113 protein-coding genes and 4 pseudogenes (2 of these 117 only partly in view) are annotated in these 111606 nt (G+C 64.6%); 65 read left to right on the forward strand and 52 right to left on the reverse strand.

Features of this window, described 5'->3' with window-relative positions; genetic code table 11:
- The 3 genes in view from tssK to KU884_RS11735 are tightly spaced (at most 20 nt apart) and all read right to left on the reverse strand, a layout consistent with a single transcriptional unit that may run on beyond the window.
- Positions 1–587: the 5' end (the start) of a type VI secretion system baseplate subunit TssK gene (gene tssK, locus KU884_RS11725; RefSeq protein ID WP_167782815.1), read on the reverse strand. The gene continues 754 nt to the left of window position 1, outside the view; 587 of the gene's 1341 nt are visible here — the first part of the coding sequence; its start codon is at positions 585–587; its stop codon lies off the left edge, out of view.
- A gap of 20 nt (positions 588–607) precedes the next feature.
- Positions 608–1105 (reverse strand): type VI secretion system lipoprotein TssJ, encoded by a 498-nt coding sequence (tssJ, locus tag KU884_RS11730; protein ID WP_167782816.1) that lies wholly within the window; start codon positions 1103–1105, stop codon positions 608–610.
- Positions 1102–2367 (reverse strand): type VI secretion system-associated FHA domain protein, encoded by a 1266-nt coding sequence (locus KU884_RS11735; RefSeq protein ID WP_167782817.1) that lies wholly within the window; start codon positions 2365–2367, stop codon positions 1102–1104. Before KU884_RS11735 ends, tssJ begins: the two co-directional genes overlap by 4 nt.
- Positions 2368–2552: 185 nt before the next feature.
- On the opposite strand from KU884_RS11735, the gene KU884_RS11740 reads away from it, so the two are divergent.
- Positions 2553–3467: a serine/threonine-protein kinase gene (locus KU884_RS11740; RefSeq protein ID WP_167782818.1), complete on the forward strand. Its 915-nt coding sequence runs from the start codon at positions 2553–2555 to the stop codon at positions 3465–3467.
- A gap of 19 nt (positions 3468–3486) precedes the next feature.
- Here the strand turns inward: KU884_RS11740 and KU884_RS11745 are convergent, their stop codons facing one another.
- Together KU884_RS11745 and KU884_RS11750 are read right to left on the reverse strand one after the other, a co-directional pair.
- Positions 3487–4215: an RES family NAD+ phosphorylase gene (locus tag KU884_RS11745; protein WP_167782819.1), complete on the reverse strand. Its 729-nt coding sequence runs from the start codon at positions 4213–4215 to the stop codon at positions 3487–3489.
- Positions 4187–4564 carry an antitoxin Xre-like helix-turn-helix domain-containing protein gene (locus KU884_RS11750; RefSeq protein WP_167782820.1) on the reverse strand — a complete coding sequence of 126 codons (378 nt, stop codon included), beginning with the start codon at positions 4562–4564 and terminating at the stop codon, positions 4187–4189. Before KU884_RS11750 ends, KU884_RS11745 begins: the two co-directional genes overlap by 29 nt.
- A 358-nt stretch (positions 4565–4922) precedes the next feature.
- On the opposite strand from KU884_RS11750, the gene KU884_RS11755 reads away from it, so the two are divergent.
- From KU884_RS11755 to KU884_RS11770, 4 genes are all read left to right on the forward strand, one after another.
- Positions 4923–5978 carry a hypothetical protein gene (locus KU884_RS11755; RefSeq protein ID WP_167782821.1) on the forward strand — a complete coding sequence of 352 codons (1056 nt, stop codon included), beginning with the start codon at positions 4923–4925 and terminating at the stop codon, positions 5976–5978.
- A 262-nt stretch (positions 5979–6240) separates the two neighbouring features.
- On the forward strand, positions 6241–7125 hold the full coding sequence (locus KU884_RS11760) for a 3-keto-5-aminohexanoate cleavage protein (protein ID WP_167782822.1): 885 nt from the start codon (positions 6241–6243) through the stop codon (positions 7123–7125).
- Positions 7126–7138: 13 nt separating this feature from the next.
- Positions 7139–8119, forward strand: coding sequence for an L-carnitine dehydrogenase (locus KU884_RS11765; RefSeq protein ID WP_167782823.1), 981 nt, complete (start codon positions 7139–7141; stop codon positions 8117–8119).
- A gap of 2 nt (positions 8120–8121) precedes the next feature.
- Complete coding sequence (locus KU884_RS11770; protein ID WP_167782824.1) at positions 8122–8595, forward strand: thioesterase family protein; 474 nt, start codon at positions 8122–8124, stop codon at positions 8593–8595.
- Between the two features lie 43 nt (positions 8596–8638).
- Here the strand turns inward: KU884_RS11770 and KU884_RS11775 are convergent, their stop codons facing one another.
- The 5 genes from KU884_RS11775 to KU884_RS11795 form a co-directional block, all read right to left on the reverse strand.
- Positions 8639–9607 carry a GlxA family transcriptional regulator gene (locus KU884_RS11775; RefSeq protein WP_167782825.1) on the reverse strand — a complete coding sequence of 323 codons (969 nt, stop codon included), beginning with the start codon at positions 9605–9607 and terminating at the stop codon, positions 8639–8641.
- A gap of 64 nt (positions 9608–9671) precedes the next feature.
- On the reverse strand, positions 9672–10637 hold the full coding sequence (locus KU884_RS11780; protein ID WP_254432035.1) for an ABC transporter substrate-binding protein: 966 nt from the start codon (positions 10635–10637) through the stop codon (positions 9672–9674).
- A gap of 16 nt (positions 10638–10653) precedes the next feature.
- Positions 10654–12816: an acetate--CoA ligase family protein gene (locus tag KU884_RS11785; protein ID WP_167782826.1), complete on the reverse strand. Its 2163-nt coding sequence runs from the start codon at positions 12814–12816 to the stop codon at positions 10654–10656.
- 9 nt (positions 12817–12825) lie between these two features.
- A complete protein-coding gene (locus KU884_RS11790) occupies positions 12826–13989 on the reverse strand; it encodes an acyl-CoA dehydrogenase family protein (RefSeq protein ID WP_167782827.1) in 1164 nt (387 codons plus the stop codon).
- A gap of 26 nt (positions 13990–14015) precedes the next feature.
- Positions 14016–14819 carry an enoyl-CoA hydratase-related protein gene (locus KU884_RS11795; RefSeq protein WP_167782828.1) on the reverse strand — a complete coding sequence of 268 codons (804 nt, stop codon included), beginning with the start codon at positions 14817–14819 and terminating at the stop codon, positions 14016–14018.
- A gap of 259 nt (positions 14820–15078) precedes the next feature.
- Here KU884_RS11795 and KU884_RS11800 point away from each other — a divergent pair, with 259 nt between their 5' ends.
- Entirely contained in the window at positions 15079–16158 is a 1080-nt protein-coding gene (locus KU884_RS11800) for a hypothetical protein (protein ID WP_167782829.1), read from the forward strand.
- 100 nt (positions 16159–16258) lie between these two features.
- On the opposite strand, the gene KU884_RS11805 is transcribed toward KU884_RS11800, so the two are convergent.
- The gene (locus tag KU884_RS11805; RefSeq protein ID WP_167782830.1) at positions 16259–17119 is read right to left on the reverse strand and encodes a hypothetical protein; all 861 of its coding nucleotides are present in this window, start codon (positions 17117–17119) and stop codon (positions 16259–16261) included.
- Between the two features lie 217 nt (positions 17120–17336).
- Between KU884_RS11805 and KU884_RS11810 the strand changes: the two genes are divergently transcribed.
- Entirely contained in the window at positions 17337–18377 is a 1041-nt protein-coding gene (locus KU884_RS11810) for an MBL fold metallo-hydrolase (protein ID WP_167782831.1), read from the forward strand.
- 107 nt (positions 18378–18484) lie between these two features.
- Positions 18485–18802 carry a YebG family protein gene (locus KU884_RS11815; protein WP_167782832.1) on the forward strand — a complete coding sequence of 106 codons (318 nt, stop codon included), beginning with the start codon at positions 18485–18487 and terminating at the stop codon, positions 18800–18802.
- 46 nt (positions 18803–18848) lie between these two features.
- Here the strand turns inward: KU884_RS11815 and KU884_RS11820 are convergent, their stop codons facing one another.
- Together KU884_RS11820 and KU884_RS11825 are read right to left on the reverse strand one after the other, a co-directional pair.
- Complete coding sequence (locus KU884_RS11820) at positions 18849–19334, reverse strand: RES family NAD+ phosphorylase (RefSeq protein WP_167782833.1); 486 nt, start codon at positions 19332–19334, stop codon at positions 18849–18851.
- Positions 19331–19777 (reverse strand): antitoxin Xre-like helix-turn-helix domain-containing protein, encoded by a 447-nt coding sequence (locus KU884_RS11825; protein WP_167782834.1) that lies wholly within the window; start codon positions 19775–19777, stop codon positions 19331–19333. Before KU884_RS11825 ends, KU884_RS11820 begins: the two co-directional genes overlap by 4 nt.
- Before the next feature lie 160 nt (positions 19778–19937).
- On the opposite strand from KU884_RS11825, the gene KU884_RS11830 reads away from it, so the two are divergent.
- Positions 19938–20336 (forward strand): phasin family protein, encoded by a 399-nt coding sequence (locus tag KU884_RS11830; protein ID WP_167782835.1) that lies wholly within the window; start codon positions 19938–19940, stop codon positions 20334–20336.
- Between the two features lie 126 nt (positions 20337–20462).
- Here the strand turns inward: KU884_RS11830 and KU884_RS11835 are convergent, their stop codons facing one another.
- From KU884_RS11835 to KU884_RS11855, 5 genes are all read right to left on the reverse strand, one after another.
- Positions 20463–22733 carry a DUF6351 family protein gene (locus tag KU884_RS11835; protein WP_167782836.1) on the reverse strand — a complete coding sequence of 757 codons (2271 nt, stop codon included), beginning with the start codon at positions 22731–22733 and terminating at the stop codon, positions 20463–20465.
- Between the two features lie 229 nt (positions 22734–22962).
- A complete protein-coding gene (locus KU884_RS11840; protein ID WP_167782241.1) occupies positions 22963–23229 on the reverse strand; it encodes a transposase in 267 nt (88 codons plus the stop codon).
- Positions 23230–23276: 47 nt separating this feature from the next.
- Positions 23277–24719 carry an IS66 family transposase gene (locus KU884_RS11845; protein ID WP_167784183.1) on the reverse strand — a complete coding sequence of 481 codons (1443 nt, stop codon included), beginning with the start codon at positions 24717–24719 and terminating at the stop codon, positions 23277–23279.
- A 98-nt stretch (positions 24720–24817) separates the two neighbouring features.
- A complete protein-coding gene (gene tnpB, locus KU884_RS11850; protein ID WP_167782837.1) occupies positions 24818–25147 on the reverse strand; it encodes an IS66 family insertion sequence element accessory protein TnpB in 330 nt (109 codons plus the stop codon).
- A 41-nt stretch (positions 25148–25188) separates the two neighbouring features.
- Positions 25189–25506, reverse strand: a complete 318-nt coding sequence (locus KU884_RS11855) for an IS66 family insertion sequence element accessory protein TnpB (RefSeq protein ID WP_167780697.1) — start codon at positions 25504–25506, stop codon at positions 25189–25191.
- 320 nt (positions 25507–25826) lie between these two features.
- Here KU884_RS11855 and KU884_RS11860 point away from each other — a divergent pair, with 320 nt between their 5' ends.
- The 8 genes from KU884_RS11860 to KU884_RS11895 all read left to right on the forward strand — a co-directional run bounded on the left by KU884_RS11860 (position 25827) and on the right by KU884_RS11895 (position 34030).
- Positions 25827–27287, forward strand: coding sequence for a DUF3375 domain-containing protein (locus KU884_RS11860; protein WP_254432036.1), 1461 nt, complete (start codon positions 25827–25829; stop codon positions 27285–27287).
- Positions 27284–27871, forward strand: a complete 588-nt coding sequence (locus KU884_RS11865) for a DUF4194 domain-containing protein (RefSeq protein WP_167782838.1) — start codon at positions 27284–27286, stop codon at positions 27869–27871. Before KU884_RS11860 ends, KU884_RS11865 begins: the two co-directional genes overlap by 4 nt.
- Positions 27872–27905: 34 nt before the next feature.
- Entirely contained in the window at positions 27906–28229 is a 324-nt protein-coding gene (locus KU884_RS11870; RefSeq protein ID WP_167782839.1) for a DUF4258 domain-containing protein, read from the forward strand.
- Positions 28230–28231: 2 nt separating this feature from the next.
- The gene (locus tag KU884_RS11875; RefSeq protein WP_167782840.1) at positions 28232–28450 is read left to right on the forward strand and encodes a hypothetical protein; all 219 of its coding nucleotides are present in this window, start codon (positions 28232–28234) and stop codon (positions 28448–28450) included.
- A 29-nt stretch (positions 28451–28479) separates the two neighbouring features.
- Complete coding sequence (locus KU884_RS11880; RefSeq protein WP_167782841.1) at positions 28480–31854, forward strand: ATP-binding protein; 3375 nt, start codon at positions 28480–28482, stop codon at positions 31852–31854.
- A gap of 271 nt (positions 31855–32125) precedes the next feature.
- Positions 32126–32416, forward strand: a complete 291-nt coding sequence (locus KU884_RS11885; RefSeq protein ID WP_167782842.1) for a nucleotidyltransferase domain-containing protein — start codon at positions 32126–32128, stop codon at positions 32414–32416.
- The gene (locus tag KU884_RS11890; protein WP_167782843.1) at positions 32413–32826 is read left to right on the forward strand and encodes a HEPN domain-containing protein; all 414 of its coding nucleotides are present in this window, start codon (positions 32413–32415) and stop codon (positions 32824–32826) included. Before KU884_RS11885 ends, KU884_RS11890 begins: the two co-directional genes overlap by 4 nt.
- Complete coding sequence (locus tag KU884_RS11895) at positions 32807–34030, forward strand: DUF3322 domain-containing protein (RefSeq protein ID WP_167782844.1); 1224 nt, start codon at positions 32807–32809, stop codon at positions 34028–34030. The genes KU884_RS11890 and KU884_RS11895 overlap by 20 nt, the downstream gene beginning before the upstream one ends.
- A gap of 205 nt (positions 34031–34235) precedes the next feature.
- Here the strand turns inward: KU884_RS11895 and KU884_RS11900 are convergent, their stop codons facing one another.
- Entirely contained in the window at positions 34236–35918 is a 1683-nt protein-coding gene (locus KU884_RS11900; protein WP_167782845.1) for a glutamine--tRNA ligase/YqeY domain fusion protein, read from the reverse strand.
- Positions 35919–36117: 199 nt separating this feature from the next.
- On the opposite strand from KU884_RS11900, the gene KU884_RS11905 reads away from it, so the two are divergent.
- Complete coding sequence (locus KU884_RS11905) at positions 36118–36402, forward strand: type II toxin-antitoxin system Phd/YefM family antitoxin (RefSeq protein WP_167782846.1); 285 nt, start codon at positions 36118–36120, stop codon at positions 36400–36402.
- Between the two features lie 253 nt (positions 36403–36655).
- Here the strand turns inward: KU884_RS11905 and KU884_RS11910 are convergent, their stop codons facing one another.
- Entirely contained in the window at positions 36656–37996 is a 1341-nt protein-coding gene (locus tag KU884_RS11910; protein ID WP_254432037.1) for an IS200/IS605 family accessory protein TnpB-related protein, read from the reverse strand.
- Between the two features lie 29 nt (positions 37997–38025).
- On the opposite strand from KU884_RS11910, the gene tnpA (KU884_RS11915) reads away from it, so the two are divergent.
- From tnpA (KU884_RS11915) to KU884_RS11935, 5 genes and pseudogenes are all read left to right on the forward strand, one after another.
- Positions 38026–38442 (forward strand): IS200/IS605 family transposase, encoded by a 417-nt coding sequence (tnpA, locus tag KU884_RS11915; protein WP_167782847.1) that lies wholly within the window; start codon positions 38026–38028, stop codon positions 38440–38442.
- 53 nt (positions 38443–38495) lie between these two features.
- A pseudogene (locus tag KU884_RS11920) lies at positions 38496–38714 on the forward strand (type II toxin-antitoxin system VapC family toxin); the annotation flags it as partial.
- A 102-nt stretch (positions 38715–38816) separates the two neighbouring features.
- On the forward strand, positions 38817–42056 hold the full coding sequence (locus KU884_RS11925) for a DEAD/DEAH box helicase (protein WP_167782849.1): 3240 nt from the start codon (positions 38817–38819) through the stop codon (positions 42054–42056).
- Between the two features lie 88 nt (positions 42057–42144).
- Positions 42145–42396, forward strand: coding sequence for a type II toxin-antitoxin system RelE/ParE family toxin (locus tag KU884_RS11930; protein ID WP_254432038.1), 252 nt, complete (start codon positions 42145–42147; stop codon positions 42394–42396).
- A complete protein-coding gene (locus KU884_RS11935) occupies positions 42393–42767 on the forward strand; it encodes a helix-turn-helix domain-containing protein (protein WP_167782851.1) in 375 nt (124 codons plus the stop codon). The genes KU884_RS11930 and KU884_RS11935 overlap by 4 nt, the downstream gene beginning before the upstream one ends.
- Positions 42768–43171: 404 nt before the next feature.
- Here KU884_RS11935 and KU884_RS11940 read toward each other — a convergent pair whose 3' ends face one another.
- Positions 43172–44464, reverse strand: a complete 1293-nt coding sequence (locus KU884_RS11940; protein ID WP_167782852.1) for a TolC family outer membrane protein — start codon at positions 44462–44464, stop codon at positions 43172–43174.
- Positions 44465–44711: 247 nt separating this feature from the next.
- Here KU884_RS11940 and KU884_RS11945 point away from each other — a divergent pair, with 247 nt between their 5' ends.
- The 9 genes from KU884_RS11945 (at position 44712) to KU884_RS11985 (ending at position 61736) form a co-directional block, all read left to right on the forward strand.
- The gene (locus tag KU884_RS11945) at positions 44712–45851 is read left to right on the forward strand and encodes a glycosyltransferase family 1 protein (RefSeq protein ID WP_167782853.1); all 1140 of its coding nucleotides are present in this window, start codon (positions 44712–44714) and stop codon (positions 45849–45851) included.
- 2 nt (positions 45852–45853) lie between these two features.
- Positions 45854–46648 carry an ABC transporter permease gene (locus KU884_RS11950; protein WP_167782854.1) on the forward strand — a complete coding sequence of 265 codons (795 nt, stop codon included), beginning with the start codon at positions 45854–45856 and terminating at the stop codon, positions 46646–46648.
- Complete coding sequence (locus KU884_RS11955; RefSeq protein WP_167782855.1) at positions 46645–47889, forward strand: ABC transporter ATP-binding protein; 1245 nt, start codon at positions 46645–46647, stop codon at positions 47887–47889. Before KU884_RS11950 ends, KU884_RS11955 begins: the two co-directional genes overlap by 4 nt.
- Before the next feature lie 46 nt (positions 47890–47935).
- A complete protein-coding gene (locus KU884_RS11960; RefSeq protein WP_167782856.1) occupies positions 47936–51382 on the forward strand; it encodes a glycosyltransferase in 3447 nt (1148 codons plus the stop codon).
- Positions 51383–51735: 353 nt separating this feature from the next.
- Positions 51736–56472, forward strand: a complete 4737-nt coding sequence (locus tag KU884_RS11965; protein WP_167782857.1) for a hypothetical protein — start codon at positions 51736–51738, stop codon at positions 56470–56472.
- A 161-nt stretch (positions 56473–56633) separates the two neighbouring features.
- Entirely contained in the window at positions 56634–57437 is an 804-nt protein-coding gene (locus KU884_RS11970; RefSeq protein ID WP_167782858.1) for a SapC family protein, read from the forward strand.
- 62 nt (positions 57438–57499) lie between these two features.
- Entirely contained in the window at positions 57500–59212 is a 1713-nt protein-coding gene (locus KU884_RS11975) for a type I secretion system permease/ATPase (protein WP_254432039.1), read from the forward strand.
- A complete protein-coding gene (locus KU884_RS11980) occupies positions 59209–60543 on the forward strand; it encodes an HlyD family type I secretion periplasmic adaptor subunit (RefSeq protein ID WP_167782860.1) in 1335 nt (444 codons plus the stop codon). The genes KU884_RS11975 and KU884_RS11980 overlap by 4 nt, the downstream gene beginning before the upstream one ends.
- Positions 60540–61736: a glycosyltransferase gene (locus KU884_RS11985; RefSeq protein WP_167782861.1), complete on the forward strand. Its 1197-nt coding sequence runs from the start codon at positions 60540–60542 to the stop codon at positions 61734–61736. The genes KU884_RS11980 and KU884_RS11985 overlap by 4 nt, the downstream gene beginning before the upstream one ends.
- Before the next feature lie 46 nt (positions 61737–61782).
- Here the strand turns inward: KU884_RS11985 and KU884_RS11990 are convergent, their stop codons facing one another.
- The 5 genes from KU884_RS11990 to KU884_RS12010 form a co-directional block, all read right to left on the reverse strand.
- On the reverse strand, positions 61783–62733 hold the full coding sequence (locus tag KU884_RS11990) for a hypothetical protein (protein WP_167782862.1): 951 nt from the start codon (positions 62731–62733) through the stop codon (positions 61783–61785).
- Positions 62734–62746: 13 nt separating this feature from the next.
- Positions 62747–63079, reverse strand: a complete 333-nt coding sequence (locus KU884_RS11995) for a hypothetical protein (protein WP_167782863.1) — start codon at positions 63077–63079, stop codon at positions 62747–62749.
- Positions 63076–63831 carry an IS21-like element helper ATPase IstB gene (istB, locus tag KU884_RS12000; protein WP_167782864.1) on the reverse strand — a complete coding sequence of 252 codons (756 nt, stop codon included), beginning with the start codon at positions 63829–63831 and terminating at the stop codon, positions 63076–63078. The genes KU884_RS11995 and istB (KU884_RS12000) overlap by 4 nt, the downstream gene beginning before the upstream one ends.
- A gap of 23 nt (positions 63832–63854) precedes the next feature.
- Positions 63855–65396, reverse strand: a complete 1542-nt coding sequence (istA, locus tag KU884_RS12005) for an IS21 family transposase (RefSeq protein WP_167782865.1) — start codon at positions 65394–65396, stop codon at positions 63855–63857.
- A gap of 166 nt (positions 65397–65562) precedes the next feature.
- A complete protein-coding gene (locus KU884_RS12010) occupies positions 65563–65901 on the reverse strand; it encodes a hypothetical protein (protein WP_167782866.1) in 339 nt (112 codons plus the stop codon).
- A gap of 251 nt (positions 65902–66152) precedes the next feature.
- Between KU884_RS12010 and KU884_RS12015 the strand changes: the two genes are divergently transcribed.
- The 4 genes from KU884_RS12015 (at position 66153) to KU884_RS12030 (ending at position 70812) form a co-directional block, all read left to right on the forward strand.
- The gene (locus tag KU884_RS12015) at positions 66153–67922 is read left to right on the forward strand and encodes a trypsin-like peptidase domain-containing protein (protein WP_167782867.1); all 1770 of its coding nucleotides are present in this window, start codon (positions 66153–66155) and stop codon (positions 67920–67922) included.
- 175 nt (positions 67923–68097) lie between these two features.
- Positions 68098–69621, forward strand: coding sequence for an IS21 family transposase (gene istA, locus KU884_RS12020; protein ID WP_167782868.1), 1524 nt, complete (start codon positions 68098–68100; stop codon positions 69619–69621).
- Positions 69608–70348, forward strand: a complete 741-nt coding sequence (istB, locus tag KU884_RS12025) for an IS21-like element helper ATPase IstB (protein WP_167781427.1) — start codon at positions 69608–69610, stop codon at positions 70346–70348. The genes istA (KU884_RS12020) and istB (KU884_RS12025) overlap by 14 nt, the downstream gene beginning before the upstream one ends.
- A 158-nt stretch (positions 70349–70506) precedes the next feature.
- Positions 70507–70812 carry a helix-turn-helix domain-containing protein gene (locus KU884_RS12030; RefSeq protein ID WP_167782869.1) on the forward strand — a complete coding sequence of 102 codons (306 nt, stop codon included), beginning with the start codon at positions 70507–70509 and terminating at the stop codon, positions 70810–70812.
- A gap of 21 nt (positions 70813–70833) precedes the next feature.
- On the opposite strand, the gene KU884_RS12035 is transcribed toward KU884_RS12030, so the two are convergent.
- The 4 genes from KU884_RS12035 to ltrA all read right to left on the reverse strand — a co-directional run bounded on the left by KU884_RS12035 (position 70834) and on the right by ltrA (position 73206).
- Positions 70834–71265, reverse strand: coding sequence for a putative toxin-antitoxin system toxin component, PIN family (locus KU884_RS12035; protein ID WP_167782870.1), 432 nt, complete (start codon positions 71263–71265; stop codon positions 70834–70836).
- On the reverse strand, positions 71258–71506 hold the full coding sequence (locus tag KU884_RS12040; RefSeq protein ID WP_167782871.1) for a type II toxin-antitoxin system Phd/YefM family antitoxin: 249 nt from the start codon (positions 71504–71506) through the stop codon (positions 71258–71260). The genes KU884_RS12035 and KU884_RS12040 overlap by 8 nt, the downstream gene beginning before the upstream one ends.
- Positions 71507–71996: 490 nt before the next feature.
- Positions 71997–72236, reverse strand: a complete 240-nt coding sequence (locus KU884_RS12045) for a hypothetical protein (RefSeq protein WP_217351354.1) — start codon at positions 72234–72236, stop codon at positions 71997–71999.
- Complete coding sequence (ltrA, locus tag KU884_RS12050) at positions 72214–73206, reverse strand: group II intron reverse transcriptase/maturase (RefSeq protein ID WP_217351355.1); 993 nt, start codon at positions 73204–73206, stop codon at positions 72214–72216. Before ltrA ends, KU884_RS12045 begins: the two co-directional genes overlap by 23 nt.
- 867 nt (positions 73207–74073) lie before the next feature.
- On the opposite strand from ltrA, the gene KU884_RS12055 reads away from it, so the two are divergent.
- A complete protein-coding gene (locus KU884_RS12055) occupies positions 74074–74316 on the forward strand; it encodes a type II toxin-antitoxin system Phd/YefM family antitoxin (RefSeq protein WP_167782872.1) in 243 nt (80 codons plus the stop codon).
- Positions 74316–74753: a PIN domain-containing protein gene (locus KU884_RS12060; protein ID WP_254432040.1), complete on the forward strand. Its 438-nt coding sequence runs from the start codon at positions 74316–74318 to the stop codon at positions 74751–74753. Before KU884_RS12055 ends, KU884_RS12060 begins: the two co-directional genes overlap by 1 nt.
- A gap of 302 nt (positions 74754–75055) precedes the next feature.
- Here the strand turns inward: KU884_RS12060 and KU884_RS12065 are convergent, their stop codons facing one another.
- Positions 75056–75370, reverse strand: coding sequence for a YdcF family protein (locus KU884_RS12065; RefSeq protein WP_167782874.1), 315 nt, complete (start codon positions 75368–75370; stop codon positions 75056–75058).
- Between the two features lie 312 nt (positions 75371–75682).
- On the opposite strand from KU884_RS12065, the gene KU884_RS12070 reads away from it, so the two are divergent.
- The 3 genes from KU884_RS12070 (at position 75683) to KU884_RS12080 (ending at position 76932) form a co-directional block, all read left to right on the forward strand.
- Positions 75683–76018 carry a DUF1778 domain-containing protein gene (locus tag KU884_RS12070; RefSeq protein WP_167782875.1) on the forward strand — a complete coding sequence of 112 codons (336 nt, stop codon included), beginning with the start codon at positions 75683–75685 and terminating at the stop codon, positions 76016–76018.
- Positions 75963–76466, forward strand: a complete 504-nt coding sequence (locus KU884_RS12075; RefSeq protein ID WP_167782876.1) for a GNAT family N-acetyltransferase — start codon at positions 75963–75965, stop codon at positions 76464–76466. The genes KU884_RS12070 and KU884_RS12075 overlap by 56 nt, the downstream gene beginning before the upstream one ends.
- 133 nt (positions 76467–76599) lie before the next feature.
- Complete coding sequence (locus tag KU884_RS12080) at positions 76600–76932, forward strand: helix-turn-helix transcriptional regulator (protein WP_174813736.1); 333 nt, start codon at positions 76600–76602, stop codon at positions 76930–76932.
- 156 nt (positions 76933–77088) lie between these two features.
- Here KU884_RS12080 and KU884_RS12085 read toward each other — a convergent pair whose 3' ends face one another.
- Positions 77089–78429 carry an IS200/IS605 family accessory protein TnpB-related protein gene (locus tag KU884_RS12085; RefSeq protein WP_254432041.1) on the reverse strand — a complete coding sequence of 447 codons (1341 nt, stop codon included), beginning with the start codon at positions 78427–78429 and terminating at the stop codon, positions 77089–77091.
- A gap of 29 nt (positions 78430–78458) precedes the next feature.
- Between KU884_RS12085 and tnpA (KU884_RS12090) the strand changes: the two genes are divergently transcribed.
- The gene (gene tnpA / locus KU884_RS12090; protein ID WP_167782877.1) at positions 78459–78875 is read left to right on the forward strand and encodes an IS200/IS605 family transposase; all 417 of its coding nucleotides are present in this window, start codon (positions 78459–78461) and stop codon (positions 78873–78875) included.
- Positions 78876–78925: 50 nt separating this feature from the next.
- Entirely contained in the window at positions 78926–80134 is a 1209-nt protein-coding gene (locus KU884_RS12095; protein WP_167782878.1) for a type II toxin-antitoxin system HipA family toxin, read from the forward strand.
- Between the two features lie 119 nt (positions 80135–80253).
- On the opposite strand, the gene KU884_RS12100 is transcribed toward KU884_RS12095, so the two are convergent.
- The 3 genes from KU884_RS12100 to KU884_RS12110 all read right to left on the reverse strand — a co-directional run bounded on the left by KU884_RS12100 (position 80254) and on the right by KU884_RS12110 (position 83584).
- Entirely contained in the window at positions 80254–81003 is a 750-nt protein-coding gene (locus tag KU884_RS12100) for an ElyC/SanA/YdcF family protein (RefSeq protein ID WP_167782879.1), read from the reverse strand.
- Between the two features lie 8 nt (positions 81004–81011).
- Complete coding sequence (locus KU884_RS12105) at positions 81012–82976, reverse strand: nucleoside-diphosphate sugar epimerase/dehydratase (protein ID WP_167784236.1); 1965 nt, start codon at positions 82974–82976, stop codon at positions 81012–81014.
- Between the two features lie 260 nt (positions 82977–83236).
- Complete coding sequence (locus KU884_RS12110) at positions 83237–83584, reverse strand: hypothetical protein (RefSeq protein ID WP_174813737.1); 348 nt, start codon at positions 83582–83584, stop codon at positions 83237–83239.
- A 104-nt stretch (positions 83585–83688) separates the two neighbouring features.
- Between KU884_RS12110 and KU884_RS12115 the strand changes: the two genes are divergently transcribed.
- From KU884_RS12115 to KU884_RS12130, 4 genes are read left to right on the forward strand one after another with little or no spacing between them, the layout of a single operon-like run.
- Positions 83689–84006, forward strand: coding sequence for an IS66 family insertion sequence element accessory protein TnpB (locus KU884_RS12115; protein WP_167780697.1), 318 nt, complete (start codon positions 83689–83691; stop codon positions 84004–84006).
- Between the two features lie 41 nt (positions 84007–84047).
- Entirely contained in the window at positions 84048–84362 is a 315-nt protein-coding gene (gene tnpB, locus KU884_RS12120) for an IS66 family insertion sequence element accessory protein TnpB (RefSeq protein WP_167782880.1), read from the forward strand.
- A 34-nt stretch (positions 84363–84396) separates the two neighbouring features.
- On the forward strand, positions 84397–85917 hold the full coding sequence (locus KU884_RS12125) for an IS66 family transposase (protein WP_217351356.1): 1521 nt from the start codon (positions 84397–84399) through the stop codon (positions 85915–85917).
- 47 nt (positions 85918–85964) lie between these two features.
- Positions 85965–86231 carry a transposase gene (locus KU884_RS12130; protein ID WP_167782241.1) on the forward strand — a complete coding sequence of 89 codons (267 nt, stop codon included), beginning with the start codon at positions 85965–85967 and terminating at the stop codon, positions 86229–86231.
- Positions 86232–86858: 627 nt separating this feature from the next.
- Here the strand turns inward: KU884_RS12130 and KU884_RS12135 are convergent.
- The 3 genes from KU884_RS12135 to KU884_RS12145 form a co-directional block, all read right to left on the reverse strand.
- Positions 86859–87134, reverse strand: coding sequence for a hypothetical protein (locus tag KU884_RS12135; protein ID WP_167782881.1), 276 nt, complete (start codon positions 87132–87134; stop codon positions 86859–86861).
- A gap of 218 nt (positions 87135–87352) precedes the next feature.
- The gene (locus KU884_RS12140; RefSeq protein WP_167782882.1) at positions 87353–88600 is read right to left on the reverse strand and encodes a tyrosine-type recombinase/integrase; all 1248 of its coding nucleotides are present in this window, start codon (positions 88598–88600) and stop codon (positions 87353–87355) included.
- 144 nt (positions 88601–88744) lie between these two features.
- Positions 88745–89113, reverse strand: coding sequence for an XRE family transcriptional regulator (locus KU884_RS12145; protein ID WP_167782883.1), 369 nt, complete (start codon positions 89111–89113; stop codon positions 88745–88747).
- 953 nt (positions 89114–90066) lie between these two features.
- Here KU884_RS12145 and vapB point away from each other — a divergent pair.
- Both vapB and vapC read left to right on the forward strand, forming a co-directional pair.
- A complete protein-coding gene (gene vapB / locus KU884_RS12150; protein ID WP_167782884.1) occupies positions 90067–90297 on the forward strand; it encodes a type II toxin-antitoxin system VapB family antitoxin in 231 nt (76 codons plus the stop codon).
- Positions 90297–90698 carry a tRNA(fMet)-specific endonuclease VapC gene (vapC, locus tag KU884_RS12155; RefSeq protein ID WP_167782885.1) on the forward strand — a complete coding sequence of 134 codons (402 nt, stop codon included), beginning with the start codon at positions 90297–90299 and terminating at the stop codon, positions 90696–90698. Before vapB ends, vapC begins: the two co-directional genes overlap by 1 nt.
- 13 nt (positions 90699–90711) lie before the next feature.
- Here the strand turns inward: vapC and KU884_RS12160 are convergent, their stop codons facing one another.
- From KU884_RS12160 to KU884_RS12170, 4 genes and pseudogenes are all read right to left on the reverse strand, one after another.
- Positions 90712–91086, reverse strand: a complete 375-nt coding sequence (locus KU884_RS12160; protein ID WP_167782886.1) for a hypothetical protein — start codon at positions 91084–91086, stop codon at positions 90712–90714.
- Positions 91083–91259, reverse strand: coding sequence for an antitoxin Xre/MbcA/ParS toxin-binding domain-containing protein (locus KU884_RS19285; protein WP_371807937.1), 177 nt, complete (start codon positions 91257–91259; stop codon positions 91083–91085). The genes KU884_RS12160 and KU884_RS19285 overlap by 4 nt, the downstream gene beginning before the upstream one ends.
- Positions 91250–91525: pseudogene (locus KU884_RS12165) on the reverse strand (antitoxin Xre-like helix-turn-helix domain-containing protein); the annotation flags it as partial. The pseudogene KU884_RS12165 and the gene KU884_RS19285, both read right to left, overlap by 10 nt.
- A gap of 283 nt (positions 91526–91808) precedes the next feature.
- On the reverse strand, positions 91809–92201 hold the full coding sequence (locus KU884_RS12170; protein ID WP_167782888.1) for a hypothetical protein: 393 nt from the start codon (positions 92199–92201) through the stop codon (positions 91809–91811).
- Positions 92202–92388: 187 nt separating this feature from the next.
- On the opposite strand from KU884_RS12170, the gene KU884_RS12175 reads away from it, so the two are divergent.
- The gene (locus KU884_RS12175; protein WP_167782889.1) at positions 92389–92637 is read left to right on the forward strand and encodes a type II toxin-antitoxin system Phd/YefM family antitoxin; all 249 of its coding nucleotides are present in this window, start codon (positions 92389–92391) and stop codon (positions 92635–92637) included.
- Entirely contained in the window at positions 92637–93059 is a 423-nt protein-coding gene (locus tag KU884_RS12180) for a type II toxin-antitoxin system VapC family toxin (protein WP_167782890.1), read from the forward strand. Before KU884_RS12175 ends, KU884_RS12180 begins: the two co-directional genes overlap by 1 nt.
- A gap of 471 nt (positions 93060–93530) precedes the next feature.
- On the opposite strand, the gene KU884_RS19040 is transcribed toward KU884_RS12180, so the two are convergent.
- Positions 93531–94499, reverse strand: coding sequence for an IS1380 family transposase (locus KU884_RS19040; RefSeq protein ID WP_254432262.1), 969 nt, complete (start codon positions 94497–94499; stop codon positions 93531–93533).
- 762 nt (positions 94500–95261) lie between these two features.
- On the opposite strand from KU884_RS19040, the gene KU884_RS12190 reads away from it, so the two are divergent.
- Positions 95262–95474, forward strand: a complete 213-nt coding sequence (locus KU884_RS12190; RefSeq protein ID WP_254432042.1) for a hypothetical protein — start codon at positions 95262–95264, stop codon at positions 95472–95474.
- Positions 95475–95530: 56 nt separating this feature from the next.
- On the opposite strand, the gene KU884_RS12195 is transcribed toward KU884_RS12190, so the two are convergent.
- The 5 genes and pseudogenes from KU884_RS12195 to KU884_RS12215 all read right to left on the reverse strand — a co-directional run bounded on the left by KU884_RS12195 (position 95531) and on the right by KU884_RS12215 (position 97149).
- Positions 95531–95746 carry a BrnA antitoxin family protein gene (locus tag KU884_RS12195; protein ID WP_167782892.1) on the reverse strand — a complete coding sequence of 72 codons (216 nt, stop codon included), beginning with the start codon at positions 95744–95746 and terminating at the stop codon, positions 95531–95533.
- Positions 95743–96030, reverse strand: coding sequence for a BrnT family toxin (locus KU884_RS12200; RefSeq protein ID WP_167782893.1), 288 nt, complete (start codon positions 96028–96030; stop codon positions 95743–95745). The genes KU884_RS12195 and KU884_RS12200 overlap by 4 nt, the downstream gene beginning before the upstream one ends.
- A 127-nt stretch (positions 96031–96157) precedes the next feature.
- The gene (locus KU884_RS12205) at positions 96158–96355 is read right to left on the reverse strand and encodes a hypothetical protein (protein ID WP_174813738.1); all 198 of its coding nucleotides are present in this window, start codon (positions 96353–96355) and stop codon (positions 96158–96160) included.
- A 19-nt stretch (positions 96356–96374) separates the two neighbouring features.
- Positions 96375–96566, reverse strand: a pseudogene (locus KU884_RS12210) (nucleotidyl transferase AbiEii/AbiGii toxin family protein); the annotation flags it as partial.
- On the reverse strand, positions 96559–97149 hold the full coding sequence (locus tag KU884_RS12215) for a type IV toxin-antitoxin system AbiEi family antitoxin domain-containing protein (RefSeq protein ID WP_217351357.1): 591 nt from the start codon (positions 97147–97149) through the stop codon (positions 96559–96561). The gene KU884_RS12215 and the pseudogene KU884_RS12210, both read right to left, overlap by 8 nt.
- Here KU884_RS12215 and KU884_RS12220 point away from each other — a divergent pair.
- The 4 genes from KU884_RS12220 to KU884_RS12235 all read left to right on the forward strand — a co-directional run bounded on the left by KU884_RS12220 (position 97148) and on the right by KU884_RS12235 (position 99691).
- Positions 97148–97465 carry an IS66 family insertion sequence element accessory protein TnpB gene (locus KU884_RS12220; RefSeq protein ID WP_167780697.1) on the forward strand — a complete coding sequence of 106 codons (318 nt, stop codon included), beginning with the start codon at positions 97148–97150 and terminating at the stop codon, positions 97463–97465. The two genes, KU884_RS12215 and KU884_RS12220, sit on opposite strands and share 2 nt — an antisense overlap.
- 41 nt (positions 97466–97506) lie before the next feature.
- Positions 97507–97836: an IS66 family insertion sequence element accessory protein TnpB gene (gene tnpB, locus KU884_RS12225; RefSeq protein ID WP_167782837.1), complete on the forward strand. Its 330-nt coding sequence runs from the start codon at positions 97507–97509 to the stop codon at positions 97834–97836.
- A gap of 98 nt (positions 97837–97934) precedes the next feature.
- Positions 97935–99377 carry an IS66 family transposase gene (locus tag KU884_RS12230; protein ID WP_167784183.1) on the forward strand — a complete coding sequence of 481 codons (1443 nt, stop codon included), beginning with the start codon at positions 97935–97937 and terminating at the stop codon, positions 99375–99377.
- Positions 99378–99424: 47 nt separating this feature from the next.
- Entirely contained in the window at positions 99425–99691 is a 267-nt protein-coding gene (locus KU884_RS12235; RefSeq protein ID WP_167782241.1) for a transposase, read from the forward strand.
- On the opposite strand, the gene KU884_RS12240 is transcribed toward KU884_RS12235, so the two are convergent.
- Positions 99634–100002 (reverse strand): AbiEi antitoxin N-terminal domain-containing protein, encoded by a 369-nt coding sequence (locus tag KU884_RS12240; protein ID WP_217351358.1) that lies wholly within the window; start codon positions 100000–100002, stop codon positions 99634–99636. The two genes, KU884_RS12235 and KU884_RS12240, sit on opposite strands and share 58 nt — an antisense overlap.
- Between KU884_RS12240 and KU884_RS12245 the strand changes: the two genes are divergently transcribed.
- From KU884_RS12245 to KU884_RS12270, 6 genes are all read left to right on the forward strand, one after another.
- A complete protein-coding gene (locus KU884_RS12245) occupies positions 99977–100636 on the forward strand; it encodes a nucleotidyl transferase AbiEii/AbiGii toxin family protein (protein WP_217351359.1) in 660 nt (219 codons plus the stop codon). The two genes, KU884_RS12240 and KU884_RS12245, sit on opposite strands and share 26 nt — an antisense overlap.
- 296 nt (positions 100637–100932) lie before the next feature.
- Positions 100933–101433 (forward strand): hypothetical protein, encoded by a 501-nt coding sequence (locus KU884_RS12250; RefSeq protein ID WP_167782895.1) that lies wholly within the window; start codon positions 100933–100935, stop codon positions 101431–101433.
- Positions 101434–101579: 146 nt separating this feature from the next.
- Positions 101580–103811 carry a hypothetical protein gene (locus tag KU884_RS12255; protein WP_167782896.1) on the forward strand — a complete coding sequence of 744 codons (2232 nt, stop codon included), beginning with the start codon at positions 101580–101582 and terminating at the stop codon, positions 103809–103811.
- Between the two features lie 5 nt (positions 103812–103816).
- The gene (locus KU884_RS12260) at positions 103817–106858 is read left to right on the forward strand and encodes a hypothetical protein (protein ID WP_167782897.1); all 3042 of its coding nucleotides are present in this window, start codon (positions 103817–103819) and stop codon (positions 106856–106858) included.
- 263 nt (positions 106859–107121) lie between these two features.
- A complete protein-coding gene (locus tag KU884_RS12265) occupies positions 107122–107364 on the forward strand; it encodes a DUF6364 family protein (RefSeq protein WP_167782898.1) in 243 nt (80 codons plus the stop codon).
- Entirely contained in the window at positions 107361–107777 is a 417-nt protein-coding gene (locus tag KU884_RS12270) for a PIN domain-containing protein (RefSeq protein ID WP_167782899.1), read from the forward strand. The genes KU884_RS12265 and KU884_RS12270 overlap by 4 nt, the downstream gene beginning before the upstream one ends.
- A 155-nt stretch (positions 107778–107932) precedes the next feature.
- Here the strand turns inward: KU884_RS12270 and KU884_RS12275 are convergent, their stop codons facing one another.
- The gene (locus KU884_RS12275; RefSeq protein ID WP_167782900.1) at positions 107933–108157 is read right to left on the reverse strand and encodes a DUF6290 family protein; all 225 of its coding nucleotides are present in this window, start codon (positions 108155–108157) and stop codon (positions 107933–107935) included.
- A gap of 259 nt (positions 108158–108416) precedes the next feature.
- On the opposite strand from KU884_RS12275, the gene KU884_RS12280 reads away from it, so the two are divergent.
- The 3 genes and pseudogenes from KU884_RS12280 to KU884_RS12290 all read left to right on the forward strand — a co-directional run bounded on the left by KU884_RS12280 (position 108417) and on the right by KU884_RS12290 (position 110546).
- Positions 108417–108707, forward strand: coding sequence for a nucleotidyltransferase family protein (locus KU884_RS12280; protein WP_167782901.1), 291 nt, complete (start codon positions 108417–108419; stop codon positions 108705–108707).
- A gap of 179 nt (positions 108708–108886) precedes the next feature.
- Positions 108887–110227 carry a transposase gene (locus tag KU884_RS12285; protein ID WP_254432043.1) on the forward strand — a complete coding sequence of 447 codons (1341 nt, stop codon included), beginning with the start codon at positions 108887–108889 and terminating at the stop codon, positions 110225–110227.
- A gap of 35 nt (positions 110228–110262) precedes the next feature.
- Positions 110263–110546, forward strand: a pseudogene (locus KU884_RS12290) (DUF86 domain-containing protein).
- 27 nt (positions 110547–110573) lie between these two features.
- Here the strand turns inward: KU884_RS12290 and KU884_RS12295 are convergent.
- Positions 110574–111158, reverse strand: coding sequence for a NeuD/PglB/VioB family sugar acetyltransferase (locus tag KU884_RS12295; RefSeq protein WP_167782902.1), 585 nt, complete (start codon positions 111156–111158; stop codon positions 110574–110576).
- An 11-nt stretch (positions 111159–111169) separates the two neighbouring features.
- Positions 111170–111606: the final stretch of a glycosyltransferase family 4 protein gene (locus KU884_RS12300; RefSeq protein ID WP_167784241.1), read on the reverse strand. Its footprint extends 574 nt past the window's final position; 437 of the gene's 1011 nt are visible here — the last part of the coding sequence; its start codon lies off the right edge, out of view; its stop codon occupies positions 111170–111172.

Here is a 111606-nt window from a genome sequence, read left to right on the forward strand (position 1 = left end):
GCGTTGATGTCCAGCACCGGCGGCACGAACTCCGGGTCCAGTATGAGCGCCCCCTCCGGCGTCACCTCACGGACGCGGGCCACCGGCAGCACCGAGTAACCGCCCAGTTCCTCGTGCTCGTAGAGCAACGAGAAGTTCAGCGCGCCGGTCTCCACCGGTTCCGCCTGGCCACCGTCCGCGGCATAGTCGAAGACGTCCGTCATGCGCAGGCGGTAGCGGGCAACGCGGTCGGGGCCACCCGCGTCGGTGGTATCTACGAAGCGTACGCCGTGCTGGTAGTTGGGCAGTGCCAGGTAGATGCGCTCGCCGCGGCTCGCCTCGCCCACCTGCAGCGGCGACGGCGCCCGCGCTCCGTCGGGAATAGTGAACGGCGTACCGTCCGGCATGATGCCGCGAGCCGCCGACAGGGAGAGCCGGCCTTCGGCCAGCGCGCCCTCGTCCAGGGTGAGTTCATGGAACCCCCGTACATGCGGCCGGATCGCGGCCGCGCGCGACTCCAGGCGCTCTTCGAAATGACGCTCCTGCTGCTGGAAGTGCTGCGGAAACAGATACTGACTCTCGAGCCAGAGCGTCTTGTGCTCGGACATGGGGTTCGGCTCCCTCGGTGTTATGCGTCGTCCTCATCCGCGCGGCGTTCCAGGGCAAGCCCGGTGCGCCCGACGCGAACGTTCTGCTCCGACCAGTTCCCCTCCACGGGATTGACCAGCCGCCAGCGGGCGTCGTCGATCTGCCGATAGGCGGCAACCACACCGACGTAGGCACCGTCATCGTCGAGATCGATCCGATGAGTGACCGACTCACCGGGCTGGAGCATGAACTCGGCACTGGCGAGGAGTTCATCGCTGAGCACCACGTCGGCGTTATCGAAGGCAGCGTCGAAATCCAGGTTATCGAAGGTGTCCCGGCGCTTGAGTTCATACACCTTCAGCGCCACCGGCGAAGGCCGCCCGCTGTCGTCCGGATTGGCCTGTTCCGAGGCGGTGATGGTGACATCGGTGTAGCGCGGGAACGCATCGCCAAACCACGCGCAACCCGACACCATGACAGCCAGCCCCCCGCCGACAGCGGCGGCAAGGATCAGCCCCGGCGGTCGCCGTGCATTCATGCCTCTCTCCTGTTCTGACGTCCGGACAGCGCGCGCCGCACCGCGCCGCGGGTCAGTCGCGCGGCCAGGCGGCCGTTGCGGGTGCGGTACCGCTGGAACCAGCGGCGGTAAAGCCGCCACTGCACGGCGGCCGGGAAAAGACGCAGACTGGTGCGGGCCAGCAGTCGCTGCACCCGCCCCGGTGCGGGCCGTCGCCTGGCACGGCGGGCGATTCGCTCGGGGCCGAGCTGGTCGATGGCCTGAATAACCTGGGGAAGCAGCGCCTCAATCAGCCGGGTGGACACCCCGGGGAAACGCGCCGAATCCCGCTGAATTGCCCGCAGGAACCGGGCACGGGAACCGCCATGGTCATCGTCGAGCAGCAGCGAGACGGCGGCATCCACGCCCTTCTGGTCCCCGGGGAGGAACAGCTCCTTCTCCGTCACCCGGGCACTGGGCAGATAGCGGCGCTCCAGGCGGTCATGCTCACGGCGCAGGGTGAGCATGGTGCGCAGGCTGACGCGCAGGGCGGCGCCGACGGCGTAGGCCTGTTCCGGTGAGAGGTGGCGCGGCTGATCGTCAGGATTGGTAATGCCGAGCCCGTTCCACAGCTCCCGGACTGCCCGGGGTTCCAGGGCATCGAACTGGCGGTTTACCGACACCGCCGGCGAGCCGGTCGCGGCAGTGTCGTACCCACTGAGTTCGAGATCCCAGTCTTCGGGAATGTTTGCCGCCGGGGGCGTGAAGGCGTCACGAGTGGTGCCGAGATCCGTCTTGCGCTGTTTCACCGAAGGCAGATCCAGCGACTCCGCCAGCCCGGCCGTCGATGCAGACTCGGCAATCTCGGCCTGGTCCGGTTCTCCCGGGGTCGCCTTCGCTGCAGGCTCTGGTGTGGGAGTGGCGCCGGTGGACACGCCGGCGTCGGTCGGAAACGGCACCGATCCGCCGGACTTGGCTTCATCGTCGCCGTTCTCGAGCTGGATGACGAAATCACCCATTCGCACCCGGTCACCGGGGCCGATGGCTGCCTTACCGCCCGCACCCAGTGGCTCAGTGGCATCGTTGAGGTACACGCCATTGGAGCTGGCGTCGTAGAGCTGGAAGCTGTCGTTCTCGAACAGAACGACCGCGTGTCGCCTGGATATCAGGCGATTGGGGCAGTGAAGCTGCCAGTCGCACTCCTCGCCGCGACCGATGATACCGCCGGCCTCATCCAGCACCACGGTCATGACCTGACCGGGCTGAATGGCGTCACTTGCGACCAGACTGAGCCTGAGGTGCATCCCTTCACCCGTTGGAATTCCGTGCTCGAATTCCGCCTCCATCCCTAAGAGGCGAGCTATTCACTGATTCCTGCGCTGGACCAGCCCCGACTCCGTCGCCTCGGGCCACTGCTGGGCCGACTGACAGCCCCGAGTCCGCCTGTTAGCATCCAGCGACTGGACAAGGAACAGCCCGGAGCCTGCGCATGGAACGCGGAGAAGATTATCACGATTCCCGACCGCCGGAAAAACCCCTTGCGCAAGCCTGCCAGACACCCCCCGTCGGCGCCCTGCTGAAGCAGCGTTTCCTGCTCACCCGGCAGGTGGCGCAGGGCGGCACCGCAACGGTCTACCACGCCCGCGACAGGCTCAAGGAGCGCGATGCCGGCGCACCTGTAGAGGTGGGCGTCAAGTTCTTCCACAAGACCAGCGCGAACATCCCCGCACTCACCATGGCCGCGCGGGAAGCCACCCTGGCGCGAACGGTTCGGCACCCGGGCATCATCCACATTCACGACATGCACGCGGTGGGGGATCGCGCCTGCCTGACCATGGAGTGGATCCGCGGCGAGACCCTGGCCGAACACCTGGCGCGAATGCCGGGTGGACGCCTGCCGCCGGAACAAGCCATCCAGCTCGCCATGAGCGTCGCCGATACCCTGGCAGCCTGCCACAAGGCCGGCATCGCCCACGGTGACGTCAAACCCGCCAACATCCTCCTTGCCGACGACGGCACCCGCCTGGTGGATTTCACCACCGCGCACCAGTTCGCGGCCAGTGCCGGGCCACTGGCGGCGCTGGCCTCGGAAGCCATCGCTGGCTACTCCCGCCTGTACGCCAGCCCCCGTGTCCTGCAGGCCGCCCTGCCTTTGCCTTGCGACGACATTCACGGCCTGGCGGTGGTGACCTTTCAGATGCTCGAGGGCCGCACCCCATTCGCGCCGCACAGCAGCCTGACCGCACGCGAACAGGGTCTGACTCCCGGACGCCCCGCCAGTCTGGGCCGGCTACGGTGGCGGGTGCTTCGCCGGGGGTTCGCGGCCGATGCGCGGATGGCGCCTGATGACGTCGTGGCTTTCGCCCGGGCCTTGAATCATCCTCTCCGTGGGCTGGGGCAATAGAGGTATTGGGCGAGGAGACTCAGAGGCCGAGCGCGGCACGTTCAAACACGAAGTGTTCGTCTTCAGCGGCCAGGGCCCTCGTCGCCACCACCTGGATCTGCCCCATATGCAGGTTCCAGGACTCCATCACGGCCGGCTCGCGGCTGGTAAAAGCGGCGGGATCGAGCAAGGACAGGTTGGCGCCGCGATCCGGGTCCCTGGCCGACTCACTGCGCAGCACGGCGATGCCCACCTCCCGCGCCGTTACCGCGAGTTCCTGTGTGGCCGCGTAACTGGCGGGGTCGGTCCACCGCGCACGGTCCGCATCCAGCGGGGGCCGGGTCAGATCCAGGACCTTGCGGGCACGGTAACCGGCCTGGAACACCGTCAGCCGCTCCTCCGGCCGCGGCGTCCGCGTGCCCCGGGATTGCAGGAAAAAGCGCAGGCGATGATAGGCGAACTCGGCCAGGCCGGTACGCCGCTTTTCGGCGCCGTAGAACACGCCCCAGGGCGCACCCGGGGGCCGGAAGCGGCTGCCGTTGGGCTTCGGCGGATGGTAGCGGAACGGTGTTTTCAGCAGGTAGTGGAGATCCCGGGCGGCTGGGGGAAACGGCGGCTTGGTCTCTTCCAGCAGCTCTTCCAGCCGCTGCTGATCGGCCAGCGTTCGGGTAATGCGCCGCGTGCTGGCACGGTGCTGCGCCTCCACGACGCGCCACACCTGACCGTGGCGCCAGTGCGCCTCACGCGACAGCGCGGCTGCTGTCCACATACTGCAACGTGCTGATCAGACCCTCGATGCTGCGAATCCGCGCCTTGGGCGCATCCGCCAGATCATCGTTGGGATTGCGCATCCACTGCCGCACCACCTCCTCGTCCCCGGCGCAGATGGCATCAAGGCTGCGGAACAGACGGATGATGTACAGCGCCAGCTCCCACTCCTTCTTCGCCGGATCGAGCTGGAAGCGCCCGCCCTTCATGCGCTCCACCGAGCGCCGGCTAAGACCGAGCACGTCAGCGAGTTCCTGATTCGTGAGCCCGAGGGCCCGGCTCGCCTGGTAGACGACGTCCGTCACCAGGCGGCGGTCTTCGGAAGTCTGGTTGGCGAGATCCGGTTTCATGAGCGCCCTCTCTGCGACTAAGAACCCCTAATGCCGAAAACTACGCCCCCAGTCAGTCTTCGTCAATCAATCCGATACAACCACAGACCAACAAGGCGGCAATTCCATCATCTTGGGCGGCCACCTGTAAGGCGGTTGTAAGGTGCCGCGCCCTATGATCAAGGCTCCTCTCTGCCCGGACCGAGTTCCAAGGTTGCAGGAACGTTCTCAGGAGAGGTCCGACGGATCATCGATCCATCGTCGGTCGCTTCATAAGAGGTGACCCGAACCGGATCCGATCCGGTGAGCGATTTCCGGAGATTTCCGAGCACGACGAGATCGCGTCTTGTCCAATAACTCACAGCTATGAGGGATTACTATGATTAGCTATCAGAAGAATAAAAAAGCATCACTGGCGTGTGTATCGATTCTCTCTGTCGCGGCGCTTGGCCTCGGCGGGTGCATCGGCGGCAGCAGTAGCAGTGGTGGTGGAGGCGGTGGTGGGGGCGGAGGCAACGTGGACATTGCTTCCGCCGCGGAAATCTATGACGGCTCCTACAACGGCCCCAGTAACCTCGCGGCAATCGACACGCCGGAAGCTGCCGCACAGGCAATGGATCTGGCTTACCTCTCCAGCCGCGTGGAGGCTTTTCTGGTCACTCTTGAGGTTCTACTCATGGACGAGGACGCGGACAGTGGCACGATCGACGGCACCCGCACCGACGTCGATGACGCCGGCCAACTGGTCTACAGCCGATCGGGCAGCCTTCCTACGTTTACCGAGACCTGGACCATGAAGGGCGACAACGGCTTCTGTATCGAGAAGATCGATACCAACGGCCCAATGTGCATCAAAGGGGAAGTGACCCTGAAAGAGACCTTCGAAACCTCGGGTGGTGAGGTCACTTCGGGGACCGCCGAGATGTCCTTCGATGAGTTACAGGTCACCTTCCGCGGCGGCAAAGTCGAGATGACTGGCAAAGAGGTGTCCGGCAGCGACATGGAAGGAGAGACACGCACTGCGATGGCCATCGACATCGCGTTCACCAGTGATCAGGAAAAAGGCATCGAGACCGAAATCCGTCTCCTGTGGGATGGGCTTGCGACCGGCATAACCGATCCGGACAACTTTTCCCGCACAATCGAGATGGACATCGCCACTCCCCTCCTCGGCGGCCGCATTGAAACCCTGCAAACGGATACGCTCGAGACACAGGAATCGTTCGACCACTTTAACTGCACCGACGGTATTTCCGGAGATGACTACGAGGACGCCTCCAGCGGTCGGGTTACGATTACCACAGACGTCGGCGAGATTGTTGCGAACCTAGCCGAAAATGGTAACTGCGAGGAATTTGTCGTTTCCGGCGGCCCGGAGGGCACATTCACGCTGCTGGACACCTTGTTCACGGGCATCCAGGGCGCCACGGAATGACTGCTACCGATTGAGGCAAAGGCCGTATCACGGCGCCACCCGGGCAGGCCACGCCCCCGTGGTGGCGCCGCGGTGCTTGGGTAACACACATCAAGGGCCGAGACCCCTGGATTTCACCCCTTACGACGAGTTCTGCCGCTTTCCCTACGCGCCTCCCGCTCTGGCTGTCGTATCCCATCATGGCAACGGCGCTTCCGGTCAACGAACCGATCATGGAGATCGCCACCATCTCCTGCATCGGAACCAAGCCGGAGTCGACACCATGAACCGCAACGTCATCATCAGCTGTGCCGTCACCGGGGCCGGCGACACGATCGAGCGCAACCCCGCGGTGCCGGTCACGCCCCGGGCCATTGCCGATGCCTGCATCGAGGCGGCGCAGGCGGGCGCCGCCGTGGCGCATATCCACGTGCGTGACCCGGAGACCGGTGCCCACAGCCACGATCCGGCGCTGTTCCGCGAGGTGGTGGAGCGTGTGCGGTCGTCGGATACCGACGTGGTCCTGAACATGACCGCCGGCGGCGGCGGCGACTGGGTGCCGTCCGAGGAGGATCCGGCGCAGGGCGGGCACGGGACGGATCTGCTCACGCCGGAGCGGCGCCATCTGCCGGTGGGCGAGCTGCTGCCGGAGATCTGCACCCTGGACTGCGGCAGCTACAACTTCGCCGACAACTTGTACGTGAACACCGCGCCCTGGGCACGCCGCCAGGCCGAGCTGATCCAGGCCGCCGGCGTGAAGCCGGAGATCGAGTGTTTCGATCTCGGCCATGTCCGGCTAGCGCGCCAGCTGTACAACGACGGCCTGGTGGACGACCCGCCCCTGTTCCAGCTCTGTCTGGGCATTCCCTGGGGCGCCGAAGCGGACCCGGAGACCATGCTGGCCATGCGCAACAAGCTGCCGGACAGCGCCCATTGGGCCGCCTTCGGCATCGGCCGGGACCAGCTCCCCATGGCGGCCCAGGCAGTGCTCCTGGGCGGCAACGTGCGCGTGGGCCTGGAGGACAACCTGTTCCTCTCGAAGGGCGTGCTGGCCAGCAACGGCGCCCTGGTCGACAAGGCACTGACCACCATCGAGAACCTCGGGGCGCGCGCGGTCACGCCGGCCGAAGCACGCACCACGCTGGGCCTTCGCGACCCCCACAACTGAGGACACCGGAACCATGGCAACAACCGAACATCACGCGACCGACCGCGGGCCCGTGGCCATCGTCGGCGCCGGCGTCATCGGCAACGGCTGGGCGGCACGCTGCCTGGCCAGCGGCCTGGACGTGGTCGTCACGGATCCGGATCCGGCCGGCGCGCAGAGGCTGCAGGCCGCCATCGACACCGCGTGGCCGACGCTGGACCGCACCGGCCTGCACCCGGGGGCGAGCCGCGAGCGCATCCGCTTCACCACCGACCTGGAAGACGCCGTCTCAGGTGCCACCGTGGTGCAGGAGAATGCGCCGGAGAACGAGGCAGTCAAACGCGACGTCCTCGCCCGCATCGACGCGGCCACGGACCCGGCCACGCTCATCGCCTCCAGCACGTCCGGCCTGATGCCGTCCACGCTGCAGGCGGACTGCCGACATCCGGAGCGCGTATTCGTCGCCCACCCCTTCAACCCGGTCTACCTGCTCCCGCTGGTGGAGCTGGTAGGGGGCGGGCAGACCGGCACCGCCACCATGGATCACGCCCGCGGGTTCTACAGGGCCCTGGGCATGCGCCCGCTCACCGTCCGCCGCGAGGTGCCCGGGCACATTGCCGACCGGCTCATGGAGGCGCTGTGGCGGGAGGCACTGCATCTGGTCAACGACGGCGTCGCCACCACCGAGGAGGTGGACGCCGCCGTGGTCTACGGCGCCGGTCTGCGCTGGTCGCTGATGGGCACGTTCCTCACCTTCCACCTGGCCGGCGGCGATGCCGGCATGCGGCACATGCTGGAGCAGTTCGGCCCGGCGCTGAAACAGCCCTGGACCCGCCTGGAAGCGCCGGAGCTCACCGACACCCTGATCGACCGTGTCGTCCAGGGCTGCGAGCATCAGGCCGGCCAGCGCAGCGTGCGGGAGCTGGAGCAGCGGCGCGACGAGTTCCTGGTGCGGCTGCTGGACCTGGTGCAAGAATACTGGCCCGAGAACGAAGGGCTGGCGAACAGGATCTAACCATGACGCGACTGCGCACGCTGACCGAATGCACCGTCCTCGACGAATGGGTGGACTACAACGGCCACATGAACGACGCCGCCTACGCCATCCCGTTCAGCAAGGCGGTGGAGGCCTTCATCCGCGATCTGAGCATGGATGCGGGCTATCGGGATCGGGAGCAGCTCACCATCTACACCCTGGAGAATCACATCCGCTACGTGCGCGAGGCGTTCGCCGGCGAGCGTCTGCAGGTGGACATGCAGCTGGTGGACCGTGACACCAAGCGGGCCCACGTCTTCCTGCGACTGGTGGACGGGGACGGTGCGGTGCGCGCCACCTCGGAGCAAATGCTCATGGTCATTGATACCAGCGCCGGCCGGCCGGGGCGTTTCCGGGGGGAGCCGCTGGAGCGTCTGGAGGCCATGGCCGAGGCGGATCGCGCCTTGCCGGTGCCGAAGGAAATCGGGCGGCCGATCGGTATTCGCCGGGGGTGAAACCGTGCCTGTCGCGACTGACGTCGCTCCCACGAGGGCACTGTTACCCCTCCGTCCAGCTCCGATCGCGGCTCGGCGGCACGCCGAAGTGATTGCGGTAGGCCCGTGACAGGCTGGCCGTGGCGGCAAAACCGCAGGCCACGGCCACATCCAGCACCGGCATGTCCGTCTGCTGCAGCAGGTAACGCGCGTGTTCCAGGCGTTCGGCCAGGTAGTACTGCTGCGGCGTGGTGTGGAGATGCTCGGCGAACAGCCGCTCCAGCTGGCGCAGGGACACCCCTGTCACCTCCGCCACCTCGGCCATGGACAGCGGCTGCTCCATGTTGCGGCTCATGTGGTCGATGGCGCGCAGCAGCGTCGGATTGTGCACGCCCAGCCGCGCCGCCAAGGCCATGCGCTGGTGGTCCGAGGGGCTGCGGATGCGCTGGTGGATGAGCTGCTCGGAGACATCCACCGCCAGGGCCTCGCCGTGGCGGTGGGCGATCAACCGCAGCATGAGATCCATGGTCGATGTCCCGCCGGCGGAGGTCAGCCGCCGCCCGTCCACTTCGAACAGCTCCGTGGTGCACTGGATCTGCGGGAAGCGCTCGCGGAAGGCGGGAATGCTCTCCCAGTGCAGGGTCACCCGGTAGCCGTCCAGCAGCCCGGCCTGCGCCAGCAGAAAGCAGCCCGTGTCGATACCGCCCAGCACCGCCTTCCGCCCTTCCAGCCGCCGCAGCCAGCGCAGCAGCTCGGGCGTGGTGTAGTCGTCGTGGTTGAACGAGGCGCAGGTGATTACGGTGGAGGCATGCGCCTGGTCGTCCACGGCGGCATCGCTGAGCAGGGTCATGCCGTTACTCGCCCGCACCGGCCCGCCGTCGGCCGAATACAGAGCCCAGTCGTAGAGCATCCGCCCGCTGCAGCGGTTGGCAATCCGCAGGGGTTCCACGGCCGCGCAGAAGGCGATCATGGAGAATTCCGGGATCAGCAGGAAGCCGATCCGCTCGGGGGTGTCATCCGCGTCCGGGCTCATGCCCGGCACTGTATGCGACAACACGGGCCCGGGACCAGTGTCCCGGGCCCGTGTCGCGTTCACCTCAGTAAGCGGCGCGCACGGCGTCGATGGCGGCATCGCCGTCGCGGGTCTCGACCCCGTCGAGCCATTCCGCCACCAGGTCCAGGTTGTTGCCGATCCACTCGTGGGCCACTTCGTCCGCCTCACGGTCCTCGCGATCGAACTCAAGGATCCAGGCCGACTGCTCGTCCTTGGGCACCCGGTACTGGGTCAGAAAGCGCTCCACGTGGGGGTGTGCGTCCAGCATCACCGGGTTGCCGACGGTGAGCACGTCGCTGGTGGTCTCCGCGATCTCACGGTCACCCACGGCCTCGATATAGTGGAAGTCCAGGACCACGTTCATCCAGTGCGGCTCCCAACCCAGGAAAATGATCCACTCTTCACGGTCCACCGCCCGTTGCACCTCGGCGAGCATGGCGCTGGTGCTTGAGGGCAGCAACTGCCAGCCGCCCAGGCCATGGCGGTCACTGTCGATGGCCTCCTGGATGGAGTCGTTGAAGCCACTGCCCGCCTCGATGCCGTGGATCGTACGATCGAACTCGTCGGCATACTCAGCGAGGTCTTCCTCGGTGCGCACGCCTGCATCACGGACGTACTCGGGCACGGCAATGCCCATCACCGCATCGGCGATGTTCTCGGTGAGCACCCGCACGTCGCCCGACTCTTCCAGCGGATCCAGCATCTCCCGCTGGGTTGGCATCCAGCCACCCATGTAGATGTCGAGATCGTCATCCGCCAGGGAGTTGAGGATGACCGCGGGGCTCGCATTCATCTGATCCGTGTCGTAGCCCATGTGCTGCAGCAACTGGGCGGCCACCTCACTCTTCACGGTCACGCCGGGCCAAGTGGGTACGCCGAAGCGCATCTCGGAGGCATGGTCCGCGTTGACCGCGCCGGCCGTGAAGGTCAGCGCTGCGGCCATGACGGCGGCGAGCACGCCGCCAGCTGAGCCGCGGAAGGTCCCGTGGGTCTGTGTCGTTGTGTGCATGTTGCGACTCCTCTCGTTATCCGGAAACAGGGCAGGAGCGACGGTGCGCTCCGGTGACGGGTCCGGTCCCGTCCGCGTCGTCGCCGCCCAGCGCGATCAGCGCATCGGCGGCAACGGCGCCGCGTCCGGCAGGCCGGACGATGAGTGGGTTGACGTCCAGTTCCACCAGACGATCCGCCTCGGCGACGGCATAGTCCGCCACGGAGAGGCAGGCAGTCACGGCGGCGGCCATGTCACCGGCCTCACCGCCGCGAAAACCGAGCATCTGCTGGCCGGCGCCGGTGGACTCCAGTGCCTCGCGCACTTGCGCCGCGCTGGTGGGCAGCAGCACGGTTCGGACGTCGGCCATGAGTTCCGCGAGCACGCCCCCACTGCCAACCACCAGCACCGGCCCCACCAGCGGATCACGCTTCACGCCGACGATGAGTTCCGCCACGGCGTCAGTCACCATGCCTTCCACCAGCCAGCGCTCGGCGTGCAGGCCCTGGTGCGCCAGGCGTTCACGCATGCCGGTCACCGCCGACCGCGCGGCAACCGCACCGGCGACATTCACGGCCACGGCCCCGGCATCGCTCTTGTGTGCAAGGTCCGGGACCAGCGCCTTGATCACCACCGGATAGCCGATGCGCGCCGCGGCCTCGGCCACCGCCTCCTCACGGCATACTTCGCCCTGCGGCACCGGGAGGCCCCGGGCCGCAAGCGTCGCCTTGCTGGCCGATTCATCCAGCGCTGTCCCGGGCTGGACTCCCGCCGACACGCCCCCGGCCGGGCCCGGCCAAGGGCCGCCCCGCGCCAGCAGATGCCCACGCAGGGTGGCGTACCGGCTGGCATGACCCAGCGCACGGCAGCCCTCGGCCAACCCCTGGAGGGGCGCCACACCGGCCGCGAAGCACGCGCCCCGTGCGGCATCGGGCAGCGCCTCCGGCAGGGTACTCAAGACCACGGCGGGGGTATTCCCGCGGCCCGCGGCCGCCAGGTAGCCGTCCAGGGCCGCACGCCAGTTGCCGGCGGTGCCGTCGTCCGACGGCGGAAAGTCCAGGAGCAGCACACCGGTATCCGCACCGGTGGCCAGCGCGGCTTCGAAACCCCTGGCGCAGGCCACCGCATCGCCCCAGATCCGCGTATTGTAGTCCAGCGGGTTGCCCACACTGGCCGGCGGAATCCGGAATGCCTCGGCCAGCGCCGGTACGCGCTCGGCCGGTGGCGCCGGCAGCGTGAGCCCCGCCGCGGCCAGCAGGTCGCCCATGAGTGCGGCTTCACCCCCCGAGCACGACAGGGACAGCACTGCGGGCCCGGCCAGCGGCCCGTTGACGGCGAACAGCTTCAGGGTCTCCAGCCACTCCGCCAGCGTGCGCGCCCGGACGATCCCGAGACTCTCGAAGAGGGCATCGAACACGGCGTCGGAGCCGGTCAGCACCGCCGTGTGGCTCATGGAAGCGCGACTGCCGGCTTCCGACGCCCCGACCTTCAACGCCACCAGCGGCACACCCTGTTGCAGGGCGCGGGTGGCGGCCGCGGCGAAGCGGGCGGCGTCATCGAGCCCCTCGATGAACAGGCCGATGGCGGACACCCGCGGGTCGTCCAGCAGGGCGTCAATGAAATCGGCGATCTCGAGCTGCGCCTGGTTGCCGGTGCCGATCACGCAGGCCAGCGGCACGCCGCGCTGCTCGAAGGTGGCGTTCAGGGCGATGTTGCCGCTCTGGCTGATCACGGCCACGCCGGCGTCGACGCGCTCACCGCCGTGCTCGTCGGGCCACAGAGCAACCCCGTCCAGATAGTTGAGGATGCCGTGGCAGTTCGGGCCCAAGAGGGCGCAGTCGCCGGCCGCATCCACCAGCGCCCGCTGCAGGGCGTCGTCGCCCTCTTCCCGGAAGCCGGCAGCAAAGCAGACGCCGCCGCCTGCGCCGCGGGCATTCAGCGCGGCGAACACGTCGGGACAGGCCTCGGCCGGCGTCGCCACTAGTGCGGCATCGGGCACTTCCGGGAGTGTTGCCACACCGGAGAAACAGGTCCGGCCCGCCATGGCGCTGCGGCGCGGGTTCACCGGCCACACCTCCCCGGTGAAGCCGATGCCGTCGAGCTGGCGCGCGGCCTCCTCGGCGGCGTCACCGCCGATCACCGCCACGTGCCGCGGGCGCAGCACGCGCTGCAACTGCTCCTTGCGACTGGCGTGGCTCACCATGCCTCCTCAGGCCCCGTGGGCCCGCAACAGGTCCCGTGCGATGATGTGGCGCTGGATTTCGCTGGTGCCGTCCCAGATGCGCTCGATCCGGGCATCCCGCCAAAGGCGCTCCAGGGGCAGGCTGTCCATCAGCCCCATGCCGCCGTAGACCTGGATGCACTCGTCGGTGACCCGGGCGAGCATCTCCGAGGCAAACAGCTTCGCCTTGGCGGCATCGGCATCGGTGAGGCGCCCCTGGTCGTGAAGCCAGGCGGCGCGCAGGCACAGCATCTCGGCCGCGTCGATGTCCGTGGCCATGTCGGCGAGCTTGAAGCCGGTGCCCTGGAAGCGGCCGATGGGCTGACCGAACTGCTCCCGGGAAGCGGCCCACTCCACCGCCAGCTCGTGGGCACGCCGTGCGCGGCCCACGCACTGGGCGCCCACGGTCAGGCGACTGGCGGACAGCCACGTGCCGGCAAGCTCCATGCCCTGGTCCGGCTCGCCGAGCACCTGGCTGGCCGGGACACGGCAGTCATCAAAGTGGATGACGCTGTTGTGGTAGCCGCGATGCGACACAGGCCGGTATCCGGGGTGCACGTCCACCCCGGGCGTGTCGTGATCCACCAGGAACACGCTGATGCGCTTGCGCCGTCCGCGGCGCGGGTCGTCGTCCTCGCCGGTGGCAGCAAAGAGGATGGTGTAGTCGGCCATATCGGCATGGCTGATGAAGTGTTTGGTGCCGTTGATGACGTAGTCATCGCCGTGGCGCACCGCAGTGGTGCCCATGCCCCGCAGGTCGGAGCCGGCCCCCGGCTCGGTCATGGCCAGGCAATCCATGCGCTCGCCGCGGATGGTCGGGTAGAGATACCACTGCGCCTGCTCGTCGGTGCAGGCGCGCAGAATGTTGCTCGGCCGGTGCACCAGGGCCTGCAGGGCGAAACTGGTCCGCCCAAGCTCGCGTTCGAACAGGGTCAGGCTGACGCTGTCCAGCCCCGCCCCACCCAGCTCGGCGGGCATGTTGGCGGCGTAGAAACCGTTGTCGATGGCGGCCCGACGAATGCGCTCCGCCACATGGGCGGGCACGGCATCGTCGCGCTCCACCGTCTCTTCGTGCGGCAGGCACTCCTGGTCGACAAAGCGGCGGATGCTGCCGACGATCATCTGCTGTTCAGTGGTGGGTTCGAATTCCATGGTCGCGCTCCTGGCCTGGCCCGTGTTCAGCGCCCGCGAAACTGCGGCTCGCGCTTCTCGGCGAATGCGGCAACCCCCTCACTGGCATCCTCGCTCAGGAGCACCTTCGGGAAGTTGCGCAGCTCGTTCTCGCGCAGGTAGGTGAATGCCTCGCGGACCGACAGGGACTCCGTCTCGCGCATGATCTCCTTGATGGCCTGCACGGCCAGCGGCGCCCCGGCGGCAATGGTGTCCGCCCAGCCGCGAGCCGTGGTCATGAGTTCATCCGCCGACACCACCGCATTCACCATGCCGTAATGGCGCGCCTCCTCGGCGGGCATGCGCCGGCCGAGGAGCAGCATCTCCATGGCAATGTTGTACGGCAGGCGTTCCGGCACCCGCTGCAGCCCGCCGGAGTCGGGCACGATACCCAGCGGCACCTCCGGCAGCGCGAAATAGGCGTCGTCGGTGCAGACGATGAGATCGCAGGCAATGGCCAGTTCCAGGCCGCCGCCGATGGCCAGGCCATTCACCGCGGCGATCACCGGCTTGTCCAGATCCCACATCTCGGTGAGCCCGGCGAAGCTGCCCGGGCCGTAGTCGTTGTGCCACCACAGCCCGACTTCATCCTCGTCGCCGGCGGCGGCGGACTTGAGATCCCAGCCCGCGGAGAAGGCCTTGTCGCCACCTCCGGTGATCAGTCCCGCGCGCAGTTCCGGGTCATCACGCAGCTCTGCGAAAGCCTCGCCCAGGCGGATGGACGTGGCCCGGTCGATGGCATTCACGGGCGGACGATCCAGGACGATCTCCAGCACCCCGTTGCGACGTTCCACGCGTACAGCTTCCGTCACGGCTCCCCCTTCTCGGCGGTCTTGTCATGGCACGTGACGGCATGCTCATACAGGGGGCGCCGCTGCTGTTGTCCTGATTCGACGTTCCGTTCGCGTTGATCGCCCTGCGGCAGTCATTCCGACCCCACCATCCCGACCGGGCGGAACTGCTCCTGTAAGGCCACTGTAAGGTTCGCTACGCTATGTTCGGCTTCGCGAGAAGCGACAGAAATACCAACTGAAACATGTTCTTGGGAGGCATCATGCGGCAAAAAAAATAATGACGACGGGACTGGTTGCGCTGGCACTGGGGACAACCGGCTGCATTGGCGGGGACAGCGGCAGTAGCGGTAACGGCAACGGCAACGGCAACGGCAACGGATCAGGTAGCAGCGAGCTCGAGATCGTCCATGCCCGGGACGTCTACGACGGCGATTCCACCGAACTCGAGGAAACCGCGCCGCTGGCGACGGATGACGACGCGGCCCTGGCCATGGATTTCGCCTACTTCGCCTATCTCGTGGAGACGGCAATGGACTCTTTCGAGGTGGTCACGCAGCAGAACCGGGAGGACGACGAGGCGACCCAACAGACTGTGGAAAGTGACTGTCACCTGCACCCGGGCGAAGTTGAGCTGGAGGAGGAAGTCAGCCCGGCGCAACCATCCCCGGGCGACACAGTGACGATGACCACAACATGGACCACCCATCCCGACGACGGTTACTGCATTGAACTGCTGAACCACGATGCCCCGGTGGTGTTCCACGGTGAAGTAACCCAGGTCTCGGAAACGGAGTACCACGACGACGGCTCGGTCGGCGTGACCACATCGGTGACCACGTATGAGGATTTCTCCATGGAGTGGCTCTCGCTCCAGGTGGGTCAGGAACTGGTGGAAGTCATCCTGAGTGGAGAAGATCACCGCGGCAGCCTGGGTGATTCAGCGGGCGGCGACGTAGAAAACTACATCGCCATCGCCCTCGACGTGGAACTCCCCCAACTCGGTGATGGCGACGAGCTGCACACAATCCTGCGCAACGGGCACTTCGGCACGGACATGGAACAGGTCATCGACATGGAACTCGCGTCGCCCTTCCTGGAAGGCACGGTCACCACGAATCAGGTGGACCCGGAGACCTTCTTCGATGGTGGTTCCGACACACCGCAGACGTGTGACGGCGGCCCCCTCAACAATGCCGAGGACAGTACCAACGGGAGCGTCGAGATAAGGGCCGATGCCGTCGAGTACCTCGGCGAGCTGCAGGGCATCAGCGACTGCGGCGAGTTCGTGCTTTCAGCCGTTGCCGGTGGCGGCAGCGGCGGCACCTACATGCTGCTCGACCAGCTTCTCGAGCAGTGAACTACATCCCTCGACGGTGCGGCCTCCCGCACCGTCCAGGGCGACCTCCGAAGCGTGAGCCTCTCGGCCCGAGGCGCCGCATCGGCGGCCGTGACCCAGGTCAGAACAGATCCTCGATCTCGTCCACGGCCTGGTCCACGGCGCCTTCGATGGCATCAATGACGCCGCTGTCACCGCGCACCTCCTCGATGGAGACGCTGCCGCCTTCCACGTGCTGGTAGGTCATGCCGGTCTCCGGGGCCATGGCCACCAGGCCATCGGCGAAATCGCCGTCCAGCGGTTCCGGGAGCGCGCCGGCCGTCTCTTCGAGAACCGTCACCACCACGGCCTCGAGGACCAGCCCGAGGACATCCGCCGTCACGGTACCGCCCGCCGTCTCGGAGCCGATGTCGCGCAGCTCAACGCCGTCCAGGCGCAGTGCCACCGCCACCTCCTCGCCGGCGACACCGCCGCGTACGGTCACGCGGGCGTCATCCAGCGTGAGTGACTCCACCCGCACCTGCCTGCCCTCATCGTCCGCCGCGTCAGCCTCATCGGCCACCTCGTCGGTGTCCGCGTCACCGGCGCGCTGACTCTGGGCATGCGCAAGCAACTCGCGCACGTTGGACGTCGCCCCTTCCTGCTCCAGCGTGATGTCCAGGCCTTCCAGGTGAACCCTGGACACGCGCACCTCGTCCTCACGCAGGGAGGCCAGGTCCACGGCCACGGTGCCTTCGGTCAGGTCCAGGAACCGCTCGGCGCTGTAACCATCAGGGTTCGCAATCGCCAGGTCGTTCAGCGCGAGCCCGCCATCGAGCAGCGTCACGGAGGCACCGCCCAGAGAGACCTCCGTGCCCGTCGCCTCGGTGCCACCACGCTCAATCCCCTGGCGCGCGATGGTGTCGGCAAGCACCACGCCGACAATCCCGAGCACCACCACGATCACGACCAGCCCGATCAGCATCCTGAACACACGTTTCATGCCATACTCCCGTTGAGAATCCGATCGCGTCCCTGGCATGGAAACGTTTCTGGTGCGCGGCCTCAAGGCGTCGCGCGCAGACGACAACACTTCGCCGGTGCAGTACTGACCCTCCGGATGGCTTCGCCCCGGGGCATATGACGCTGGCATCAACGCCGCGGATCGCCCATTATTGACACCCTGATCACATTGCATTGCACCATTGGGAGTCGAAAGCATGACGAGTGCAGGTTGCGCGGCACGCAAGGCGTCGGCAGTTGAGCGGGTTTACGCGCCCGAGGTGGGCAAACCGCTGCAGGTGGCCGATGGCATCATCCTGCTGCGCCTGCCCCTGCCGCTTGCACTGGACCATGTGAACACCTACCTCCTCGACGAAGGCGACGGCTGGGCCGTGGTCGACACAGGCCTGGACACGCCAGCGGCCCGGGAGCACTGGCGTCGAGCCCTGCGCACGCCGCTCCTGCGCGGCCGGCCAGTGCGCCGGGTGATCGCCACCCACCATCACCCCGACCACATCGGCCTGGCGGGCTGGCTGTGCCGGGAGTGGGACGCGCCCCTGGAGATGACCGCTGCCGAGCACGAGATCTCCACCCACTTCAAGGAAGAACCCGAGGCGAAACGCGCCCGCCGCAGGGCGTACTGGATCACCAACGGGGTTCCGGCAGACCGGGCGGAATCCCTGGTGGCAGACATGCCGGACTACCAGCGCCTGGTCCACGAGCTCCCGGACCACGTGGCGCACGTCGACGAAAGCCGGCCCTTGCGCCTGGGCGGTCGGGACTGGCGCATTCTCATCGGCAAGGGACACTCGCCCCACCAGATGTCCCTGTTCACCGCCGGGGACGACGTCCTGCTGGCGGCGGACCAGGTTCTGCCGGGCATTTCCCCCAACATCGGGGTGTGGCCCAACGGCGCGCAGAACCCGCTGCACGACTACCTGCGCACCCTGCAGCCCTTTGCTGAGCTCGGCGACAGCCCGCTGGTGCTCCCGGGCCACCGCTCACCCTTCCGGGGCCTGGCGGCCCGGGTCGGCGAACTCGTAGCCCACCACCACGAACGCCTGGAGCGCCTGCACGCGTTCTGCACGGAACCCACCACCTGCTACGAGGCCCTGCCCGCGGTGTTCGATCGAAAACTGGCCCAGGAACAGGTCGGTTTCGCCATGGGTGAGGGCCTGGCACACCTGCATTACCTGCACACGGAAGGGGGCCTGGAGCTGCTGGACGACGACGGCGTGCGGCGTTTCCGGCGGACCTGAGTCACGCGACACGGCCATCACCGAATAATACTGTTTTTTTATACAGCTTCTTCGGTTAGGCTGTCCGGGAAATGAATGATCAAGGCCGCATCCATGCGAGGTGAATCATGGCAGTCAAAGCGCTCTACGTGTCGGACAGGGATCCAAAGCAGATGATGTTCGAGAAGAAAGCCGATGCCGATGCCCGGGACAAGGACCTCAGCGTCGCCGAGGCGCTGGACGCTTTCCTGCGCAAACAGTTCCCGAAAGCCGATGAAGCGTTGCTGGAAGAAATCGCGTACGCCCTGGGCGACCGCCGCACGGCCCTGGCGGCCCTGGCCCACAAGCTGGACCTGGACGCCCTGGAAAACGCCGACGCGCCCGGCGAGAAGGCCAGCAAGGCGGACAACGTCACGCCGATCCCCAAAGCGGACAACGGCGGCTGAGGTTTCCCGGCAACCTCGCCGAGGTGTATTGAGGGTCACTGAGACGTCAGCGGGGTGCCTGGCCCTGCAACCGCTCATCAAACGCAAACGGACCCCGCTCCGCACCGGTCACCACCTTCGCAAACTCCGGGTGACCGGGATTGAGCATGTAATTCACCTCCCGCGGCACAACCACGCTGGGCACGGCCAGTGCCAGGCTCTGTGCACCCGTGAGCCAGGCATCGCCGATCTCTGCCGTCTCTGCCGGCGGCAGCGGATCACGCCAGTTCGCCGGTAGCGCGGCCTCGTCCAGATACAGGATCGACGCCGCCGGAATACGCACATGGAACAACGCGTAACCCCGCAGCGGCTGCCGCTGCCCCAGGTGCACCAGCACCTCCAGGGTCGCCAGTGACTCCGACGAGGCCACGTACACACACGGCCGGCCCTTGCTGTTCCAGCGCCCGCCGAAACGTCGCGCGCCCTCGCCGTCGAACGCAGCATCAGCGTGCCTGGCCTTGACCAGCCGGTAGGCAGGCACTAAATCGGTCATGTCGCGATCCCGTGCTCCAGACGACCGATGAGATCCGTCACGTCCTGGGTCTCCGCCGACGTGGCCAGCATATCCACCGGCCGGCGGTCGCCGAGCCCCTGCACCGGCTGCGTCAGCCAGTGACTGGCCGCCGCCTCGTCACCATCGAAGAGATCCAGGGCCGCCTTGAACACTTGGGCAAACCGGTACAGGCGATCACTCTCGTCGGGGCTGAACCGCCCTGCTTTCGAGCGGCGCTGCAGGGTCGCCGGCGCAATGACCGTGACCCGGGCGAGCTCCTTGCGATCCAGCCCGGAGAGCTCGGCGAGGCGCCGGAACACCTGATAAGGAAATCCCCGATGTAGCGCCTCATGGAGTTCGGCACCACGGGATGGCAAACCCAGGCGTGCCCAGAAGCCACCCTCTCCCGGGGACGTTGGCTGGTAGAGATTGCGTGCTTCCATTGGCTTGCACCATCACTGGATAGAATCGGGCTTAGTCAAATGATAGCGCACATGGCCAAAGATTCACGATTATGTTGCATTGCATCAATTGCTTTGCTATATTGCATCGCATCAAAGGCAAAACGCCTTTGCAGCATGCACGACCTAAAGGATGATTGAGATGAGCAACGAAACCGTTACCCAGATGCAGAAGCAGATCGACAGCACCTTCGGCGCCCCGGCGCGCACCTATGCCAGCATGGTTCTGGACCACTTCGAGCAGCTCAGCAACCTGCAGTTCGACGCTGCCAAGGCGTACGCCGAGACCAGCATCCAGCAGGCCCGTGCCGCGCTGGAAGTGAAGGATCCGTCCGACGTGCGCACCTTTGTCGAGAACCAGCAGAAGGTTGCCAAGGATCTTGGCGAGCGCATGAAGGGCGACGCCGAAAAGGTCGCCTCCCTGAACCAGGCCTTTGCGCAGAACGCGCAGAAGGTCACCCAGGAGAGCGCCGAGAAGGTCAGCAAGGCTGCCCAGAACGGCGCCAAGACCGCGACCAAGGCTGCCAGCCAGAGCAAGTAAGCTGCAAAGCGGAACGCTCTAACAAAAACGGCCACCCCGAGGGGTGGCCGTTTTTTGTTGCGCAGGAACCTCGTAGGAGCGACGTCAGTCGCGAGCCCCGGCAGAAGCAGCGCAAACCCTGGCGCTCTACCAGTTGGATGACACCGCGGGACGGCCGGCATCCGGGAGAGCGTAATCGCAGACCCCCTCCGGGAAGATTTCGCGGAGTCTCTCCTGCTGGTCGGCAGTGAACGTCCGGCTGCCGTATGTGCCATCGGTCAGCGCAGTATCCACTGACTTCCGTTGACACTTGAACACATCCCCGGAAATCGGGCCGCCCGCCTCAATCCGCGAGGTGGTGTACACGGGAAACTCCAGAGTGCACGCGCCTGGAGCCCGTTCATCCAGTATCCCGGCCCATACGCCATCCCCTGCGGCGATGGTTTCCCCATCCTGGGTGAAACAGCGATCCACGGCCGCTGCGGGCCGATTGGCCGCCACACGTTCCTTGGGATCGTCCAGTATGGCCAGCATCCACTCGTCGGCAAGGCGAAGCGCCTTCATGGTCATGCCGAACTGTTTACCCGGATAGCCATCCGCCTCGTCGCCGATGTCCGCGAACCACACCAGATGGTGGTCGTCATCGGGCATGGCCTCGAGAATGCGGGCACGAGCGGCAAAAGACTGATGGGAGTTGTGCATGTCCAGGATCGGTTCCATCCATTCCCGAATGTCGATGACCGGAATATCGATGTGGCCCTGGAACACCATGCCCGTGTCATAGAGCGCGCGGATCGCCTCCGGATCCCCCTCGTGGCGCGGGGCCGGTGCGTCCGTATCGCTCAACATCATGTTGCGTCGGCTCCAGGGGTCGAAGTTCTCCGGCGTCGGGTCGCCCAGGAACGGAAAGCCTTCCTGGACCATCTCCGCCGAGGGTTTCCAGCCACCCACCTGCGCGTTGAGATCCAGGAACTCCGCGGTCGTAAGTTGACCTTCGACGAAGGCGCCGAGCCCGTACTGGACACCCACGTTATCCACGGCGCGGCGGGCAAACCCGTCGTCGCCCACACCGTAGATATTCCGGAGATCATCTGGATGGGTCCATTCGATCTCGGCAATCTCCGACTGCGGTTCCCACCGGTCAGATTCCCGGGCACTGCCGAAATGGGGGTTCAGGGTGAGCGGCGAGAGCCCGCGCCAGGCGGCGATGCACTCGCTGGAGCCCGGCGCCGTGCCGAAACCGAGCTGCGGCTTGGTGTCGGCCAACGGGTCGTCGACAAAATCCGTGGCATTGAGCCCCACCAGCCAGCTCCGGTTCTCGGTGGTCTGCCATTTGGGATTATCCCCATCGGTCACGTCCATGTAGTGCTCCAGCAGCTCGCAGTCACCGATGTGAATGGTCTGCGTCACCATGTCCGGGTAGGACCGCTGGGGCACGGCAATGTCGATCAGCCCCGGGTGGTTCTGGCCGTAGACGTACTGCTGGATAGCGCCGCCCGATCCGCCCAGGCCCACCGTGTACAACGGCTCGCCGAAGCGCTTGATGAAATGCTCTTTGGTCATCAGCGCCGTCTCCCCGCCCACCTGCAGGTTGTAGTGCTCGCCCGTCCGCGTGCCGGTGGAGTAGGCAATGGCATGGCCCAGGCCAAGGACTTCAGGGTTCATGGCACGGCTGTTGTCCCAACGACCCTGGGTGTGGCCGATGCCCACACCGCCTTGAAAGTGGTATAGAAGCCGTCCGTTCCAGTGGCTGGTGTCTTGCGTATCCGCGCCGATCCGGTCGGGATCGATCAGCATCGCGTAGCTGAACAGGAAGCGGTTGATCGTCCCACGCTCCACGCGCACCACAAAGTCCTTCTCTTTGCCGTCGATGGTGGTCGTGGTCGCCAGATCGTCCGGGAAGGTGTCGTCGTCCGGCCAGTCCGCCCAGCCACCGTCAGTGGTCCGGTAGTGATAGGTGATGAATGGCTCGATGTGGCAGTTACGACTATAGCCGATGACCTGGCCGTCATCGTCCAGCACCTGGAACCCCGGCGGCGAGGCACTGTCCACCTGCGGCTCAATGCCGAATTCGCGATGGGTCATGCACACGAACGGTGTCTGCTGTTCACCCGAGAACATGGGTCCGCTGATGGGGTGATTCTCCAGCACGACTTCATCAAGCTTGCCGAACCGCTCGTGCTGAAGCTGCAACACGTTCTCACCTTCCTGCAGGCCCTCCAGCAGGCCTTCCAGGCGCCGCCCCTCGCCTTCCAGGCCCGCCAAACCCAGGTTCTGGTCATTCAGCCACAGCGAAACCCGCTTCAGCTGCCCCGGCGGACCCTCCACGGCAATGCGCACATCGCCACCCGAGACCTGGTCCGGTGCACTGGAGAGCACCTCGATACCCATCTGCCGATCGATGCCCGGCGGGACCATCGGCGGCCCGGCGGACTCTGACGCACCATTGCCCTGGCCGTTGCCCGCACTCCCCGGAGCGTTCCCGGGTCCTCCCGCCGCGGTCAAATCAGATTGGTCTGCTGCGCTGTTGTTCGACGACGACCTGGAGTCGCCATCACTGAGACATCCCGCCAGAGCAACGGCTCCGACCCCGACAACCAACAGCTTCCATTGGTAACCGGTCATTCTGGGGCGTCGTTGACAGGATTCAGGGGATGTCCCGGAGCAGTTTGATGACCCCGGCGGGGACTTTCCATTGGCGGTGATCCTCGGCGTGGACCACCACCGTCTTGCGGTTGATCTTGACTACCTGGCCGAACACCTCGCCCTCGCGGCTGTTGAACGACACCGCCTGACCCAGGCGCAGGTGCTTGAGGACATCGAGATCCTGGCGTGCCCGCAGTTCATCGATGCGGTGGCAGATGAGGTCGTTGAGCTCCAGGAGTTCATCGAGGGTGAGGTCGTCAATGCGCATTCAACAGTCTCTCGCTGGCAGTGCATGGAGTCGGGAGGGCGTGGTGTCTAGCGCTCGATATCCGAGCGCAGCGGCGCATCATTGAACAGTGCCTTCCAGCGCCGCGGCGTGAGCTCTTCCACCCGGGCGGCCGGGTGCATCCCGACGCGCTGGAGCACGTCTACCAGGTAGGTGGTCGGATCGACGCCCTGCAGCCGGCAGGTCACCAGCAGCGTCTGGATGGTGGCCACGTGGGCGGCACCGACCTCGCTCCAGCAGAACAACCAGTTGCGCCGGCCCATGGGGATGGCGCGCAGCCCCCGCTCCAGGTGGTTGGTGTCGATGGGGACATCCGGGTGCTCCAGGAAGACCGCCAGGGCCGGTTGGCGCTCGCGCACATACCCCAGCGCCTTGAGTAGCGGGTGGCGCGGCTCGAGATCCATGCGCTGGAGCTGTGCATCACACCACTCCCAGAAGGCGCGCACCAGCGGAGCGCACTGCTCCCGCCGTGCGTGGCGTTTGTCCGCGCCGTGGAGTCCACGCTCACGGATCGATTGCTCCTGGGCATAGAGTTGGCCGATCTGCGCCAGGGCCTCCCGGGCGGCAGGGTCGGTCTCCAGGGCCCGCTCGAACTGGCGGCGCATGTGCGACCAGCATTGGGCGTGGGTGATCTGCGGCTGGCCGGCGGCATATTTCTCGTAGGCCGCGTAGCCGTCGGTGAGCAGCACCCCGTGGAAGCGGTCCGCCAGGGTGCGTTCGATATGGGCGCCGGCACGGCTGGGGCTGAAGGTAAAGCAGATCTCATCGCTGTCACCGTACAGCGGCCAGAAGTAGGCCTGGTGCATCTTGCCCGGGCCCTTGCGCCCGGCCTTGATCGGCGTCTCGTCCATGGCCAGCACCCCGCCGCTGAGCACGTGCGTAAGCTGTGCCCGCGCAATCGGCTCAAGCAGCGCGGCGGTGCGTGCCACGACCGCTGTCAGAGAGCTGCGTGCCACCTGGATGCCGGCCTGACTCAGGCGCTGAGACTGCCGGTACAGCGGCAGGTGGTAGCAGAACTTGTCGACCAGCACGCCGGCGGCGAAGCTGACGTCAAAGACACTGCCCTCGAAGACGTTGCGCGGCGCCGGGACACTCGTGAGCGCGCCGCTGCTGCGGTCCTTGAGCACCGGGTGGCGGTACTCGAGGACCTCGTAGCCCGCCCGGCGCTGCGCGAGGCGGAACGTCGTGCGCGTGGCCACGACCTCATCGGTGGCACAGCCTGCGGGCGGGGGAACCTCGATGACTCGCCGCGGGACGCTGTCGTCGAAGCGCAGCCCCGTGTCGTTGGCGGCGTCGTCGCGGTTCTTGCCCTTGCTGCGGGTATAGCTGATCCGCTCACGCTCGCCCTGCTCGGGCACGGGCGTCGCCGTGGCCTCGAACAGGTTCACTTGGACGGCTGGATCGAGGATGTGGTGGCGCTCAGACTTCTCGCCGAAGAGCTGGCGTTTGAACCAGGCAAGCTGGCGGCGCAGCTCCTGAGCTCGCCATGCAAGGCCTGATTCTCGGCAACGACCTGGGCGTGCTTAGTGGCGGGGATAACGTTCGACAAGGGGCTGATTCCCTTCGCAAATCACCCGTGCATTTTACCCGATTCCGTGCCCGGGTGGGGGGATTGTCGCCACCTTTTCTGCCGTTTGCGAATGACCAGATCCAGCCCTTCGAGCAGCGCGGTGAACTGCGTGCGGCTCAGCGCCTCCACGGCGTCCCCCGCCGTCAGGGCACCGCCGAACTGCCCCCGCTCCAGGCGCTTGCTCCACACGCAGTAACCGTCGCCGTCGAAGTACAACAACTTCAGCAGCGTGCGCCGGCGGTTGATAAACACAAACCCCTGGCCCGACAGCGGATCCTGGCCCAGATGCCGCCGGACCAGCGCCGCCAGTCCGTCAAACGAGCAGCGCATGTCCGTTGGCCGTGTGCACAGCCACAGCCGCGATGGCTGACTCAGCACGGCCGCCGCCGCACCCGCAGACAAATGCCATCCCCCAGGTCCAGCTCCACATCCCAGCACGGTGCCGGCGGCGCCGTCGGCGCGTCCTCGTCACGCGATGCCTGCAAAGCGACCTCAGCGAAAAGCGCCCGCTCCTGCGTCGTCTCCGGCGTGGGGGACGAGGTGTTACGCAGGCGGCGTTGCCACGCGCCCAGAGTGCTCTCACCAATGCCCTCCTGCGCGCAGAACGCCCGGCGTGTGAGGCCACTGCGGGTATAGCGTTCAATGAGTTCACGCCACTGCGCGGCGGTACGCCCCGGGGACTTGGCCATGATCACGTTCCAGTCTGCTGCAAATGTGCCTGCGCAGACTACGGCGCCAGTCAATGGCCGAAAACAACGCCCCAGAATGACCGGTTACTTCCATTGTTGCCCGAGCATGGCTCCCCTCCCGATTCTTGTGCCGGCTGGTCCGGCTCATTGTTTTGCCGGCGCCGCCCGAGACCGGAACGGGCACCTCTTCAAACCTTAGTTGGCGAGGGCGAGAGCGCAAGAAAGCGCATCGAGCACGCGTCCGGCAGCCCGGGATGACGATGCGAAGCATTGCAAGCCACCGCCGTTCGGCCTAACGTACGGCCCCGGACGCTAACCGCGTGAGCCTTCCGCCCGTGGACTACGCCTACCTCGAAACCCTGCGGCGCAAGCACCCGGCCTGGCGGCTACTGCTGGCCGACCACGCGCCGCTGATCATCAGTTTCCTGTACCAGTGCTTCATCGCCCCCAACGTGCGCAGCCTGCCTGAGCAGGACGTGGCCACACGGCTCGACGACACCCTGTTCCGCCTGCGCGACGAGCTGGGCGAAGACGCCTTTCCCAAGCCGGCGCTGGAGTACCTCTCGGACTGGGCCGGGGATGACCGCGCCTGGCTGCGGAAATACTTCCCGGCCAACAGCGACGAACCCCACTACGACCTCACACCGGCCACCGAGCGCGCCATCCAGTGGATCGCCGGGCTGGAGCAGCAGGCGTTCATCGGTGCCGAGTCGCGTCTCAAGCTTGTGTTCGACCTGCTGCACCAGATCGTCCAGGGCGCGGAGACGGACCCGGAGGCCCGCATCCGGGACCTGGAGAAAAAGCGCGACGCCATCGACACGGAAATCGAGGAGATCCGCGCCGGGCGCATGGCATTCATGGACGACACCCAGCTCCGGGAGCGCTTCCTGCAGATGGAATCCACCGCCCGCGGCCTGCTGGGGGATTTCCGCCAGGTGGAGCAGAATTTCCGCGAGCTGGACCGCCAGGTGCGCGAGCGCATCACCACCTGGGAGGGCAGCAAGGGCGACATCCTGGAAGACGTCCTCGGCGACCGCGACGCCATCACCGACTCCGACCAGGGCCGCAGCTTCCAGGCGTTCTGGGATTTCCTCATGTCCCCGGCGCAGCAGGAGGAGTTCACCGAGCTGCTGGAGCGCTCCCTGGGGCTGGAGCCGGTGGCCGAACTGGAACCAGACGCGCGCCTGCGTCGCATTCACTACGACTGGCTGGCCGCCGGCGAGAGCACCCAGCGCACGGTGGCGCGCCTGTCCGAACAGTTGCGACGCTACCTCGACGACCAGGCCTGGCTCGAGGACCGCCGCATCATGACGCTGATCCGCGAAGTCGAGCAGCACGCCCTGGCCGTGCGTGAGGACATGCCGGATTTCACCATGCCCGTGGACGAACCCGCACCGCAGGTGGAGCTGGCCATGGAGCGGCCGCTGTTCAGCCCGCCGATCAAACCGGTGATCCAGTCCGACACCCTGCTGGCGGGCGACGAGACGGTGGCCACCGATGCCCTGTTCGAGCAGGCCTACGTGGACCGCGACCGCCTCCGCGGCCACATCCGCCACGCCCTGCAGACCCGGGACCAGATCAGCCTGGCCGACCTGGTGGACGCCTACCCGCTGGAACAGGGCCTGGCCGAGCTGGTCACCTACATCAGTGTGGCCACCGACGACGACGCCGCGACCATCCAGGAGGGTCGCGAACAGGCCGTGGAGTGGCAGGACAGCGAGGGCGCCCTGCGCCGCGCCCGGGTGCCGCTGGTCATCTTTACACGGAGTGCAACCCCATGACGGAGACGGCCGCCGACAACCGCTTTTCGCCCATGCTGATCACCCTGTTCAAGGGCGTGCTCTACCAGGACCAGCACCCGCAGTACTGGCAGGCCCTGCTGGATTATCAGGCGCGCGTGCGCGACCACGTGAGCGTGCTGGGGCTCGAACTCATGCTGGACGAGGCCGAGGGCTACGCTTTCCTGCGCCACCGGGAGCCCCGGGAGGACGAACCCGAGCTACCCCGCCTGGTCCCGCGCCGGCAACTGAGCTACCCGGTCAGCCTGCTACTGGCGCTGCTGCGCAAAAAGCTCGCCGAGCACGACGCCACCGGCGGCGACCCCAGGTTGATCCTCTCCCGCGACGAAATCGTGGACCTGGTGCGCGTGTTCCTGCCCGACACGGCCAACGAGGTGAAGCTCACAAGCCGCATCGACAGCGACATCAATCGGGTGGTGGAGCTTGGCTTCCTGCGACGCCTGCGCGGCCAGGATGGCCAGTTCGAGGTGCGGCGGATTCTCAAGTCGTTCGTCGATGCCCAATGGCTGTCGGAACTGGATGCGCGGCTGGAGGAGTATCGTGGGCATGCGGCGAAAGAAGACTGAATGAAGGCCACGCGTCACGAAAGGAGATCGTTACGTGACCGAACTGCTATCACGGGTACAGGAATTGATTGCGAAAGGAGATGTCCGCATCTCTGAGCACGGGTACGATGAACTTGCGGATGATGATCTCAGAGCCCGTGAAATACTGGCGGGAGTAACGGCTGCCAAGGTTGTGGAGGAATACCCGGATTTTCCCAAGGGCCCGGCCATTCTGCTCCTGCAAAGCGACGGGTCCGGCCGGCCCGTGCATGTTGTCTGGGGTATTCCGCGCGGCCATTCCGGGCCTGCTGTTCTCGTAACGGCCTACCGACCAACCCCGGAGCGATGGGACCAAACGTTCATGAAAAGGCGGCGATAACGATGACACACCGGCTGAAGACAAAGTACGTCCACGAGGGAGCGTATGTCGCGGAGGTCAGCGTGGAGGTGATCCTGGACGATACGGAGTGGTCTCCCTACCTCACACCCGAGGGCGCATTCAAGCTCGACGATGTCCGCGACGCTCTCCGGCGCGGTGACCTGGCGACGGCAGCCCGCTATGGCCGTATCTACGAGATGCGACCTGTCGCCCACCAGTAAAAAGGCAACTGGCAAGTGCATATCTGAACATGGAACTCCAATCCCTCGACTTCGCCACCGACACTGCCCGCACCGGCTTCCGGCTGCAGCGCATGGAGGTCTACAACTGGGGCACGTTCCACGACCGGGTGTGGAGCATCCAGCCCGAGGGTGACAACAGCCTGCTCACCGGCGATATCGGCTCCGGCAAGTCCACCCTGGTGGATGCCATCACCACCCTGCTGGTGCCCGCCCAGCGCATCACCTACAACAAAGCCGCCGGCGCCGAGGCGAAAGAGCGCAGCCTGCGCTCGTACGTGCTTGGCTACTACAAATCCCAGCGCGGCGACGACGCCACCGCCAGCCGCTCCGTCGCCCTGCGCGACCACAACAGCTACTCCGTCATCCTGGCGCATTTCTACAACGAGGGCTTCCACCTGGGCGTGACCCTGGCGCAGGTGTTCCATTTCCGGGACACCCAGGGCCAGCCGGAGCGCTTCTACGTGGTCGCCGACCAGCCGCTCACCATCACCGAGCACTTCGCCGGCTTCGGCAGCGATCTCGCCAACCTGCGCAAGCGCCTGCGGCAGATGCCCAACGTGGAGCTGTTCGACACCTTCCCGCCCTACGGCGGCGCATTCCGCCGGCGCTTCGGCATCGACTCCGACCAGGCGCTGGAGCTATTCAACCAGACCGTGTCCATGAAGTCCGTGGGCAACCTCACGGAGTTCGTGCGCAGCCACATGCTCGAGGCCTTCCCCGTGGCCGAGCGCATCCGCGCGCTCATCGACCACTTCGACGACCTCAACCGCGCCCACGAGGCAGTCCTCAAGGCCAAGGCACAGATCCAGGCCCTGGAGCCGCTGGTGGCGGATACCGACGAGCACGCCACGGTGGCCGCCGACATCGACGAACTCAAGGGCTGCCGCGAAGCCCTGCGCCCCTGGTTCGCCAGCCTCAAGCGCGAACTGCTGGACAAGCGTCTGGACAACCTGCAGCAGACCCTCGCCCGGCTGAATCACCGCATCGACGGTCTCGACGAGCAGCGCCGGGAGCAGCGCGCCCGGCGGGACGAACTCAAGCAGGCCATCGCCGACAACGGCGGCGACCGGCTGGAGCGCATCAAGGCAGAGCTGGAGCGAAAACGCGGCGAGCGGGACGAGCGCCAGCGCCAGGCCGAACGCTACCGGGAGCTGGCCCACGCCCTGGAACTGCCGGACGCCACCGACAGCGGCACCTTCACCGCCAACCGCCAGGCCCTGGACACCGCCCTGGAGCGCACGGAATCCCGCCGCTCGGAAGTGCAAAACGCCGTCACCGAGGCCAGCGTCGACCTGCGCACTCTGAAAGCCCAGCACGAGGAGATCGACACCGAGCTGGCGTCGCTACGCCAGCGCCGCTCCAACATCCCCGCCAACATGCTCACTATTCGCGAGCGCCTGTGCGAGGCCCTGGAGCTGGGCGCCGACGACATCCCCTTCGTTGGCGAACTCATCCAGGTCCGCGACGACGAGCGCGACTGGGAAGGCGCCATCGAGCGGGTGCTGCACAACTTCGGGCTGTCACTGCTGGTCCCCGACAGCCAGTACCGCAACGTGGCGGACTGGGTGGAGCGCACCCACCTGCGCGGACGCCTGGTGTATTTCCGCGTGCGCGAGCACAAGCACTCTGCGCCCCCGGACCTGCGGCCGGATTCGCTGGTGCGCAAACTGGCTATCCGGCCGGAGTCCGCCTACTACGGCTGGCTGGAGCGGGAACTGGCGCGCCGGTTCGACTACGCCTGCTGCGCCGACCTGCAGCAGTTCCGGCGCGAGACCCATGCGCTGACCCGTGCCGGGCAGATCAAGGCCGGCGGCGAGCGCCACGAGAAGGACGACCGCCACCGCATCGACGACCGCTCCCGTTTCGTGCTCGGCTGGAGCAACGAAGCCAAGATCGCCGCCCTGGAACACGAGGCCGAGGGCCTGGCCCGGCGGATGCAGGAAGCCGGCGAGCGCATTGCCACCCTGCAGCAGGAAGAGCACTCGCTGCAGGAGCAGCGCGACCGCATCCAAGCCCTGGCCCACTACACCGACTTCCGCCAGATCGACTGGCAGCCGCTGGCCGAGGAGATCCACCGGCTGGACGCCGAGTACCGCAGCCTCCAGGAGCAGTCGGACATCCTGCGCACCCTGGAGGAGCAGCTCGCCGAACTGGAGCGGGAACAGACCGCCACCGACGATGCCATCACGGAGGCCAACCGCGAGCACAGCAAGGCCGAGCACCGACGCGAGGAAGCCGAGCAGCAGCGCACCGAGTGCGACACCCTGCTCGCCGCCACGCCGGAGGACGCCCAGGCCCATTACTTCCCGAAGCTTGCCGCCATGCGCGATGAGGCCCTGGGCGAACACACCCTCTCCGTGGAGTCCTGCGACAACCGCGAGCGGGAAATGCGCGAGTGGCTGCAAAAGCGCATCGACACCCGTGAATCACGCCTGAAGACCCTGCGCGATCGCATCATCGACGCCATGCGCGGCTTCCAGAACGCCTGGCCGCTGGAGACCCGCGAGGTGGACGTGAGCGTGGACGCCGCCGGCGATTACCGCGCCATGCTGGAGCAGCTCCAGGGGGACGACCTGCCGCGCTTCGAGGCGCGCTTCAAGGAGCTGCTGAACGAGAACACCATCCGCGAGGTGGCGGCCTTCCAGAGTGAGTTGCACCGGCAGCGCCAGGCCATCCGCGAGCGCATCGACACCATCAACCGCTCCCTGCACGAGATCGAGTACAACCGCGGGCGCTATATCAAACTGCTGGCCGAGCCGACCACCGACCCCGACATCCGCGACTTCCAGCAGGAACTGCGAGCCTGTACCGAGGGTGCGATCACCGGCTCCGAGGACGAGCAGTACTCCGAGGCGAAGTTCCTGCAGGTGAAAGCCATCATCGAGCGCTTCCGCGGCCGGGAAGGCACCACGGACGCCGACCAGCGCTGGAGGCGCAAGGTCACCGACGTGCGCAACTGGTTCGCCTTCTCCGCCTCCGAGCGCTGGCGCGAAGACGACACCGAGTACGAACACTACGCCGACTCCGGCGGCAAGTCCGGCGGGCAGAAGGAGAAACTCGCCTACACCGTGCTCGCCGCCAGCCTCGCCTACCAGTTCGGTCTGGAGTGGGGCGAGGAGCGTTCACGCTCGTTCCGCTTCGTGGTCATCGACGAAGCCTTCGGCCGCGGCTCCGACGACTCCGCCCGCTACGGCCTGGAGCTGTTCCAGCGGCTCAACCTGCAGCTTCTCATCGTCACCCCGCTGCAGAAGATCCACATCATCGAGCCGTTTGTGGCCAGCGTCGGCTTCGTCCACAGCAACGACAACAGCGAATCCCTGCTGCGCAACCTCACCATCGAGGAGTACCACGCGGAGAAAGCCGCCCGGCGAGCCGCTCAATGATCGCGATGGCGACGGCTGGACGGTGGTCGTGAATGCGCCCTACACTGGCTCGGATGTGTCGTTCGGTGGACCTGAAGGTCCACCCTACGAGTGGGCGTGCACGGGACCACAGCGTTGTAGCAACCACGTAGGGCGGACCTTCAGGTCCGCCGCCTCGAGACAGAACACCATGGATAACCAGGCTAGACACCACGCTTCGACGGTCAAGGCCGCCCTGGCCCGATCGCGGGAGAACATTCGTACGCGAACGATCCAACGCCTCCGAGACACCGTGCGCGAGACCCTGGAACAACCGCCGCGCCTGGCCGCAACCGTCTACCTCTTCGGTTCCTGGGCGACAGGGACCTTCGACGGCTACTCGGATACCGACCTTCTGGTCCTCGCCCCTGATCAAGCGACAGCCACCGAGGCCCAGACTCGGCTTCTGCGAATCGGTGACGACGTGCTCGCACTCTGCGATGCAGACTGGCAAAGCCGCATCGCTTCCGGGGCCCCCTTCTGGAGCCGCCTGTCCGAAGAGCGGTTGCCGCTCGTCGATACACGCGACGGAGAGCGTCAATGACGCAATCCCGTCGCGCCGACAAATGGCTCTCGCAGGGGGTCAACGATGCCCGCCACGCCAGATACTCGCTAAGCGGTGGGTTCTACGCGCAGGCGTGCTACAGCGCCCAACAGGCCGTGGAGAAATCCCTGAAGGCCCTGATGCTGGAAGCCGGGCAGGAACTTGAGCGCACCCACTCCGTCCTGGCACTGCGGCGCCTGCTACAGGATGCTGGCGTTACGATCCCGGAGGACGTTCTGTCCCAGGACGAAGGGCGCCTTCTCGCCCGCATGCATGTTGAAACCCGGTACCCGCTGGGTGACGCGGACGATGCGCCCTTCGAGCTATTCGGAGAAACGGACGCCAGGCAGGCCACGGCCATCGCGGACCGTGTCGTGGAGTTCGTCAGCGATGCCATGGACCAAACCTGACACCATTCGCCAGCAACTCCAGCGCCTCTGGGACAAAGGCGACTGGCTGGCAGCTCACCTGACCGGAGAGCCACTCTTCCCGCGGGAACTCCGGTTGAAGCGCCCGACGGCGAAAGACATAGCCGAGCGCTTCATGGAAGTCCGTGACTGGGTGCACACCCTGCGCGACGGCAGTCGCGAGCACCGGGGTTATGGCTACGACATCACCTGGGAGCGCGTGAACCACCGCGTGCATGGCGGTAACGATCTGCCCGCCGGCATCACCGTTCCTACCGAGGCCGACGGCCTGCGGCTGATCGGCCGCACCCGGGAGCTGGCGCGGTTCCAGGAACTCGCCCGGGAGACCCTGCGGCGCCATCCCGCCCTGGAAGACTGGCTGGCACGCCGGCCGCTGACCGCTCTTGAGCGAGCCGACGAATGGCCACGGATTCTCGCCATCCTGGACCACTTCGCCACCCACCCGCGCCCGGGTGTATACCTGCGGCAGCTCGACATCCCCGGCGTGGACACCAAGTTCATCGGCAACCGCCGCAAGCTCCTGGGGGAACTGCTGGACCAGATGCTGCCGGAGGGCGCCATCGACGCCACGGCCACCGGCGCGGCGCGGTTCGAGCAGCGGTACGGCCTGCGGGACAAACCCGTTCTGGTGCGCTTCCGGGCGCTGGATGCGGCACTGAACGTCGGGCCGTTCAGCGATGTCACCGTGCCCGTGGACGAACTGGCCGTCTGGCAGGCGCCCGTGCGGCACGTCTTCATCACGGAGAACGAGATCAACGGCCTCGCCTTCCCCGACTGCCCCGCCGGCCTGGTGATCTTCGGCCTGGGCTACGGGCTGGAGCGGCTCGCGGACATTCCGTGGCTTCACGACACCACCGTCCACTACTGGGGCGACATCGACACCCACGGCTTCGCCATGCTCAGCCGCCTGCGCCAGCACCTGCCCCACGTCCACTCCCTGCTCATGGACCGGGAGACGCTGGACGCCCACAGCCACCTCTGCGGCGAGGAAGCCGCTCACCAGCGATTTACTGGCGACCTCCTCCACCTCACGGCCGAGGAGAACGCCCTGTTCACGGCCCTGCGGGACAACACCATCGGCGAGCGCATACGCCTGGAGCAGGAACGCATCGGGTATGCGCACGTCCGCACGGCAGTGGGTGTCGCCACCGACAGCCCGTCCCCGTCACGGGCCAACCAGTCGTAGGAGCGGCGCAAGCCGCGACCTCACCGGCACGACAGCACCCGTAGGGCGCATCTTGATGCGCCATAACCACCGATCGCGACTGACGTCGCTCCCACAAGGCCTGCTACCCAATTGTGGGAGCGACGTCAGTCGCGATCATTCCAGAAGCCGGGGGCCACTCTGTCGCGGCTGAAGCCGCTCCTACAAGGCCGTGCTGCCGTCGCGCTCACCCCTCGCGCTGGCTGATCTTCTCCCAGGTGTCCCGCAGCGTGATGGTGCGGTTGAACACCGGCCGTTCCGGGGTGCTGTCGTGGGGGTCCACGCAGAAATAACCTTCGCGCTCGAACTGGAAGCGAGCGCCCGGCTCGGCCCGGGCCAACGAAGGCTCCACCACCCCCTCGACGGTCACCAGGGAGTCCGGGTTGAGGTCCCGCTTCCAGTCGCCGTCGGCGCCGGGGTTGGGCACGTTGAACAGCCGGTCGTAGAGCCGGATGGTGGCCGGCACGCCGTCCTCGGCGGAGACCCAGTGGATCACGCCCTTGACCTTGCGGCCCTCGGGGTTGGCGCCCAGCGTCGCCGGATCGTAGCTGCAGCGCAGCTCCGTGATCTCCCCGTTGTCGTCGCGGATCGCCTCGTCGCAACGGATCACGTAGCCATTGCGCAAGCGCACCTCGCCACCGAGGCTCAGCCGCTTGTACTTCTTGTTGGGCGGCACTTCCATGAAGTCGTCACGGTCGATGTAGACCTCCCGGGTGAACGTGACCGTACGCTCGCCGAAGGAGTCGTCCTTGGGGTGGTTGGCCGCGGTCAGCGACTCCCGCTCACCCTCGGGATAGTTCTCGATCACCACCTTCAACGGATTGAGTACCGCCATGGCGCGGGGCGCGGCAGCATCCAGCGCCTCCCGCACCGAGTTCTCCAACATGGCCATCTCCACCATGCCGTCGGACTTGGTCACGCCGATGCGGGCGCAGAAATCCCGCAGCGCCTCCGGCGGGAACCCGCGCCGGCGGATGCCGGCGATGGTGGGCATGCGCGGATCATCCCAGCCATCAACGATGCCCTGCTCCACCAGCTCGGTGAGCCGCCGTTTGCTGAGCACCATGTACTCAAGGTTCAGCCGCCCGAACTCGTACTGGCGGGGGCGGCTCGGCACGTCGATGTTGTCCAGGAACCAGTCGTAGAGGGGGCGGTGATCCTCGAACTCCAGGGTACACAGCGAGTGCGTAATGCCCTCCAGCGCATCGGACAGGGTGTGGGTGAAGTCGTACATGGGGTAGATGGCCCACGTCTCGCCCGTCTGGTGGTGGCTCGCCCCCTTGCGAATGCGATACAGCGTCGGATCGCGCAGGTTGATGTTCGGCGACGCCATGTCGATCTTCGCCCGCAGCACCCGGCTGCCGTCGGTGAACTCCCCGGCCCGCATGCGCCGGAACAGATCGAGGTTTTCTTCAACCGAACGCTCACGGTAGGGGCTGTCCCGGCCCGGTTCGGTGAGCGTGCCCCGGTATTCGCGGATCTGCTCGGCGTTCAGGTCACAGACGTAGGCCTTCCCTTTGCGGATCAACTCCTCGGCGAAGCCGTAGAGCTCTTCGAAGTAATCCGAGGCGAAGCGCAGGTTCGTCCATTCGTATCCCAGCCACTGCACATCGTCCTTGATGGCGGCGACGTACTCCGGGCTTTCCGCGTCGGGGTTGGTGTCATCGAAGCGCAGATTGCAGGTGCCGCCGTAATCGTAGGCGATGCCGAAGTTCAGACACATGGACTTCACGTGGCCGATGTGCAGGCAGCCGTTCGGCTCCGGCGGGAAGCGCGTTGCCACGCGCCCGTCATTGAGCCCCCGTTCCAGGTCCTCGTCGATGATCTGGCGGATGAAGTTCTTCGCGGCGGGCGTTTCGCGCTTGCTCATTGGTTTTCCCGGGACTCCTGGCGGTGATTGCGCGGGCTGCGGTTGGGCGACTGTTCCGCATTATACGCATTCGCCAATGGGCAAAAAGACGGGGACGCGCGTCTCGCACACCGCGCGCCTGTCTCGTGGATCCGATGATTTGGCACGCCTCCCGTGATACTTTATTCAGTACTGCATTCAGTACCGAGGACACTCTCACATGGATCACACCATCTCGGCGCAAGAAATCAAACGCCGGGGCATCTCTGCCGTCGACGAGGCCCTGCAGCACGGGCCGGTCCACGTCATCAGACGCAATCGCCCCAGCTACGTGATTCTCTCCGAGGAGGAATACCAGCGGTTGCGGACGCACCAGGAGGATTCGAGAACGCTGTGGAATCAGTTGCTGAACGGACCCCTGGCCGGAACGTCAGAGGGTCGGCCGGCGCGGGAGCTTGCTGACGAACTCCGAACCGAACGGGACCACTGGGACATCACCAGGTGATTCTGCTGGACGCAAGCGCCATCATCTTCCTGATGGAAGGTACTGCGGACACACAGGCTGCCGTCCGCACCGCCCTGCACGAGTCATTCTCAGAGCCACCCCCGCCCCTCGCGGTATCCGCATTGAGCAGGCTGGAGTGTCGCGTCCGACCTTTGCGCGACGACAACCAGCCTCTACTCGGGCAGTACGATGCGTTTTTGAAGCCTCCGACGACTCATTCCCTAACGGGAATTGAGTCGCGGAATCCGATCACTCACGCAGCAGCCATGGCCGTTGGCCACAGGCTGGAGAGCGTCACCGGGCTTCGCGGTGTGGAGGCGGACTTTGGCCGCCCCGCACCCGCCTGACCCTCTCGGGCCGGGCGGTGAATACTGACAATGCCTCTTGCCGCAATGTTGTAAGCGGCGTTGAGGTCAGTGTTGTAACGCTTGCCGCCAGGGAAGGTGCAAAGGCTCGCATTGCCCTTGTCCCGCCGCACCTTGCCGGAGCCATCAAACGCCTGGGAGGAGGTGCCTCGGGGGTAGACAGCAAGGGTTCGCAGTCCGGCCTCAGCCGCCTTCGTCTCGATGCGCTCGACAAGCAGTCGGTGGAACCAGCGGTGGAAGCGCTGGCGCAACCCTGAGCGCCGTCGGCCAGCCGTTGGTCGCCAGCCCTTGAGCTGCTCGACGGCAATGGCTTGTGCACCGTGTGCCAGCGCCTCGTTGACGATGCGCCGGCTGATCTGGTGAGCGGCATTGTCGAACAGCCCACGCAACCGGCGATGATCCCGGGCGCAGAAACCCGGTGGGAGCCGGCAGCCGTGGCGCGTGTGCTGTCGTGCCGCCTTCTGGATGCGGGCGATCAGTCGCGCCTCGCGGTCTTTGTCGCTCCGCCCGAGGAAGCCCCGGGCGTGCACAGTGCCGCTTGCGTCGATGACCGCCCAGGTGGAGGCGGTGTTGATCCCGACATCGACCGACAGCACGCGGTCGATATCAGCGTTGCTCGGGAGACGCACGCGCCTCTCGACAGGCACCGAGAGCATGTAGCGCCCACGTTTGTTGACCAGACTCGGTGACAGTTGCCTCCCCTGCTTGATATGGCGCTTGTCGCCGGCAAGCCCGAACGCCATCCACACCCAGTCGCCACGGTGGACGACCTTGATTTCTGCCCGGCTGTGATCGCTATTGAAGCGAATGCACTGGCCCCGGTAGAGCGCCGGATAGGTGTTGGTCGCACAAACAAGCTGGGGCGGCTTCACCGTCGCTTTTTTGCGATCCCCGGCGCGCCAGCGCTCGAAGCGCGTATTGAATGAGCGCACCTGTCCGGCGGCGTCCATGATGGCGACGCGGCGGAGGTAGCTCGGGAACTTGTAGTAACGGCGCGCGAAGTACGGATAGCGCACCTCGGGGCGTTTGCTCGTGGGATGGATCAGCTGCTCGATCTCTTTGACAACGGCATTGCCATCGAAGCGGCCAAGCGCAGGCCAGTGCGTCATCATCACCGTCATCAGATCGCGTACGAGGTTGCGATAGACCAAAAGCGTTGCATCGAGGGCTTCACGCTGCTCGGGTTGCTGCACCTTGACGCTGAGCTTGTCGGAGCGGATGATCTTCATTTCAATACTATATTAGATCAGGCGTTAAAATGAAACACAAAACGACGCTTAGAACCCGTAGTCACGGTGCATTCAGGCTACACTACCATATTGTATTCGTGATTAGATACCGTAACCCGGTGATGAATGCAGCGATGATCGAGCGCCTCCAGCAGGTCTTTGCCGATGTGCTCAGCAAGTGGGGTTGCAGCCTCACAGAGTGCAACGGCGAGGCTGATCACGTGCATCTCCTCATCGAGGCGCACCCGGCACTGGATCTCTCGCGGCTGATCGGGAATCTGAAAACGGTCAGCGCCCGACGCATGCGTCAGGAGTTTGCTCAACGTCTTGCGCGGTGGTTCTGGAAGCCCTACTTTTGGTCGCGCGCCTACGCAGTTACGACGTGCGGTGGGGCCAATCTCGACACCGTGAAGCAATATGTTCTCAGCCAGGAAAGCCCGCCTTGACCGACGACTCATTCCCTTGTGGGAATTGAGTCGCGGAATGCGGCGGGAACTTGTTCAACGCACCCGGCCTGCAGACCATCGCCCTGGACGCCCTCGTCATCGACAAAGCGACTGAACTCCGCGCGCGCCACCGGCTGCGGACGCCGGACGCCCTGCAGGCCGCGTCGCTGCTCACACACGCGCCCGACGGCACCCTGGTCACGGGCGACGGTGACTTCCTGAAGGTGCCAGGATTGCATGTGCGGCACATCATTATTACCCCTCGACCGTAGGGGCGGCGCAAGCGGCGACCCCGCCGGGTGCATGTCGACGCATCACCCAGTATCCTCTCGCCCCATCAACCCGAGGCAACCTCCGAGAGCCCAATCACCCCAATGGACCGCCTCCAACGCTGGATCACGGCCTACGACGAACACGTCCTCTGGGACCTCTTCGACGAGCTCACCCTGGCGCGGGGCCTGCATTACGCCCATGACGGTCGCGTCATGGACATCACCCTGGCCAGGGAGGGGTTCTATGCCCGTGTGCGCGGCTCGCAGCGGAATGTCTATCACACCCAAGTCCGCGTCCATGACCTCCACGCCGATCTCCCCGTCAGCGTCCATTGCAGTTGCCCGGTGGGGTCATTCTGCAAACACGGTGTAGCCGCGATCGCCGCACGGCTCAACGACCTCAAGCAGCGCCAGCCCGCCACCGCCCCGAACACCTCGCCGGAAATCGCACTCTGGCTGGATGACCTGCAGCAGGCCGCCGAGCAGACCCGCAAGGCCGCCAGCGACCGCATCATCTATATCCTCGAGCCCGGCGACCGGGCGAGCCTGACCGTCACCCCCTACAAGACGCGCCCGCGGAAAGACGGACGCTACGGCGCCTTGCACGCCTATCGCGGAGACGGGCGCACGGGAGCCGGGTTTCTCCAACCGGTGGATGAGCGCGTCCTGCCCCTGTTGCATGTCAGCCGCCAGAGTGTCGACGTGGCGTCGCTGCCCATCGTCCTCGCGGAACTGGCGAGCACCGAACGTGCCCATGTCGGGGACGCAAGGGGCCCGGTGCTCAACCGCGGCCCGGAGCGCGCCGCCCGGCTGGAGTGGGTGGGTGACGACACCGGTGCACAGCGCCTGCGCGCGCGCCTGGAGGACGACGACGGCACGGTGCAGGTGGTGGCGGGGCAACCACCCTGGTACCTGGACCCCACATCGGGACAGACCGGACCGGTCGCACTGAACCTCCCCGAACGTCTGGCCGTCACGCTGCTGCAGGCGCCGGCCGTGCCACCGGAGGCCATGGCCTCTCTCCACGGCCCGCTCCAGGAACTCGACGCCGACCTGCCGCTGCCGCAGCCCCCGGAAGAGAAGACCGTTGCGCAGGTGACGCCCACCCCCTGCCTGCACCTGACCATGCGCCCGCTGTTCGCCGACCTCCCGTACGGAGACGATCTGGATGACGAACGCATACCGGCCGCCAGCGTCAGTTTCGACTACGACGGCATTGATGTGCCTGCCACGAGGGACGAAGACACCGTAACGGTCCACCGCGACGGTGTGCTCTGGCATATCCAGCGGAAGCGCAGTACCGAGCGCAACGCCCTGACGAACCTGGCCGATCAGGGCCTGCGCCGCATGGACATCCCCGGGGACACCGTACTCGTCCCGGGCGAGGAGCAGGACTGGCTCGATATCGTCGCGCGCACCGTGCCCGTGCTACGCGCACAGGGCTGGCGGATCCACATCGCCAGCGACTTCCCCTACCGGCTGGTGGAGGCCGACGCCTGGTACGCGGATCTGGATGACAGCGACGGCAATGCCTGGTTCGACCTGGAGCTGGGCGTTGAGGTGGAAGGCGAGCGGCACTCCCTGGTGCCCATTCTCATCCGGCTCATTCAATCCGATCCGGAGGCAATGTCCCAGAAGCACCTGGACGCCGTGGACCTGGATGCCTCCATGCTGGTGGACCTGGGCGATGGTCGGCTGGTGCCCATGCCGGCGCGGCGGCTGGTGCCCATGCTGCGCACGCTCAGTGAACTCTACGACCCGCGCCTGACCGGCAATGAGGCGGCGCTGACCCTGCCCGCGGTGCGCGCCGCCGCCGTGACGGAGCTGGAGGACGACACCGGCTGGACCTGGCGGGGCGGCGAAGCGGTGCTGGACTTCGGTCGCCGCCTGTCCGCCCTGGAGCGCATCACGCCCGCGACACCACCCGCCGGCCTCACCGGTTCACTCCGGGAGTACCAGGCCGCCGGCGTCAGCTGGATGCAGGCCCTGGCCGCGCAACAGCTCGGCGGCATCCTCGCCGACGACATGGGACTCGGCAAAACCATCCAGGTGCTCGCCCACCTGCTGCTGGAGAAAGAAGCCGGCCGCACCACCCATCCCAGCCTGGTGGTCGCACCACGGTCATTGTTGTTCAACTGGGAGCGCGAGGCCGAGCGCTTCGCACCCGGGCTCCGTGTGCTCCGGCTGCACGGTCCGGAGCGCCACGCCGCCATGGCGCATCTCGCCGACTACGACCTGATCCTCACCACCTACGCCCTGGTGCCGCGGGATGTGGACGCGCTGGCCAATCAGCCGCTGCATCTGCTGGTCCTCGATGAGGCGCAGGCGGTGAAGAACCCGCGCGCCAAGGCGGCCCAGGCCGTGCGCCGCCTCACCGCGCAGCAACGCCTGTGCCTCACCGGCACGCCCCTGGAGAACCACCTGGGCGACCTCTGGGCACAATTCGACTTCCTGCTCCCCGGTTTGCTTGGGGATGCGACGGAATTCCGCCGCCTGTTCCGACGCCCCATCGAGAAAGACGGCGACCACGGACGGCAACAGGCGCTGCAACGACGCATCCAGCCCTTCCTGCTCCGGCGCACAAAGCAGGCCATCGCCCGCGAACTCCCCGCCAAAACCGAGATCCGCCGGGAGGCGGAACTCACCGGCGCCCAGCGGGATCTCTACGAGACCGTGCGCGCTGCCATGCATCAGCGCGTGCGCGACGAAGTCGCCCGTCGTGGGCTGGAGCGCAGCCAGGTGGTCGTCCTCGACGCCCTGCTCAAGCTCCGCCAGGTCTGCTGCGATCCCCGACTGCTCAAGCTCGATGCCGCACGCAAGGTCAACCGCTCCGCCAAGCTGGAGATGCTGCTGGATCACCTCCGGGAACTGGTCGCCGAAGGCCGCCGGATCCTGCTGTTCTCGCAGTTCACCAGCATGCTGACGTTGATCGAGGAGGCCCTGACTGGGACCGGCATCGACTACGTCAAGCTCACCGGGCAAACCCGCAAGCGCGAAGAGCGCATCGAGCGGTTTCAGTCCGGCGCCGTGCCCCTGTTCCTCATCAGCCTCAAGGCCGGCGGCACCGGCTTGAACCTCACCGCAGCGGACACGGTGATCCACTACGACCCCTGGTGGAACCCGGCGGTCATGCAACAGGCCAGCGACCGGGCCCACCGCATCGGCCAGACCCAGCCCGTGTTCGTCTACAACCTGCTCACAAGCGATACGGTGGAAGAGAAGATCATGGCCCTGCAGCAACGCAAGGCCGAGCTCGGCGAGTGGCTGCTGGGCGGCGGCGAAGGCCGCACCGCGGCCCTGGAGATGGCGGACGTGGAGGCGCTATTCGCGCCGCTGGATTGACCCGGGGGCGTCCACCGCTGAGCAAGAGTTGATGCGGATGGATGTTGCCATTCCGTAAACCTCCCAGTAAACTTTTGCGATGCACAGCATGAGGTATCGAAAAGCGGCCCTCAAAGCACTTCGCCGCATGCCTGCCCCACAGGCGCGAAAGCTGGTGGAGGCATTGAGCGAGATCGCGAAAGATCCCTCGCAACCGAGAGGCAGTCAGTGGAAGCCGATGAAAGGGCAAGAATTCTGGCGGCTCAGACAGGGCAGTTACCGCGCCCTGTGCCGCATCGACGACGGCGAACTGGTAATTCTTGTGCTGAAAGTCGGACCTCGGGGAGACATCTATAAATGAGTGTTCAGATCATTGAAAGGAACGGAGCTCCCGAGTACGCGGTGATTCCTTACGAGGAATACCAGCGTCTGCTCAAGCAGGCGGAAGAGGCGCAGGATCTCAAGGATGCTGAAGAGGCAGCGAGAGCCATTGAACAGGGAGAAGAGACAATCCCCCTGGAGGTCGTGGAGCGGCTACTCAATGGTGCGGATCATCCAATCAAGGTATGGCGAGAGTACAGGGAATTGACGCAGGAAGCACTTGCCGAGCAGGTGGGCGTGGGGAAATCCTACATCTCGCAACTGGAATCCCGCTCCAGGACGGGCTCCACGCGGGTTATCAAGGCACTGGCACAAGCCCTGGGCGTCGATCTGGATGATCTCCTGGAGTAACACACTGGGCCTAAAGGCTCCGCGCCTGGGGCAAGGAAGCCGTATCGGCCAGGCGCCGCTCGTCGCGACTGACGTCGCTCCCACAGAGCCGTGCCATTCCCCAATGTGGGAGCGACGTCAGTCGCGACAGCCCACCCTTGCGCTCTGGAACCATCGCGGCTGACGTTGCTCTCCTTCAACCGCTGCGGGTGCCGCTTGCGCACCCGGCGCAGCCAGGCCATGGCTCCGGTGGTGGCGTCCCAGTGCGGCCGGAAAACCGACTGGCACTCCGCGACCTCGTCCACTGCCGGGCACGTCGATCGCCCTGCGCCCTCCCGGATGTACTAGCTGGATGAACCTACCGACCCGTCAACGGCATTCGCGGATGTTCTGAAGGCGATTGCCGAGAGTTGGTGGTGAGCGCCCTACTCCAGAAACTCTGCCAGCCACAGCACCGCGTCACGATCCATTTCCCCGGCAGCAGAACGTAACGAGACGTGGGCGCTGAGGTATTCCACGCGGGCGCGTGCCAACGAAAGACGGGACTCAATCAACGCTCTGCGTGTTTCCAGCAAATCAACCACTGATCTTCGCCCGATTCCAAGCTCCTCTTCTACAGCTTCGAGCCGAGCGGTCTGCGCCGAAACCGAGCGCTGAAGCGCCCGAATCGATGTCACCCCGCGCTCGACATCCAGAAACGAGCCCCGCACCTCACTCAGCAGAGCGCGCCGTAGACCGTCAACCTGCTGACTTGCCTGTGCCGCATCGTGCTCCGCAGCTCGCGATCGTGCGCTAACTTGACCGCCCTCGTACAAAGGAACTGTCAACTGAACACCGACCACGGTCTCGTCAAACCGCCTTCCCGGTGTAGCAATTGAGAGTTCCTCCTCGTCATCTACGTCGTCAAAGTACGTATGACTGGCAACCAGGTTCAGTTGCGGGTGATGCTGCGCTCGCTCAATAGCGATCTGATCCCGGCGTGACCGAAGCGTTTGCTCTGCAGCCATCAGGCGCGGGTTATTCTGCATGGCACGGTCTATCCAGACGTCTACACTGTCCGGCTCAGGCAACTCGACGGGAAAATCATCCCGTAACTTTCTCAGGTCCGCGTAACGCCGATTCGTTATCTCTCGCAGATGTTCATAAGCAGCATCGACTCGATGCTGTCCACCAAGCTTCGCGTTACGCGCTTCTTCCAGAGCCGCCTGAACCTCGAGACGATCCGCCCGGGAAGCCAACTCCCTGTCGTAGAGCGCCTCGACGCGGCGAACTTCGCTTGATAGGGCTTCCACTTCTTGTTGGGCAAGCCCGTGTTCCAACTCGGCAAGAAGCACCTCGAAGTACGCTTCGGTGACGCGCGCCATCAAATCCTGATGCTCACTGGAGCGCTCCAGGTCGGTACGTCGTGTCTCACGCTCGGTCTGGCGCAGGCGCACCCAATGCCCGCGATTGTAGATCGGCTGTTCCAGGCGGATCTGGTACTGCTCCCGGGTAAAGGTGCGGGCGTCATCATCCTCGACCCCGCCCCGCTCGTCACGACGCACGCGGTCCACACCTGCACTCGCGGTGATCGAGGGCAGCCACGCACCGAATGCCTCGCGCTCGCGTTCGCGCGCCGCATGCACGGCACTGTCAGACGCCCGGAACTGGGTGTCCGCGTCCAACGCATCTTCGTACACATCCACCAAGCCCGTTGGCTCGGCAGCAACCGGCGCCATGAGGCATGTCAGGAGAACGGCGAGAACTACGAGCACGACCCCGCAATTCGTGCGCAAACAGTCAGTTGCAGAACGTGAGGCCAAAGCGTCGAACCTGTGTATCTGTGAAAGAAGGTCGCTGCATACTAGGTTGCGGATGAACAAGCTGGCAAGCCCGCCCCCACAGGAGCCTTCGGGGCCCAATGCCCGTACATCCGCTTAGTGGTACGCTACTTCGCGCAACAAAGCAGCCGCTAGAGAAAACAACATGCATGTGGTGCTGCAAGGGCACACGGTGATACCACCGCTGACGGGTATTGGCCATTACACCCGCGAACTTGGACGTGCTTTACCTGCTACGGAGACCGTGGAGCGACTCGACGTTCTTTCGGGGTGGCGCTGCTACACCTCCATCGCGGACGCGGAAGTGGCCTTGGCTCCGGCGGCACGCGCCCGCCGCCTTCCTGGCAAAGCGCTGCTCGGGCTCGCCTGGCGACATCTGCGCAGCATCACCGCGGCGATGGCTCTGCCTCCTGGCACGGACGTGTTTCATTCACCTGACTACGAACTGCCACGGGTCTCAATCCCCGGGGTTGTCACCGTGCACGACCTGTCACATCGGTTCTTCCCCGAGCACCACCCGGCGGCCCGGGTACGGCACCTGGAACGCGTCCTGCCTGCATCACTCGAGCGAGCAGACGCAATCATCACCGTCTCGGATACGGTGCGAAACGAACTCATTTCCGAGATGGGAATCCGGCCCGAACGCGTGCACGCCATCGCTAACGGCGCACGCGCCGCCTTCCGCGCCGACTGTAGCCCTGAGACGGCGGCACAGACCTATGGCCTCAGCCCTGGGCGATACGTCCTCTCCGTCGGAGCACTGGAGCCGCGAAAGAATCTGGCGCGGCTGCTCGAGGCCTACCTGGCGCTGCCTAGACCGCTGCAAAGTGCTTATCCCTTAATCCTTGCAGGCCCTGACGGTTGGGCCGATCGACGCCTTCGCGCAGCGGTCAAGCGCGCATGTGACACGGGAATTGTACGGCGGCTCGGGTATGTGCCGGATGAGAAGCTACCCTCGCTTTATTCCGGCGCTGCCGCATTCGTCTACCCATCGGTTTACGAGGGCTTCGGGCTACCCGTACTGGAGGCGATGGCCTGCGGCACGCCCGTTATTACCAGTGCCACCGGCGCCCTGGCAGAAGTTACAGAGGCAGCGGCTCTCGGTGTTGATGTATACGACACTCTTGCCATCCGCGACGCGCTCGAGTGGGTGCTGACCGATCGTGACGTGTCGGCCCGACTGCGCCGGGCCGGGCCGCGGCAGGCATCCGGTTTCACATGGTCTGCCACGGCCGAGGCCACATCTGAGGTCTACACCCAGGTTCTGGGCGGCAATCGGGGTTGACCATGGCAGCAGGTTTAAAGGCGGCTTGGGACTTCCGGCAGTTCATTCTCAGCTCCATCCGGCACGAGTTGATCGCGCGCTTCGCGCGTAGCCGGCTTGGCAGCCTATGGATGGTCATTCAGCCCCTATCCCAGGTGCTCATCTATGCGTTGATTCTGTCAGCCGTCCTGTCGGCAAAACTGCCAGGGCTCGAGGGCCCCTTCGCCTACGCCATTTACTTGACCGCAGGGATGCTGGGTTGGAGCCTTTTCATGGAAGTGGTCACTCGCTCCCTTGGGGTCTTCATCGACAACGGCAACCTCATCAAGAAGATGGCGTTCCCACGGCTGGTTCTACCGCTGATCGTTGTTGGCTCGAGCCTGATCAATAACGTTGTTCTGTTCGTGGCTGCGATGGGCGTGTTCACGGTACTCGGCCATATCGCAAGCGCCACGGTGCTGTGGGTCCCCCTTCTCACCGTTATCACCCTCGCTTTCGCCTTGGGTGTTGGCCTTATACTCGGCATTCTGAACGTATTCCTCCGTGACATCGGGCAGATCATGCCCATCCTGCTGCAGTTTCTGTTCTGGTTTACGCCCGTGGTCTATCCAGCGCACATCGTCCCGGACGCGGTCCATGCCGCTCTGGTACTCAACCCCCTGTATCACCTGGTCACCGCCTATCAGAACGTGCTTGCCTTCGGCGAACCCCCGGCCCTCACGGGCCTCGCCGTGGTTGCCGCAATTGCCGCGGGCCTGCTGGTCCTCGCACGAATCCTTTACCAGCGCGCCAAACCCGAACTGGTGGATGCCTTATGAGGAATGACCCCGTTCTCCGGGCACAGGGCCTGGGCAAGGTCTACCGCCGGTTTCCATCCGAGCTACGGCGGATCGCAAGCTGGTTCTTCGCGATCCCGCCATTGGCGGAGAACTGGGTCATCCGGGACGTGAGCCTTGAAGTCGCCCCCGGAGAGGCGGTTGCCATTATTGGCGAAAACGGAGCCGGCAAGAGCACGCTGCTGAAGATGTTCGCCGGCATACTGCAGCCCAGCAGCGGATCCGTGGAAGTCGCCGGCAGCGTCAGCGCCATTCTCGAGTTGGGCATGGGGTTCAATGCTGAACTCACCGGCCGCCAGAACGCCCGCCACGCTGCCGGACTGATGGGGTTTTCCCGCGAACGCATCGACGCCCTGATGCCGGGCATCGAAGCATTCGCCGAAATCGGCGACTATTTCGATGAGCCGATGCGCAAGTACTCCAGCGGCATGCAGATGCGCGTGGCGTTCGCCGTAGCCACTGGTGCGCGCCCGGATCTCCTCATTATTGACGAAGCCCTCTCCGTGGGAGATGCCTATTTCCAGCACAAGAGCTTTGCACGCATCCGCGAATTCCGTCGCCAAGGCACAACACTGCTGATCGTCTCCCACGACAAGGAGGCCGTCCAAAGCCTCTGCGATCGGGCCCTACTGCTGGACCACGGCGAGATCGTCCGCGACAGCGACCCGGAGTCGACGCTGGATCTTTACAACGCACTCATTGCCCGCAAGGAGAACACATCCATCGAGACCTCGCCCCTGTCCAGCGGCGGCATCCAGACCCGCTCCGGTACTGGTGAAGCGCGCGTCGAGCACGCCGGGCTGTACGACGCCGAGGGGCACTGCCTGGACACCGCAAGCGTCGGTCAGCACGTGGCGTTGCACATCAGGGTCCGCGTGCATGCACCCGTGGCACCACTTGTCGCCGGCTACCTGATCAAGGACAGACTGGGCAATTCCGTCTTTGGAACCAACACGTGGCATACGGACCATGTTGTGCTGGAAGCAAACCCCGGGGATGTGATCGACTACCGCGCACGCTTCACCATGAATCTGGGCCCTGGCAGTTACGCCGTATCCGTGGCGCTCCAGGGCGGCGAAACCCATCTCGACGCGAATTACGACTGGCTGGACTATGCCGTCTTGCTGACGGTCACCAACCCCGGCAAACCCCATTTCATCGGGACCAACTGGATGGCACCGCGGATCGAGTATGAACATCACACCGAAAGGCACAGGGCTTGAGCCACGCCACCCGACTCAATCGCAACACAGGCCAGAGGCGGAACGAATGGATGCGGAGTTCTACACCCGCTTTGAGGAGAGTTTTCGCGGGTCACAGGACGAGATCAGGCAGCGCCTGACCATCTACCAACCGGCGCTGGACGTCTTGCAGGCCACGTGTGCACAGCGCGACGCCCTGGATCTCGGCTGCGGCCGCGGTGAATGGCTGGGGATGCTCCGCGGCTACGGGCTGCAGGCGCGGGGCGTCGACGCTAACCCCGCCATGGTGGCCATCGCCCGGGAACAGGGGCTAGCGGTAGACGAAGGCGATGCGCTGGCGGAGCTGGCAGCGCAGGCGGATCACTCACTGGCACTCGTCAGCGGCTTTCACATTGCCGAACACCTGGCGTTTGAAGAGCTACAGATGCTGATCAAGGAGGCCTTCCGCGCGCTGGCCCCTGGAGGGATGCTCCTCCTCGAGACGCCCAATCCGGAAAACCTCCAGGTCGGGCTCTGGAGCTTCCACGTGGACCCGACGCATCGCAGCCCTCTGCCCCCGGGGCTGCTTGAATTCGTGGCCCGCGATGCCGGCTTCCCGAGGCCACTGGTTCTGCGCCTCAACGGACCGCCCGCACCGACGAACGACGCGGCGCTCTCGGAGCGACTCCCCTGGGCCATGACGGCCTATCCGGACTACGCGATCCTCGCACAGAAACGCTGCGCTGACGGTACCGTGGCCGAGCTGGCCGAACTGACCCACATCATCAGCGGCCGCAGCGGCGGGGTCGAACTCCTCGAACACAACCTCACAGAACTCGCGCGGCGGGTCGAAAACCTCGAGGAGGAGCTACAGCGCCTACGCTCCGAGCGGTGGTGGCATCGCCTGACAGATCGGGTCCGAACCGCATGCGCGGTCCTGCAGGAACAGTACCTGGGCCGGGCGGCCCTGCGGCGGAACATGGCTCGAGCGGTGCGCAGTGCATCCGCAATTCCCTGGATTCGCCGCCCCGTCGCGCTCATAGTGCGGCCGTTCCCCGGACTCCGAGGCCAGTTGCTACGACTGTCCGTTCAGAGTCAGCCGCCGATCCGGCGCTATGCTCGCAACGAAGACTTCGAAGAACTCTTGCCCCCGCGACCGGCGTCGGTGCGGCTGTCGAGTCTCGACCAGCGGGACGCGCTGGTACCACGCCACGCATTACAGGAGCGGCTCCACCATATTGCCATCGACGGCCACTTCGTCGGTAGCTACAGCCTGGCCGTGGTCAACCGCAACATCGTTCATCGGCTCCGTGCCGACTACCCCGAATTCAGTCTCACCATCCATCCCCGCGAGGGCGAGCCGGTGCAACATCTACGGCCCGTCCCCGGCGGCCCTGCGGAAGCCGATTCCCTGGAGGCATTGATATCGACTCAACCGACAACCACGCCGGGCGTTTGTCTTTATCACCACTTTCCCCCGGTCAATGATCCCGACCGCACACGCGCCACTCCCATCGCGCTGTTCTCCTGGGAAGAGTCCCGCGTCCGGGACGACATGATCGACACCCTGAATCACAGTTACGCCGGGGTCGTCGTGACCTCCTGGTTCGTGAAGAAGGTGCTCATGGATAGCGGGTGCACACTGCCCATCCATGTCATCACGCTACCCCTGCGCCCGGACCCTCGCGCGCGGCAAAGCAGCGTCGGCGACCTCGCGCGAGCGCAGCAGCGCGGCTCGGTCCATCTGTTACATGTGTCCTCCTGCTTCCCACGTAAGGCACCGGACGTGCTTCTGGAAGCATTTGATGCGCTGGCCGCCAGGCTCGACAACGTCCACCTGACCATCAAGACGTTCCCCAACCCCCACAACCGTATTGAAGACTGGGTCCGCGAGTTCGTCTCGGAGGCGCACCGACACCGTGTGCACATCATCCTCGACGATTATGACGCCGACACCATGGCTGGGCTCTACCGAGAAGCCGACGCAGTGGTGCTGCCGACCCGCGGTGAAGGGCTCAACCTGCCGGCCATCGAGGCGGGCGAGCATCGCCGGCCGCTGATCGTCACTGGCGCCGGCGCACACACCGACTTCGCCACCGCGGAGAATGCATGGTGGATTCGCTATCGCTTCGACCGCTCCGGATCGCACTTGCTGAGCAGTGATTCCGTCTGGACAGACCCGAGCCCCGAGCACCTGACCGATGTCCTCACCGAGGTGTGCCACGCGCTGCTTGCGGGTGATCGGCGCGTTGAGGCGCGCCCGCAGAAGCTGCACGACGACATGGTCGCTCGATTCTTCTCCGCCCGCGCCAGCGACTCCCTGCTCAGTGCTCTCGCCCGTATCCACAGCTTTTATCAGGCGGGCCGCCTGCGGCATCTGCGGGACCAGCCGCTGTCGGTGAGCCTGTTAACAACATGGGGGGAGGCCTGCGGGGTGGCCGAGTACAGCCGCAGCATTGCGGACGAGTTCCGCACGCTCGGCGATGCCGTGGACATCCTCGCCCCGCGCCAGCGACCCACCGCGGCGGGATGGACGCCCCTGGAGGATGTATCAGTCATCGACGCATGGTCCTACGGCGAAACTCCCGACTTACGTACCTGTCACCCGCAGACGGAGATCATCTGGATTCAGCACCATCCGGGCTTTTACCGCCTCAACGACACCCTGCGTCACGGCATCGCATCGCTGAACCACCGCGGCCACAGCGTCTTTCTCACGCTGCACAACACACGCGATCTCATTGCCCACGATACGGCTGCAGTGGAGGACGTCGCGACGTGCCTGACGGTCTGTGACCGTGTTTTCGTCCACACCCTGGACGATCTCAATAACCTCAAGCGGATCGGCATCAGTGACAACACCGTGCTGATGCCCCATGGCGTGAACGAGCCGACAGCCGATTTGCCCGGTCCATCATCGGACGGCCTGGTCATCGGCACATTCGGTTTCCTGCTCCCGCATAAGGGCACGGATCAGCTCATCGCAGCGTTCGCGGGTCTCAACGAGCCCAAGGCTCGCCTGCGGCTTGTCACGGCGGTTCGTGACGACCCGATCTCCCGTCATGAGCTCCAGCACTGCCGACGCATTGCCGAGCGACACGGCGTTGCCGACCGCATCGACTGGTATACCGACTTCCTGCCACACAGCGAGGTCGAGCGGCTGCTCGCGGGCTGCCACATGGTTGTCATGCCTTACCAGCACACACACGAGTCCTCCAGCGGTGCCGTGACCGTCGCCCTCGCCGCATGTCCCGACGTCGCAACGACACCGGCACCGATCTTCGACCCGGTGCGTGACGCCACCCATGCGATCGATGGCTTCGACTCCGGCGCCATTCACTACGTGCTGCAGCAGCTCCGTGCCGGTTTTGATCCCGAGGTGCGCGCCCGGGTACATGCCGGGCGGGGCCGCTGGCTCGACGGGCACCGATGGTCCGCGCTGGCCAAACGCTACCGCGCCCAATTGCTGGCCACCCACGTCAATGGCACCTATGAAACCCTCGATCAGGCTGAAAGCTTGCGATCCGATTTTTAATCACCTCGTCTGTTAAGCCATTATGTAAGGCCGGTGTAAGGTAACCGTTGATACGGTCAGGCAGCATGTAAGGTGACTGTAAGGTAACCATAGATACAGTGTGATCGACAGGGAACAGACACGTTGATACAGTTCCCGGAAGGCTCCGACAACTCTTTGTTTTTGTATCACATTATACGTGCAATTCAGTTCATTCCGGGGGAAATCAGGGTATTGGCCAGGCCAGCGCGACTGCTGACTCGCCGTAAAGCGTCGTTATACAGGCCTCTCGGAAAGACGGAACAATGAATAATCTGACCCTGTACCGGGGTCTCAGGCAGAAGCCATCAAGCGCAAGTAAAGGAGAATAAGCCATGGCTGAACGGCAAACGCTAGAGAACCTGTACGAAGCGATTTTCGGGGTAACTCCGAGCACCGCCCGACTGGACGAGTCAGAGGAGGAACTTGCTGACCGAGACGGTGACCTCTTCACGCTGACCTCCGACTGGGCAACCCGTGACAACAGCATCCATTCCCGGGTCCGGGACAGCATTCGCGAAGACCTCAGCATCGACGAGGATCCCAGCGCAGAACAACTCGACGAGGGCGTATTCTTCGGTCGGCTTGTGGAGAACCACTACCAGCAGTTGCTGGGCCGCGCACCAGGGGACGAGATCACGAACGTGATCGGTAGTGATTCCGAGATCCTGGAACTTGAGCCTGACGACCTTACCGCCGCCCAGCAGGGTTATTTCAGCGAAGGTGTTGATTTCGAGGGCTTCCAGTTCTGGGTGCGGGAGTTGATGGAAGGCGCCGTGCCAGAGGGCGAACTGGCGCTGAACATGATGGAAGGGGCACGCCGGTTCGAGAGCGATGATGCCGAACTCGTACAGCTTAACCAGCTCGGTCTGGGATGGCTGGATCCCGCTGAGGCTCCTGACCCGATGGAACTCGACCTGCCCACGGAGCGCGCGCTGGAACTGGACTGGGGCACCCATACGCCGGAGAATTCGGAGGAGAGCGGTGTTCACATCACACCGCAGGAAGACGACACGCTCGTGCACGTGGTGAACCGGGTCCTCGGTGAAGAGGAGTGGACCGTCAACGGCAGCCAGGCCGACAACGTCTCGGCATCCATCTCCCAGAACTTTGATAACGCAATTGACGTTGCGCCGAAGTTGAGCGAGGTCGACACCCTGTTCATTCGCAATACGCCAACGGTTGATCTACGTGACGCGGACGACCTCGGCAACCTGGTGTTCCGGGATACGGACGCGCCGGGCGCCTTCCTGGTTGCCGAGAATATTGATAGCGCAACCGACCTCGGCATCTCCAATGTCAACGCGAATGCCATCGTGCTCGACGACATGGACGTCACGTCGGTGCACAACACGGCAATTCGCGGGTATGAGGGCGCGGTTGTCCTCGATGGCGTCAGCGGTGCGCCGACGAGCACCCAGCTGAACATCGACAGCCTCCAGAGCGACGGAGATCTCGATAACGACATCTACCTTGTTGCCGACAGCGCCAACAGTCTGCGCCTTTCCGGTGACGAGGATTTGACCTTGGTCGCCGATGACGGCATGGCGCTGACCCGCGTCGACGCGCGCCAACTCGATGCCGAGCTGGATGTCGACGTCAGTGATCCCGGGCTGGCGGAAGCATCGACCCAGTTCAATGCGGTTGTCTACGGGAGTAATGAGGATACGACAGTCCGTGCCGGTGACAAGCTGTGGAAGGAGTACACCTCAACCGGCCTGCCGGGTAACACGCTGACCTTCGACGGTGGCGCCGGCCACAACACACTGGCCACCAATGCCAACAACCTAGAGGACTTCGATCCGGAATCCGCCTGGAATGACGCCGGCCTGGATAACACCTTTTCTGTTTACAACCTGCAGTCACTGGTGGTGGATGGCGGCAGCGGTGGTTTCCCAGGCACACCGGGTGATCGTGTCGACAACATTGCGGCCGACGATCCGGATCGGGACGTCGCCGACGTCGTGGCCGAATACGCCGTCCTCGATACTGGCCTCTTCGGTGACCAGCTGGAAGATGTGACCATTGACGACGCATCAAACATGCACGTCGAGACGCGCGACAGCCTCACCGAAGCGACGCTTCGTGATACAGCCAACGTGGATCTGGCGGCAGGTTCAGCCCTTGAGGAGGTATCGCTGAGTGGCGCGCAAGGCTCGACGGTCTTCGCCGACGGCGACGCCCTTGAGGAGATCACCCTGGGCAATAGCGCCAATGGCAACACTATTGAACAGGTCGGTGAAGAGCAGGTCATTCGCTTCGCCACCACCGGCAGCAGCGACACAACCATCAACGCGACAGATGAGGCCGAGAGCCTTCAGCTAAGCGTGGGCCTGGGACCTCTTGCGAATGACATCAACCTCAACGGGGAGAACGTCGATACCGTCAACGCAAGCTACAGCTCGCTGGGCGGCAGACTCGTCGACGTTGATGTCAGCGGCCTGACCGACGACCTGACGGTTTCCCTTGAGGGCGCAAGCACGAGCGGAGTTGCCCTCTTCGACGCCATCATGGGTGACGACCAGAACAGCCTGACCGTCGAAGGCACCGAGGACGGTCGTGAAGAACTGTACCTGGGGACCGGTGAACTCGGTGGCTTGGTGAACGGTGACGGTGTCACCATCGGCGCCGATGCCGTGGTCTATCTCTCCGGTTTCGCCGGCGATACCGAGAATCTTAATATCGGTGGTGACGGTGCTCTCGGGCTGCGCGATATCGGCTCCGTGAACCTCTTCCACGCTGATCCGGGCACCTTCGAGGTGGGTCGCTATGACGACAACGCCACGCTGGAATCCATCCGCAGCGAGGCACCGGTGCAGGTTGCCGGCAGCATGGACACCCTGCAACTCGGCTACGCCCAGCAGTTCAGTGGTGATGCCGCGCGCGTCGAGCTCGCTGGCGATGGGGGTGCCATCGAAGTCGAGAACATGCAGTTCACCGATGGCCACGTCCGTGATCTCGAACTGGTGCTGTCGGATATCGCCGAGCCCGAACGCGCGGACGCGGTGGCTCCGGCCCATCTGGTCCGTGTGGACACCGAAGCGCTCGGCCCGGACGTAAACCGCGGCCAGACAGAGAGCATCGACATCCAGGGCTCGAGCAACCTGTATCTGGGTCTCGATGTCCGCGAAGCGCTCGACGAGAACGGGGATCCGGACGGCACCCACGATCGCCTGGCCGGTTTGCAGGATGACGGAACCATCTCGGCAGGTGATGGTGAGCTCAATGCGGTAATCATCAACGAGACTGATGCTGGCGATTACGGCGAGCACGAGCTGGACCTCGGCCAGTTCACCGATACCCCGGATACCCTCGGGTTTGCCGGCGGCATTGAAGATGCCGAAACACGGCTCACCGACTGGGACGGCTCCGTGCGGCTCTATGACGGCTTCGATGGCAATTTGACCATCGAGCCGGAAGACGGTGATCTTCGCCTTGAGGTGTTCGGCGATGCCACCGGTAACGATAGTACGATTCGTCTGGACTCCGCACTCGCCGATGGCGACACCCTGACCGTGGCCGGGCCTGAAGCCGGCGATGTCTCAGCACTGTTGCGCGATCAGGGCCGCTGGCTCCATGAACTCGATGTTGCCGGCACTAATGATCTGGTCCTTGATGCTGAAGCCGCCTCGATCGGTGATGAATACCTGTGGATCGACACGGTCGAGAATCTTGGTGCCGACGGTTCGGTTGTGTTCCGTGAAGCCGTGGCTGCGGATTCCGCAGCAGGTATTGACACTCTTGTGCAGGAAGCCGATGGGGATGATTCCTCCGCGCTGACCGTGACAACTGAAGGGTCGCCGGACGACGAGTGGCACTGGATCGGTGATATCGACATGACCGCTGCCACTGCCGATGCCACGGTTACCTTCAATGGAGATGGACCGAACTTTGGCACGGACGAGATTAATGTCGGTAACGCCGCGGACGCTGTGACCGTCACGGTCAATGGCACCGAGAACTGGGTTGGCGAGATTCTCGCCAATGACGCCGATGCGTTCGAGGGAAGCTTTGCCGACGGAACCGCTATGGCCACCATCCAGGCAGGCACGGCCGAGACCTTTGATGCGACGTTTGGCGACGATGTCACGGTAACCGGCAACATCAATGCAGCGGAGGCCACTACCGTTGACGTCACCTTCGGTGACGAGGCCAACGTGGACAGCATTACGGCCGGTACCGCAGCCGCTGACCCGGATGGTGAGGTGAACCTGACGTTCGGCGCTTACGCGGACGTGGACACCATCGAGGCCGGTGGCGACGAGTACGCCGTGACGGCCAGCTTTGGAGACGGTGCCAATGTGACGTCCTTTGAAGCCAATGCGGCAGAGGAGGTTTACCTCGATCTAACGTCGGACTCCACCATCGAGGGATTCGATGCCAGTGGGGCTGATTCCGTTGAGATCAATTTCGACGGTTCCGGCAATCGGGTGAGCGACGTTGCAGTTGACGGCGCTGACATGACGATTAATTCTGTTGGAGGCGGATCTAGCAGTAATACCGTCGAGTACCTCGCGTCGCCTCGTGCAATGGAGTCCCTGACGCTGGCGGGTGATACGGCGCTCAGAGTCGATGCCAATACGCCACACTTCAGAGACGATGCGACGTTCGATCTTACCGAGATGAACGCGAACGTCATCACCGGGATAAACTTTTCGGTTAGCGGTGACGATGTCTCCGGGCTGACCGTTGAGCTTTATGGCGAAGACGTCAGCGGAGCAGATCGCTCCTTCAATCTGTTTAGTACGGGTGCGGCAGAAGATCTGACGTTTGATTTCGCTGAAATGGCGTCAGGGCAGCGAGTGGAAATTGCTGACGGCTCTGCGGGCATCGACGAAATGGAGTTCCTGCTCGAAGATGTCGCCTTCGACCTCGACGAAGACAACCTCCTGGTCAACGGCTTCGGCATCGACGACGAGGGCATGGATGACTGGGATGATGTCTTCGCTGCCGCAGCCGATAACGAAGGGGACTTCACGCAGATCCACAACATCGAAGGTGACTTCGAACTGGAGCTTGTGGGTGTATCAGCGGACGAGCTGACCGCCGACAACTTCGACTTGATCGCCTGATGGCAGCCCGGCCCGGTCACATGGAGTGGCCGGGCCTTTGCATTCCCTTGGGCCCCTGCCGGGGCCCTTTTCTTCTGTAGAGTTCACCCCGGACAGAGTGAGAGTATTCGCCCTGCGAACGCACAACTCGTCAAAGGCGACTGCTCGTCACGGAGAAGACCATGTATCAGAACGTCGTTGCTCTGTCATCGAAAACCCACGCCAAGAAGCGCTTCACTCCATTGCGCAGTTACGGCTTTGCGCGCAATCAGGGAATGGTCCCGGTCGCGGCCCGCGAGTTGTCCCGCCTGGCCGCACGGCTGCCTCTAGCATTCGTCACCCGAGGTGAGACCCCGGAACCACGCCTCGTCGCGATGCTGGGTCTGGATGGCCAATCCAACCTGTTGGTGGGTCCGGATGGCCGCTGGCTCAGCGATTACGTACCGGCTGCTGTTCGCCGCTATCCGTTCATTCTCACGCAACCATCCCAGGCGGACGCACCACCCGCTGTTGCCATCGACACCGAGGCGGGGGTGCTGTCGGACACCGAAGGCGAGCCGCTGTTTACCGAGGACGGTGAGCCGACCGAGCGGCTGAACCAGGCCAAGGCGATTCTCCGCGAGTTCACCACCGGTGTGGAGGCGACCCGTCGCGCGACTGAGGCGCTGGCAGGCGCGGGGCTACTCGAGGAGTGGCAACCGACGGTGACCGTGGGTGAGAAGCGCTGGCGGCTGAACGGCTTGCAATCGGTCAGTGAACAAAAGCTCAACGCCCTGGATGACGCAAGCTTTGCGGAATTGCGGCGTGAAGGGGCACTCCCTCTCGCCTACGCGCAGATTCTGTCCACGGCGCAGCTTCCTGCGCTGGTGCGCCTTGCCAATGCCCATGCGCAAAAAGCGAAGAAGGGGCAACAATCCGGCGGGAACACCGGAAAGACAAACGGCGCCGGCAGCGGCGGCGATGTCTCATTCAATTTCGACGCCTGAACCAGACCACCCACCCGGGGTGGCCCATATAACTAACAATGCGCGAGGCGGAGCCTATCAGCATGGCGAAACCACAAAACAAGGGCTCGGAGCTGCGCGCCGCCGTCCGGGCCTGTAGTGGCACCTTCTGGGCGGCCGCCTTCTTCAGCTTGTTCATTAACCTGCTGATGCTGGTGCCACCGCTTTACATGCTGCAGATCTACGACCGCGTACTCGCCAGCCGCAGCGAATCGACGCTGGTCATGCTGACGGCCATCGTGGTGGTGCTCATGGTGGTGCTTGGCGCCCTGGAGTGGATCCGCTCCAGAGTACTGGTGCGTGCCAGCGGCCGCCTGGATAGCCTGATCGGGGACCGTGTTTTCGATGCCCTGTTTCGCCGCGGGCTCATCACGCCGGGAGGTGCCGACAGCCAACCGGTGCAGGACGCCAACACCGTCCGTCAGTTCCTCACCGGCAGCGGGCTGCTTGCATTCTTCGACTCACCGTGGCTGCCCATCTACATTGCCGTCATTTTTCTGTTCCACCCGCTCCTGGGCTGGGTCGCCCTGGGCGGTGCGCTGATCCTTTTGATCCTGGCCCTGGCGAACAACTTCATGAGCCGCGCCGCGCTGAACCAGGCCAATGCCGAGCAGGTGGCCGCACAGCAAACGCTGACGAACCAACTGCGCAACGCCGAGGCGGCCGCGGCCATGGGGATGGTCCATCGCCTCCGCCAGCGCTGGCAGGAGCGACAGGAACGTGTCATCGGGTTCCAGTCGAGAGCCTCTGATCAAGCGAGCCCCTTCTATGCCACGAGCCGGGCGTTTCGGCTGCTGCTGCAGTCACTCATTCTCGGCACCGGCGCGTATCTCGCCATCCACCAGCTCATCACGCCCGGCATCATGATCGCCGCCACCATCCTCCTGGGCCGCGCACTTGCCCCCATGGACAGCCTGATCGGCAACTGGCGCGGCATCATGGGCGCCCGCCAGGCGTTCGGCCGACTCGAGAAGCTACTGGCGGAGCACCCGGCCGAGGAACGCAAACTCTCCCTGCCGGCGCCCAAGGGCAGGATCGACGCCGAACAGCTCACCGTCGTCCCGCCGGGGGCAAGCGAGCCGGCAATCCGGGCAGTGTCGTTCACCATCGCACCGGGTGAGACCGTGGGCGTCATCGGCCCCAGCGCTGCCGGCAAATCCACACTTGTGCGGGCATTGCTGGGTGTCTGGCCCCCACGTGCCGGCCACGCGCGCATCGACGGCGCTGATGTCGCGGACTACAACGCCGATGAGTTGGGTCCGCACATCGGTTATCTCCCCCAGGACGTTGAACTGTTCGAGGGCACCGTCGCGGAAAACATTGCCCGCTTCGGTGACGTGGATGCGCAGGCAGTGGTGGAGGCCGCGCAGGCCGCCGGGGTTCACGAACTCGTGTTGCACCTTGGTAACGGCTACGACACTTATCTGGGCCCCGGGGGCGCAACCCTGTCCGGCGGGCAGCGCCAGCGCATCGGCCTGGCACGTGCCCTCTATGGCAATCCGGCGATCCTGGTGCTCGACGAACCCAACTCCAATCTCGACGACAGCGGTGATGCCGCGCTGACCGCCGCGCTGGATCAAGGCCATGATGCTGGCCGCACGCAGATCGTCATCTCCCATCGCCACGCGGTTCTTGCGCGGGTCCATCGGCTGTTCGTTCTCAAGGAAGGCCGGCTGCTGGCAGCCGGAGACCGGGATGAGGTTTTACAGCGCTTCGCTCGCGGCGCCAGCGCAACGGCAACGGGTACCAGCGGATGACCCAGAACACCACGACAACCACAACCCGCTCTGCACCACCGGTCCCACGCAGCGATCGGAGCTCCCGCTGGATCGGCTTCGTGATCATCCTCGTCGCCTTTGGTGCCTTCGGCGCCTGGGCCGTGACCGCGGAAATGGATGGCGCCGCAGTCGCACCCGGCGTTGTCCAGGTCGACTCCTACAGGCAGGCCGTGGAGCACCTTGACGGCGGCCTGGTGGAGCGTATCCGTGTGCGTGATGGTGACTCCGTGGAAGCGGGTGACGTCATCCTCGAACTCGACGCCACGGAGGTCAATGCGGAGCTGGAAACCATCCGATCGCAACATGCATCTGCCCGCGCCGAACGCATCCGTCTTGAAGCAGAGCGGGACAATCGCGACAGCATGGCCCCCCTCATACCGGAGCCTGAGGATGCGGGGGATCAACACTTCGCTCGGGCTCTGTTCGCGCAGAAAGCCATCTTCAATACACGTCAGGACTTGTTCCACGGAGAAATCGACCTGCTGGAACAACGCGTCCAGGCTTTGGAGACACAGATCCAGGGCCTGGAGACGGTCGCCGACGCCCGCCGTGAGAGCCGCGCCTACTACGCGGAAGAACTCGACGAACTCGCGGATCTCGTGGAACAGCGCCTCACCGACCGCCGGCGCAGCAGGGAACTCCAACAGCTCCTGGTGGAGAACCGGGGCGATATCGCGGAACTGGAGGCGGAAATCGATCGGCTCCGCGTGGAAATCACCGAAACCGAGCTTCAAATCACCCAACGGCGCAGTGAGCGCCAAGCCGAGGTGGCGGACCGACTGAACGAAGTCGAGCAACAGGACCACAACCTCTCCGAACAACGGCGCGCGCTTGAGCGTCGCGCCGCCCGTACCACGATACGCGCACCCGTGGATGGCGTGATTGTCGCGCTGGACGTCCATACGGAAGGCGCCGTGATCGACGCGGGCAGCCGTATCGCGGAGATCGTGCCGAAGGATGACGATCTCGTGGTTGAGGCCCGGGTGCGCCCGGAGGATATCGACCGCGTACGCGTCGGCCAGATCGCCGACGTCCGGCTCACCGCCTACAGCTTCCGCATGACCCCCGTGGTGGAAGGAGATGTTATTCATCTCTCCGCCGACCGCCTCGAGGACGAAGCCACCGGCGAGGCCTACTATCTCGCGCGGGTCTATATTGACCAGGCGCAGCGGCAGTTCGCACTTGGCGATGACCCCCTGCTTCCCGGCATGCCAGCGGAGGTCATGATCCGTACCGGTGAGCGCACGCTCATGTCCTACCTTCTGCGGCCACTGACCGACGCCATCAGCCGCGCATTCCGGGAATCATGATGCGCGTACTGCACGTGGTCCGGACCTTTTATCCCGACTCCGACGGCGGCATGGAGCGGGCTGTGGACCATATCTGTACCGCAACCGGGCGCCATGGGATCGACAGCCACGTGTTCGCTCTCAGTCCACATCCGCGGAAGGAGCCCTTCCGCCATGGCGATGTGACCGTCCATCAACGCAAACGCCACATTGAGGTGGCTTCGTGCTCCATTTCCCTGAATACGCTTCGCTACTTTCGTGAACTCGTGGCAGACATGGACGTTGTCCACTACCACTTCCCCTGGCCTTTCGCGGACGTCTTGCACCTGCTGACTGCCTCCGGGAAGCCCGCCGTGGTCACCTATCACGCCGATGTCGTCCGCCAACGCCGGCTCGAGCGTCTGTACCGGCCCGTGCGACGGCGTTTTCTCGCATCAGTGGATACGGTGGTTGCAACTTCACCGCAGTACCGGCGAACGAGCGAGGTTCTCAGGGAACTCCACGAAGAGCGCACGCGGGTGATCCCTCTCGGCCTTGAGGAGCATCGCTACCCCATACCGTCGGCGTCACGCGTCCGCGTATGGAAAGAGTGTGTGGGGGAAGGTTTTTTCTTTTTTGTCGGCGTACTGCGCTACTACAAGGGGCTGCACGTTCTGCTGGACGCATTGCGGTATACAGATCAACGCGTTGTCATCGCCGGCCACGGCCCCGTGGAAAAGGCCCTGAAGGCACAGGCAGCGCAGCTCGGTCTCGGCAACCAGGTAATCTTCACAGGGCATCTGGATGACGACGAGGACAAAATGGCCCTCATGCGCCTTTGCCGGGGCTTCGTGTTCCCGTCACACCGGCGCTCGGAAGCCTTCGGCATCTCCCTGATCGAGGCCGCCATGGCGAAACGCCCACTGATCACCACCGAACTCGCGACGGGCACCTCGTATGTCAATAAGCACGAGGAAACAGGCCTGGTCGTCAGGCCTGCCGATCCACAAGGCCTGGCCCATGCCATGGAGCGTCTCGCGCGGGAACCGAAAACCGCCCAACGGCTGGGCAATGGGGCACGCGCGCGGTTTGAGACCCACCTGACGGCGGACATCTCCCTCGCCCAGTACGCCAGGCTCTATACATCCCTACTGCATCCGGGGCACTGGAATCCAGAAACGTCCAATGTGTCGCCGACACACCAAGAGCGGGTGTCCAACCACGAACGCACTTGATGGGAACGGGCACCCCGAGAAAGGGGCGCCCGTGGAGGATGGAGGCTCAGGCAGTTTCCGGTTCCAGGCCTTCGAAGATAGGGGACAGCCCGACGAAATCGAGTTCCTGATCAATGAGATCGATGTAGTCCTCACCGAAGTCATTTAGCGCATCAAGCACCGCGTCCGCATAGTCCTCGGCATCGTCAAACTGCTCCAGTGGGCCGCCAGGCTCGAAATCCGAGAGATCTTCCGGTTCCTTGATCGGGAAGTCCATCGGGATATCCTCGTCGACAAAGGGCGAGGTCTCCTGATCCCCACCTGTGATCAGGCCAATTGCGAACTGCTCGTAATCGGCATCCGGCTCGGCGATCTCATCCAAATGGACCTCCGCGGACTCTGCGACCAGGTCGACGAAATTATCGAACTCATCCTCGTCAGTGATCGCTTCCGCGGGATAGACCTGAAAGTCGCCTTCAGCGAGCGCCGCAAAAGCGTCAATCATGCTTGCCGCAAGCGGGGAGTCGTCGATGACGTCCTGGGGGATCGGCTCGCCTTCCAGGATCCGCGCGAAGGCGATGTCGATCAGGTCTTCCAGTTCCTCACGGTCAGCAGCATCCAGGTCCGCCGCCTCATCTTCAGGAATATTCCCGAGGAGCTCATCGACTTCCTCTCGCGCGGAGGGACGGGCAGCGGCGTATTCGTCCTCCGAGAACGGCAGTGGCAAGTGCTCGTAGTCGTCCTCAAGGGTCGTTTCGGCGACCCGATAAGACGCCGTGAAGTTCTCCTGGCCTTGCTCGTTCAAATCGTTGAGTTCCGCCGCCTCCGCATCATCCACATCCTCGGGCGCCTCGTAGAAACGCGCGCCGCTCAGCATCGCCGGAGCGAGCTCCTCACGCGCGACCTCACCCTCTTCGACCTCCTCAACCCAGTAGCTCTGCGTATTCCGGTGAACGTGACCGCTGATTCCGCTGTTCGTGACCGGTTCGCGGCGCGGTGTGCGCTGGGCCGTGTTCATTGAGCGTGATCGGTCACGATGGGTCAAGCGCGACCGGTGGTGGAGGCGTGCCGTCGAGGAGCCAGTTGGCGTAGTGAGCGGATAGTTTTGTATCCACCACGACGGTGAGGACCTCGCGCTGGAGCCACTGGCTGACGGCAACGCGGCCGGGGTCGTTGTGCTCATCGAGGCGGTGCTGCAGCCAGCGCCGCACGGCCTGATGCGCCTGGGGTGTCTCGGGCTCGAGGCCCAGGCGGATGGCGAGGTAGCTGGATAGCAGTGTATCCAGGGTGACGGTGGTGCGCCGCTCACCGAGGCGCAGGTGGAAGCGCGTGTTGCGCGACAGGCCGGGTTCCCAGGGGCTCATTGGTCGGCCTCCTCCTTGTTGGTGGTTGTGGTCTGGCGCATGGACGCCCCCTTCATGGGCAGGCGGTGGGCGTTGTGCAGCAGCCGGTCGAGGATGGCGTCGGCGAGCGTGGGCTCGCCGAGGTAGTCGTGCCAGTGCTCCACAGGGAGCTGGCTGGCGATCAGCGTCGAGCGCAGGCCGTGGCGGTCCTCGATGAGCTCCATGAGGTCCTGGCGCTGGCTGGCGGTCAGCGGCGCGATGGCCCAGTCGTCAAGGATGAGCAGATCCGTGCGTGCGAGCTGCTGCATCAGCCGCGGGTAGGAGCCGTCGGCGTGGGCGATGTGGATGGCCTCGAGCAGTCGCGGTAGGCGGACGTAGCGCGTGGACAGGCCCTGGCGACAGGCCTGGTTGCCGAGCGCGCAGGCGAGGTAGGTTTTGCCGGTGCCGGTGGGGCCGGTGAGCAGCAGGTTCTGCTTGTGGTGGATCCACTGGCAGGAGCCGAGCTGGGCCATCTGGGGGCGCTGCAGCCCGCGGGCGTGGCGGTAGTCGACGTCCTCCAGGCAGGCGCCGGGGATACGCAGCCGGGCGGCCTTGAGCAGCCGGGTCAGCCGGCGGTTGTCGCGGGCGAGGATCTCGCGGTCGAGCAGCAGCGCAAGGCGTTCCTCGAAGGCGAGCTCCTGGGTGGCCGGTTGAGCGAGCTGGTCTTCGAAGGCCTCACGCATGCCAGTGAGCTTCAGCGCCTGGAGTTTCTCCAGAGTCGGTTCGTTGAGCATGATCGGTGTCTCCTTGTGCAGGGTCAGTGGTAGTAGCCGGGGCCGCGGACGTTGGCGTGCAGCGGCAGAGCCTGGGTCTCGGCGCTCGGCTCCACGCCAGCGCGAGCGCGATCGAGGCCGCTTTTGAGGATCGACTTGATGCTGCGGTAGCTTGGCGAGCCGATGGCCCGCCCGCGGGCACAGGCGGCCTCCAGGCGGGCGTTGCCGTAGTGGCGGCCGAGGTTGAGCAGCCCGAGGCAGGCGCGGTAGCCGTGCTCGGGATGGGGGCGGCCCTCGAGCTGGGCGCGGACGACGTGCAGTGTTGCCGGGCCGATGGCCTGCGCCCAGTTGAGGAACCGCCCCGGGGTCCACTGCTGGTGCTTGCGGTGGGCGGCGGGCATGTGCTCGGCCAGGGTGCTGTGGGCGCCGGGGCCATGGCGGGCATGGGCGGCGACGCGCTGACTCTTGTGGAAGATCTCCACGGTGGTGGCGGTGATCCGCGCCTCCAGGCGGTGACCGACCAGGGCGTGGGGGACGGAGTACAGTCGGCGGTCGATGTCGACGTGGTAGTCGATGCCGGGCTTGACGTACTTCCACTCGGCGTAGACGTAGGGCTCGGCGGGCAGGGGCTGCATGGCGGGGCGGTCGAGGCGCTCGAACAGCTCCCGGCGGCTGTGGGGCTGGCGCTGGAGGCGGCGTTCGTTGAGTTCGACGAGCAGATCCTTGATGGCGGCGTTGAGCGCGGCCAGGGAGTGGAACGTGTGGTGGCGCAGCCGCGCCAGGATCCAGCGCTCGACCACCTGCACGGCCACCTCGACCTTGGCCTTGTCCCGGGGCTTGTAGGGCCGTGCCGGCAGCACCGCCATCCCGTAGTGCCGGGCCATCTCCATATAGGTGTCGTTGACCTCCGGGGTGTAACGCGAGGCCCGGGTGACGGCGGCTTTGAGGTTGTCGGGGACCAGCAGCATGGGACAGCCCCCGAAGTACGTGAGCGCCCGCTGATGGGAGGCGATCCAGTCGGGCAGCGACTGGGTGCGTGTGGCCTCGGCATAGGTGTAGCTCGACGCACCCCACACGGCGACGAAGATCGCCGCGGGGTGGATCTCGCCGGTGCCCGGGTCGATCACTGGGACCGTGGGGCCGCAGTAGTCGATGAACAGCTTCTCCCCGGCCCGGTGCTGCTGGCGCATGGACCGCCGCTGCAGGGCGCGCCAGCGCCGGTAGCGCTCGCAGAACTGGCTGTAGCGAAGCGCCCCCGCCCCGTGGGCGGCCGCGTACTCCGCCCAGAGCAACTGCAGCGTCACCTCCTTGCGCTTGAGCTCCTGATGGATGGTGTTGTGGTCCGGCTCCGCCCCCCGCCCGGGCAGCACTGGGGCGGGGAACAGCAGCCGCTCCAGCGCGGCCTCGTCCATGCCCTCGGGCAGGGGCCAGCCCACGCCCTTGGCACGGGCGAGGCTGACGTACTTGTTGACCACGCCCTTGGAGAGATCCAGGACGGCGGCGATGCGGGCGTGGCTGAGTCCGGCCTGGTGTTTGAGACGCAGAATCTCGCTGAGTTGTCGCATGGTAATCCTCGGTGCCGGCATGCCCTCTCCCCGGGAACAGTGAAAAGAGAGCTATATGCCTGCAGTCAAAGGGAATTACCAGCGCACACCACGCCGATTCCGGCATCGTGACCAGCGATTCCGGGACCGTGACCGCGGATTCCGGCGCCAGGGCCAAAATCGGTCACGCTCCGGCCGGAATCGCCGGTCACGATGCGCCGGAATCAGCGGTCACGATCAATCGGAATGAGCGGTCACGATGGGCCGGAATACGCAAGCTCAGACCATGCTCATCGATCTCATCGCCGGAGCGGTCAAAAAGAAGCTCGTAGTGGCTTTCGACAAAATCTTCGGTGTCATCGTCCATGATCGCGCTGACCGCCGAGTCCGCAGCCGTCGCCCAATCCGCCACGACCTCCCCGATACCCTCCGACTCGGCCTGCTCGGCCCTGTCGTCCAGATCATCCAGTGACAGGGGGTCTTCCCCCGCATCGGCAAAAAAAGCGTTGTACAAACGGCCGATATCGCCCCGTAATTCTTCAGCCATCGCGCACCTCCCGTATACCATTCATGCTCCGCCGCCTCGATCACCCAATCAAAAGGCATTAACGCGGAAGCGTGTACCAGTACATCGCGTACAGTTAACTCCTATCGAACCCCGGCCTGCCGTGTCAATGCATGGCACCGCATGTAAGGCCACTGTAAGGTTCCGCCTTCTATGCTGCCGCTTTCGATACATCGAACGACCCGTTAAGCGCGAGCCACCCTGGACCCATTTAGCCTGAACTGGAGCGGCCCATGACAAAAGAAACGCAGATGTTCAACAACCTGCTGGCGCTCATCGCCGAGTGGGACGAGGATCTCTACAACATCCAGTATCAGGATATCGAAGAGTCCGGCGACGCCCTGTCAATAATGGGAACCAGCCTCTCGGCGAGCATTGCCATCAGCGGTCGTACGGCAATTTCCATGGACCACGAGACCCTCATCACCGTGGGATATCAAACCGTCCTCGGGCGCTCTACGGAGGCGATCGACGAGGCCGGTTGGGACTACTGGCAGGCCCAACTCGACAATGGCGACATCGGGCGCTCGGAGTTCTTCACCGCTCTGAGCGCCGGTGCGTACAACGACGACTTCGAGGGCGAGCGCGCCGCGCTCAATGCGGATGACCGGGAACACATTGAGGCGCGGGCGGAGGTCATCGATGCTAACGCCGGCGATCGCAACGACGCTGCAGGGGTCGTGGAGGCATTGACAAACGAGGGGCTCACGAGCCCTTCGCCCGACCAGGTCCCGACAAACCTGCCCTCGTTCGTGCGTTCCGCACCCGAGGAACTCAAGCTGGACAGCCTGGACGTCACCGCCGGAGCCATGGAGAACGGCATCACCGTCCAGGCGCACGTCGGTGATCCGGGCGATGTCGAGGATGTGACGTTCACGCTGGAGCAGGGTGAAACCACCACGGAGCAGACGTTCGTGCTCAGTGATGAGGCCGGTTACCAGGTCGCCTGGGCGGAGTTTGATGATCTCAGCGAATACGAGCCGGGGAGCCTGGAGATCACACTCAGCGGGGGCAGTGGCGAGCAGTCGGCCTCTGTTTCGGAAGAATTCGCCATGTACCGCATGCAGCCCGGTTACGAATACCTGGCAGAGCAAGGGTGGCTGGACTTGCAATCAGCCGACACCCAGACCTCGCCATACGACATGATCGGCCAACTGGTTCTGGACTTCGAGGGCACCAGCGACCTGGGCATAGGCACCGGCTTCATGATCAGCCCGCAGCACGTCATGACCAGCGCCCACGTGGTGTCCGATGAATCCCACACGGCGGACTTTGATGCGCTCAACGCCATCGACTTCTACCCCGGGAAAGACGGCGAGCTGGTCAACGAGGGCGAATCCATTGAAGTCGTGGAGGCCGTGACACAAACGGCAGATTGGTCCGACGGCTCCCCGGACGGGGACATGGCCATTCTCACCCTTGATACGCCGGTGGACCATGGCGAGCATTTCGATTGGTTCTGGAACGGCGCGGACGCCGGGGGTGAACGCGACCTTACCGGCACCGAGGTGGCCTGGAGTGGCTATCCGTCAGACCCACGGTACTTCGAGCAAGGAGAAGAACAGAGGGGGGACGGATCCTTCGAGACCTTCCACCAATGGACCGCGGAAGGCGAAATCGTCGAGTACCTCCAGGGCAACGACGAACACGGCGGCGAGAGCGGTGCCCTGCATCTCGGCGAAGGCATGGCCGGCTTCGGCGGCGCCAGCGGCTCGCCAGTGTTCATCGAGCAGAACGACGGCAGCCACGCGTTCGTCGGCATTTACTCGGGGCGTGCCGATGAAGGGGAGGCGCTGGCCAGCACCCTCGATGCTACTGCCTTCGACTGGGCACTCAGCGTCATCGAAGACGACATCGATCTAGAGGAACTCGGCCTGGACTACGTCGACGCCCCGCCGGAAGACATGGGCCCAAGCTGGGAAGCCGCCACGCAGGACAGCGGCGCAGTCGTCCTCCAGGGAATGGCCACGGATACCACGGAGGACGGGCTCATCATGGCGTGATCGCCGCCCGGCCCTCTCCCGGGCACCGCTGTCGGCAGCTGTCAACGGCCAAGTAAATTGACCCCCTGCTGGCCAACAGTTTTGACCCACCTTCGGGTGGCCGTTGGGCCACAGACATGCGTAGCGTCCCGGCCTCGACTGAGGCGGCAGGGGCGCGGCAGTGAAGAGGTGGGTTGTGATACACAAGATCAAGGGGCTCTACGACGACGGCCGCGGGCTGTCCATCCGGGCGATCAGCCAGGAGCTGGGCATGTCGCGGAACACGGTGCGCAAGTACCTGCGCATGGACGAACAGACGGTGTGCGCGCTGCAGTCGGATCGCTCGCGCACCAAGCGGCTGGATCTCCAGCGCGACTACATCGCCTATCTGCTGGATCGCTATCCGCGGCTCACGGCGGTGAAGATCGCCCGCAAGCTGCGGGAGAAGCTCGGTGACCTGGACGTCTCCGAGCGCAGTCTGCGCCGGTATGTCCAGCAGATGAAGCGCACGGTGGCCACGGCGCAGCAGCGCTACTATGAGCCGGTTTTGGATCTGGTGCCGGGCGTGCAGTGCCAGGTCGACCCCGGCGAGCTGCGCGGGGTGGTCATCGGCGGCGAGGGGCGCACGGTCTACTTCGTGGTCTTCGTGCTCGCCTATTCACGGCTGATGCACGTGGGGGTGTCGCTGCGACCCATCGACACGACGACGTTCATGCACATGCACGACGAGGCCTTCCGCGCCTTCGGCGGTGTGCCCGAGGAGTGCGTGTACGACCAGACGAAGATGGTGGTCATCAGCGAGCAGTTCCGGGAGCTCACCCTCAACGAGCGCTTCCATACCTACGCCACCGCCGCCGGTGTGCGCATCCACGCCTGCGAGGGCTATGACCCGGAGAGCAAGGGTAAGGTCGAGGCGGGGGTGAAATACGTTAAGGGCGACGGGCTCTACGGCGAGACCTTTGCCGATGAGCAGGCACTGCGCGGCCACCTGCAACACTGGCTCGACACGGTGGCCAACGAGCGCTGCCACGGCACCACCGGTCGGGCGCCACGGGAGCTGTTCGAGGCCGAGGAGCGGGCCCATCTGCGTGCCTATCTCACGCCCCGGTGTCTCACCGCCGTCGACCCGGCGGCCACGGTCCGCAAGGTCGACAAGACGGGGCTGATCGCCTGGCGGGCGAACAAGTACTCCGTGCCCATGCGCTACCAGCAGGGCCGCGTCGGGGTCGTTGATGACGGCAGCACGCTGCACGTCATGGATCTGGAGACCGGCGAAGTGGTCGCCACCCATGGACTGTGCGCCGGCAAGGGCGAGACGGTGCGCAACACCCACCACTACCGCGACCACGCGCAGCGCGTGGCGGATCTGGAGGCGAGCATCCAGACCCGTCTGGGCAGCGCCCTGGGGGAGCAACTCTGTGGCCAGCTCAAGGCCACCGACCCGCGGATCTACAAGGACCAACTGCGTGGCGTCCGGGAGCTGCTGCGCCGCTATCCGCAGGCCGACGCCGGGCTACTCGCGGAACTCGCCGACCGCCCCGGCACCAGCGCCAGCACCGTCAAGCACTACCTCGAGGCCAGCGAGCGCGCCGATGCCCGCGGACGGGACGATACCGCCGGGACCGCAGCCGCCTCGCGGCTGCCCGACACGGGGCTGGAGGCGTACGCCCGCCTTGGCCGCCCCAGCGGCCACCAGGAGGTGACCCATGAGCCGGCTTGAGGACACCGCAGGGCGCTACCGTAGCCTGCGCTGCAGTGCCGTGGCCACGGAGCTGCCGGATCTGCTCGCCCGGGCCGAGGACAACGCGCTGTCGTATCTCGCCTTCGCTGATCTGCTCGCTGAGCGCGAGCAGCACGCCCGCGAGGCCAAACGCCTGCAGGCCAACCAGCGCAAGGCACGGCTGCCTGGCGACAAACGTCTGGAGGCGTTCGACTACCGCCACCAGACCACGATCACCAAGCGCCAGGTCAACGCCTTGCTCGACTTCGGCTTCGTGGATAACCGCGAGAACCTGGTGTTCATCGGCCCGCCCGGGGTGGGCAAGACCCACCTGGCCATCGGCATCGCCCGGAAGGCCCTGGAGGCCGGTTACAAGGTGGCGTTCCGCAACGCCCTAGCCCTGGTCGAAGAACTCGAACTCGCCGAGATGAAAGGCGAGCTGAAGAAGAAGATCAGCCACCTGGCACGCTTCGATGTACTCATCATCGATGAGCTCGGCTACCTGCCCATGAGCCGCCAGGCACGCTACAACCTCTTCCAGCTCATCCACAGCCTCTACGAGTATCGCTCGGTGATCCTGACCACCAACAAGGACTTCACCGACTGGGGCGAGTTCTTCCACAACGACAACGTCGCGGTGCCGATCATCGACCGCGTCATCCACCACTCACACATCTTCATGCTGGGAGGCGAGAGCTACCGACTCAAACAGAAAACCGCCGGCTAGTCACCGGCACCCGGGTCAAAGTTGTTGGCCACGAACGGGTCAAAATAAATGGCCATTGACACCCGAACACCCGCTCATCACAAAAAATGTTTCTTATAATGGACAAAAAAACTGATATTGAGTAACTTGGAAAACATCAAAAACAGGTTGACTCCATCATGCCCAGCAAACCACCCGTCATGTTCCCCTCAGACACGCGCATCCTGGAGCGGCTTGGCGAGCGGCTGCGTCTGGCGCGACTGCGGCGCCGGTTCTCCACGGAACTCGTCGCCGCCCGGGCGAGAATCTCACGGACCACGCTGTACCGCGCGGAGAAGGGCAACCCCGCGATCACCATGGGTGTGTACCTGCGGATACTCGCTGTCTACGGCCCCGAACGCGACCTGGACCGGCTCGCCGCCGACGACACGCTGGGCCGGGAGCTTCAGGACGCCACCATGGCGTCCCGGGGACGGTCGTCATGAGCGCTGGAGTAGTGACGCGCATCACCAGAGGGTCCGCGGCTGGAGCCCCTCCATAAACACCACCGGGCTCACAATCCGTATACCGTGGAACGGGTCAAGCGCGAGCAGATCACGGTCACCGGAGATGATCGCCTGAGCCCCACCCGCCAGCGCGACATCAAGGAACTTGTTGTCTTTCGGATCGCGACACGCCTGAACCGTGCGCACAATCGTGACAACGCGAGAGATCCCACCGAGATGACGGATAAACTCGGGACGATCCGCAAGGGCGATGTAGGGATCGAACTTCGGGCGATCCAGGACGTCGATCAGCTCATTCATCGTGGCTTCGGACACAAGCAAAACACCACAAGCCAGCGCGTGATCGACAGCCTTGGCTGCAGTGCCATCCGGTACGAGCAAACGACTGATCAGGGTGTTGGTGTCCAGAACCCACAGAAAGCGATCAGTCATCGCTCAGCAGTTCATCGAGCTTCTCCTCGGTCAGCCCTGCCTGCTTCGCCGACGCACCGACCTTGTCACAAAAGCGCTGAAACTCGGCAACATTGAGCTGCGTTAGCCGCTCATACTCTTCCATGGAGAGAATCACGGCGACATCCCTCTTCTGGCGCTGAATGACAATGGGCTCTTTGCTGGCCGCTTCGATAACCCCAGCCAGCCCCTGCTTGGCTTGACTCGCAGTCACGGTTTTCATGACAGCACACCCTCGTGAAATGTCTATTTTGTACAAAATGCACCATCCTGATGGTAATTTCAACGTGCAAGCCTGGCGATGGTTACGGTTCATGTTGTTCGCAGACTTTCCGTCACTACACCGGCCCGTGTCGGGCCCAGAAGCGCGAAGGCGTGACGATGGGATAGCGATCCGCCGGATCCAGGAGCCCCTTGTCGCCGGTGACAAGGCAGGTTGCCTCATGCTGCGCCATCGCCGAAATCAGGGTCTCCAGGACAGGCCAGGAACCGGCACTGTCAATTTCAACCCCCGGCACGCAGGAGCGGGAGCGGCGCGAGCCACGACCCGTAGGGTGGACCTTCAGGTCCACCGAACCTGCTTCGATGAGCCACCTTGGCTTGCATGTCTGTGGAAGGTGGACGTCGGGTAGGCCGGCCGGTTACCCGGCCGCCCCCCCACAGATCCACTCGTGCGGGTTTCCCGCAAGTGGCTCCTCGTGTGAGTGGCTTCGCTACGTGGCGCAGATCCTGGCCCGGGCGAGCGGGTAACACTCCAGGAACCGGGAGAACTCCGACCACGGGATCGCCGCCTTCTGCGAGCGCCGCGACAGCCATCGGTGCCAGGAGCGCATCGCCTGGGAGCGGACCTGGTCGATCGCTGCAAAGTTACCACGCACGCCGAAGTAGGCGTAGTGGCCCCGGAGTCTGCGGTTCAGGGCTTGCCACTGCTCAACCACGGGGTGATGCCGCATCACACAGCACCAACGATCGATTGCATGCATGGCCCGGCGCAGCCATCCCGCGCCGTCTTGCGCTTGACCACCAGCGCCCTCGCCTCGACCGCCCCCAGTAGTGGGTGAAGCCGAGAAAATCGAAGGTCTCCGGGTGCGGTCCTCCGCCCGATCCGGGCCGGTCGAACCGCACAACCCGGGTCTTCTCCGGGTGGAGTTCCAGCCCGTAGCGCGCAAAACGCTTGGGCAGCACCTCCATCACCCGCCGGGCATCGCTCTCGCAGGCGAACACCAGCAGCGCATCGTCGGCAAAACGCACCAGGTGCGCCTCACCGCGCAACCGGAGCCGGACACTGTCCTCGAACCACGTATCCAGCACCTCGTGGAGGAAAATGTTGGCGAGCATCGGCGAGATCACCCCGCCCTGCGGGGTGCCCCGCCCGGGCTGGCGCCACTGCCCTTCCTCCAGCACGCCGGCGTTCAACCATTTGCCGATCAACCGAACCAGCACGCCGTCACGTACCCGCCGACGCAGCACCTCCCGCAACAGACCATGGTCGACCCGGTCAAAGAACTTGCGCACGTCAAGATCAATCACCCAGCCACCGCCCATCGCCATCAACGGCCGCCAGACCGCCTGCAGCGCCTGGTGCGCCGAGCGTCCCGGGCGGAAGCCGTACGAGCCCTCGTGGAACTCCGGCTCGTAGACCGCCTCCAGCACCATCGCCACCGCCCGCTGGAGCACCTTGTCCTCAAACGTCGGAATGCCGAGCGCTCGGCGCTCGCTCCCGTCACCCTTGGGGATCGAGGTGCCCCGCACCGGCGGCGCCCGGTACGCCCCGGACTTCGCCCGCTCCAGCAGCGAGCTCAGGTTCGCCTCAAGCTCCTCGCCGTAGGCGGCACCCGTGCGACCATCAACGCCCGGCGCCCCGTCCTTGCGCGTGCGTCGATACGCCTCACGCAACCACGCCTCGTCAATGTGATGGGCCAACGTCAAAAGCGGCCTGTCCGGAAGACGCCGCGCCAGATCCGCTATCTGTTGGCATCGCGTTGAGATGAGATCAGAGTCCAATGCCTCCGCCATCGGTCCCTCCAACAGCTCCACTCACACGGTCTCCCCTTCCCCTTCACCGGGTCCGCTGGGGCGCGTTCCCCGGCTGCTCCGGTACTATGGGAGACTCCGACTGCCTGCCGCCCGTCTGGCACCGCTCTGGCTGTCCTCGCAGCACCATACCGCCGCAGCGCCCTCAGCCTTCGCTCCAGCAGCAGGAGGACGCTCCCACCACTGGCCCGGACTGCGGATCAGCGGTCGCCCGCACCGTCTACTTCTTAGGCGGAGACGACAGGCCCTCCCAGGTTCCTGGGGGACCCCAATGTGCCCATGCCCCGCTCTCGGACCCCGGCGGGCACACCACACCAGGCCTCTACAGTGCAGCGTTACTGCCTTCCGGTCTTCAGACACCGTCGGCACCCACAATGTCGCGGATTTCGGGGCTCAATCACGCAGCCTGGACACTCGCTGTCTACGCTTCACCACAGCAGTTACCCACTGCAGCGCAAGACTCGCTTCCGGCTGGTGGCCAACCTCTACCGGGCGGGCTCAACGGCCCGCTGGGTCCCTCTCGCAATTTCATGGCCGCCTCCATGCCACCAATCCCAAGCGACCAGGCTTCGCCTGGCGCTCCTGAAGGTCCACCCTACAGGTCTTGATGCACCGTCAACCGAGGGGTCGCGGCTCGCGCCGCTCCTACGGTCTGCCCGAGCCCGCGCATGGTGCATCTTGATGCACCGTGGAAAAGGTACCACTTGCTGACCCACCCAAACCCCTGTACTGTACGTACAGCCAAGGAGCAGCATCATGCAAAAAATCGGATCTGAGGCCGCCCGGCGCCAATTGCCGGAACTACTGGAGCGGGCCCACAGAGGTGAACCCTCCATCATAATGAAACGGGGTAAGCCCTACGCCTTGCTTGCGTCCCCGGACCAGTGCCGCATCCCATCAACCCAGGCGGGACTGCTCGGTTTGCGCGGCTCCGGGTCAGGGCTCTGGGGGGAGACTCCCGCCAAGACGGTGGCCGCCCTGCGGGAAGAATGGGACTAATGGAAGCATCCGAGCTTCCCGAAGGCGCATGGGTAACGGTTGATACCGCACCCATCATCTACCTGATGGAGGACCACCCGACCTTCCTCGAACCCTATCTTCCGGTTTTCGAGCGCATCGAAGCAGGCACCCTTCACGGGGTCGTATCAACGATCACACTGGCGGAATTCCTGAGCGGGCCTCTCCGAAACAGCGACGAAATCCTTGCGGACCGCTATTACCAAAGCCTGACCAACAGCAACAACTGGCACATTCAGGCGCTCGACGCCTCTTTATCTTTCACGGCCGCCCGCATCCGAACCCGATACGGCCTCAAACTACCCGATGCCATTCAGGTAGCTACAGCCATCTACAGCCAATCGTCTGCGCTGATCACCCACGACCGAGACTTTGCCAATGTCACGGAAATCCCCATTATAAACAGCGCCCACCGCTAGTGGCTCTCCTGGCTGCGTATTCCAGTCAAGGGGATCAGGGTTCCATTTGACTGGAATACGCAGCTGTGGAATCCGGCTCCGACCGGATCGGCGCATCGACGGCGCCCGTCCCAAGGCGCTGATTGACCGCGGCAACCACAAGCTAATCGCGAGACTCCTACAGATCTGTAGGGTGGACCTTCAGGTCCACCGAACCGGCTTCGATGAGCCACCTTGGCTTGCATGTCTGCGGAAGGTGGACCTGAAGGTCCACCCTACGGGTCGCGGGTCGCGCCGCTCCGGCAAGGAACGGAAAGGCCCCCTCACAGAATCCCCTGCACTCTTCCCCAGGCGAGGCCCAGGTATTCGTGAAAGGCCCGCTCCGTCATGCGCAGCCCGGTTGCCGACGGGCGCAGATAGTAAACGTTCCAGCCCGCCCCCGGCGGCCGTGCCGGCGCCATGTACTCCGTGGGTGCGGGAACGGGATCAAGCCCCTGGGCGCGAAACAGCGCCATGGCATCCAGCCGGCTGCTCACGGGCACGGCGGGATCCGGCGCATGCCCGCCGCCGAGTCGCCGCCGCCCAAGCCAGAGCGCCACGAGCCCGCACAGCAGAAGCAGCCCCACCAGGGGGCTCATCCCGCACCACCAGCTTGATATCGATATCCCCGGACATCCTTTGCCACAATGGCTGGACTGTCGATACCGAGCGCATCGGCCACATCGGCAAACAGCCCAGGATCGATGGTCACGCGGTGCCCCGCTCGACACCCAGACGATAGCGGCCGAATCCCGCTATCACACCCCACGAACCCGAGGCTTCATCCGCTGCGCGCGCTCCCTTGTATGTCATTCTGGCACCAACATTGACTTTCCCTCTTCGTGTGCCATTCTGGCACCAGCTGCACACGCTTGTGCACACAACGATCCGGAAACACACGAGGTGTCGCAATGACAGCGGCAACGGACAAAGAGCAGGAAAAGCGGCTGGTCGCCCGTGCCAACCCCGAGATCCATCGACGGATCGCGGAGGCAGCAGAATTACAAGGATCGACTGTCTCCCAGTTCCTGCTTGATGCTGCACTGGAGCGCGCCATCGAAGTCACAGAGCGTGCAACCCGGGTCAATACGAGCCGCGAGGCCTTCGAAAACATGATGGTGGCTCTGGACCAACCGGCACGCCCCCTGCCCCGTCTCAGGAAGGCAGCGCGACGGTACAAGGAACAAGTACATGCCCCGGATCAGGAAAGAGAAACTGAACAGGAACCACCGCCGCGAGGACTTTGACTGCGGGGTTGAAGAACTCAACACGTTCATTCAGAGAACAGCACGGCGACAGGGTGAGCGCCACCTGGTGCGAACAACAGTGCTGGTTCATGCCGACCAACCCGCAAACATCTTGGCTTACTACTCCACCTCCCCCTGCGAAATCATAGCGCCGCCCGGAGTGCGGGCCTGGAAGAACTACCCGCACGCCGTTCCCTTCCTGCGTATGGCGCGGCTGGCCGTAGACCTGGACGCCCAGGGTCAGGGATTCGGTGAACTGGCGCTACTCTCCGCCATTGACGACGCGGCGACCATCTCCCGGCAGTTCACCGCCATCGGCGGATTAGTGGTGGATGCGAAAGACCAACAAGCCGCTGACTTTTACGCGCAGTACAGCTTTCTCAGGATCGAAGAAGGCGGGCTACAACGCTTCCTGGCGATTCGGGACTGCATCTCCCTTAATGGATGAAATTGACAGCCCCCAACCAGACCCTGCTTGGCCGGAAACATGCTTGACAAGCCTAATCAGGATGATGAGTATTCGTCTAATACTCTGTACACAACGCTTTTCACGTCCTATAAAACGAACACACAGGCAGGAGATGAAACGCACCCGAAGCTACTCAAAGGTCACGCGTCACGCCCTGTCGATCCTCGGTAAGTTGATCCGGCTTGGCCGCATCGAGCGTGGCATGACGGCGCAGGACCTCGCCGACCGCGCGGGCATCAGCCGTGCCACACTCTACACCATCGAAAAAGGCAAGCCCGGTTCGGAAATCGGCACCGTGTTCGAGGTCGCCGCGCTGGCCGGCGTTCGGCTGTTCGGTGATGACGATCGCACGCTGGCCATGCACCAGGTTCGGCTGGATGAGAAGCTGACGCTGTTGCCAAAGAGCGTCCGGCCTTCGAAACGCGATGTCGATGATGACTTCTAGGCACGAGCAACCCACCGAAGCCTATGTCTGGGTGTGGCTACCCCTTGCGACGGAACCAGTCGTGGCCGGGCGGATTGCACAAGACGGCGACCGCCTCGTATTGAAGCCTCCGACGACTCATTCCCTAACGGGAATTGAGTCGCGGAATCCGATCACTCACGCAGCAGCCATGGCCGTTGGCCACAGGCTGGAGAGCGTCACCGGGCTTCGCGGTGTGGAGGCGGACTTTGGCCGCCCCGCACCCGCCTGACCCTCTCGGGCCGGGCGGTGAATACTGACAATGCCTCTTGCCGCAATGTTGTAAGCGGCGTTGAGGTCAGTGCTGTAACGCTTGCCGCCAGGGAAGGTGCAAAGGCTCGCATTGCCCTTGTCCCGCCGCACCTTGCCGGAGCCATCAAACGCCTGGGAGGAGGTGCCTCGGGGGTAGACAGCAAGGGTTCGCAGTCCGGCCTCAGCCGCCTTCGTCTCAATGCGCTCGACAAGCAGTCGGTGGAACCAGCGGTGGAAGCGCTGGCGCAACCCTGAGCGCCGTCGACCAGCTGTTGGCCGCCAGCCCTTGAGCTGCTCGACGGCAATGGCTTGTGCACCGTGTGCCAGCGCCTCGTTGACGATGCGCCGGCTGATCTGGTGAGCGGCATTGTCGAACAGCCCACGCAACCGGCGATGATCCCGGGCGCAGAAACCCGGTGGGAGCCGGCAGCCGTGGCGCGTGTGCTGTCGTGCCGCCTTCTGGATGCGGGCGATCAGTCGCGCCTCGCGGTCTTTGTCGCTCCGCCCGAGGAAGCCCCGGGCGTGCACAGTGCCGCTTGCGTCGATGACCGCCCAGGTGGAGGCGGTGTTGATCCCGACATCGACCGACAGCACGCGGTCGATATCAGCGTTGCTCGGGAGACGCACGCGCCTCTCGACAGGCACCGAGAGCATGTAGCGCCCACGTTTGTTGACCAGACTCGGTGACAGTTGCCTCCCCTGCTTGATATGGCGCTTGTCGCCGGCAAGCCCGAACGCCATCCACACCCAGTCGCCACGGTGGACGACCTTGATTTCTGCCCGGCTGTGATCGCTATTGAAGCGAATGCACTGGCCCCGGTAGAGCGCCGGATAGGTGTTGGTCGCACAAACAAGCTGGGGCGGCTTCACCGTCGCTTTTTTGCGATCCCCGGCGCGCCAGCGCTCGAAGCGCGTATTGAATGAGCGCACCTGTCCGGCGGCGTCCATGATGGCGACGCGGCGGAGGTAGCTCGGGAACTTGTAGTAACGGCGCGCGAAGTACGGATAGCGCACCTCGGGGCGTTTGCTCGTGGGATGGATCAGCTGCTCGATCTCTTTGACAACGGCATTGCCATCGAAGCGGCCAAGCGCAGGCCAGTGCGTCATCATCACCGTCATCAGATCGCGTACGAGGTTGCGATAGACCAAAAGCGTTGCATCGAGGGCTTCACGCTGCTCGGGTTGCTGCACCTTGACGCTGAGCTTGTCGGAGCGGATGATCTTCATTTCAATAATATATTAGATCAGGCGTTAAAATGAAACACAAAACGACGCTTAGAACCCGTAGTCACGGTGCATTCAGGCTGCACTACCATATTGTATTCGTGATTAGATACTGTAACCCGGTGATGAATGCAGCGATGATCGAGCGCCTCCAGGAGATCTTTGCCGATGTGCTCAGCAAGTGGGGTTGCAGCCTCACAGAGTGCAACGGCGAGGCTGATCACGTGCATCTCCTCATCGAGGCGCACCCGGCACTGGATCTCTCGCGGCTGATCGGGAATCTGAAAACGGTCAGCGCCCGCCGCATGCGTCAGGAGTTTGCTCAACGTCTTGCGCGGTGGTTCTGGAAGCCCTACTTTTGGTCGCGCGCCTACGCAGTTACGACGACCGGTGGGGCCAATCTCGACACCGTGAAGCAATATGTTCTCAGCCAGGAAAGCCCGCCTTGACCGACGACTCATTCCCTTGTGGGAATTGAGTCGCGGAATGCGGCGGGCACTTGTTCAACTACGGCGCCAGCCACCTCCGGCGTGACGACGCAATCCCGGTCTATCTCCCGGAACTGCCGCTGCGCCGCGGCCTGATCGAGCCGTACCCCGGCCTCACCATGCCGAGCAGCCTTCGTGACGGCTCGCCAGATGCCTGGGGTCGTCGCGTCATCATCAACCGTCTCGTCGGCGCAAAAAACACCGAAGACGACGCCGATCACATCAACGAACTGACCTACCTGCTGGAGTCCGGCTCCGACCGGATCGGCGCACTGGATTTCCAGGAGTCAGCCACGGAATACGTGCCGCGTGTAGCCGGCGAAGCCCCGTACGAAGAGCTCCTGGCCGCGGCCGAGCGTGTCGAAAAAGGCTTACCGCTAACTCCGGCGCTGGATCAGGCCCTCAACCACGGCACCTCCATCGGCGGCGCCCGTCCCAAGGCGCTGGTTGACCGCGGCGACCGCAAGCTGATCGCGAAACTCTCATCGAGCACCGATCTCTATAACGTCGTCAAGGCGGAGTTCATGGCGATGCGTCTGGCGGCATCCTGCGGTCTGAACGTAGCACCGGTCAGACTCGTTCACGCAGCGGGCAAGGACGTGCTCCTGATTGAACGGTTCGACCGCAGCAAGGCGAAAGGCGGCTGGCGGCGTCGCGCCATGGTCTCCGCACTCACCATGCTCGGGCTCGACGAGATGATGGCACGCTACGCCTCCTACGAAGAACTCGCCGAAATCATCCGCCACCGCTTCACCGATCCCAAGAGAACGCTGCGCGAAGTCTTCGGGCGCATTTGTTTCAACATCCTCTGCGGCAACACGGACGATCATGCCCGGAACCATGCGGCCTTCTGGGACGGCGTCATGCTCACCCTGACACCGGCCTATGATATCTGCCCGCAGGCGCGGACCGGCAACGAAGCGACCCAGGCGATGCTCATCAAGGGTGAGAACCGTATGAGCACGCTACGCGCGTGCCTGGATGCCGCTGCCGACTTCCACCTGGACCACGACGCTGCCCAGAGCATCATCACCGCCCAGATCAAAACGATTGCCCGCCAGTGGAACGCCACCGCCGACGAAGCCGCAATGCCCCCCACGGACCGGAAACTTCTCGCCGGACGGCAGTTTCTCAATCCCTTCTGCATGGAAGGACTCGGTGACGAACACACCACGCTAAAACATACTTTCGACCAGGCACTGGACAACCTAACAGGTTAATCAACCTCTCGCCCCGAATCGTAGAAGCGCCGCAAACCGCGACCCGTAGGATGCATCTCGATGCACCGTCAACGAAAATCGCGGCTCGCGCCGCTCCTACAACGGACGGGAAAGCCCTCTCACAAAATCCCCTGCAGCCTCCCCCACGCAAGGCCCAGGTACTCGTGGAAGGCGCGCTCGGTGATCCGCAGCCCGGTTGCCGATGGGCGGAGGTAATAGACGCTCATGCGGTCTTCCGGCGGGCGCGTTGCCGCCATGTGCCCGGTGGGTGCGGGGATGGGATCGAGCCCCTGGGCGCGGAACAGCGCCATGGAGCGCGGCATGTGGGAGGCGGAAGTGACGAGGATGAACGGCGCGTCACCCATGAGTTCGGCGGCGGCCACCGCCTCGGCATGGGTGTTGCGGGGTGTGTCCAGGCGCTTGATGCGCTCCACACCAAGCTCTTGCGCCAGCTCGGCGGCCGTCTGCGCGGCGCTGGTGACAGTGCCGCGGCCCGAGGTGACAAGCGTCGAGTCTGCCATCGCACGGTGCAGTCGCACCCCCTCGGCCAGCCGGACCAGCCCCATGGCGTCGAGCCGGCTACTGGCGGGCACGGACTGATCGGGCACATGCCCGGCGCCAAGCACCAGCACGTACTCCGCGCCGGGGGTTTCCGCGGCATCCAGCAACGGCGGGTAGCGCTGCTCCAGGGGCTTGATCAGGAGTTCGGCGAACGGCTGCCAGGCGAACAGCAGCAGCAACGCCAGGGCCATGGCACTCAGGCTCCCACCCAGGCGACGACGCCCGAGCAGCAGCGCAATCAGCGCGAGCAGCAGAATCAGCCCCACCAGGGGGACGGGCATGAGGAATGTCGCGACGATCTGTGCCATAGGGCGATTCAGTGCCGCGACAGGCGCTCCTGGTCGGCGACCACGCGGATCGCGTCGCTGGGAACGGCCGGCTCATGGCTCGATAACAGATCGCTGCAGCCGTCCCCCGGAGTGTAGCCGTCCACGCACAGCCGGAGCACTTCGCAGGCGGCCTCACAGTCATGGCCCCGACTGGCGAAATCCAGGCGTTCCATGTGCTCCATCAGCGCCTCCCAGGTCAGCGACGATTCGCTCGCCTGCATGATCATGGGATGCGCCGTCCCGGAGGCGTTGTCGCCGAGCAGGAGTTCTTCGTAGAGCTTCTCCCCGGGGCGCAGACCGGTGAAGGTGATACGGATATCGCCGTCCTGGCCATCCTCGTCCGCCACCGTGTAGCCACTCAGATGGACCATGCGGCGGGCCAGTTCGTAGATATTCACCGAGTCGCCCATGTCCAGGACGAACACCTCGCCGCCCTCGGCCATGGAGCCGGCCTGGATCACCAGGCTCGCCGCCTCCGGAATGGTCATGAAATACCGCGTCACATCCGGATGCGTCACCGTCACTGGCCCGCCGGATCGGATCTGCTGCCGGAAAAGCGGCACCACGGAGCCGGACGAGCCTAACACGTTGCCAAAGCGCACCATGGAGAAGCACGTACCACTGGAGCGGGCAGCCAGGCCCTGCAGGACCAGTTCAGAGAAGCGCTTGGTCGCGCCCATCACGTTGGTTGGCCGTACCGCCTTGTCGGTGGAGACCAGCACGAACCACTTCACGCCCGCGGCCTCCGCCGCGGCTGCCGCCCGGTACGTGCCGAAAATGTTGTTCTGCACGCCCTCGAGCACGTTTTCCTCGACAATCGGTACGTGCTTGTAGGCCGCCGCGTGGTAGACCGTCTCCACGCCAAAGCCACGCATCACCCGCTCCAGGCGGCGGCGGTGCGTCACCGACCCCAGCAGCGCCACGATCCGACAACCGACATTGTGGAGTTGCCCCAGCGCCCGCAATTCCCGGTCGATGGAATAAAGCGCCACCTCAGACTGCTCGAACAGCACCAGCGTATGCGGCTCGCGCATGAGAATCTGCCGGCACAGCTCCGAGCCGATGGAACCGCCAGCGCCGGTCACCATCACGGTGCGCCCCTTGATGCAGCGGTCCAGCAGATCCTGGTCCGGCGACACCGCATCCCGGCCCAGCAGGTCCTCGATGTCCACTTCGCGGATATCCTGCACCCGGGCGGCGCCGGAGACGATATCCGCCATCCCCGGAATGGAGCGCACGTGCACGGGGTAGGGCTCCAGCCCCTGGATGATCTGCCGCCGGCGGGAGCGCGTCGCCGATGGCATGGCCAGCAGCACGTGCTCAATACCCTCTTGTTCGATGAGGTCACCGATGCGATCCGGCGGATAAACAGGGATGCCATCAATCACCGCACCGTGCATGCTGGCGTCGTCATCGACGTACGCCACCGGCTCATGCTCCCGGGTGGCCAGCAGTGAGGTGGCAAGCTGCACGCCGGCCGTCCCGGCGCCGTAGATGGCCACCGGCTGCCGGTCCGCCTCGCGCTTGATGGCGGACTGGAACCAGGCACGCACCAGGAAACGGCTGCCGCCGATAACGAGCAACCCCATCAGCCAGTAGATGGTGAACGTGGTGCGGGGCACCCCGTCCAGCCGCCCCACCGCCACAATAATGATGAACAGAAGCGTCGAGAGCGTGACACCGTAGACAATGGCACGCACTGCCTGAGGGCCCATATAGCGCACCACGGCACGGTACAATCGCACCAGCGCGAATAGGGGTACCGTCAGCACCGGCACCACCAGCAGCAGCCACCAGTGCTCCAGCATGGTGCCGGAGAAGCCGTCGCCAAGCCGCAGAGAAAACGCCGCCCACATCACCAGCATGAGCAGCACCACATCAGCGGCCATCATCACGGTCCGCTTGCCGCCACGCGGCAGCTTCAGCAACAGCCGCAACAGTCGATTGTTCAAATCCACAACGCCCCCTACGAGCTACCGGCAGGATGCCTGTGCCGGTCTACGCCATCCCTAACCGCAAGGCGCAATAATTTTCGGGGTTATGATAAAGGTTTCTGCTCTTCCCCGGGCCTGTCGCCGGCTGGCAGCAAGTGGCCAACACAAAGCGATGCCGCCTTTACCGGCTGTTCAAGGGCGGAATTCTAACGCGTTCCATGGATCGTGTCTGTGCAGTGCATCACGTGGAATGGGTGGAATGTAATCTGGATGGCTGTCTACTCGCCCAGCACCGTCCCCGGCGGCAGCATTTGATCCGCTTCCACGTCCGAGCCGTAGCCAAGCACACACCCGGCACGCAGCCACGCCCTTGCCCCAACCCTGGCGCCACCAGCAAGTGCGGATCCAGCGCCGATGTGGCCAAAGTCGTCCACAACCGCGTGGTGGTCCACGGTGGCGCCGGAATTGACGATCACGCCATGGCCCAACCGGGCCTCCGTACCAACAACTGCCCCATAAACGCGGATCTGTGTCATGAGTTCGGCACAGAGTTTCATGTTCTCAGCCTGCTCGGCCGAGTCCTCCAGGGCGTCCCATACACTGTCAAAACGTTGCCTCTCCACCATTTTACGGCCTCCGCTCGTAACCGGTCATTCTGGGGCGTTGTTTTCGGCCATTGACTGGCGCCGTAGTCTGCGCAGGCACATTTGCAGCAGACTGGAACGTGATCATGGCCAAGTCCCCGGGGCGTACCGCCGCGCAGTGGCGTGAACTCATTGAACGCTATACCCGCAGTGGCCTCACACGCCGGGCGTTCTGCGCGCAGGAGGGCATTGGTGAGAGCACTCTGGGCGCGTGGCAACGCCGCCTGCGTAACACCTCGTCCCCCACGCCGGAGACGACGCAGGAGCGGGCGCTTTTCGCTGAGGTCGCTTTGCAGGCATCGCGTGACGAGGACGCGCCGACGGCGCCGCCGGCACCGTGCTGGGATGTGGAGCTGGACCTGGGGGATGGCATTTGTCTGCGGGTGCGGCGGCGGCCGTGCTGAGTCAGCCATCGCGGCTGTGGCTGTGCACACGGCCAACGGACATGCGCTGCTCGTTTGACGGACTGGCGGCGCTGGTCCGGCGGCATCTGGGCCAGGATCCGCTGTCGGGCCAGGGGTTTGTGTTTATCAACCGCCGGCGCACGCTGCTGAAGTTGTTGTACTTCGACGGCGACGGTTACTGCGTGTGGAGCAAGCGCCTGGAGCGGGGGCAGTTCGGCGGTGCCCTGACGGCGGGGGACGCCGTGGAGGCGCTGAGCCGCACGCAGTTCACCGCGCTGCTCGAAGGGCTGGATCTGGTCATTCGCAAACGGCAGAAAAGGTGGCGACAATCCCCACCCGGGCACGGAATCGGGTAAAATGCACGGGTGATTTGCGAAGGGAATCAGCCCCTTGTCGAACGTTATCCCCGCCACTAAGCACGCCCAGGTCGTTGCCGAGAATCAGGCCTTGCATGGCGAGCTCAAGGAGCTGCGCCGCCAGCTTGCCTGGTTCAAACGCCAGCTCTTCGGCGAGAAGTCTGAGCGCCACCACATCCTCGATCCAGCCGTCCAAGTGAACCTGTTCGAGGCCACGGCGACGCCCGTGCCCGAGCAGGGCGAGCGTGAGCGGATCAGCTATACCCGCAGCAAGGGCAAGAACCGCGACGACGCCGCCAACGACACGGGGCTGCGCTTCGACGACAGCGTCCCGCGGCGAGTCATCGAGGTTCCCCCGCCCGCAGGCTGTGCCACCGATGAGGTCGTGGCCACGCGCACGACGTTCCGCCTCGCGCAGCGCCGGGCGGGCTACGAGGTCCTCGAGTACCGCCACCCGGTGCTCAAGGACCGCAGCAGCGGCGCGCTCACGAGTGTCCCGGCGCCGCGCAACGTCTTCGAGGGCAGTGTCTTTGACGTCAGCTTCGCCGCCGGCGTGCTGGTCGACAAGTTCTGCTACCACCTGCCGCTGTACCGGCAGTCTCAGCGCCTGAGTCAGGCCGGCATCCAGGTGGCACGCAGCTCTCTGACAGCGGTCGTGGCACGCACCGCCGCGCTGCTTGAGCCGATTGCGCGGGCACAGCTTACGCACGTGCTCAGCGGCGGGGTGCTGGCCATGGACGAGACGCCGATCAAGGCCGGGCGCAAGGGCCCGGGCAAGATGCACCAGGCCTACTTCTGGCCGCTGTACGGTGACAGCGATGAGATCTGCTTTACCTTCAGCCCCAGCCGTGCCGGCGCCCATATCGAACGCACCCTGGCGGACCGCTTCCACGGGGTGCTGCTCACCGACGGCTACGCGGCCTACGAGAAATATGCCGCCGGCCAGCCGCAGATCACCCACGCCCAATGCTGGTCGCACATGCGCCGCCAGTTCGAGCGGGCCCTGGAGACCGACCCTGCCGCCCGGGAGGCCCTGGCGCAGATCGGCCAACTCTATGCCCAGGAGCAATCGATCCGTGAGCGTGGACTCCACGGCGCGGACAAACGCCACGCACGGCGGGAGCAGTGCGCTCCGCTGGTGCGCGCCTTCTGGGAGTGGTGTGATGCACAGCTCCAGCGCATGGATCTCGAGCCGCGCCACCCGCTACTCAAGGCGCTGGGGTATGTGCGCGAGCGCCAACCGGCCCTGGCGGTCTTCCTGGAGCACCCGGATGTCCCCATCGACACCAACCACCTGGAGCGGGGGCTGCGCGCCATCCCCATGGGCCGGCGCAACTGGTTGTTCTGCTGGAGCGAGGTCGGTGCCGCCCACGTGGCCACCATCCAGACGCTGCTGGTGACCTGCCGGCTGCAGGGCGTCGATCCGACCACCTACCTGGTAGACGTGCTCCAGCGCGTCGGGATGCACCCGGCCGCCCGGGTGGAAGAGCTCACGCCGCGGCGCTGGAAGGCACTGTTCAATGATGCGCCGCTGCGCTCGGATATCGAGCGCTAGACACCACGCCCTCCCGACTCCATGCACTGCCAGCGAGAGACTGTTGAATGCGCATTGACGACCTCACCCTCGATGAACTCCTGGAGCTCAACGACCTCATCTGCCACCGCATCGATGAACTGCGGGCACGCCAGGATCTCGATGTCCTCAAGCACCTGCGCCTGGGTCAGGCGGTGTCGTTCAACAGCCGCGAGGGCGAGGTGTTCGGCCAGGTAGTCAAGATCAACCGCAAGACGGTGGTGGTCCACGCCGAGGATCACCGCCAATGGAAAGTCCCCGCCGGGGTCATCAAACTGCTCCGGGACATCCCCTGAATCCTGTCAACGACGCCCCAGAATGACCGGTTACCTCCGCTCAACATCGAGCTGTTGGAACCGCTGTGCCGCAATCGCCTGGCAGACTCGCAACCTATCGCTTCCAACGCCCGTGGAACACAAGGCTAAGCATGAAAACGCGCTTCATGGGATCAGCCATCCTCATTCGGGCCATAGCTGCGAACGCATCATCCGCGAGTTTCAATAGCGCAAAAACATCAGATCGGGAGAACCGGCACGAGAGATCATAGTCCGCCTCATGGCGCGCCTGCTGCAGCTCCACGAATGCCGAAGCGACCGTTTGCACATCCGGATTAGGCCCGCCCGGCATCATGGCCCCCACAGGCCTCGGAGGGTTTCTGCGGTTCCAGTTTGCCAGGGCCTGACAGGCGTTTTTCATATCAGAATGATTCAGGGCTCGACCGACACTCTGGCGCAACATGTCCTGCCCTTGCCCTGATACGATTTCGCGACTGGCGGCGTCCACCAGAAGATGAAAAACGGCGTAGTATCCGGTGGAAACTGCGCGGCGGAGACTGGCTTGGCGTGGACGTTTGGGTTCGTGGCGCGCGAGTTGGTGCGCTTGGTCAAGCAAATCCCTTTGTAATGACACCTGATCCTATCCTCTCAACTCTGCTCGCGGATCCTTATATACGCCCACAGCCCCGGAGCTTCCTCCGAGAGGAGGCCACGAATCCGCTGCCGCAGCCCCGCAAGAACGGGCTGCGCATCCTGCTGCCCTGGCATCTCACTGCCCACCACAATCCAGACCCAAACCGCCAGCTCGCCATCGGCGTCCAAGTCTTCAACCACCTCGATGTCATGCACCCAGCCCGGCTTCTCAATCTGCCTGACGGCCTGCTGTAGATCGCTCACTGTGGGCATCTCCATTGCGTGTGCCATGGCGGCCTCCCGTTGCTCGTGCCCAAACATGCTTTAACCGCTCCTCAAATTCAGTCTAAGCGTATTAACCGAACAGGCCAATCCAAGCACCCTCTCTGTCAACGTACCCGTCGCGTCAACCTAACCGGCAAGTGCCAACCACAGCACCCCATAATCACGACACGCTTGCCCATCGCGTGGAACCCTGTTCCCCTTGACTGGAATACGCACAATGATGGTCAGTATGCCGAACGCAGCACGACCTGGCGCTTGCCCTCGCCAACCGCAGGCGCCATGTGATGCGTGCCGCTACCGCGAGAGTCAAGACGTGCCCGGGCAGTGTCCATCATCGCCTCGAACGCGGTGCCGTCACCAGCCAGAACATTGGCAACGAAAGGCGCATAGCGCTCGAAGAGCATTTTCGTTGACGAGTGGCCCAGCAAGCGGGAGACAAACAGCGGATTCTCGCCTGCCGCGAGGTGCAGAACGGCCGCCGTATGCCGTGTCTGGTAGACCCGCCTCGGCGCCAATCCGATTGCGGCAAGCGCCGGCTTCCAAAGATGCTCGGCCACCCACGACGGCGTCAACGCTCGCCCGTCCGGGCGCAGGAAGAGGTAGTCGTCAGCGTCTTTGTCCTCCACCAGTGCCTGGAGCTGCGCGGTCATGCGCGCGGATAGCGGGATATCACGCCGCGCCCGCGGGTGCTTGAGCGTCGTCTGGCGGCCGTCGACGATCGCCTCACGCACCCGAATCTGCCGCCGCTCCAGGTCTACGTAGCCGGCTTTGAGACCGTTGATCTCGCAAGTGCGAAGCCCGGTGTAGAAACGCATCTCGAAGTAAAACCGGTAGGCGGCGTCCACCGCATCGAGAAACGCAGCGACCTCCTCCGCCGTCAACGGCATCGGGTCGTTGCGATCGTCACGCAGTGGCCGCAGGTTGCGCATCGGGTTGGGGAAACCACGCTCGCGCTCGGCGAAGCGCAAAACGCCCGAGAGTGGCGTCAAAATGAAGTTGATCCGCGCGTTACTGAGCACCCGTGCCCTATCACCGTTACACCGATCGATGAGTTCCTGGCGGTACGCGCGCACGGCGCGCTCATCGATCTGATCGAGGGGCCAGTCGCCGAACTGCGGGATGAGATACTGATGCAGCACGCCGCGAATCCGCCTGGCATAGCTTGTCTTCCAGTCCCCTTCGTGGAGCGCGAGCCACTCGGTGGCGTACTCGCCAAACCGGCAATCGGGATCGATCGCGCTTTGATCGAGAAGCCAGCGACGGGCTTCATCGCGCTTGCGACTGCTGCTAAACCAGGCGCCGTAGTCAAACATGCCGGTCTCGAGCTCGGCATTGATACGACGCAGATCCCGCTTGATCCGACGCCGGTTCTCCGGCGTATCGCGAAGCCCGGACGTCTCGCGGAACCGGCGGCCGTGCAGACACAGATCATACTGGAGCATCCCGTTGGGGCGAACGCAGAAACTGGCCATACGCAACCTCTAATACTGTTTTTTTATACAGTATAGCGGTCCACGGCGAGACGCAAACGCTCCCAGTGTCTGGAGGGCACGGCAGGACATCCGTTGGCAAATCACCTGACGGCGGTGCGGCCAAGCCAGGCATCCATCGGACCGTCACGCATACCCTCCTTCGGAGATATGGGTGAAGTACGCACGGACCTCATCCGCTCGTCCGGCGGCAACCAACGCCTCTGCCGTCAGATGACCGAGCGGCGGAATCGGGTAGGATCGGTACCACGCCCAGGCGGCCCCCAGGGCTCCCGCCCACGACTCGATACGCGTAAGAAGGTCCGTCACCTGGCGCAACCTCTGTTGAGCCGCAAGGCTGCGGAGGCCGTCTGGGCTCGTGACAGCATCCCGGGGCAGGCCAGTTGCGACCGCGAGTTCCGCCTCGGTGATCTGCAACGCTTGGGCAAGCCGCTCCGCGACAACATTGCCGTGTTCGTCGAACCAGGCACCACGGGTGTGTGCGACATCAGTCATCCGTCTCCTCCTCGCTCAAGGGACGTATCACAGCCCCTGCGGGCGGCATCCAGACTACCACTTCTTCAGACCCCGCAGCCGCTCACGGCAAGAGGAGCCGCAGGTGTTACTCCGCACCGGCGGCTCGTCACCGACCGAATCCCCGGCACAAGCGATGCCACAACACGGCCACCCCGAAGGAGGCGAAGAAGGCGTGCATGCAGGCGAGCCCCATCGATCCGGCCAAGAGTCATTGTCGTCGTATACCCAAAGGACAGGGAGTTCACGCAGCCCCATCGCAAGGTACGCCAGTGTCATCGCCAGCGGAAAGTACCGCCAGAAGAGATCCCACGGCCGAGCCAGCGCACGAGACCAGTCCATGACCATCTTGCCAGCGCCGCCACCCCAGGACACCGGTGCGAAGCAGACCAACACGCCCTCAGCCATCGCCGGACACCCATGCCGCGCCCTCTTCACCACCCGAGCGCCGCTTGAAACCGCCCTCCGCCCGCAAGCGGTCCTTCAGCACCGTCCCCTGCATCCCACTGGGCCCAGATCCGCCGCATAAGCTCTACCTGCCGAGACAGCACCGGCAAACACCCCTTCTCGATGCAAACCGGCGCCGACTCCTGGCGATACTTTCCCGGCATTCCCCAAAAGTTGCCGGCTATCCGGAACCACACAATTGAATGGGCCGTCATCCGGCTCGCCGCGGCGCGGCGCTACCTGACACGCTCGTTGGTGGAGGCAGGCATGGCGATGGCTCCAAGAAGTCCGTTACATGCAACATGCGAACATCACATGCTAAGCGAAAGCGAACTAACACTTGACGACCACCCAGTGCCAAGGCTGGCTGCCTCCCGCACAGGGGCCTACGCACCACCGCACAAGGGATATACACTTGACATATCCCACGTGCCTTCCTAGCATCGAATATCCGATCTTGGAGATGTCCCCAGCGAGGCGCATTCGATATGGAGAGAGCAACGCTCTTTAGGAGCAACAAGAGCCAGGCATTAAGGCTTCCGAAACCAGTCGCCTACCCCGATGCAGTCAAGCAGGTCGACATCATTGCGCAGGGGCGCACTCGAATTATCGTTCCCGCTGGCGAGTCGTGGGATTGCTGGTTTGATGGCGAAGGTGTGTCGGAAGACTTTATGGCTAGCCGTGAACAACCCGACCCGCAAGAGCGTGAGACGCTTTGATGCTGAAGTACATGCTCGATACAAACATTGCCATATACACCATCAAAAACCGGCCTCCCGAGGTCCGAGAGGCTTTAAAGGCCCATGACGGGCAAATGTGCATCTCGGCAGTAACCTTAATGGAACTGATTTACGGAGCGGAGGCCTCGGCTGCGGTAGATCGCAATCTGAAGGATGTTGAGGGCTTTGCGGCTCGCCTCGACGTATTGCCGTACGATAACGACGCGGCGGCACACACGGGGCAACTACGAGCAGAACTGAAAAAGATCGGGCGTCCAATCGGAGCCTATGATGAAATGATTTCTGGCCACGCGCGATCGCAAGGATTGGTCGTGGTAAGCAACAATACAAAACAGTTTGAGAACGTCCCGGGGATACGCGTGATCAACTGGGTAAGTTGATTGGAACCTGTGTCTACAGTCGCATGGCGGCCCAGGGAAGCTCCAGGGCAAAGGCACGCTGGAATTTCTGACGAGATGTATACGCATCGGTGGCCGTACTCAGGGGATCGCCGCCGCTTACCTTGGAATAAAGCCAGTCGCCCAACGGGCGGCAAACCGCGAACCTCCGGCTCGTGACTGGTGCATCGTGACCGACTCTGGTTCTGGCACCGGAATCGGCGGACACTAGAGCAGGCCGGAGGCCGTCGGCGTCGATCGCGGGAGTGTTCGCGTCATTCCAGCGACCGGGGCGGATGGTGGAGCCGGCGGCTTTGAAAATCGGGGACTCCGCCGCGCGGTCCCCGATCCAGTCAATCGTCAGCATCCGGCCGGGACGCTGCACCGTCACGCAGCCGATCCGTATTTCAGCCGTCCCAGAATCTCCACCACGGCGTCCGCGCCATATTCCGTCTCGGTCGCCACCTCCAGCGGGACACGCCCTTCGAGCAACTGTGGTGCGCCCGACTCAGAAAGGTTCGAGCCCGGTCCTCGTCTTTGTAGACGTCCTTCGCCATGGACCACACCCGTGCGATCCGCGCCAGACGCTCACTCTCCGTTCGGCTCAGCGGCTCGCGCTTCTTGCGACGCCGAACCAGGGTCTGCTTGGTGATAACCAGCGTGGAGAATTCCTTGGAGCGGGGTGCAACGATCCTGTGGACGTGCTCAATCGAGCGAAGCGGGAGCCCGCTGGCGATCTTCTGGCTGAACCTGAGCGCCGTGTAGCCGCCCGGAATCTCCTCGAGGCCGAGCACATTGACCATTTTGTGAATCTCGCTGCCCGGGCTCATCTCTTCGCCTCCGTGAGAACGATGTGGTCCCGACTGTAGCACTACGCGGTACTCCTTCCCTGCAGTTTCTTCAGGTATCCGGACTCGTGCCCTGCAATCCGAGTTCTTTGCATTTTACCTGTCCTCTGATCCACTGAAGCAAAGCCTGAACCTGGATCCTTGATTGCCTGAAATCGCTCCACTTCATCGCGCACCGCCCGTAGTTCAGGGCCCGGCTTGTCGCCCTGAAGGCGCTCAAGGGCAACTTTGGCCTTGAAATCCGAGACGCGATGCGGGGCGAGGTTCAACCGCTCTTTCTCTGCTCGGCGGCGAGCGTCATCGGATTCATCGCAGTGGCAGAGAGTTCGACGCGTGCAATCAATGTCCCCGCCGCATCCACCTCCTCGTGCCGGAAGCAAGCGCGGCCATCTGCGAGCTGCCCGATCAGCATCGTGAGCACCTGGCCCAGCACATTCGCATCCACGAACTTGTCCGCTAATGCGCGGGATGCACCACTGTCGCCAATGGTGGCGACAGTGACACGCACCTCGCGCCCATCCGGGCCCATTGCGATGCGCAACTCACGCGAGCAGTACCCCGCACCCGCGGATTCCAGGAGCGCACCGCGCACGAGCCAGCCGAGTAGCCGTGCCGGCCAGGGGTTTCCAAGGTCGCCATAAATTGTCAGATCCGCCATTTGAAGACTCCGTGATCGCATCGCCAGAATCTTCAGCGGAACATAAGTCGTCGAATGCGCAACCCCGGATCGGGACACATCCTATCTACGGGGAAACAGTAAACGCGATTCAGTACGATCACAGCACTTGGCCAATCGCAGGGTTTGTGCATAATATGACCAATTAGATGGTCATATTGGTGGGCTAATGAGCACAGACATCGTCAGCCTGGCTGATGCCAAGGCACATCTGAGCGAACTCACCGAGCGGGCAGCTCGCGGTGAAACTGTCGTTATCACAAAACGCGGCAAACCCGTAGCCCAAGTGACGAAGCCGGGGGCGCCTCGCAAGCCGGTGCCGCTGACGCGGATGCGTGAATTGACCGATGGCATGCCAGAGCAACCTGAGAGTGCGGGGAAGTTCATGCGCCGGCAGCGGGGCGACAGCCGATACTAATGCTGTATCTGGACACCAGCCTGCTGGTGGCGGCGATGGCCCGGGAGGCACGGACCGCGGCGGTCCAGGATTGGTTGTCGGAACAGGCTGCGGGATCACTCGCTATTAGTGACTGGGTCATCACCGAGTTTTCCTCGGCGTTGTCGGTGAAGCTCAAAACCGGTCAACTCACGGTCAAACAACGCGCCGATGCTCTGGCTCTTTTTACCTCGCTGGCCGAGGAGAGCTTCGTGTGTTTAACCATTACCCAACGTGATTTCCACACAGCGGCCCGTTTCGCTGACCAGTACCAGGTGGGACTGAGGGCTGGAGATGCGCTGCACTTGGCTACCGCTGCTGGCCACGGTGCTCGACTGGTGACGCTCGACAAAGGCCTGGCCAAAGCGGCTGACTCCGTCGGCGTTAGCGTGCTCCAAATGTAATAACCACGCAGGGTTCACCCTGCCCCTGATGTTGGCTAACCTTGGCTCCCTCTCCACTGAGCAAGCGGCTCTGCGCTCAGAAGTCCGGGCCGGCGTGTCGTAATCTTACTGTTGAAGGCAACCCAGATAGTCCCTTGCGGGGGCACTGGTTGCTCAATACTGTCGAAACGCAACGAAGGGCACTCTTACACGCGGCACGCTCGCCCTTGCTGTCTCGTGGACCGCTTCTGCTATATCCCCGGCTAATGCACCAGGCATTGATTTGGCCTGGCTGACTGGCTGGTCATGTGCTGATCGCCTTCGTTGATGAAGCCGGTGGCGGGTTCAACGGTTCCGAACCGGGTGCGAGACACGCATGAGCGGCTTCACTAGGGGCTCTCGAAGCCCTTTGGCCACGCTCTGGACGAGCGCCACCATCGCCGAAGTGTTCCAGCGTGTCGGGGATGGCTTTTCGCGGTGAACCGGGCCGGGTCATGCGGCCAGTCGCCATCGGTGACGCCGCCCCAGGAGCTGGCGCCACAGTCGGGCGGCGCGGCGCTCCAGGATGACGTGCAACCGGCGTGCATGGCGCTGCACATGGGCTGCGGCCTTGAGCACAGGCTCACGCAGCCGCCGCAGACTCCAGCCCTGTCCCGTGGCCGCCTCCATCTGGGCGCGCAGCACGTGCAGCAGCTCATAGCCGAGCAGTCGCAGCGACAGCAGCGCCTGCGCCCGGGCGAAGACCTCGGCCTCACTGGCCCGTCCCCGCGAGGTGCACGGCAGCGAGGTGCCGATGGTGTCCTTGAACTCGCCCATGTGCCCCTCGGCCTTGCCACGGCGGCGGTACAGCGCCAGGACCTGCTCGCCGCTGTGGGTCGGGGCGGGCAGGTTGGTGACGATGTAGAAGCACCGCCGAAAGAGTTCGGCCGGGTGCTCCTGGATGACCATGACCACCCGGCGCTTGCGCTGCCAGCTCTCGGCCCCGTAGACGGTCTCCTCGGTCCACTCCCGGGACCGCTCGGCCGGGCGCCCCGGGCCGCGCCGGCGGTGCGGGTCGAAGTGGCGGTCCAGCGCGGCGTTATCGCGCAGCCGACCGAGGTAGCCGATCCCCGCCTGGTCCAGCGCCTCAAGTGTGGCGCCGTCGGCAAACCCGGCATCGAGCCGGCAGCACACCTGCCGGGCCAGGCCGCGCTCGCGCAGGGTGGCGACAAGCTGCGGGATCCACGCTGCGGCCTGCGCGCCAGGGGCGGCGTTGCCGGGGCGCAGCAGCCCGGCGAGCACGTCGCCCGTCTCGGCACAGGAGGCGATGAGCGGATAGTGGATCCGATCACCGACATGGCCGTTGTGGTGACTGCCCGGCTGCTCGCCGTAGGCGGCAAGCGGCAGACCATCGACATCGACGGTCATCACAGGCGCCGGCGGCGTACCGGCTGCGGCCCGTCGCCGCGTGGCAAGCTCCAGCGCTGCGGTGTCGAGGTGGTGCTGGCGGTGCAGGACACCAATACGCTCAAGTACGCGGCACCGAGCCTCCCCAAGGGGCTTGGCCCCATCGGCAACCGGGCCACTAAGGCGCAGGGACTCACCGTCCACGACATCATGGCGTTTAGCAGCGAGGGTACACCGCTCGGGCTGATCGATCTCCAGGCCTGGGCGCGCCACCCCGCAGATCACGGCCTGCGGCGGCTCGCCGACGATCAGCGCGACCTCGACAATAAAGAGTCCGGCAAATGGCTGGACAATCACCGCGAGGCGAGCCGGCTCCAGGCGCAGATGCCCGCGACCCGGGTGGTCAGTGTGACCGACCGCGAGGGCGATCTCTATGAACTGCTCGTCGCCGCCCAACAGCCCGAGCTCAACATCCCCCAGCACCAGAATTAGCGAGCGCGGATCGCGCGCCTGGCCGTGCGCTTCGCCCGGGTGACGATCCAGCCGCCGCAGAGCAAACGCCGCCTCGGCCCGGTCGCGCTCGACGCCGTCCAGACCACGGAGATCGACCACCCGACGGCGTCAAGGGCCTGAACTGGACCCTGCTGACCACGGTGCCCACTGCCAACTGGCGGATCCAGGAGCGCAACCTCGGCGACGCCGAGCGCATGGAGACCGCACTGGCCATCGACATGGTCATCGCCTGGCGCACTTTCTGGCTGACCAAGTAGGGCCACGAACGCCCTGACACCCCCGGGCAGCGCCTTCCTCGAGCCCGACGAGTGGAAAGCGCTTCTCGTGCGCACCGATGTCACCTGGGACCCAGGCCGCGAGGATGAGCCCACACTCCATCCGGCGATGCACCACATCGCCGGGCTCGGCGGCTATCAGGATCGAAAACGCAAGCCCTGTCCCAAGAGCCTCTGGCGCGGGCTCCAGCGCATCGAGGATATGGCTCAGGTCTTCGGCAAACTCCGGGCCATGGAACGCAATGACAGCCGACCTCCCTGACTAACTCCAGAGAACCTGCGGGGCATCGCCAGTCGGCTGATGGCCTTATTGGGCAATTAGTGCCACGACAAATCCGGTTTCCTTCCGTGGGCCATGCAATCGCGCAAATAGAGATTGATCAAACTCTGATACGGAATACCCGTTTCTTCCGAAAGCTGTTTGAAATACTCCACGACGTCGTCACCCATGCGAATCGTCACCTGTCGCTTTAACTTTGAAGCGTACGGGTTACGGCGCGACTTCATCTTCGAAAAATCGTACTCTTTTCTCATAGCGGTGGACCTTCGTAATGCTTACACTCATTCGCTGTCGCCTTCCGCGCGGAAATGATTCTGATGACATCTCCGCCGGAACGCTCGCAGTGGCACACGACCAGAAACCGCAGCACATTGCTCAAACCAAGCATAATGAACCGCTCTTCGCCGGATGAATGCTCCTCGTCGAAGAACTGCCGCGCGTACTCGTCAAAGAAAACGGATTTCGCTTCTTCGAACGAAATCCCGTGCTTCTCAAGATTTGCGCGCGCCTTCTGCGGATTCCAATCAAACTCGATCATACATACAATGTATTGACTCGTCGCAGACCTAGTCAACCCGCCCCTCCATGTGCCAGGCATCCCTTGCCCAACGCTGACCATCAGGCGCGCGAGGTACGAGCGCCGGCTGGGTGGGTTTGTTCGGTACTCAACGACGCCCCACGCTCAGTTGGGCGCAGGTATCCCGAATGGTCACCATGAGCGTCATCTCATCGACCGGGGATACTTGGAAGCCATGCCGCTGGTAGAAGCTCTTCGCTTCCTCGGAGAGCGCGTGCATGAGAAGGGCCTTAATACCAACGTGTTCGGAAGCAGCAACCACCCGCAGCGCAGCATCACGAAGCATCCCCGCGGCGATACCTGTCAATGTCCTTCAGAGAGGCCTCGCGCTCACCAATCGGCAGGTAGGTAAGGTCGATGTCGACCGACAGGCGGGGCATGTCCCGATAGAACAGGTTGATGGCTGTGCCGCCCTTGAGGGCGAAGACCTCCTCCGCCGCGATATCCGGCAAGACGCCCAGCAGGAGCCGAACCTGATCCACATAGCGGTCACGCATCCGCGTCAGCCTCCGTGTCTTTCGCAGGCATGAAGCGCTTCGGAACGTAGATGCGATATGTCGGGTGGAGCTTACCGCTCTCGACAAGTGCCCGCGGCCCGGAGCCGAAGTCGATCTTGTTGACGTCCAGGTACTTGCGCCACGCATGCTGGTGGCGATCAGCGAAGACAAAGAACAAGCGCCGCACCCTCACGCTCCGGCAGACCGTCAACAGCCTCATGAGCAGCTTGGGCCGAAGCGTCGTCAGACTTTCGAAGATCTTGTCCAGGTTCTCGAAGCTGGCCTCGCTGCTTAGCTCGTCGAGGGCTTCGAGGATGGCCCGCTCCGAAGAGGATACCTTCAGTGGCCAACCCCAGACGTTCATCGGCGGACCGATTTCGCGGGTATCGCGGCCGGCGTCGATAATCCCCGTTTGGTCATCCCCGAACAGGGTGCGCCTGTGCACGACCAAATGCGCATCGCTCGGCAGCCGCTTCAGCCATGTAGACACATCGTAACCGGTCATTCTGGGGCGTTGTTTTCGGCCATTGACTGGCGCCGTAGTCTGCGCAGGCACATTTGCAGCAGACTGGAACGTGATCATGGCCAAGTCCCCGGGGCGTACCGCCGCGCAGTGGCGTGAACTCATTGAACGCTATACCCGCAGTGGCCTCACACGCCGGGCGTTCTGCGCGCAGGAGGGCATTGGTGAGAGCACTCTGGGCGCGTGGCAACGCCGCCTGCGTAACACCTCGTCCCCCACGCCGGAGACGACGCAGGAGCGGGCGCTTTTCGCTGAGGTCGCTTTGCAGGCATCGCGTGACGAGGACGCGCCGACGGCGCCGCCGGCACCGTGCTGGGATGTGGAGCTGGACCTGGGGGATGGCATTTGTCTGCGGGTGCGGCGGCGGCCGTGCTGAGTCAGCCATCGCGGCTGTGGCTGTGCACACGGCCAACGGACATGCGCTGCTCGTTTGACGGACTGGCGGCGCTGGTCCGGCGGCATCTGGGCCAGGATCCGCTGTCGGGCCAGGGGTTTGTGTTTATCAACCGCCGGCGCACGCTGCTGAAGTTGTTGTACTTCGACGGCGACGGTTACTGCGTGTGGAGCAAGCGCCTGGAGCGGGGGCAGTTCGGCGGTGCCCTGACGGCGGGGGACGCCGTGGAGGCGCTGAGCCGCACGCAGTTCACCGCGCTGCTCGAAGGGCTGGATCTGGTCATTCGCAAACGGCAGAAAAGGTGGCGACAATCCCCCCACCCGGGCACGGAATCGGGTAAAATGCACGGGTGATTTGCGAAGGGAATCAGCCCCTTGTCGAACGTTATCCCCGCCACTAAGCACGCCCAGGTCGTTGCCGAGAATCAGGCCTTGCATGGCGAGCTCAGGAGCTGCGCCGCCAGCTTGCCTGGTTCAAACGCCAGCTCTTCGGCGAGAAGTCTGAGCGCCACCACATCCTCGATCCAGCCGTCCAAGTGAACCTGTTCGAGGCCACGGCGACGCCCGTGCCCGAGCAGGGCGAGCGTGAGCGGATCAGCTATACCCGCAGCAAGGGCAAGAACCGCGACGACGCCGCCAACGACACGGGGCTGCGCTTCGACGACAGCGTCCCGCGGCGAGTCATCGAGGTTCCCCCGCCCGCAGGCTGTGCCACCGATGAGGTCGTGGCCACGCGCACGACGTTCCGCCTCGCGCAGCGCCGGGCGGGCTACGAGGTCCTCGAGTACCGCCACCCGGTGCTCAAGGACCGCAGCAGCGGCGCGCTCACGAGTGTCCCGGCGCCGCGCAACGTCTTCGAGGGCAGTGTCTTTGACGTCAGCTTCGCCGCCGGCGTGCTGGTCGACAAGTTCTGCTACCACCTGCCGCTGTACCGGCAGTCTCAGCGCCTGAGTCAGGCCGGCATCCAGGTGGCACGCAGCTCTCTGACAGCGGTCGTGGCACGCACCGCCGCGCTGCTTGAGCCGATTGCGCGGGCACAGCTTACGCACGTGCTCAGCGGCGGGGTGCTGGCCATGGACGAGACGCCGATCAAGGCCGGGCGCAAGGGCCCGGGCAAGATGCACCAGGCCTACTTCTGGCCGCTGTACGGTGACAGCGATGAGATCTGCTTTACCTTCAGCCCCAGCCGTGCCGGCGCCCATATCGAACGCACCCTGGCGGACCGCTTCCACGGGGTGCTGCTCACCGACGGCTACGCGGCCTACGAGAAATATGCCGCCGGCCAGCCGCAGATCACCCACGCCCAATGCTGGTCGCACATGCGCCGCCAGTTCGAGCGGGCCCTGGAGACCGACCCTGCCGCCCGGGAGGCCCTGGCGCAGATCGGCCAACTCTATGCCCAGGAGCAATCGATCCGTGAGCGTGGACTCCACGGCGCGGACAAACGCCACGCACGGCGGGAGCAGTGCGCTCCGCTGGTGCGCGCCTTCTGGGAGTGGTGTGATGCACAGCTCCAGCGCATGGATCTCGAGCCGCGCCACCCGCTACTCAAGGCGCTGGGGTATGTGCGCGAGCGCCAACCGGCCCTGGCGGTCTTCCTGGAGCACCCGGATGTCCCCATCGACACCAACCACCTGGAGCGGGGGCTGCGCGCCATCCCCATGGGCCGGCGCAACTGGTTGTTCTGCTGGAGCGAGGTCGGTGCCGCCCACGTGGCCACCATCCAGACGCTGCTGGTGACCTGCCGGCTGCAGGGCGTCGATCCGACCACCTACCTGGTAGACGTGCTCCAGCGCGTCGGGATGCACCCGGCCGCCCGGGTGGAAGAGCTCACGCCGCGGCGCTGGAAGGCACTGTTCAATGATGCGCCGCTGCGCTCGGATATCGAGCGCTAGACACCACGCCCTCCCGACTCCATGCACTGCCAGCGAGAGACTGTTGAATGCGCATTGACGACCTCACCCTCGATGAACTCCTGGAGCTCAACGACCTCATCTGCCACCGCATCGATGAACTGCGGGCACGCCAGGATCTCGATGTCCTCAAGCACCTGCGCCTGGGTCAGGCGGTGTCGTTCAACAGCCGCGAGGGCGAGGTGTTCGGCCAGGTAGTCAAGATCAACCGCAAGACGGTGGTGGTCCACGCCGAGGATCACCGCCAATGGAAAGTCCCCGCCGGGGTCATCAAACTGCTCCGGGACATCCCCTGAATCCTGTCAACGACGCCCCAGAATGACCGGTTACGACACATCGCCATAAAAATGGACACGCGGCGTCCCGCCGGGATGCAGGTAATAGCCAAGTCGAGCGCGCTCACGCCGCCCAGGTGCACCTCGTACTCCATGATCCATTGCAGGGACAGCAGCGCGCTGTCCCATGAGACATTGTTTTTCGCCTGTACGCCTTCCGGCAGGGAGCGGCGGTAGACACCCCGCACGACCCGCTCCAGCAGCTTCTTGTCAGGACGTCGCCCCTGGGCGCGCAGGAAGAGTGCTTTGCGCTCAAGGGCGGGGACGGCCATCAATCTCTTCTATCGCAACCTGCCGCGTCTGTCTGTCGACATCGATCCAACCTACCTGCCGCTTGCCGACCGGGCGCAGTCGCTGGCGGGGATCGACGCCGCGCTTCGCCGGATCGGCGAGCGTATTCGGGCAAGCGATCCTCGGCTTCGCGTGCAGGAATCGGTACCGGGCTCCCAAACCGAGATCACGAGGCTGGTCGTGCGCACCCTGGATGGTGTGCAGATCAAGATTGAGGTCACCCCGGTCCTGCACGGGGTCGTATTTGACCCCGAAAACCCCCGCATCTGTGAGCGGGCCGAGGAGGAATACGGCTTCGCGGAAATGCCCATGCTGTCATTCCCCGACCTCTACGCCGGCAAATGTATCGCCGCGCTCGACCGGCAACATCCACGCGACCTCTTCGATGTGCATGAACTGCTCAATGCCGAGGGGATTACGCCCGATCTCAGGACTGCGCTGATCGTGTATCTGATCAGCCACGGCCGCCCGCCGCACAGGCTTCTTTCGGGTGAATGCCGGGATATCACGCATGACTATGAGCACGGCTTTCAGGGGATGACGACGACCGACTTGCCAATGGATGGCCTTCGTGATGCGCATGCAAGGCTGGTCAAGGTGTCCCCACCGACCTGACTGCACCGAAATCCCCAGCCCAACGTGCCTCGCGACCCGGAAATCGCCCCGACACCCCTCCGAAAAATTGAAATTTGCAAAACGACGGCATTTCAAGGCGGTCGTGTTGCAGATTTCGAATCTGTGATCCCAAAAATCTATTCGCGGCGAAAAAAAAAGCGTATCGCGGGCTACCGGCGGCATTCCCTCTTTTTGAGCGCCGGGTAACGTGAGTCGCCATGGAGGCCACGCGAGCGGCGAGAGCGGAACGCACCGGCCAGATCACCGCCTGGTGCCTGGGACAAGAGGACAATGTGATGAAACCAAACGGACCCTACATGATCGCGCTGGAGGCGTTGCGATGCATCGATCCCGATCCAGCGTACGCATGCCCCCTGTTCCGTGGCTATCTCGAGCCCGACTGGCAGCTCAGGCCGCCGGCCGTGGAGATCATCCTCAGCGGCCGGAAACACCGCGAGGGTGTCCCCGAGGACGTGCTCGGCACGCCCTACGTCATCGATCCCCATCAGTGGGAATACCTCACGCATCTGCGCACCGCTGGCATGCGCGACAACAGCCCGCTTTTGGCTCCTTGCCTGGTATGGCCGCTCACGAAACGGCAGGCGGTCGAGGAGAGCCGGCGCCGCCGCGTGGTTAGCCTCGCCGGCTCGCCGCGGAGTCCGCACCATGAACTCACCGACTGCGCGGACAAACACGGCCTGCGGGTGATGGACCTGGAGCGCGGCTGGGGGCTTAGTAGCGGCAGTCTGGCGCGCTCATCGGTCAAGCGCCGCGACAAGAGCGACGAGTCCTCATGAGCCAGCCCCTGCTTCCGCTCAGAACGAACCAGCCGCTCGGGGCCGTGCTGGCGAGCCAGGCGTGCTCGTCCGAGAGCTCCGCGTGGCACGAGACCTGTTGGGAACTGTGGATCCCCCCGGACGGCCGTGGGCTCCGTGACCCGACAATGCAATGGATGCTGCGCCAGTGGGTCGATGCGATCGAGCGTACCGCACCGGCCCAGCTCGATCGCGAACACGTCGATCGCCTCGTCGCGCGTCTGCGACGCGGGCTCGCCGCGGCATTCAACCCGCCACCGAACGCCACACCGGGCGCCGGCCTGTACCGGTGTGAGCCGCACGGGGTTCTCACCGAGCACCCGTGCTACGGCGCGGTACTGAGTCAGGTCCTTGCTCAACACCAGTGGGATCCATTGCTGCTCGTCCTCGCCCACCTGTGGTGGCGAAGCCGTGTCCGCCGGTACGTCGCTGGCCCAGAGCCGTACCACGAGGTCAAAGAGTGGCGCTACGCCGGCGCCGCGAGGCACGTGTGCTCGCCCGCGATCCAAAAGCAGTTGAAAAACGCCGCCGCATTACCGGCGGAGCAAGCCGGCGCGGAATTGCAGCGGATAGCCGAGCAGGGCCTGGTTAGTGTTCAACTCTCTAAACACCTCTCCCAACTCGCCCACGTGCTTCAAAACGCGCCCCGCTACGGCCGTCGCGGCCATGGCGGACCGCGCGGCCCGGCGCAGTACCGCGAGCTCGGGCGTGAGTGGCAGCGAACGGTCGCACGGAGCGGATCGAGCGCTGTCGTCGCAACGACACCCCTCGGTGACGATGATCCCGACGCCGGTAACGCCCCCACACTGGTGCGCGGGGCCGAAGAACTCCACCGCCCGAGCCCGACACCGGCGCGCCGGCGCCGCGCGGTCAAGGGCTTGAGGGCCGGGCTGGCCCGCCAGAACCTGGGACTCACCGGCGCCGGGCTGACACCCGCCATGACACGCGGGGCACTGGGGCTTTTACGGGCCCGGATCGAGCACAGCAACGCCATGGCCGTGGTGTACTACCTCGGCCTCGCCTTGGGCGTGCCCTGGACCGCGCCGCGAGAGACGCCCGGGAAATCCTCGCCGTTTTCCGTCGTCGTCCACACGTTAAGCCCCGATGATGATCTGGCGCACCACGGCCCGGGTCCCGACGAGATTGCATACTGCCGCACGCGGGGCGATGTCTACATCGGGCGTGCCTACCCGCCCCCTGGCCAACGCGCGTCGGCCGCGGATGCGCACAACCCCACGCACTGGACCCTGCAACTGAGCGGGCAACCGGCGAGGCTGGTCATCGACGCACTCACCGCCGCCAGCGTCGGCGGGCGGCGTCTTGACAAGGATGTCGATCTAAAGGCGGTCACCGAGCAACTCACCGAGCCCATCGAGCTCGTCGACGGCACCACACTCGATCGGTCCATCGTGCGCTCCCTCGGTACGGCGCTGTATCAATTCGCAGCGCGGCGGCGTGTGTATCACACCGCGGTCCTGGACGCCGTCTTCGCGCGGCCGCACGACGCCAGCATGAGCCATTACGTGCGCATGGACTCGGCGTCTCTGAGCGCGGCGTACCAGTCCACCTGGGGTGAATTCGCCGCGGAGATGCACTGGTGTGAACCCGCACTGCCATTGCAGCCCAGGCGCGTAGCCGTGCCCATCGGCTCCGGACGTGGCCCCTCGCGCGAGGAACTCCGGGGCGTGGTCACCACGCTGCAGCAGTGCATCCACGAGGAGGCGAACGCGGTCCACACCCGCACGGCGGAGGGCAGGTACACCGCATCCCGCGAGCGACTGGTCGCGGATGCCACGCTCTATGTCTGGATCCAGGTTGGGCTTACGTGCGCCGCGCGCGGCGTGCGCTCGCCCGGCCCCACGGACCAGGCCAGCTCCGACCACGACGCGCTCGCCCTGGTGGCCGACAAGGCCGCCCACGGTCAACTCGAGGCGCGCATCACAGGCCTGCCGCCGAGCGTGCGCGACTCGCGGCGGGCCCTCCGGGCGCTGCTCACCGAGCGGGCGCTCGAGCTGGGTCTTGCCCCGCCGGGCACCGACAGCGACGGGCGGTTTTGGACCATCGATGCCGGTGCGTGGACGCCTGTCTCGCCCTCGTGGCTCGACACGGCACTGGCGAGCCTCGAGGTGCAGTGGCCAGCCAATGCGCTTCGCCATTACACGGCAACCTGGGCAGCCAACCATGCAGTCCCAGAGGTCGCCGCACGCCATTGGCTCGGACACTGGCGGGAGGGCCAGGCCCCCGTGGGCGGGGCGAGCCTTTTATCGATGCGCCAAATCGCCGCCGTCATAGAGCACCATGCGGGCCGACTGCTGGCCGACGTCGGCGCGGATCGACCACTCGCTGCGTTCCTGAGGTGATCACAATGACCGAGAACCCAAAACTTGACTGGGCGCGCTTGCTACCCGACATGGCGCGCCGACTCGCAACCACGACCCCTGACCCCGCGTTGGTTGATGCGTTCATCCAAGAGATTCAGTCGAATGAGCGTGGCGCGTGCCTGCGTACAGGCACGCCTCCCGGGCCGGACGCGGACGTCTGGACGCGCATCAAGGAGGCTCTCATCGGGCGACTGGAGAAGCTGGCCCTCGCCCGCCCAGAGCTCTGCGCGGCTCGCTATGGCCCTGTGCAACCCGAGCGCGCCTGGGCGGTCAACCGCGCCGGCGAGCTCCTCGATCTGGCCGAGAGCTATCTGCGCGCCTACCACGCCTGGCCACAACTGCCGCGGCCAAACGAAGCCGTGCTGCCAAGCCATCGCGCCGCGATCACCGTGGAAGCGGAGACCGTCAGCCTGGTGAGCGCCATCGAGGCGCGCGTGCTCCAGCATCTCGCCGCCGTGCGGGATGTCAGTGACGGGCGCATCGTTGCCGGCTACTGGGGCTGGTTACTGGCCATCGAGCTCGGCGTTTGTAACTCCGCCTTACTGTATACGCTGGTCGCCTCACCCCGCGATGCCTGGGTCATCAACCGCGACGGGGTTTTGGTCACGCTTGAGAACACAGGCGCGGGTCGGGTTGCGTTGCCGGCCCTGAGCGCCATGGTGGGCGCAGAACGCATCCGTCCCCTGGAGCGCCCCAAGGGCACGGCGAAAAGCTGGCTGAAGCAGGCCCTCAAGTGGATGGCCATCAGCCAGCGCCCCGAGATCTCCATCCTGCGCCTGTGGCGCGACCTTGCACGCGGCGGCCACAACGACCTGGTCATTGCCCACTGGCGCGATCACGGCCGCATGCGGCCGATGAGCAAGGCGGACCATGACCTCTACTGGCACGGCGCCGCGCCAAAGGACGCGATCGCGGATGACGACACGCTCCTCCCGGCCGGGCAGCCAAGCGTGAATCCGGATCACCGTAGTGAACCCGACCTGCGCGCGAGCCGGGGCACCATCGACTGGTTGGTCAACGCCTTCGCCACGTTCGAGGCGGAGACCGGCAAGAAGCTGGCACCCAACAAACGCCAACGCGCCCACGATGAGCTCGTTGATGCCCTGGACCACCGACCACTGACCGGCTCGGATCTGCTGGTCGCCGCGTATTTGCTCACCCTCTTCCGCCAGGGCCAAAACGCGCGAAAACCCTACGCGGCCAGCTCGCTTCGGCGCTACGCCGTCTCCCTGGCCCGGCCGTTGCGAGCCGAGTTCGGCCTCGAGGACCTGCGAGACCTGGCGTTTGACACGGTCCACGAGCGCTTGCAGCGCACACTGGATGCAGCCAACCCGGGGGACCGAAATACGCTCGTGCGCTGGATCGCCTGGCTCGCCCGCACCGATTTGCTGGTCGTCGACCCCCGGCTTTTCAGCCATGAGGCAAGCGAGCGGGGTGTTCGCACCGGGGTCATCAACACCGCGCACTGGCGCGCCCTGCACGCCTGGCTGCTACCGGTCGACCCCAATGGCGTGGCACGTGCGCTGCTCGACTGCTACTTTCTTCTTGGCATGCGCCGGGACGAGGCACTGGATCTGCGCGCCGGCGAGCTCATCACCTGCGGCGGCGACGCGGCCATCCGCTTGAAGCGCTTCCCGGGGCGCACCCTCAAAAGCGACCACGCCGCTCGCACCCTGCCGCTTGGCCTCCTCCGACAACAAAGCACAACCACCTTCGAGTGCCTGCAGCATCGCGCGGCGCACGCCCGCGCTGTCACCGGCGGCGACCCGGCCGCGTGCGTCTTCGACAAGCGCGAGGCCGACAAAAGCGCCCTGCAGGTCATCCGGGGCCTGCGCGCGGTGACCGGCCATCCCGACCTCAGTCTCCGCTCGCTACGCCACTCGGCCGCGCACCTGGGTCTGTGGCAGCTATTGATTCAGGCAGGGTGTGTGCCGAAGCCCGTGCGCGCGCGGTATTTTCTGGATCCGCTGTACACCGCTGAGGCCATCCACGCGAACTGGCCCGAGATCAAACCGATTCCCGCGATCGAGCTCAAAAGCAGTCTCCTTGTCCGGCTCGCTCAGCGCATGGGGCACGGCAGCTTTGAGGTCACCTGCACACACTACATCCATGTCCCGGAATCCCTCGCCTGGCTCGAAGGAATGCGTACGCGATTCAGCGTCGCGAAAGCACAGCTCCTGCCATGGCTCGGCGGCAACACCTGGGCGTATACGCGCATTGGACAGATCGCGGCCGCCTGCGACCACGCCGACCCAGCCAGTGGCCAACGCACGGTCCAGGGACTGCCCATTGATGGCGCGGTGAACACCGGTGTCACGATCCAGGGTACGGCACTGTTGGAGTATTACCTCTCCCGCCAGAGCAAACCATCAGCCCCGAAGAGAAAAGGCCGAAGCCGTCAGCCCACCGCGGACGCCATGAGCGGCACTGACCCGTTCATCACCTACCTGTGGGATGCCCAGGCGGAGCTCTCCGCCAACCGTGCGTCAAACGACGCATGCTCCTCCGATAACACCGCCTTCCGGGACACGGTTTTCGAGACGTACAAGGCGGCCGCCCGGATCTGCGACACCCCCTGGCATCCATCGGAGATCGCCCAACACCCCTGGCGACAGGACCTCGTCGAGTGGGCCGCGCCGCAAGCCCTCGGCGCCTACACGCCCCCGGCCGTTGACGCGCTTGTCGCATCGGCCAATGACCGCCATGCGGTCATCCATCATCAGCGCACGCTCAAGCAGGTGCTGCGAGTCATGGCGCTGTTCCAGGTTCCCGTCACTCACGTTCATGTCGAGGTGCGCATTCCCCGCCACTGGAGCCCTGCCAGAGCAGACAAGCGGGTGAAGGAGTTCGAGAGGGCGGCCAGTGCAAGCCCGCATGCCATCGGGCATTGGTCCAGGACCCCGGAGACGAGAAACGACGTCGCGCTCCATCTGCGCGTCACCGATCCCAGAACCCCATGGCAGGGGCTACTCAGCGCCTGCGCGTGGATGCAGCCCTGGCTATCGCCTGATCGCGGCAATCGATAGCGTACGCGGAGTCTGAGCCCTCTCCTGCCGCTTGATCCCTCGACGCGAAAGCCACGCTCCACCTGGACGACACTTACGCGCTGGTGCCGATTCACAGCCAGGCAGCCACGTGGGTGAATCCTGGCTTCTAAGCCTGCCTCGCGGAGCGCGTCCCCCGAGAGGACACTTACCGTGCGCTCACGCTTCAGCCCAGTGTGGTGGTCGATCAAAGATCGCCAATGCCGTACACTTCCACCCAACTAGCCGTATAAGCGAGGGCTGCCATGAACACCGAGACCACCAAGTTGACCGTTCGCTTGCCGCGGCGGGACGTCGAATTCGCCAAAGCGTATGCCAAAGCCCATGGGCTGACGGTCACCGAGGTCATTGATCGTTATCTACGCCGCATGCGGGCGCTGGAAGAAACCGCACCCTCACCGGAGCTGGAGTTCATCACCGGCCTGGTCCCCGCCGAGGTGGACGCCGAGGCAGCGCATCGCGACCACCTGGCCCGCAAACATCGATGATACTGATCGATACCAACGTGGTTCTGGATGTCATCCAGCAACGCGAACCTCATTACCGGGCCTCGGCTGCCGTGATTGACCGAGTCGTCCGCAAGCACGTCCTGGCGGCTCTTCCCGCCCACGCGATCACCACGATCCACTTCCTCGTGCAGCGGTATCAGAATCAGGAAACCGCAACCAAGGTCATCGACTGGATACTCACGCGTTTCGACGTCGCGCCAGTGGGTCGCACGGAACTGATTCGGGCGCAGTCGTTTGCATGGGGAGACTTCGAGGACGCCGTTGTCGCTGCCGCTGCGGAGGCGGCGGGATGCGAAGTGATCGTCACACGAAACGTCCGGGAATTCTCCGGCTCGCCAGTGCCCGCATTCACACCCGAAGAGTACCTGCTCGACGGAACCGATCGCGGCTGAAGCCGCTCCTGCAAAGGAGCCGTCACACCTTAGAAGCGACGCAAGTCGCGACCAAAACAAGCGGGTCATCCAGGGTCGGGGGAAGGTAGGTCAGCACTCCGGCCGCGGCAGTCATGTCCAGAGCATGCAAATCCTTCTCGACACGTCTGTCGAACTCAATCCTCCAACCCAACGCGCTGCCTCATCTCTTCCATGGATACCGTCTCGCCGCGTCCTTCGCGGTGGTCAATCAGGCGCTGCTCGGCCAGGTAGATGTCTTCAAGATCCTCAAGGTGCAGGAGAATCGCCTCACGCGCGTAATAACTCTTGCTGCGCCCCATGGCCTTCGCCAAGGCGTCCAGACGTTCTTCGATCTCAGCGGGTAGACGTAACGCAAGCATGGAAACCTCGAGTGACGTCGCTATCCGAGTATAGCGCTAAACGTCTCTCTTCAGGAGGTTCTTTTGGTGGACCTGAGGGTCCACCACGCCCCACTGGCCCTGGGCCTGCCCCGTTCAGGCCAGGCCCCGATCGGAGATTGTTACGCTGATGTGCTTGCCGGCTCGGTCAGGCATCACCACGTTTCCGCCGCGGCAGACGTGCTACATTGGCGATGTATGGCATTTCCATTAAACTCGGAATATCGCGCCAGGCGGATCAATGAACAGGCAACGCGTCCTTCAATTGCTAACCGAAAGCAAGCCTGAACTCCAGGCGCGCTATGGCGTCACGCGGCTGGCTCTGTTCGGCTCAACTGCCCGTAACGCCGCCACCGCCGACAGCGACGTCGACATACTGGTGGCATTCGACGGCCCTGCTACGTCAACGCGGTATTTCGGCGTGCAGTTCTATCTGGAAGACCTTCTCGGCTGTTCAGTCGACTTGGTAACCGACAAAGCCCTCCGCCCTGAACTACGCCCGTATATCGAGAAGGAACGGGTCAATGTCTGATCCATAGCAACGCGAATGGCGTTTCTATCTCGATGACATGGTTGTATTTTCGGAGAAGGTGCTGACCTACACCGAAGGTTTTGAACAAAACGCCGCCGCATTCCCCGAATCCATTCTTTGAATGATTCGCGGGTCAAGGCGGCTTGCCCTGGTGGGTGGTTAAATATACAGTGTTTTCCATGGGCACCATCATCCGCTCCGACCGACTCCGCATTCATGCCGACAGCCCGGCGCAACGCGAGGCGTTGACCGAGACGCTGCGGCTGTACCGTCGGCTGGTGCGCGATCTGATGACCGTGGCGTTCACCCACTGGCCGGCCATCGGCCCGCTGGAGGGAAATGCCGTGGTGTCGGCCATGGAGGGGTTGATCCACCCCACCGCGAAGCGCCCTGATGTGCGGTACCGGTATTTCCAGAACTGCTACTACAAGTTCCCGAGCTATCTCCGCCGGGTGGCCATCATGGACGCGGTGGGTCAGGTGCGATCGTTTATGACCCGCCACAGCGACTGGCTCGATGGCAAGCGCCGCCACGCGAACGCCCGGCCGCCCAGGCTGACCGCCAGCACGAAGACCTTTCCCAGCCTGTACGGCGGGCAGTGCATCAAACTGGACAAGAAGGCCACGCAGGCGTTCATCAAGGTCCGGTACCGCAATGACTGGGTCTGGATGGGGTTCCGGCTGTCCGGGAGGTTGCGCTATCGCGGCCGCGGCACGAGTCAATCCCCGATGCTGACGTTCAATGGAAAACGGTGGGGGCTCTCCCTGCCGGAGCAGTTCACCCCGGTGAAGCCGGTGAGAGCCCCGAAGCGGGTGCTCGCGGTGGATGTGGGGATCAATACGGCGGCCACCTGGGCTGTGGTCGATGATCAAGGCACTGTCCACGCCAGAGGGTTTCTCCGGCGGCAGGATAAAGACCGGGAACATCGACTCATGCAGCGCATCCGCAAAGAGGCGAGGCGGCAGACTCGCCACGGCACCCGGCTGCCACCGGGGTTCTGCGCCCGGGACCATCGGCGTCTCAAGCACCTGGCGGACAACGCCGCCCACCAGATCAGCCGGCAACTGGTCGATCTGGCCCAGGCGCATGACTGTCAGGCCGTGGTGGCGGAAAACCTCAAGGGCTGGCGACCGAAGGCCGGTGGCAAGCGCACGTCGATGAAGGCACGCTTCCACCGGTGGTTCCATCGCATGCTGGTCGACCGCGTCCAGAGAAAAGCCCAGGAGGTGGGGTTGCGCACGGCGCTGATCCATGCCCGAGGCACGTCCAGTCAGGCCTTTGATGGCTCCGGGGCGGTCAACCGGGATGCCCGTAACTACAGCCTGTGCACCTTTGCCAGCGGCAAGCGCTACCACGCGGATCTCAACGCCGCGTACAACATCGCCGCCCGCGGGGTGGTGTATTTCCAGGGCGGCAGACGCGAGTCTACTGCCCGTGCGCCTCAGCCGAAGACTGAGCGCACACCGCGAAGCCCGGTGACACTCTCCAGCCTGTGGCCCAAGGCCGCCGCGGCTGCGTGAGTGATCGGAATCCGCGATTCGATTTCCGCCAGGAAATGAATCGTCGGAGGCTTCAACAGGAAGCCTTTCTGGCGACATCCTCACGTATGATGCAACCCTTAGAAACCTCGAACTGATCGGAGAAGCAGCCACGCACATCCCCGATGAAGTTCGCTCGATTCACCCTGAAGTTCCCTGGCGGATGATTATCGCCACTCGCAACCGCCTGATTCACGCCTACCTTGGCATCGACGACGACACGATCTGGAGCATCATCCAGGATGATATACCGAAGCTCCTACGGTTGCTAAGAGCGATTCGAGCAAGCGTACAGGCTTAACGGCAGGCGCCTTACCGGCCCCTACCGTCACTCCCCCAGCACCGTCCCCGGCGGCAGGATTTGATCCGCTTCCACGTCCGAGCCGTAGCCAAGCACACACCCGGCACGCAGCCACGCCCTTGCCCCAACCCTGGCGCCACCAGCAAGTGCGGATCCAGCGCCGATGTGGCCAAAGTCGTCCACAACCGCGTGGTGGTCCACGGTGGCGCCGGAATTGACGATCACGCCATGGCCCAACCGGGCCTCCGTGCCAAGTACCGCCCCGCCCATGATCACCACCCCCTCGCCCAGCAAGGCAGACGGGCTGACGCAGGCCCGTTCGTGAATCACGTTGATAAGCCGTGCACCGCGAGCGCGGAGCGCCTCACACAAGCGCGCCCGCACAACATTATTTCCGATAGCGACAACCGCGCTGGCCGCCGGCAAAGTACCGCGCCCCAACTCCCCGGTATCACCGAGCACCGGCACACCGAACACGGTCTCGCCAGCCGGTTTCCCGTCGTCCAGAAAACCAACCAGCTCATAATGCCCCTGCGCGAGCACCGTCTCCGCCACCGTGCGCCCAAAGCCTCCGGCACCAACGATGAGAAGCTTCGAATCCGATTCCGGCATTTCCCGCACCATTACTCCCGTAACCCCGCCCGGAAATGCAGACAGATCCCGGCAAGAGGCAACCACGCCACCACCAGCAGAACAACGCCCCACGCCGGCCACAACGCCGCGGCAAACGCCAGAGGCGCCAGCCACACCAGATTGATCGTAGCCACCGCGACCGTCACCGGCAGATGCGCCCCAAAATACCGCGATGCGTGCTGATACGCATGACTCCGGTGGGCCTCATAGAACCGCTCACCCCGCAAGACCCGCCGCACCAGCGTGATGCTTGCATCCACAATGAACACGCCGAGCAGGATCAGCCACGCCCAGACCGTCAGCCCGCCGTCCGCCCAGGTGAGCACCGCCAGCGCGGCCAGGGCAAAGCCCAGGAACCCGCTACCGGCATCCCCCATGAAGATCTTCGCCGGCGGCCAGTTCCACACCAGAAACCCGAGGCTCGCGG

Origin of the sequence: Aquisalimonas sp. 2447, assembly GCF_012044895.1 — a bacterium.
GTDB lineage: Bacteria > Pseudomonadota > Gammaproteobacteria > Nitrococcales > Aquisalimonadaceae > Aquisalimonas.

Excerpts from the sequence above, each read along its gene's own strand:
- tssJ (WP_167782816.1), bottom strand. The coding sequence starts at position 1,105 with ATGAATGCACGGCGACCGCCGGGGCTGATCCTTGCCGCCGCTGTCGGC.
- KU884_RS11735 (WP_167782817.1), bottom strand. The coding sequence starts at position 2,367 with ATGCACCTCAGGCTCAGTCTGGTCGCAAGTGACGCCATTCAGCCCGGT.
- KU884_RS11740 (WP_167782818.1), top strand. The coding sequence starts at position 2,553 with ATGGAACGCGGAGAAGATTATCACGATTCCCGACCGCCGGAAAAACCC.
- KU884_RS11745 (WP_167782819.1), bottom strand. The coding sequence starts at position 4,215 with ATGTGGACAGCAGCCGCGCTGTCGCGTGAGGCGCACTGGCGCCACGGT.
- KU884_RS11750 (WP_167782820.1), bottom strand. The coding sequence starts at position 4,564 with ATGAAACCGGATCTCGCCAACCAGACTTCCGAAGACCGCCGCCTGGTG.
- KU884_RS11755 (WP_167782821.1), top strand. The coding sequence starts at position 4,923 with ATGATTAGCTATCAGAAGAATAAAAAAGCATCACTGGCGTGTGTATCG.
- KU884_RS11760 (WP_167782822.1), top strand. The coding sequence starts at position 6,241 with ATGAACCGCAACGTCATCATCAGCTGTGCCGTCACCGGGGCCGGCGAC.
- KU884_RS11765 (WP_167782823.1), top strand. The coding sequence starts at position 7,139 with ATGGCAACAACCGAACATCACGCGACCGACCGCGGGCCCGTGGCCATC.
- KU884_RS11770 (WP_167782824.1), top strand. The coding sequence starts at position 8,122 with ATGACGCGACTGCGCACGCTGACCGAATGCACCGTCCTCGACGAATGG.
- KU884_RS11775 (WP_167782825.1), bottom strand. The coding sequence starts at position 9,607 with ATGAGCCCGGACGCGGATGACACCCCCGAGCGGATCGGCTTCCTGCTG.
- KU884_RS11780 (WP_254432035.1), bottom strand. The coding sequence starts at position 10,637 with ATGCACACAACGACACAGACCCACGGGACCTTCCGCGGCTCAGCTGGC.
- KU884_RS11790 (WP_167782827.1), bottom strand. The coding sequence starts at position 13,989 with ATGGAATTCGAACCCACCACTGAACAGCAGATGATCGTCGGCAGCATC.
- KU884_RS11800 (WP_167782829.1), top strand. The coding sequence starts at position 15,079 with ATGACGACGGGACTGGTTGCGCTGGCACTGGGGACAACCGGCTGCATT.
- KU884_RS11805 (WP_167782830.1), bottom strand. The coding sequence starts at position 17,119 with ATGAAACGTGTGTTCAGGATGCTGATCGGGCTGGTCGTGATCGTGGTG.
- KU884_RS11810 (WP_167782831.1), top strand. The coding sequence starts at position 17,337 with ATGACGAGTGCAGGTTGCGCGGCACGCAAGGCGTCGGCAGTTGAGCGG.
- KU884_RS11815 (WP_167782832.1), top strand. The coding sequence starts at position 18,485 with ATGGCAGTCAAAGCGCTCTACGTGTCGGACAGGGATCCAAAGCAGATG.
- KU884_RS11820 (WP_167782833.1), bottom strand. The coding sequence starts at position 19,334 with ATGACCGATTTAGTGCCTGCCTACCGGCTGGTCAAGGCCAGGCACGCT.
- KU884_RS11825 (WP_167782834.1), bottom strand. The coding sequence starts at position 19,777 with ATGGAAGCACGCAATCTCTACCAGCCAACGTCCCCGGGAGAGGGTGGC.
- KU884_RS11830 (WP_167782835.1), top strand. The coding sequence starts at position 19,938 with ATGAGCAACGAAACCGTTACCCAGATGCAGAAGCAGATCGACAGCACC.
- KU884_RS11835 (WP_167782836.1), bottom strand. The coding sequence starts at position 22,733 with ATGGTCCCGCCGGGCATCGATCGGCAGATGGGTATCGAGGTGCTCTCC.
- KU884_RS11840 (WP_167782241.1), bottom strand. The coding sequence starts at position 23,229 with ATGCGCATTGACGACCTCACCCTCGATGAACTCCTGGAGCTCAACGAC.
- tnpB (WP_167782837.1), bottom strand. The coding sequence starts at position 25,147 with ATGCGCTGCTCGTTTGACGGACTGGCGGCGCTGGTCCGGCGGCATCTG.
- KU884_RS11855 (WP_167780697.1), bottom strand. The coding sequence starts at position 25,506 with ATGGCCAAGTCCCCGGGGCGTACCGCCGCGCAGTGGCGTGAACTCATT.
- KU884_RS11865 (WP_167782838.1), top strand. The coding sequence starts at position 27,284 with ATGACGGAGACGGCCGCCGACAACCGCTTTTCGCCCATGCTGATCACC.
- KU884_RS11875 (WP_167782840.1), top strand. The coding sequence starts at position 28,232 with ATGACACACCGGCTGAAGACAAAGTACGTCCACGAGGGAGCGTATGTC.
- KU884_RS11880 (WP_167782841.1), top strand. The coding sequence starts at position 28,480 with ATGGAACTCCAATCCCTCGACTTCGCCACCGACACTGCCCGCACCGGC.
- KU884_RS11890 (WP_167782843.1), top strand. The coding sequence starts at position 32,413 with ATGACGCAATCCCGTCGCGCCGACAAATGGCTCTCGCAGGGGGTCAAC.
- KU884_RS11895 (WP_167782844.1), top strand. The coding sequence starts at position 32,807 with ATGCCATGGACCAAACCTGACACCATTCGCCAGCAACTCCAGCGCCTC.
- KU884_RS11900 (WP_167782845.1), bottom strand. The coding sequence starts at position 35,918 with ATGAGCAAGCGCGAAACGCCCGCCGCGAAGAACTTCATCCGCCAGATC.
- KU884_RS11905 (WP_167782846.1), top strand. The coding sequence starts at position 36,118 with ATGGATCACACCATCTCGGCGCAAGAAATCAAACGCCGGGGCATCTCT.
- KU884_RS11910 (WP_254432037.1), bottom strand. The coding sequence starts at position 37,996 with ATGAAGATCATCCGCTCCGACAAGCTCAGCGTCAAGGTGCAGCAACCC.
- tnpA (WP_167782847.1), top strand. The coding sequence starts at position 38,026 with ATGAAACACAAAACGACGCTTAGAACCCGTAGTCACGGTGCATTCAGG.
- KU884_RS11925 (WP_167782849.1), top strand. The coding sequence starts at position 38,817 with ATGGACCGCCTCCAACGCTGGATCACGGCCTACGACGAACACGTCCTC.
- KU884_RS11930 (WP_254432038.1), top strand. The coding sequence starts at position 42,145 with ATGAGGTATCGAAAAGCGGCCCTCAAAGCACTTCGCCGCATGCCTGCC.
- KU884_RS11935 (WP_167782851.1), top strand. The coding sequence starts at position 42,393 with ATGAGTGTTCAGATCATTGAAAGGAACGGAGCTCCCGAGTACGCGGTG.
- KU884_RS11940 (WP_167782852.1), bottom strand. The coding sequence starts at position 44,464 with ATGGCGCCGGTTGCTGCCGAGCCAACGGGCTTGGTGGATGTGTACGAA.
- KU884_RS11945 (WP_167782853.1), top strand. The coding sequence starts at position 44,712 with ATGCATGTGGTGCTGCAAGGGCACACGGTGATACCACCGCTGACGGGT.
- KU884_RS11950 (WP_167782854.1), top strand. The coding sequence starts at position 45,854 with ATGGCAGCAGGTTTAAAGGCGGCTTGGGACTTCCGGCAGTTCATTCTC.
- KU884_RS11955 (WP_167782855.1), top strand. The coding sequence starts at position 46,645 with ATGAGGAATGACCCCGTTCTCCGGGCACAGGGCCTGGGCAAGGTCTAC.
- KU884_RS11960 (WP_167782856.1), top strand. The coding sequence starts at position 47,936 with ATGGATGCGGAGTTCTACACCCGCTTTGAGGAGAGTTTTCGCGGGTCA.
- KU884_RS11965 (WP_167782857.1), top strand. The coding sequence starts at position 51,736 with ATGGCTGAACGGCAAACGCTAGAGAACCTGTACGAAGCGATTTTCGGG.
- KU884_RS11970 (WP_167782858.1), top strand. The coding sequence starts at position 56,634 with ATGTATCAGAACGTCGTTGCTCTGTCATCGAAAACCCACGCCAAGAAG.
- KU884_RS11975 (WP_254432039.1), top strand. The coding sequence starts at position 57,500 with ATGGCGAAACCACAAAACAAGGGCTCGGAGCTGCGCGCCGCCGTCCGG.
- KU884_RS11980 (WP_167782860.1), top strand. The coding sequence starts at position 59,209 with ATGACCCAGAACACCACGACAACCACAACCCGCTCTGCACCACCGGTC.
- KU884_RS11985 (WP_167782861.1), top strand. The coding sequence starts at position 60,540 with ATGATGCGCGTACTGCACGTGGTCCGGACCTTTTATCCCGACTCCGAC.
- KU884_RS11990 (WP_167782862.1), bottom strand. The coding sequence starts at position 62,733 with ATGAACACGGCCCAGCGCACACCGCGCCGCGAACCGGTCACGAACAGC.
- KU884_RS11995 (WP_167782863.1), bottom strand. The coding sequence starts at position 63,079 with ATGAGCCCCTGGGAACCCGGCCTGTCGCGCAACACGCGCTTCCACCTG.
- istB (WP_167782864.1), bottom strand. The coding sequence starts at position 63,831 with ATGCTCAACGAACCGACTCTGGAGAAACTCCAGGCGCTGAAGCTCACT.
- istA (WP_167782865.1), bottom strand. The coding sequence starts at position 65,396 with ATGCCGGCACCGAGGATTACCATGCGACAACTCAGCGAGATTCTGCGT.
- KU884_RS12010 (WP_167782866.1), bottom strand. The coding sequence starts at position 65,901 with ATGGCTGAAGAATTACGGGGCGATATCGGCCGTTTGTACAACGCTTTT.
- KU884_RS12015 (WP_167782867.1), top strand. The coding sequence starts at position 66,153 with ATGACAAAAGAAACGCAGATGTTCAACAACCTGCTGGCGCTCATCGCC.
- istB (WP_167781427.1), top strand. The coding sequence starts at position 69,608 with ATGAGCCGGCTTGAGGACACCGCAGGGCGCTACCGTAGCCTGCGCTGC.
- KU884_RS12030 (WP_167782869.1), top strand. The coding sequence starts at position 70,507 with ATGCCCAGCAAACCACCCGTCATGTTCCCCTCAGACACGCGCATCCTG.
- KU884_RS12035 (WP_167782870.1), bottom strand. The coding sequence starts at position 71,265 with ATGACTGATCGCTTTCTGTGGGTTCTGGACACCAACACCCTGATCAGT.
- KU884_RS12040 (WP_167782871.1), bottom strand. The coding sequence starts at position 71,506 with ATGAAAACCGTGACTGCGAGTCAAGCCAAGCAGGGGCTGGCTGGGGTT.
- KU884_RS12045 (WP_217351354.1), bottom strand. The coding sequence starts at position 72,236 with ATGCGGCATCACCCCGTGGTTGAGCAGTGGCAAGCCCTGAACCGCAGA.
- KU884_RS12055 (WP_167782872.1), top strand. The coding sequence starts at position 74,074 with ATGCAAAAAATCGGATCTGAGGCCGCCCGGCGCCAATTGCCGGAACTA.
- KU884_RS12060 (WP_254432040.1), top strand. The coding sequence starts at position 74,316 with ATGGAAGCATCCGAGCTTCCCGAAGGCGCATGGGTAACGGTTGATACC.
- KU884_RS12065 (WP_167782874.1), bottom strand. The coding sequence starts at position 75,370 with ATGAGCCCCCTGGTGGGGCTGCTTCTGCTGTGCGGGCTCGTGGCGCTC.
- KU884_RS12070 (WP_167782875.1), top strand. The coding sequence starts at position 75,683 with ATGACAGCGGCAACGGACAAAGAGCAGGAAAAGCGGCTGGTCGCCCGT.
- KU884_RS12075 (WP_167782876.1), top strand. The coding sequence starts at position 75,963 with ATGCCCCGGATCAGGAAAGAGAAACTGAACAGGAACCACCGCCGCGAG.
- KU884_RS12080 (WP_174813736.1), top strand. The coding sequence starts at position 76,600 with ATGAAACGCACCCGAAGCTACTCAAAGGTCACGCGTCACGCCCTGTCG.
- KU884_RS12085 (WP_254432041.1), bottom strand. The coding sequence starts at position 78,429 with ATGAAGATCATCCGCTCCGACAAGCTCAGCGTCAAGGTGCAGCAACCC.
- tnpA (WP_167782877.1), top strand. The coding sequence starts at position 78,459 with ATGAAACACAAAACGACGCTTAGAACCCGTAGTCACGGTGCATTCAGG.
- KU884_RS12100 (WP_167782879.1), bottom strand. The coding sequence starts at position 81,003 with ATGGCACAGATCGTCGCGACATTCCTCATGCCCGTCCCCCTGGTGGGG.
- KU884_RS12110 (WP_174813737.1), bottom strand. The coding sequence starts at position 83,584 with ATGGTGGAGAGGCAACGTTTTGACAGTGTATGGGACGCCCTGGAGGAC.
- KU884_RS12115 (WP_167780697.1), top strand. The coding sequence starts at position 83,689 with ATGGCCAAGTCCCCGGGGCGTACCGCCGCGCAGTGGCGTGAACTCATT.
- tnpB (WP_167782880.1), top strand. The coding sequence starts at position 84,048 with ATGCGCTGCTCGTTTGACGGACTGGCGGCGCTGGTCCGGCGGCATCTG.
- KU884_RS12130 (WP_167782241.1), top strand. The coding sequence starts at position 85,965 with ATGCGCATTGACGACCTCACCCTCGATGAACTCCTGGAGCTCAACGAC.
- KU884_RS12135 (WP_167782881.1), bottom strand. The coding sequence starts at position 87,134 with ATGGCACACGCAATGGAGATGCCCACAGTGAGCGATCTACAGCAGGCC.
- KU884_RS12140 (WP_167782882.1), bottom strand. The coding sequence starts at position 88,600 with ATGGCCAGTTTCTGCGTTCGCCCCAACGGGATGCTCCAGTATGATCTG.
- KU884_RS12145 (WP_167782883.1), bottom strand. The coding sequence starts at position 89,113 with ATGACTGATGTCGCACACACCCGTGGTGCCTGGTTCGACGAACACGGC.
- vapB (WP_167782884.1), top strand. The coding sequence starts at position 90,067 with ATGGAGAGAGCAACGCTCTTTAGGAGCAACAAGAGCCAGGCATTAAGG.
- vapC (WP_167782885.1), top strand. The coding sequence starts at position 90,297 with ATGCTGAAGTACATGCTCGATACAAACATTGCCATATACACCATCAAA.
- KU884_RS12170 (WP_167782888.1), bottom strand. The coding sequence starts at position 92,201 with ATGGCGGATCTGACAATTTATGGCGACCTTGGAAACCCCTGGCCGGCA.
- KU884_RS12175 (WP_167782889.1), top strand. The coding sequence starts at position 92,389 with ATGAGCACAGACATCGTCAGCCTGGCTGATGCCAAGGCACATCTGAGC.
- KU884_RS12180 (WP_167782890.1), top strand. The coding sequence starts at position 92,637 with ATGCTGTATCTGGACACCAGCCTGCTGGTGGCGGCGATGGCCCGGGAG.
- KU884_RS12195 (WP_167782892.1), bottom strand. The coding sequence starts at position 95,746 with ATGAGAAAAGAGTACGATTTTTCGAAGATGAAGTCGCGCCGTAACCCG.
- KU884_RS12200 (WP_167782893.1), bottom strand. The coding sequence starts at position 96,030 with ATGATCGAGTTTGATTGGAATCCGCAGAAGGCGCGCGCAAATCTTGAG.
- KU884_RS12205 (WP_174813738.1), bottom strand. The coding sequence starts at position 96,355 with ATGCTTCGTGATGCTGCGCTGCGGGTGGTTGCTGCTTCCGAACACGTT.
- KU884_RS12220 (WP_167780697.1), top strand. The coding sequence starts at position 97,148 with ATGGCCAAGTCCCCGGGGCGTACCGCCGCGCAGTGGCGTGAACTCATT.
- KU884_RS12215 (WP_217351357.1), bottom strand. The coding sequence starts at position 97,149 with ATGATCACGTTCCAGTCTGCTGCAAATGTGCCTGCGCAGACTACGGCG.
- tnpB (WP_167782837.1), top strand. The coding sequence starts at position 97,507 with ATGCGCTGCTCGTTTGACGGACTGGCGGCGCTGGTCCGGCGGCATCTG.
- KU884_RS12235 (WP_167782241.1), top strand. The coding sequence starts at position 99,425 with ATGCGCATTGACGACCTCACCCTCGATGAACTCCTGGAGCTCAACGAC.
- KU884_RS12240 (WP_217351358.1), bottom strand. The coding sequence starts at position 100,002 with ATGGCCGTCCCCGCCCTTGAGCGCAAAGCACTCTTCCTGCGCGCCCAG.
- KU884_RS12250 (WP_167782895.1), top strand. The coding sequence starts at position 100,933 with ATGAAACCAAACGGACCCTACATGATCGCGCTGGAGGCGTTGCGATGC.
- KU884_RS12255 (WP_167782896.1), top strand. The coding sequence starts at position 101,580 with ATGCAATGGATGCTGCGCCAGTGGGTCGATGCGATCGAGCGTACCGCA.
- KU884_RS12260 (WP_167782897.1), top strand. The coding sequence starts at position 103,817 with ATGACCGAGAACCCAAAACTTGACTGGGCGCGCTTGCTACCCGACATG.
- KU884_RS12265 (WP_167782898.1), top strand. The coding sequence starts at position 107,122 with ATGAACACCGAGACCACCAAGTTGACCGTTCGCTTGCCGCGGCGGGAC.
- KU884_RS12270 (WP_167782899.1), top strand. The coding sequence starts at position 107,361 with ATGATACTGATCGATACCAACGTGGTTCTGGATGTCATCCAGCAACGC.
- KU884_RS12275 (WP_167782900.1), bottom strand. The coding sequence starts at position 108,157 with ATGCTTGCGTTACGTCTACCCGCTGAGATCGAAGAACGTCTGGACGCC.
- KU884_RS12280 (WP_167782901.1), top strand. The coding sequence starts at position 108,417 with ATGAACAGGCAACGCGTCCTTCAATTGCTAACCGAAAGCAAGCCTGAA.
- KU884_RS12285 (WP_254432043.1), top strand. The coding sequence starts at position 108,887 with ATGGGCACCATCATCCGCTCCGACCGACTCCGCATTCATGCCGACAGC.
- KU884_RS12295 (WP_167782902.1), bottom strand. The coding sequence starts at position 111,158 with ATGCCGGAATCGGATTCGAAGCTTCTCATCGTTGGTGCCGGAGGCTTT.